The organism is Fibrobacter sp. UBA3718, assembly GCF_002371935.1.
Lineage (GTDB): Bacteria > Fibrobacterota > Fibrobacteria > Fibrobacterales > Fibrobacteraceae > Fibrobacter.
On the sequence record NZ_DFHR01000018.1, the window covers coordinates 115,344 to 204,777 of the forward strand.

Annotated in this window: 69 protein-coding genes and 1 tRNA gene (1 of these 70 running past the window's edge); 45 read left to right on the top strand and 25 right to left on the bottom strand. The window is 55.9% G+C overall.

Annotation, left to right across the window (positions count from 1 at the left end; all coding sequences use genetic code 11):
* Positions 1-886 carry the 3' portion of a hypothetical protein gene (locus tag B4A77_RS07040; protein WP_290739510.1) on the top strand. Its footprint begins 416 nt before the window's first position, so the window shows 886 of its 1,302 coding nt (coding positions 417-1,302); its start codon lies off the left edge, out of view; it ends in the stop codon at positions 884-886.
* Positions 883-1,659, top strand: coding sequence for a sulfite exporter TauE/SafE family protein (locus B4A77_RS07045; protein WP_290736763.1), 777 nt, complete (start codon positions 883-885; stop codon positions 1,657-1,659). Before B4A77_RS07040 ends, B4A77_RS07045 begins: the two co-directional genes overlap by 4 nt.
* On the opposite strand, the gene B4A77_RS07050 is transcribed toward B4A77_RS07045, so the two are convergent.
* From B4A77_RS07050 to B4A77_RS07065, 4 genes are all read right to left on the bottom strand, one after another.
* Positions 1,645-1,932, bottom strand: a complete 288-nt coding sequence (locus tag B4A77_RS07050) for a GIY-YIG nuclease family protein (protein WP_173382453.1) — start codon at positions 1,930-1,932, stop codon at positions 1,645-1,647. The genes B4A77_RS07045 and B4A77_RS07050 overlap by 15 nt on opposite strands.
* A 13-nt stretch (positions 1,933-1,945) precedes the next feature.
* Complete coding sequence (gene nhaA, locus B4A77_RS07055) at positions 1,946-3,313, bottom strand: Na+/H+ antiporter NhaA (protein ID WP_290739514.1); 1,368 nt, start codon at positions 3,311-3,313, stop codon at positions 1,946-1,948.
* Between the two features lie 113 nt (positions 3,314-3,426).
* Positions 3,427-5,019 (bottom strand): murein biosynthesis integral membrane protein MurJ, encoded by a 1,593-nt coding sequence (gene murJ / locus B4A77_RS07060; protein WP_290739517.1) that lies wholly within the window; start codon positions 5,017-5,019, stop codon positions 3,427-3,429.
* A gap of 12 nt (positions 5,020-5,031) precedes the next feature.
* The gene (locus B4A77_RS07065) at positions 5,032-6,033 is read right to left on the bottom strand and encodes a hypothetical protein (protein WP_290739520.1); all 1,002 of its coding nucleotides are present in this window, start codon (positions 6,031-6,033) and stop codon (positions 5,032-5,034) included.
* A 79-nt stretch (positions 6,034-6,112) separates the two neighbouring features.
* Between B4A77_RS07065 and B4A77_RS07070 the strand changes: the two genes are divergently transcribed.
* From B4A77_RS07070 to B4A77_RS07080, 3 genes are all read left to right on the top strand, one after another.
* A complete protein-coding gene (locus B4A77_RS07070; protein WP_290739523.1) occupies positions 6,113-7,150 on the top strand; it encodes a hypothetical protein in 1,038 nt (345 codons plus the stop codon).
* Positions 7,151-7,267: 117 nt separating this feature from the next.
* A complete protein-coding gene (locus B4A77_RS07075; protein WP_290739526.1) occupies positions 7,268-9,226 on the top strand; it encodes a glycoside hydrolase family 30 protein in 1,959 nt (652 codons plus the stop codon).
* 78 nt (positions 9,227-9,304) lie between these two features.
* Positions 9,305-10,042, top strand: a complete 738-nt coding sequence (locus tag B4A77_RS07080; protein ID WP_290739529.1) for a lysoplasmalogenase family protein — start codon at positions 9,305-9,307, stop codon at positions 10,040-10,042.
* A 286-nt stretch (positions 10,043-10,328) separates the two neighbouring features.
* Here B4A77_RS07080 and B4A77_RS07085 read toward each other — a convergent pair whose 3' ends face one another.
* Together B4A77_RS07085 and B4A77_RS07090 are read right to left on the bottom strand one after the other, a co-directional pair.
* Complete coding sequence (locus B4A77_RS07085; protein ID WP_173366933.1) at positions 10,329-10,655, bottom strand: hypothetical protein; 327 nt, start codon at positions 10,653-10,655, stop codon at positions 10,329-10,331.
* A 43-nt stretch (positions 10,656-10,698) separates the two neighbouring features.
* Entirely contained in the window at positions 10,699-11,565 is an 867-nt protein-coding gene (locus B4A77_RS07090; RefSeq protein ID WP_173366932.1) for a hypothetical protein, read from the bottom strand.
* A 141-nt stretch (positions 11,566-11,706) separates the two neighbouring features.
* On the opposite strand from B4A77_RS07090, the gene uvrC reads away from it, so the two are divergent.
* Positions 11,707-13,602, top strand: coding sequence for an excinuclease ABC subunit UvrC (gene uvrC / locus B4A77_RS07095; RefSeq protein ID WP_290739532.1), 1,896 nt, complete (start codon positions 11,707-11,709; stop codon positions 13,600-13,602).
* Here the strand turns inward: uvrC and B4A77_RS07100 are convergent.
* Positions 13,577-14,461 (bottom strand): FISUMP domain-containing protein, encoded by an 885-nt coding sequence (locus B4A77_RS07100; RefSeq protein WP_290739535.1) that lies wholly within the window; start codon positions 14,459-14,461, stop codon positions 13,577-13,579. The two genes, uvrC and B4A77_RS07100, sit on opposite strands and share 26 nt — an antisense overlap.
* Before the next feature lie 68 nt (positions 14,462-14,529).
* On the opposite strand from B4A77_RS07100, the gene B4A77_RS07105 reads away from it, so the two are divergent.
* The gene (locus tag B4A77_RS07105; protein WP_173382462.1) at positions 14,530-14,922 is read left to right on the top strand and encodes an NADH-quinone oxidoreductase subunit A; all 393 of its coding nucleotides are present in this window, start codon (positions 14,530-14,532) and stop codon (positions 14,920-14,922) included.
* Between the two features lie 115 nt (positions 14,923-15,037).
* Here the strand turns inward: B4A77_RS07105 and B4A77_RS07110 are convergent, their stop codons facing one another.
* Positions 15,038-16,159, bottom strand: a complete 1,122-nt coding sequence (locus B4A77_RS07110) for a hypothetical protein (protein ID WP_173382463.1) — start codon at positions 16,157-16,159, stop codon at positions 15,038-15,040.
* Positions 16,160-16,348: 189 nt separating this feature from the next.
* Here B4A77_RS07110 and B4A77_RS07115 point away from each other — a divergent pair, with 189 nt between their 5' ends.
* From B4A77_RS07115 to B4A77_RS07140, 6 genes are all read left to right on the top strand, one after another.
* Complete coding sequence (locus tag B4A77_RS07115; protein ID WP_290739538.1) at positions 16,349-17,527, top strand: sialate O-acetylesterase; 1,179 nt, start codon at positions 16,349-16,351, stop codon at positions 17,525-17,527.
* A gap of 30 nt (positions 17,528-17,557) precedes the next feature.
* Positions 17,558-19,387, top strand: coding sequence for an ATP-binding cassette domain-containing protein (locus B4A77_RS07120; protein ID WP_290739541.1), 1,830 nt, complete (start codon positions 17,558-17,560; stop codon positions 19,385-19,387).
* A gap of 123 nt (positions 19,388-19,510) precedes the next feature.
* Positions 19,511-22,183 carry a cadherin-like domain-containing protein gene (locus B4A77_RS07125; protein ID WP_290739544.1) on the top strand — a complete coding sequence of 891 codons (2,673 nt, stop codon included), beginning with the start codon at positions 19,511-19,513 and terminating at the stop codon, positions 22,181-22,183.
* A gap of 166 nt (positions 22,184-22,349) precedes the next feature.
* Positions 22,350-25,625, top strand: coding sequence for a cellulose binding domain-containing protein (locus tag B4A77_RS07130; protein ID WP_290739547.1), 3,276 nt, complete (start codon positions 22,350-22,352; stop codon positions 25,623-25,625).
* Between the two features lie 68 nt (positions 25,626-25,693).
* Positions 25,694-26,575 (top strand): hypothetical protein, encoded by an 882-nt coding sequence (locus B4A77_RS07135; protein ID WP_290739550.1) that lies wholly within the window; start codon positions 25,694-25,696, stop codon positions 26,573-26,575.
* Between the two features lie 16 nt (positions 26,576-26,591).
* Positions 26,592-27,473 (top strand): hypothetical protein, encoded by an 882-nt coding sequence (locus B4A77_RS07140; RefSeq protein WP_290739553.1) that lies wholly within the window; start codon positions 26,592-26,594, stop codon positions 27,471-27,473.
* Between the two features lie 71 nt (positions 27,474-27,544).
* On the opposite strand, the gene B4A77_RS07145 is transcribed toward B4A77_RS07140, so the two are convergent.
* The gene (locus B4A77_RS07145; protein ID WP_290724803.1) at positions 27,545-28,717 is read right to left on the bottom strand and encodes an acetate/propionate family kinase; all 1,173 of its coding nucleotides are present in this window, start codon (positions 28,715-28,717) and stop codon (positions 27,545-27,547) included.
* A 62-nt stretch (positions 28,718-28,779) separates the two neighbouring features.
* Here B4A77_RS07145 and B4A77_RS07150 point away from each other — a divergent pair, with 62 nt between their 5' ends.
* From B4A77_RS07150 to B4A77_RS07170, 5 genes are all read left to right on the top strand, one after another.
* On the top strand, positions 28,780-29,328 hold the full coding sequence (locus B4A77_RS07150; protein WP_173380863.1) for a phosphatase PAP2 family protein: 549 nt from the start codon (positions 28,780-28,782) through the stop codon (positions 29,326-29,328).
* On the top strand, positions 29,328-30,023 hold the full coding sequence (locus tag B4A77_RS07155; protein ID WP_290736717.1) for a histidine phosphatase family protein: 696 nt from the start codon (positions 29,328-29,330) through the stop codon (positions 30,021-30,023). The genes B4A77_RS07150 and B4A77_RS07155 overlap by 1 nt, the downstream gene beginning before the upstream one ends.
* A gap of 169 nt (positions 30,024-30,192) precedes the next feature.
* Positions 30,193-31,563, top strand: a complete 1,371-nt coding sequence (locus tag B4A77_RS07160; protein WP_173380865.1) for a nucleotide sugar dehydrogenase — start codon at positions 30,193-30,195, stop codon at positions 31,561-31,563.
* 21 nt (positions 31,564-31,584) lie between these two features.
* Complete coding sequence (locus B4A77_RS07165) at positions 31,585-32,898, top strand: nucleotide sugar dehydrogenase (RefSeq protein ID WP_173380866.1); 1,314 nt, start codon at positions 31,585-31,587, stop codon at positions 32,896-32,898.
* Positions 32,899-32,905: 7 nt separating this feature from the next.
* On the top strand, positions 32,906-34,102 hold the full coding sequence (locus B4A77_RS07170; protein WP_290724814.1) for a glycosyltransferase family 4 protein: 1,197 nt from the start codon (positions 32,906-32,908) through the stop codon (positions 34,100-34,102).
* A 2-nt stretch (positions 34,103-34,104) separates the two neighbouring features.
* Here the strand turns inward: B4A77_RS07170 and B4A77_RS07175 are convergent, their stop codons facing one another.
* Positions 34,105-36,927, bottom strand: coding sequence for a TIGR02171 family lipoprotein (locus tag B4A77_RS07175; RefSeq protein WP_290739556.1), 2,823 nt, complete (start codon positions 36,925-36,927; stop codon positions 34,105-34,107).
* On the opposite strand from B4A77_RS07175, the gene B4A77_RS07180 reads away from it, so the two are divergent.
* The 7 genes from B4A77_RS07180 to B4A77_RS07215 are packed head-to-tail and all read left to right on the top strand — an operon-like array spanning position 36,854 to position 44,971.
* On the top strand, positions 36,854-38,848 hold the full coding sequence (locus B4A77_RS07180; RefSeq protein ID WP_290739559.1) for a heparinase II/III family protein: 1,995 nt from the start codon (positions 36,854-36,856) through the stop codon (positions 38,846-38,848). The genes B4A77_RS07175 and B4A77_RS07180 overlap by 74 nt on opposite strands.
* A complete protein-coding gene (locus B4A77_RS07185) occupies positions 38,845-39,915 on the top strand; it encodes a glycosyltransferase family 4 protein (RefSeq protein ID WP_290739562.1) in 1,071 nt (356 codons plus the stop codon). The genes B4A77_RS07180 and B4A77_RS07185 overlap by 4 nt, the downstream gene beginning before the upstream one ends.
* A gap of 34 nt (positions 39,916-39,949) precedes the next feature.
* Complete coding sequence (locus tag B4A77_RS07190; protein ID WP_290736702.1) at positions 39,950-40,774, top strand: LicD family protein; 825 nt, start codon at positions 39,950-39,952, stop codon at positions 40,772-40,774.
* Positions 40,771-42,117: a Gfo/Idh/MocA family oxidoreductase gene (locus B4A77_RS07200; protein WP_349678231.1), complete on the top strand. Its 1,347-nt coding sequence runs from the start codon at positions 40,771-40,773 to the stop codon at positions 42,115-42,117. Before B4A77_RS07190 ends, B4A77_RS07200 begins: the two co-directional genes overlap by 4 nt.
* A 3-nt stretch (positions 42,118-42,120) precedes the next feature.
* The gene (locus B4A77_RS07205) at positions 42,121-43,194 is read left to right on the top strand and encodes a pyridoxal-phosphate-dependent aminotransferase family protein (protein WP_290739564.1); all 1,074 of its coding nucleotides are present in this window, start codon (positions 42,121-42,123) and stop codon (positions 43,192-43,194) included.
* Positions 43,194-44,186 carry a stealth family protein gene (locus tag B4A77_RS07210; protein WP_290739567.1) on the top strand — a complete coding sequence of 331 codons (993 nt, stop codon included), beginning with the start codon at positions 43,194-43,196 and terminating at the stop codon, positions 44,184-44,186. The genes B4A77_RS07205 and B4A77_RS07210 overlap by 1 nt, the downstream gene beginning before the upstream one ends.
* A 2-nt stretch (positions 44,187-44,188) precedes the next feature.
* Positions 44,189-44,971 (top strand): LicD family protein, encoded by a 783-nt coding sequence (locus B4A77_RS07215; RefSeq protein ID WP_290739570.1) that lies wholly within the window; start codon positions 44,189-44,191, stop codon positions 44,969-44,971.
* A 1-nt stretch (position 44,972) separates the two neighbouring features.
* Here the strand turns inward: B4A77_RS07215 and B4A77_RS07220 are convergent, their stop codons facing one another.
* Entirely contained in the window at positions 44,973-46,277 is a 1,305-nt protein-coding gene (locus tag B4A77_RS07220) for a hypothetical protein (protein ID WP_290739573.1), read from the bottom strand.
* Between the two features lie 50 nt (positions 46,278-46,327).
* Between B4A77_RS07220 and B4A77_RS07225 the strand changes: the two genes are divergently transcribed.
* On the top strand, positions 46,328-47,167 hold the full coding sequence (locus B4A77_RS07225) for an endonuclease/exonuclease/phosphatase family protein (protein ID WP_290739576.1): 840 nt from the start codon (positions 46,328-46,330) through the stop codon (positions 47,165-47,167).
* 29 nt (positions 47,168-47,196) lie between these two features.
* Here B4A77_RS07225 and B4A77_RS07230 read toward each other — a convergent pair whose 3' ends face one another.
* On the bottom strand, positions 47,197-48,084 hold the full coding sequence (locus B4A77_RS07230; protein WP_414654941.1) for a glycosyltransferase family 2 protein: 888 nt from the start codon (positions 48,082-48,084) through the stop codon (positions 47,197-47,199).
* 97 nt (positions 48,085-48,181) lie between these two features.
* Between B4A77_RS07230 and B4A77_RS07235 the strand changes: the two genes are divergently transcribed.
* Positions 48,182-50,080: an LTA synthase family protein gene (locus tag B4A77_RS07235; RefSeq protein WP_290739581.1), complete on the top strand. Its 1,899-nt coding sequence runs from the start codon at positions 48,182-48,184 to the stop codon at positions 50,078-50,080.
* Positions 50,081-50,135: 55 nt separating this feature from the next.
* On the opposite strand, the gene B4A77_RS07240 is transcribed toward B4A77_RS07235, so the two are convergent.
* Complete coding sequence (locus B4A77_RS07240) at positions 50,136-51,683, bottom strand: MATE family efflux transporter (RefSeq protein WP_290739584.1); 1,548 nt, start codon at positions 51,681-51,683, stop codon at positions 50,136-50,138.
* Positions 51,684-51,783: 100 nt separating this feature from the next.
* On the opposite strand from B4A77_RS07240, the gene B4A77_RS07245 reads away from it, so the two are divergent.
* Both B4A77_RS07245 and B4A77_RS07250 read left to right on the top strand, forming a co-directional pair.
* Positions 51,784-52,863 (top strand): NAD-dependent epimerase/dehydratase family protein, encoded by a 1,080-nt coding sequence (locus B4A77_RS07245; protein WP_290739587.1) that lies wholly within the window; start codon positions 51,784-51,786, stop codon positions 52,861-52,863.
* Between the two features lie 12 nt (positions 52,864-52,875).
* Positions 52,876-53,790 carry an ATP-grasp fold amidoligase family protein gene (locus B4A77_RS07250; RefSeq protein WP_290728672.1) on the top strand — a complete coding sequence of 305 codons (915 nt, stop codon included), beginning with the start codon at positions 52,876-52,878 and terminating at the stop codon, positions 53,788-53,790.
* 3 nt (positions 53,791-53,793) lie between these two features.
* On the opposite strand, the gene B4A77_RS07255 is transcribed toward B4A77_RS07250, so the two are convergent.
* Genes B4A77_RS07255 through B4A77_RS07270 form a run of 4 tightly spaced genes read right to left on the bottom strand, consistent with a single transcriptional unit; the run spans position 53,794 to position 58,668 of the window.
* Entirely contained in the window at positions 53,794-54,540 is a 747-nt protein-coding gene (locus tag B4A77_RS07255) for a glycosyltransferase domain-containing protein (protein WP_290728670.1), read from the bottom strand.
* On the bottom strand, positions 54,533-55,843 hold the full coding sequence (locus tag B4A77_RS07260) for a CDP-glycerol glycerophosphotransferase family protein (RefSeq protein WP_290739590.1): 1,311 nt from the start codon (positions 55,841-55,843) through the stop codon (positions 54,533-54,535). Before B4A77_RS07260 ends, B4A77_RS07255 begins: the two co-directional genes overlap by 8 nt.
* On the bottom strand, positions 55,844-56,569 hold the full coding sequence (locus B4A77_RS07265; protein ID WP_173366360.1) for an IspD/TarI family cytidylyltransferase: 726 nt from the start codon (positions 56,567-56,569) through the stop codon (positions 55,844-55,846).
* 2 nt (positions 56,570-56,571) lie between these two features.
* Positions 56,572-58,668: a polysaccharide biosynthesis tyrosine autokinase gene (locus tag B4A77_RS07270; RefSeq protein WP_290728665.1), complete on the bottom strand. Its 2,097-nt coding sequence runs from the start codon at positions 58,666-58,668 to the stop codon at positions 56,572-56,574.
* A gap of 65 nt (positions 58,669-58,733) precedes the next feature.
* On the opposite strand from B4A77_RS07270, the gene sppA reads away from it, so the two are divergent.
* The 4 genes from sppA to rpsI all read left to right on the top strand — a co-directional run bounded on the left by sppA (position 58,734) and on the right by rpsI (position 63,168).
* Complete coding sequence (sppA, locus tag B4A77_RS07275) at positions 58,734-61,046, top strand: signal peptide peptidase SppA (RefSeq protein ID WP_290728663.1); 2,313 nt, start codon at positions 58,734-58,736, stop codon at positions 61,044-61,046.
* A gap of 15 nt (positions 61,047-61,061) precedes the next feature.
* On the top strand, positions 61,062-62,120 hold the full coding sequence (locus tag B4A77_RS07280; protein ID WP_290728661.1) for a hemolysin family protein: 1,059 nt from the start codon (positions 61,062-61,064) through the stop codon (positions 62,118-62,120).
* Positions 62,121-62,311: 191 nt separating this feature from the next.
* Entirely contained in the window at positions 62,312-62,740 is a 429-nt protein-coding gene (rplM, locus tag B4A77_RS07285) for a 50S ribosomal protein L13 (RefSeq protein WP_173380878.1), read from the top strand.
* A gap of 23 nt (positions 62,741-62,763) precedes the next feature.
* Positions 62,764-63,168: a 30S ribosomal protein S9 gene (rpsI, locus tag B4A77_RS07290; RefSeq protein ID WP_088636612.1), complete on the top strand. Its 405-nt coding sequence runs from the start codon at positions 62,764-62,766 to the stop codon at positions 63,166-63,168.
* A gap of 109 nt (positions 63,169-63,277) precedes the next feature.
* Here rpsI and B4A77_RS07295 read toward each other — a convergent pair whose 3' ends face one another.
* Positions 63,278-65,023, bottom strand: a complete 1,746-nt coding sequence (locus tag B4A77_RS07295) for an LTA synthase family protein (protein ID WP_290739593.1) — start codon at positions 65,021-65,023, stop codon at positions 63,278-63,280.
* Between the two features lie 18 nt (positions 65,024-65,041).
* Positions 65,042-65,797 carry a flavodoxin family protein gene (locus tag B4A77_RS07300; protein WP_173365218.1) on the bottom strand — a complete coding sequence of 252 codons (756 nt, stop codon included), beginning with the start codon at positions 65,795-65,797 and terminating at the stop codon, positions 65,042-65,044.
* 168 nt (positions 65,798-65,965) lie between these two features.
* Between B4A77_RS07300 and sbcD the strand changes: the two genes are divergently transcribed.
* Both sbcD and B4A77_RS07310 read left to right on the top strand, forming a co-directional pair.
* Complete coding sequence (gene sbcD / locus B4A77_RS07305) at positions 65,966-67,240, top strand: exonuclease subunit SbcD (RefSeq protein WP_290739596.1); 1,275 nt, start codon at positions 65,966-65,968, stop codon at positions 67,238-67,240.
* A 3-nt stretch (positions 67,241-67,243) separates the two neighbouring features.
* Entirely contained in the window at positions 67,244-70,360 is a 3,117-nt protein-coding gene (locus B4A77_RS07310; protein WP_290739599.1) for an SbcC/MukB-like Walker B domain-containing protein, read from the top strand.
* An 18-nt stretch (positions 70,361-70,378) separates the two neighbouring features.
* Here B4A77_RS07310 and B4A77_RS07315 read toward each other — a convergent pair whose 3' ends face one another.
* Positions 70,379-72,115, bottom strand: coding sequence for a nuclease-related domain-containing DEAD/DEAH box helicase (locus tag B4A77_RS07315; RefSeq protein WP_290739602.1), 1,737 nt, complete (start codon positions 72,113-72,115; stop codon positions 70,379-70,381).
* A gap of 227 nt (positions 72,116-72,342) precedes the next feature.
* Between B4A77_RS07315 and rpsB the strand changes: the two genes are divergently transcribed.
* The 4 genes from rpsB to B4A77_RS07335 all read left to right on the top strand — a co-directional run bounded on the left by rpsB (position 72,343) and on the right by B4A77_RS07335 (position 78,342).
* Positions 72,343-73,083 (top strand): 30S ribosomal protein S2, encoded by a 741-nt coding sequence (rpsB, locus tag B4A77_RS07320; RefSeq protein WP_088636615.1) that lies wholly within the window; start codon positions 72,343-72,345, stop codon positions 73,081-73,083.
* 1 nt (position 73,084) lies between these two features.
* A complete protein-coding gene (gene tsf, locus B4A77_RS07325; protein WP_173380880.1) occupies positions 73,085-73,966 on the top strand; it encodes a translation elongation factor Ts in 882 nt (293 codons plus the stop codon).
* Positions 73,967-74,291: 325 nt separating this feature from the next.
* On the top strand, positions 74,292-77,864 hold the full coding sequence (locus B4A77_RS07330) for an EAL domain-containing protein (RefSeq protein WP_290739607.1): 3,573 nt from the start codon (positions 74,292-74,294) through the stop codon (positions 77,862-77,864).
* Positions 77,865-77,922: 58 nt separating this feature from the next.
* The gene (locus tag B4A77_RS07335) at positions 77,923-78,342 is read left to right on the top strand and encodes a hypothetical protein (protein ID WP_290739610.1); all 420 of its coding nucleotides are present in this window, start codon (positions 77,923-77,925) and stop codon (positions 78,340-78,342) included.
* 61 nt (positions 78,343-78,403) lie between these two features.
* Here B4A77_RS07335 and B4A77_RS07340 read toward each other — a convergent pair.
* Both B4A77_RS07340 and B4A77_RS07345 read right to left on the bottom strand, forming a co-directional pair.
* A tRNA-His gene (locus tag B4A77_RS07340) sits at positions 78,404-78,477 on the bottom strand.
* Positions 78,478-78,564: 87 nt separating this feature from the next.
* Positions 78,565-78,927, bottom strand: a complete 363-nt coding sequence (locus B4A77_RS07345; protein ID WP_173365230.1) for a hypothetical protein — start codon at positions 78,925-78,927, stop codon at positions 78,565-78,567.
* Positions 78,928-78,993: 66 nt separating this feature from the next.
* On the opposite strand from B4A77_RS07345, the gene B4A77_RS07350 reads away from it, so the two are divergent.
* Positions 78,994-79,917, top strand: a complete 924-nt coding sequence (locus B4A77_RS07350) for a ComEC/Rec2 family competence protein (RefSeq protein ID WP_290739614.1) — start codon at positions 78,994-78,996, stop codon at positions 79,915-79,917.
* Here B4A77_RS07350 and B4A77_RS07355 read toward each other — a convergent pair.
* A complete protein-coding gene (locus B4A77_RS07355) occupies positions 79,914-80,660 on the bottom strand; it encodes an acyl-[acyl-carrier-protein] thioesterase (RefSeq protein WP_290724890.1) in 747 nt (248 codons plus the stop codon). The genes B4A77_RS07350 and B4A77_RS07355 overlap by 4 nt on opposite strands.
* A gap of 48 nt (positions 80,661-80,708) precedes the next feature.
* Between B4A77_RS07355 and aroA the strand changes: the two genes are divergently transcribed.
* From aroA to dacB, 3 genes are read left to right on the top strand one after another with little or no spacing between them, the layout of a single operon-like run.
* The gene (aroA, locus tag B4A77_RS07360) at positions 80,709-82,052 is read left to right on the top strand and encodes a 3-phosphoshikimate 1-carboxyvinyltransferase (protein WP_290736613.1); all 1,344 of its coding nucleotides are present in this window, start codon (positions 80,709-80,711) and stop codon (positions 82,050-82,052) included.
* Positions 82,049-83,644, top strand: a complete 1,596-nt coding sequence (locus B4A77_RS07365; RefSeq protein WP_290739617.1) for an extracellular solute-binding protein — start codon at positions 82,049-82,051, stop codon at positions 83,642-83,644. Before aroA ends, B4A77_RS07365 begins: the two co-directional genes overlap by 4 nt.
* Before the next feature lie 23 nt (positions 83,645-83,667).
* Entirely contained in the window at positions 83,668-85,809 is a 2,142-nt protein-coding gene (gene dacB, locus B4A77_RS07370; RefSeq protein WP_290739620.1) for a D-alanyl-D-alanine carboxypeptidase/D-alanyl-D-alanine endopeptidase, read from the top strand.
* A gap of 6 nt (positions 85,810-85,815) precedes the next feature.
* Here dacB and B4A77_RS07375 read toward each other — a convergent pair whose 3' ends face one another.
* Positions 85,816-86,271 (bottom strand): hypothetical protein, encoded by a 456-nt coding sequence (locus B4A77_RS07375; protein ID WP_173365235.1) that lies wholly within the window; start codon positions 86,269-86,271, stop codon positions 85,816-85,818.
* Positions 86,272-86,531: 260 nt separating this feature from the next.
* Here B4A77_RS07375 and B4A77_RS07380 point away from each other — a divergent pair, with 260 nt between their 5' ends.
* Entirely contained in the window at positions 86,532-86,750 is a 219-nt protein-coding gene (locus B4A77_RS07380) for a hypothetical protein (RefSeq protein WP_173365236.1), read from the top strand.
* Between the two features lie 26 nt (positions 86,751-86,776).
* Here B4A77_RS07380 and B4A77_RS07385 read toward each other — a convergent pair whose 3' ends face one another.
* Positions 86,777-88,258, bottom strand: a complete 1,482-nt coding sequence (locus tag B4A77_RS07385; RefSeq protein ID WP_290724899.1) for a PHB depolymerase family esterase — start codon at positions 88,256-88,258, stop codon at positions 86,777-86,779.
* Between the two features lie 372 nt (positions 88,259-88,630).
* On the opposite strand from B4A77_RS07385, the gene B4A77_RS07390 reads away from it, so the two are divergent.
* A partial coding sequence (locus B4A77_RS07390) for an endo-1,4-beta-xylanase (RefSeq protein ID WP_290739623.1) occupies positions 88,631-89,434 on the top strand: 804 nt, incomplete at its 3' end.

Here is an 89,434-nt window from a genome sequence, read left to right on the forward strand (position 1 = left end):
CCCGACCCTCGCCGCCCGCGTGTTTGCACACGCCGATTCGCTCTACGCGACAGGCCTCACCGATTCCGCCAGCGCCTACCTGCAGCGCTTCCGCATCATCAAGCCGCTCTGGAACACCTGGGAAGCCCAGGCAGATTCCATGCTGAACGAGTTCGGCAAGACGCGCGCCGAGAAGGCGAAGGCGTTCGAGCCGCTGGTGCTCACCATCCAGAACATGAACCGCGTGAAGTCCGCCTACAGCATGGTGGCAGAAATTGCGGACAGCCTGATTGCGCTCGCCCCGGGCGATTCCCTTGTGAACTGGGCCAAGATCCAGAAGCAGAACGCATTCGCCAATACGCTCGAGAAGGCGAAGAAGGAATTTGCGCAGATCAAGGCACTGGCCGATGACCAGGCGCAATTCGCCGAAGCGCTCAAGAAGATCGAAGAATTCCGCATGCGCTATGGTGACTTCGAACAGGCGCTCCGCATCCAGGAATACACCGACCACGTCAAGGAAATGATGCAGTCCGCCGATTCCGAAGCTGCGAAGTACTGGGAATCGCATGACCCCGCACAGGCACTCGCGAAGGCCGACACCCTCATAAAGGCAGGCAAGTTCGCCGAAGCGAAGGATATCCTCACCAAGCTCAAGGCGAGCAACCTCCGCAAGAAGGCGGGCGAGAAGTACCAGGAACTCGCCAACACGTTCTGCAACGCGCAACGCAAAACTACATCGCAGATCTTCGCGAAGGCGCAGAAGCAGAAGGACGCAGCAAAGAAAAAGAAGTTGCTCCAGAACGCCATCGGACCGCTTGACAAGTGCCTCGCGGAATACCCCGAATACACGCAGAAGCAGAAGGTCGTAGACAACAAGAGCTTCCTCGAGAAGGAACTCGCGAAATGATAGATTCCGAAGTGTGGCAATACGCGCAGTACCCCGCATTCTTTGTGCTGGGGGCAGTAGTCAGCCTCATCAACAGCATCGCGGGCGGCGGTTCCACGCTGAGCCTCCCCATCATGATTTTCCTCGGGATGCCCGCGACCGTCGCGAACGGCACGAACCGCATCGGGCTTATCATCGGGAACTTCAGCAGCGCGTTCAACCTGATGAAGCACGGCTACCTGAACAAGAAAATCTTCATGCAGCTTGCGGTTCCCACCTTCCTGGGCGCTCTCGTGGGCGCATGCTTCCTCGTGCGCATCGGTGACAAGATGTTCCAGGCGATTCTCGCGGTCGTCATCTGCGTCGTGGTGGTCATGAGCAACCTCCGCAAGGACATCCTCGGCAAGCCTCCCGCGACGCCTCCCGAAAAGCTCACCTGGAAAGGCGCGCTCGGATTCTTCGGCATAGCGGTTTACGGATGCATCGTGCAGGTGGGTGTGGGGTTCGTGCAGATTTTCGGGCTCACGCGCTACACCGGAATGGACGCCGTCCACGTGAACGCGCTCAAGAACTCGCTTACCAACGTGTTCCTGCTCGTAAGCACCGTGGCACTCGGAGTCATGGGGAAGATTGACTGGCCCATTGCCATCGTGATGGCGGCAGGTGCCTGGCTCGGCGGCTACCTCGGGAGCTTTACGCAGAGGAAGAAGGGAAACGCGTTTGTTCGCCGCTTCGTGAGTGTCGCGAGCGTCATCATGGCCGTATTCCTGGTCGTGGATTTAATTGTCAGCTAGTTCTTCGAGCAGCTTCTTTGCAAGTTCTGGGTCGCCCGCTGCGAGAAGTTCCTTTTGCGGCCGCGGCAGCTTCTTGATGCGCGCTTCCAGGCGCAGGGCCATGCCGTGGCTTTCGAGTTCGAACTTGCGCAATATGCATTCTGGCGGGAAGGCCTTCGTGAATTTCGCGCCCTTGCCGGACTTGTGCTGCTCGAACCGCGCCTCGACATCGACGGCGTAGCCCGTGTAGATGCGGTTTCCTGCGCAGCGGAGCATGTAGACGAAATGGGGCATTCTTTCGGCGGACCTAGGCCGCTTCGCTCTTCGCCTCTTCGGTTTCGTTATGCGGCTTTGACACGATGTTCATGTATATCGTACCGAGGATTGCCGCGCAGAAGCTTCCGAGCAAGATGCCGAGTTTCGCGGAATCCTGGCGGTCGCCCACGTCGAAGGCGAGGTTCGCGACAAATAGCGCCATGGTAAAGCCGATGCCCGCGAGCATGCCGCCGCCCCAAAGGATCTTCCAGCTGTAGCTGGGTTTCACCGACACGCCAATCTTCACGGCGAGCAGGCTGAAGAGGAATATGCCGATGGGTTTGCCGAGGATAAGCGCAAGCGCGACCGCACCCATCACGGGGACTTCCACGCCGCCGAGCTTGATTTCGACACCCGCGTTGCTGAGCGCGAACAGCGGCATGATGAAGAAGTTCACCCACGGCACGAGTGGCTTGAAGAAGCGTTCCTGCATCGAGATGCTCTCGCGTGCGCCGCGCTTCAAGAGCGTAAACACCTCGTACTGTTCGTTGCGGTCCTTGACCTCGCCCGAAAGCGCACCGCCGACGCTACCCGCAAAGTGGGCGAGCTTGCCCTTCGCGAGCACAGGCTTCGCCGGAACCGAGAGCCCGAGCAGCACGCCCGCGATAGTCGGGTGCACGCCGCTCTTCACGAAGAACGCCCAGACAGAAATCCCTATCAGGCCGTGCAGGAGCAGGTTGCGGACCCCGATGCGGAACAGCACGTTGATAAGCACGAGCAGGGCAAAGCCGGTACCGAGGGCGATGAAGTTGATGCCGTCTCCGCTCGGGTAGCCAATCGCAATAACGAGAATCGCGCCGATGTCGTCGGCAATGGCGAGGGTCAGGATCATCACGCGGAGCGCATGCGGCACCTTCTTGCCGAGAATGGCCATGCAGCCCACCACGAATGCGATATCGGTCGCCGTCGGGACGCCCCATCCGTGTGTGGCGCTGTTGTCGCCATGCGGGCAAAGGAGCAGGTATATGAGTGCAGGGAAAAGCATGCCGCCGGCGGCTGCTATCACGGGCAGGCTCGCCGCCTTGGGGTTCCGGAGTTCGCCGTAGGTCATTTCGCCCTTGACTTCGAGGCCGATATTGAAGAAGAATACCGTCATCATCGCGTCGTTGATGAGCCAGTGCAGGTCGGCGGAACCGACCCAGCTGCCTATCGTGAGCGCGAACGGCATGTGCCAAAAGTGATGGTATGTTTCGGGACTCAGGTTGGCCCAGAGGAGGGCCGCTAGCGTCATGATGATAAGGACGATGCCGCCGGTCGTTTCCACCTTCATCAGGCGTTCTATCGGAGTTATAATCTTCCGGACGGGGGTTTCCGGGAACAAATCTTCAATCTTGTCGCTGCTGGTGACTCTTGCGGACATATCTACCTATAGGTGTTGGATGGTTGTTCGACCTTTCACTTACTAAAATAATCATTTTTTGGAAAGACGGTAGACGTCTCCCGTACAAATGGCGTTATTTGGGCGACAAAGCGCTACTTTGCGAGGTGCAGCTTGCGGAGTACCTTGCCTAGGAGCTCGTTCAGGATGTCCTTCGCGTCCTTGCTGCCGAGGTAGCGCTGCACGATGAGCGTGAGCGTGAAGAGCGCAAGGCCCGCCGCACAGGCATAGATGACGAGCACCACGAGACTTGTATTGCGGACAAACTCTCCCGACACGCGGTCGAGGCCCACGGCGGCACAGATCATGATACCGAAGGCGACAAGCGCGCGGAGCATGTTGAGGAGGGCGTCCTTCATGCCGTCGGTCCCGTTTTTCTTGGCCCACATGAAAATCATCGAGATGACCTGGAGGATTGCTCCCGTGGCGCCGACGATGGGGACGCTCTTGATGCCGAGCCCCGCTTCGGGAGCGCCGAGCAGAATATAGGCGGGGATGGTTGCCGCGAAGATGCCGGTGTTGAGCAGCGTCGGCACCCACATGCGCTCGCAGGCGTAGAAACTGCGGACGAGCACCGCCTGGAGGCAGAGCCCGAGGCTCACGGGCAGGTACCAGCGGAGGATTTCGGAAATGGCTTCGGTAGTTTCGCGCTGGAAGGCACCACGCTCGAAGAGGATGCGCACCGCAGGGAAGCTGAGCGCCCACACGGCAACCACTGCCGGGATGAGAATGCAGAACATGCGCGAGAGGCTCTTCCAGATTTTGCGGTTGAGCTGCCCGAAATCGCCTTCCTTGACGAGGCGCGCCATGTCGGGGTAGCTCGTGACGGATACGGAGAACCCGAATACCGCCACCAGCGTGTACATGACGCGGTAGGCGTAGTTGAGGCTCGAGATGCCTCCCGTGCCGAAGTTCGCGCCGAAGCTACGGATGATGAATTCGAGCCCGAACATGGAGCCCACGCCCAGTGACATCGGCAACATCATCTTGAAGTAGCGCACGATATCCGGGTGTGTCGGCTGGATGATGAGGTCGTAGTGCACGCCTCCGCGCTTTGCGCCGAAAATCTGGAGTGCGAAGAACCCGATGAACGCTCCGACCGGGACGCCCCAGGCGAACCCTTCGAGGCCGTAGTCTGTTCCGGTGTACCTGGTGAGCGCGATGCCCGCGGCGCCGCCCCCGACAATCGCCACGTTGTAGATGAGGCCGGTGAGCGATGGGATCAGGAACTGCTTGCGCGTGTGCTGTACGGCGACAAGGATGCTGCCCACGAAGATGAACATCTGGCCCGGCAGGATGATGCGGCCGTAGTAGGTGGCGCGCTCGATGAGTTCCGGGGTGGCGCCCTCGACGGTCAGGAGCTGCAGGAGTTCCTTCATCCAGATGAATGCAGGAACCACGAGGATCAGGAGCACGAGGCCGAAGGTGTTCAGCACGTTGCTGAAAAATTTCCATCCGCCCTTCTCGTCGCCCGCGACCTTGTAGCCCGTGAAGATCGGGATGAAGATGATGGAAAGGAACCCAGTACTCACCACATGGTTGAGGATATCGGGAATCATGAAGGCGAGGTCGAGCGCGTTCTTCTCGAGCGAGACGCCCGCGGCGTGCGCAAGGAGCATTTCGCGGAAGATTCCGAGCACGCGGCTCAGGAGCATGGAAACGGCGACGATGATGGCGGCTTTGTTCATAGAAATCTTTGCCTATACGGCAACCTTGAAATCGTTCAGGAGAGTGCGATGCGGAAGCTTCCCCTGCTGCTGCAGGCGTTCCACGAGGATTCCGGGGCGCACGCGGAGCGTACGGGAGAAATAGCGGATGCAGCGGTCTTCCTCGAAACGGCCGCAGCAGATGAGCCTGCATTCGTCGGCTTCGGGAAGCAGCAGGTCGCCTGCAAACTTCTGTGCTTCGGCGTCCTGGGTATTTTGCGTCGGGGATGCTGGGGCGTTGCATGGGGCGACAAGGAAGGAGGAACGCCTGCGCGGGTGTGCAGCGATATGCCATGCGGTACGGCATATGCTTTCGAGCAACACAGAATCGTTTATCCTCGATGTGGAAGCCTGGATAAAGGGGGCATCTCCGATCCAGAAGCTAGCGCAGGTGGGGTATGGCGCGGCGATGAATGGATCCACCTCGATGTATCCGATGCCGCTGTCGCGCAGTGCTTTTGCGATCGCGGAACGCAGGCCGCCTCCCGAATTGCGCGTGAGCGTTTTCAGGTTGCGGGCGAGGAGGTCCTTGTCGACCGCGAATGTCGATTTGGACTTGGCGGCATCTGCGGATGCGAGCGTTTCGCCGATGCGGATCCATGCGGCGTAGACCTGGGGCGCCACGCTGTCGAGCGTAAAGGTGTAAGTCTTGTCGAAGCCTTCGCGTCCGCCGACTCCCATGAACCGGAGTACGTCGCGCACGGAGCCTGCCCCGCACGTTCCGTGCGGGAGGAGCCCGCGTTTCTGGAGGGCCTTCACGGGGAACCTGCGTATCCAGGGGAGCAGCTGTTCGGCCCAGGCCCTCTCCTCGCGGGCGGAACGCGGCTCGTAGCCTTCGAGCTTTGCTCCGAAGGCTACCCAGGCTCCGTGCGCGATTCGCGACCAGTTTCCGGCATACCGCAGTTCGCTCATGGTACACCCGAGACGCTGGCAGAACATTTCTTGCGAAATGCGCTCCCGCTTGCAACAGTCTTGGATGCTCCTTTTAAAATCCATGGCTAAAAAATACCTTTTTTTGAAGATTATCGGACAAGTGATGCTCCACTATTGCTTTTTTTGTTTGTATTTTATGGATATGAAAAAGACTCTCGCTTTCGTCGTTTCGATGGCCGCGGCAGCCTTCGCTGCCGATGTTCAAGTTGTTGCCCCATCCGGAGCCGATTTCTCTCCCGATGCTCCCCAGATCGTGAACTCGCTCGTGCGTGCAGCAGTGAGCCAGTCCGGAAACACTCCGGTGGAAGACAGCACCGAGATTCAGCTCCGCACGAATATCATGACGATGGGTTCCTCCTATATCGTCGTATGCGAGCAGGCCAAGGCGGGCGTGGTTGTCGGTTCGGGAAAGCAGAAGGCGGCGAGCGTCGATGCCCTCGACGCGGCAATCGAGCAGGCGGTACTTTCGGCGCTGGGCGAAAAGAAGCCCGAAGCCCCGGCCGAACCCGCGCCTGAATCGGTCGCGGCGGCACCTGCTCCGCAGCCTGCCGCAGATTCTGCCACCGCGCCGAAAAAGGAACCGCTCCCCGTGAACACTTCTGTCGTCACTGTCGAGGTCGAGGAAGCCCCTGCTGCGAAAACCGAGGAACCTGTCGGCGAAAAACGCCCGACACGCAACTACAACAGTTTCGGCGTGGGTGCCGCGATATGGCATAACTACGACTACTTCGCAAATCCCAAGGATATAAAGGACGGCAAGGACAGGGACGAGGAACGCTCCTGGAACGCTACCTTCGCTTTCCACTACGCAAGGATTTTCGAGGTCTCCGCGCATGCGGCCATCACCATGGTGAACAACACGAACTTTGTCGTCGGCAAGGGCTGGGAACTTCACGACGTGTTCCTTATCGGCGCCCGCTACTACACGAGCACAGGAGCCGTTTCTCCGTTCTTCGGGGGCGGCTTCGGCATCGGAGGACAGCTGGACTTCCACTACGAGAATTTTGACGAAGTCGTCGCCTTGGGCCTGGCTGGCGGACTCGAAGCCGGTATCGTCCTCTTCCGCAATTCGGCGCTGCAGCTGGAACTCGGCGTGGCATGGGACGCCCTGTGGGATGAATTCGAGTCGTTCAAGCGCCGTTTCGGTTCCGGTACGGCCTATATCGCCCTGAACTATTAGACCTTAAATAGGCCCGAAATAGGCCCCCAAAAGTCCACATTTGACAATCCCCAGTTGTTAGGGTATATTTATAATTAGGCCATGTAAAATAACATGGCGTAAGAAAGGGATTGGTTTATGAAAAAAAGGAATTTTGGAGTATCCGGCGCGGTTCTGGCAACGGCGTTTGCCGCAGGACTTGCGGGTTTTGTATCTCCCGCACATGCACAGACTAAGGTCGTTGTCGACCCTGGCAAAAAGTATCAGGTTTTCGAGGGCTGGGGCACGAGCCTCTGCTGGTGGGCCGTAAAGGCGGGCGCCTGGAGCGAGGCGAACCGCAGCAAGCTTCTGGGAGCGATTGCCGACCCCGATACGGGTCTGGGCTATACGATTTTCCGCTACAATATTGGCGGCGGCGACCAGCCAGGCCATAATCACCTAACGAAGGGCGACGGTGGCGCGAACGTTCCCGGCTACAAGCCTACCGAAAAGGGCGATTTCGACTGGACGGCGGACCCTTACCAGCGCACGATTGCGATTGAACTTTCAAAACGCGTAAAGGACCCGATTTTCGAGGCGTTCAGCAATTCGCCCCCGTGGTGGATGACGAAGAGCGGCTGCGTCTCGGGCAGTAGCGACGGTAGCGACAACCTCAAGGAAGACTATTTCGACGACTTCGCGGACTACCTCTCCGAAGTGGCGCTGCATTTCAAGAAGGAATGGGGAATCACGTTCCGCACGGTGGAACCGTTCAACGAGCCGAGTGCTGGCTGGTGGAAATCTAACGGCGGGCAGGAAGGTTGCGGCTTCAAGAACAACCAGACGAAGATGATTGTGGAACTCGGCAAGGCGCTCCAGAAGAAGGGACTTTTCCCCGAGACTTCGGTGAGTGCCGCCGACGAGACGAACATCGGCGATGCCCTGAACCAGTTCAACAAGTACAGTTCCGAAGCGCTTTCTTACATGTTCCAGGTGAACACGCACAGCTATTCCGGCGGCGACAACCGCGCCAAACTTTTCAACGCGGCGTTCGCGAAAGACAAGAAGGTGTGGCAGTCCGAAACGGGACCGCTTCACAAGAGCGGCGACGAGAACATTGCGCTCTGGATGGCGGGCGTGATTTTGGCAGACCTGCGCGACATGAAGGCAAGCGCCTGGGTGGATTGGCAGATTGGCGATCCGGCCGAGAACTGGCGTAGCCTCGCGCTAAACCACAGCAAGCAGACTTTCAGCCCGAATGCGCGTTACTATATGCATGCCGCATTCAGCCGTTACATTCGTCCGGGTTCGCGCATTATCGATAGCGACAACGGCAACACGCTCGCGGCACTCACGCCCGAGGGAGCGCTGGTGCTTATCGTGCGTAACAGCGGCTCAAGCGACGTGAAGTATGAATTCGACCTGGGTGAATTCGTGAAGATTGGCACGAGCGCGAAGGTGGTGCGGTTCGAACTGCCGGGCAGCCTCACCAAGCAATCCGATATCGTGGTTTCGGGCAAGGCGCTTTCGATGACCGCGAAGTCCAACACGATTACCACGATGGTGATCGAAGGCGCCGAAGGTGGCGCATGCAAGCCGGATTCCATCATCCCGTATTCGAAAATCAACAATAACGAGGGTTGGTCCACCGCGACCGAGATTTCGCTTTCCAAGGGCGATTCGCTCTCGATTGGCCCGCATCCGTGGGAAGGCGGACGCTGGGTGTGGAGCGGCCCGAAGGGCTTTACCTCCACGAACCGTGAAATCCACATCGGCAAGATGGACGGCACCATGAGCGGCTACTACAAGGCGGTCCACACGAACGCCTCGGGCTGCGAAGGCTCCGTGACCTTCAAGGTCATCGTAGACGATCCGGCGCACCCCTTCGTGGAACCGGATACGAGCGTGAACGACACCGGCGTCACGGACACTTCGGTGGCGATAGGCCTGCGCGGTCTTGCCGGTGAACTGGACGCAAGCAAGCTCAATGCGAACGAGCCTGTCCAGGTATTTGACATGCAGGGACGCTTCCTCGGCACGTCGCTGAAGCGGATTCGGCTTCCCGGCGTGTATGTCGTGAGGCAGGGCGTGCAAATCTACCGCGTCCAGATACAGTAAAAACCGGTCCGTAGTTTTTTTGCTATTCTTTTGCGCATGTTTTTGGAGAGCGTTGCGCAAAGGGTGATTCTTGCTTTGATGGCCGTGTTTCTTGTCGTCACTACGGGCAAGGACTGGTATGATTTCTACACCTGCGGCGCCGTTGGCCAGTGCCTTGCCGATGCGGGAACGCTGCAGTTCATTACCAAGTTCTCGATGTCGCTGCTGCTTACGGTTCTCGCGTTCGTCGTGTCGCGCGACGCCTTTTCGCAACGCGACGGCAGGCTGCTCCGGATAGCGTTCGTCTTCTCCTTCCTTGCCGACACGAGCTTCAGTGTCATCAAGCTTGTCGTGCCTTCCGAGCACGACCTCAGCGACGTCCTCGGTATCGCGCTCTTCATGGTCTTCCAGATGTTGCTTATCTACAGGCATTCGCGAAAATCCGATTCCGACACTAGCAGGCCCTCGGGCCACCTGTTCCTTTGTGGGTTGCTGGGGGCCGCGTCGGGCATTTTCGGCGGGGGAGTGCTTGAACTTACGCTCGAAAACGTGACGATCGTAACTGTCGCCGTCTATGGCGTGATCCTTACCATGTCGATGGTGGTGGGCATCCTCGCCCCGCGCAAGGGTTACTTCCCTGCGAAGAACGCAAGGTGCATCCGCTGGGGCATGGTCGCGTTCTTCGTGGGCGATGTCCTCGTTGGCCTCTCGCTGCTTTCGGGCGAAGACCACGGTGCGTTGCAGACGGTTTCCGCAATTTCGAAGAACTTCATCTGGTGGTTCTACGTCCCGGCGCAGCTCATGATTATCCGCGCCTGCCAGAAGCCGAAGGCATGACCTTGGGCAAGTTCAGGGTACAAAAAAAGGCATCCGTCACGGTGGAACACTCGAAGCTACTATTCTGAAAAGATAGCAGTGCCTTGTTGTTTCGTTTTTCACGTCGAAGCGCGCCTAAACTGGACACCAAGAGCCACGAGCTGATTATATCTTGTTAGATCGGGCGTTAATCCGTGCGATGCCTTATATCCCAAATATACCTTTATGGGGGCATAAAATCAAGCGAAAAAAGCGCTTAATTTGTATTTTGTCTGTCAGAGTATTGTAAAAATAGGCAAATGGCCGCCTACATCCAGTCGTCAGCTTTCTCGGGGCGGTCGAGCCCTTCGTCGAGTAGGGCCGCCATTTCCTTGATGCTGTTGTTGAGCTCGTCGCGTTCCACCTTGACCTGGTGCAGCAGTTTCCGCATCTCGAAAAGTTGCTGTCCGAGTTCCAGGGCGAGCAGCGCCATCTTCTTGCCCGCTTCTAGCTTGAACCGATCGTAGCTGGCATAGCGCTCGTCGATGAAGTCGACGATTTCCTTGATGTCCCCGTCGGGAAGGTCAGTCTTGATCTGCAGCCGTTCCTTGGCGACAGTCACGCTGACGGGCCTGTGTAGATTCAATTCTGCCATTATTTCATTCCTACGCCGAATGGATCGTCATCCATCAGCCACCTTAGCCGAAAAAACCGGATTGCGAGCCTCCATTGCTCGCGAAAAGGTCCGGTTCCTTCTCATTGGCGGGGTGGATTTCGATGGGTTCCTCTTCTTCAGCGGCCGCATTGTCGGCGGGCTGTTCTGTGACGGCTTCGGCCGGGCTCTCTGCGCTTTCCGCCCCGGCGCCTTCCTCGGCGGCTGCTTCGGCGTCTTCGGAGAAGGCTACCCGCACCGGAATCTCGGTGCCGAGTTCGGTCTCGATGGTCGAAACCATCTGCTTGAAGCGTTCCTGTGCCTGCAGGATTTCGTCACCCTGGGCCTGGATGGTCTCGTTGAGCCCCGCCTTTTCGGCATTGAGCGCTTCGATGGCGGCGTCCTTATCGGCGATGGCCTTGTTCAGTTCCTCGATTTTCCCGTTCAGGATGGACTCGTTCGCTTTCGACGCGGCAAGGTCTATCCGCAACTGGTTTTCCTGTTCCTGTAACTGTCCCGCCTGCTCGTCGCGCGAGGCGATTTCTCCGTTGAGCCTCGAAATCTCGTTCTTCGCGTTTTCCAGGTTCTCGTTGCCCTGGTTCACCAGGTTCTGCAGTTCGAGGACTTTCGCGTTCATGTCCTCGAGGCTGCGGTTGAGGTCGTCGATGGCGCCCTGCTTCTGGTTGATGGCGTCGTCCTGTGCGGCGGCCTGGTTGGCTCGGGCTTCAAGGGCAGCCTTGCAGTCCGCCAGTTCGGCGTTCGCGTTTTCCAGCAGGATGTTCTTGTCCTGGAGTTCGGCTCGTGCCCCGTCCAGGGCCCCTTTCAGGGAGGCGACCTCTTGGCGGAGGTTGCGGACGGTCGCGAGGACCCCGTCAACCTTTTGCGAGAGGAGATTGATGTTTTCTAGGTTCATTTTGACTCCGTGAAAAAATCGATGGAACAGTTTCCATAAAAAAAGATATATAAAAAAATTGCGCAAATGTAACAAAAAAAAGAGAAAAAATATCGTTGCGGCTAGTGCGGGTCCGGGAAATAAATTTTACCTTGTAGGTCAGTGATTCCCGTTAGCGAACATATCGAGCGCAGGCTTGCCGAACTCCCCGCGTTGCCGGGCGTCTACATCATGCGTAACGCCCAGGGGAAGATTATCTACATCGGCAAGGCGAAGGTGCTCAAGAACCGCGTGCGGAGCTACTTTGACGGGAGCGACCACGCAGGTCACCGGGCGGCCACTCTCATGCTGCCCTATATACGCGATATCGAGTGGATTATTACCGAGAGCGAGTCCGAGGCGCTAATCCTGGAGGCGAACCTCATCCGCAAGCACACGCCCAAGTACAACGTGCTCTTGAAGGACGACAAGCATTTCCCCTACCTCGCGTTCTCGGTGAACGAACCGTTTCCGAGGCTGTTCCTTTCCCGCGCGGTGCGTAAGGACGGCTGCCAGTACTACGGGCCCTACATGAATTCCCGCATGATAGGCCAGCTGCAGGACATTGCCGCCCGCCTGTTCAAGATACGCGAGTGCAAGCTGAAGTTGCCGCTCGCAAAACCCGCGAGGCCCTGCCTCAACTACCATATAGGGCGGTGTGGCGCCCCGTGCGCGGGGCTCGTGACGCAGGAGGAATACCACCAGGCGGTTCTCCAGACGCAGATGCTGTTGAACGGGAAGCGCGACGACCTGATTGCCCAGTGGGAACGGGAAATGCAGGAGGCGAGCGACCGGCTGGATTTCGAGGCCGCGATGAAGAAGCGCGACGCCATCCAGGCCCTGAAGGCTACGGGCGTGCACCAGAAGACGGACGTGACGGATGCGCGCCTGTGCATGGACGTGCTGAGCCTGCGCCGGAACGGCACGATGGCGGCCGCAGTGATTTTCGAGTACAGGAACGGCGTGCTCTGCGGGCGCCGCCACTACCGCCTGGAATGCAAACTGGAAGAGGACGAGACCGAGATTTTCCGGCAGATGCTCCTGCAGTGGTACATGGACGTGGAGTTTATCCCGGGCGAAATCGCGACCGACGTTCCCCTCGGGGTGGGCGACGAGGGCGGCATTGCCGGAGACTCGCCGGATACGGAACCGCTCGCGCAGGCCCTGACCGAGAAGGCGGGCCACAAGGTGGCAATCACGAACCCGCAACGTGGCGAGAAACTCGGGTTCTTGAAGCTTGCGGGCGCGAATGCCGACATGATTCTGGTGGAGATGCGCGCCGAGGTGCAAAAATACAGCGAAATCGACCAGAGTGTCTTTGAACTGCAGAAGGTGCTGGGCCTCAAGAAGACCCCCTTCCGTATCGAGTGCGTGGACATTTCGCACCTCTCGGGCACGAACACGGTGGCAAGTCTCGTCGCCTTCAAGAACGGCAAGCCCGACAAGAGCAACTACCGCAAGTTTATCATCAAGACGGTAACGGGTGTGGACGACTTCGCGAGCATGCGCGAGGTGATGACGCGACGCATCCGCAGGCTCGAAGACGAAGGTACGCCCATGCCCGACCTGTGGGTATGCGACGGCGGCAAGGGCCAGGTGGATGCCACCATGCAGATTCTGAAGGAGCTCGGGCACGACAAGGACCTGCCGCTCATCGGGCTTGCGAAGCGCCTCGAAGAAATCGTGTTCCCCGACGACCGCAAGAGCATCGTGCTGCACCGCACGAGCCCCGCTTTGAAACTCCTGCAGAACGCCCGCGACGAGGCGCACCGCTTCGCCATCACGTACCAGCGGAGCAAGCGCAAGAAGGATTTGGAAGTGGAATGGCTCAAGATGCCAGGCGTGGGGCACGAGACCCGCGTGAAGATTCTCTCCAGATACAAAAGCGCGGAGGCCTTTATGGCTGCTCCGCTTGAAGATATCGTCGATTTGCTCGGAAAAGTCCGTGGCAACAGCGTCCGCGAACAGGTCGCGAAATACTGCGCCGACTTTATTATTCCTGCACGCAGCGAACGCTGAAGAACTTGGTCTTGGAGTCGACCTGGAAGAACTTCTGATCGGCTCCTTCTCCGGCGTACTCAGGCTCCTTCTCCACGATGATGACCGCGTAGCTGTCACCCTTGTTCGAGTCGAAGTTCTTGTCGCCGTCCTGCGGGGTGGCGCTGGTCCAGTGGAAGCCCATCTTTTCCGTAAAGTCGCAGTTGCCGTCCTTGCAGCGACCGCTGTAGCTCCACGGGTAGGTGTCATCGGCAAAGAGTGTCGTCACTTCGTTTCGGTTCGGGAGTCTCCAGCCCGGAGGGCAGGCCTTCGTGGCGGCGACATAAGCGTAGAGTCTTCCGTACTTTTCGCACATCGCATCGTTGTCGTCGAAGCACATGCTGTTTCCGCTCTTGAAGGCGAGGTCCTGGGCCATCCACAGCTTGCCGCCCACGTTCTTGAGCTGGTAGCTCTTGCCGTCGCGGTTGTCGACCATGGTGTTGCCGTTCACGGTCGGCGGTTCGACGGATGCGGACGAAGCCGCGATGATAATCTCGTCGCTAGAACTGGATTCGGCCGAAGAGGAGGAGATGAAGTCCTTCTCGCAACCTTCGGTCCAGCAGAAGATGCCGCTGCTGTAGTAGCTGAGTTCTTCGTTGTTCCCCGAGGTGTCCTTCACGTGCTGTACGATGGTGACGGTGTCCTTCGAGGTGGACGAAGCTGGCTTGGAACTGTCGCTGGACGTGCTGCCGGCGGAACTCTTGGGGGAACTAGAATCGGAGGATTCGATTTCGGAGATGTCGCCATCGTCCGGGGGGGTGACCGGGCCGCTCGCGGTATCGGAGCAACCCCAGAAAAGCGCCACTGCGCCTATAACCACACATGCAAATAGTCTTTTCATATCCCCAAATATACTTTACATAAGGGGAGGTTAACAGAAAAAAGTTTTTTACTATATTTTTTATCACTATGAGTAATGTTGAAGTTTTCGACACGACGTTCGCCATGACCATCCTGGTCATCATGGCCCTCTGCATTCCCGCAATCCTCCTGCTTGCCAACTGGTTTTTGCACCCGGGCAAGATCAAGAACGTGCTTATCAAGGGGTCTGCCTACGAGTGCGGCCTTGCCCATGTCTCGGGTACCGCGAACGAGCGCTATCCCGTGAAATACTACATGGTGGCCATGCTTTTCCTCGTTTTTGACCTGGAAGTGGCGTTCCTCTACCCCTGGACGGTCCAGTTCCTCGCTGGTGGCTGGGAGCTTTTGATCGTGCTCCTCGGGTTCCTGTTCATCCTCGAAGCGGGCTACATCTACCTCTACAAGAAGGGCGTGCTCGACTGGACGAGCATCAAGGACTAGGGTCTTTCAAGCTATTCTATCTCAAAATAAAAAGCGCGGATTCCACCCCGGAGTTCGCGTTTTTCTGTATACAGGTGTCTTCAGGTGCGCGCTTCGCCCCGTGATTTAAATCACCTTAAAACGCTTCGCGGAAGTAGAACGTCATGCCGAGGCTCTTGAAGTCGACCCACGAGAATTCGGCGCGGGCGTAAAGGCGCTCGCTCTTGTTGAGCGCGAACTTGCCGCCGAATCCGACGGAACGGTGCCACTCGTTGCGCAACAGCTGGCTGAAATACGGCCCGACCTTGCCGCCTTCGAAGAAGATGTCGCCCGCAAGCCTCCAGAAGAGTTCCTTGCGGAGTTCCACCTGCATGATGAGTGCCTGGTTGTCGCGGAAATACTTCATCTCCACGCCACGGAATCGCTTGATGCCGTCGGGGCCCGCCATGTACTCGAAGGGGACGTCGCCGTCGGAGCGTTGCCACACGAGGCCTACCGCCATCGAGGTGTTCCAGATGGTCTCGCCGTAGGTGCGCAGGTCAAGTTCCTGGTACGTGAACCCGAAGTCGCCGATGGCGTCGGTGTAGAACCGGTGTTCCCACTGCAGGTACATGCCGTGGCGCGCCCAGTTGGGGTTGTCGCGTGTGTCTACCGTGAGGTGGTACCCGAGGGCGGTGCGCCAGCCGTCCGGGTTTGCTGGGAGCGCGATTTCGCCATCGTATTCCTTGAACTCCATCGTGCTGTGGTTGATGTCGAGCACCATGCCGTAGCGGAAAAACTGGAGTGAAGGCGGAAGCCCGAGGTTCGATTCCACGAGGGCCATGAAGAAGAATGTCTCGCGGTCGAAGCTGATGTAGTCGTCCATGTCGACGTCGTTCCCGATGCCGAAAAAGTGCCCCACCCAGTTCTGGTAGCGGAAGTCGAGCCAGCCCGAGATGCGGTCGTGCGCGAGGTAGAAGTAGGGCGTGGCCGCGAACTGGAACTGCTTGCGCGTGGAACCGTAGGCGGCGATGTCTATCTCCTGCGAGTTGCCGCCCTTGAACGAGGAGGGAATGAAGAAGTTCACCATCGCGCCGTACTGCAGTTCCGTCTCCTCGGTATAGCCGAGTACGGGCACGGCGCTCCACCACTGGAAATGCGATGTGTCGGCAGCGGCGGAGTCGGTGGCTACGTTCGCAGAATCGGCCTGTGCGTACGCGGAGGATATTGCGAGTGCGAGGCCGACTGTAGCGGATATTTTTTTGACGGGGACAATCACGCTAGGCAATTTAGAAAAAAAAGAACCCTGCCCGGGAAAGGGGTCCGTTCCTGTTTTTACAAAATGTCAACATATTTTGTTCGCACTGCATGCGCTTTTTGCGGGAAAAAAGATTAGATTAAGGCATGACGGGTGGAACCCGTATTTTGGGGGAATGGGCGGTTTTGCTGTTTGGTTAAAGGAGTGATAATGAACAAAGTAATTTCTTCGGTGCCCTTGATGGCGCTTGTTTTGTGCATCCTTGCCACGGCCGGTTTTGCGCAGGACCCAAACCTCCACATTTACCTGGCCTACGGGCAGTCCAACATGTCGGGGCAGGCGACCGTTACCGACAAGGACCGCGTTCAGGACCCGCGATTCCTCGTGCTGCGCGCGGCGAACCATTCCAACCAGAAGGTGGGCGAGTTCTACCCGGCGGCACCCCCGATGGGTCACAGCCAGTCCAAGGTGGGCATCGCCGATATATTCGGGCGCACCATGGTGGCTAACCTCCCGGACAGCATCAAGGTAGCGGTGGCGAACGTCGCGATTGGCGGGCAGAGCATAGACCTGTTCGACAAGGACCGCAACAAGGCCTACGTGCAGAACGCGAAGAACAAGGGCGATACCTGGTGGATCCAGTACCTGGACGAATACGGCGGCGACGTGTACAAGCGCATCGTCGAGATGGGCAAGATTGCCAAGCAGAAGGGCGTCATCAAGGGGTTCCTTTTCCACCAGGGAGAAGCCGACTACCAGATGAACGACTGGCCCAAGCGCGTGAAGAAGGTGTACGACGACCTGATTGCCGAACTGGAACTCGACCCGGAAAAGACCCCGATACTCATTGGCGAACTTGCGCCCACGGGCGATTTGGGCTGGCGTAACGATGCCGTGAAGCAGGCGGCGGACCTTATCCCGAACGGCCACCTGATTTCGGCGCAGGGCTGCCCCGCACTGAAGGAGGCGAGCTACACGCTGCACTTCACTCGCGAAGGCTACGAGACGTTCGGCAAGCGCTACGCCGAGACGATGCTCGAGATTCTCAAGTCGCAGGAGCCGCCTCCGGACACGAGTTCTGCCGACACCACGGTTGCCGATACTTCTGCACAGGATACGATGACGAACGATTCCATTCCGGACTTTGTGCGCGGTATGGGAATGCCCCACGGCATCGCGATGCATGTTTCGGGAAGGTTCCTTGCGGTTTCCGGTGCTCCGGTGGATGCCCGTGTTAAGTTGTTTGATATACAGGGCAACTTGCTCGGTGTGCTCGGCGCGCAGGGTGGCTCCATGCCGCAAATCCGTGCGGGTCGCATCCTTGCCATTGTCGAAAGCGCTTCGGGCATGCGCCTTATGACCAGGATGTTCAATATTACCGGATTGTAGGCGTCCCCATTTTTCTAAATTATAGTGCAGATGCCAATCCTGTCTGCACAGAATATCTCCCTGCGGTTTAGCGGCCCTCCGCTTCTTGACAACGCCTCGTTTGATATCGAGGCGGGCGACCGCATTTGTCTCGTGGGCCGTAACGGCGAAGGCAAGAGTACGCTGCTCAAGATAATCCAGGGCGAGATGGGCATGGACTCGGGCGAAATCGTGAAGCGCACCGGCCTGAAGGTCTCGCGCATGGTGCAGGAAATCCCCGCCCACATGGAAGGCACGGTGCGCGACGTGGTGATGGGCCACATTGCGCAGGACGGCCACCACGATGCCCACGCCGAGGCGATCCTCGGCAAGACGGGCATCGCGGCCGACGCTTTGTTCGACGGGCTTTCCGGCGGACAGAAGCGTCGCGTGCTGTTCGCACGGGCCGTCGCCGAGAATCCGGACTTGCTTTTGCTCGATGAACCCACGAACCACCTGGATATTCCTGCCATCCAGTGGCTGGAGGGTATCGTTTCGCGTTTGGAATGTGCGGTGCTTTTCGTGAGCCACGACCGCGCCTTCGTGCGGCGTGTGGCGACCCGCATCTTCGAACTCGACCGCGGGCGTGTCCGCACGTGGAATTATCCGTACGACAAGTTCGTGCAGTTCAGGGACCAGGCACTCGCCGAAGAGGAGAAGGCGAACAGGCTCTTTGACAAGCGGCTCGCCGAAGAGGAAGTCTGGATCCGCAAGGGAATCCAGGCGCGCCGTACCAGGAACGAGGGACGCGTGCGTGCGCTCATCAAGATGCGGCAGGAACGTGCGGAAAGGCGCACGCGGACCGGATCGGTGAACATGCAGATTACCGAGGCCGAGCGCTCCGGCCGCCTCGTGGCCCGCCTCACCGACGTGAGCTTTGCCTACGAGGGCGCCCCGCTGATATCGCATTTCAGTACCGAGGTCTCCCGCGGGGACCGCATCGGCATCGTGGGCCCGAACGGTTCCGGCAAGACGACGCTGCTCAAGCTTATCCTCGGCGAGATCCAGCCCGACGAGGGCGAAGTCCGGCTGGGGACGAACCTGCAGATTGCCTACTTCGACCAGATGCGCACCCGCCTGCGCGAAGACAAGAGCCTTGTCGAGAATGTAGGTGACGGCCAGGCCTATATCACGCTCAACGGTGTCCGGCGCCATGTGTTAAGTTATCTGCAGGACTTCCTGTTTTCGGCGGAACGCGCCCGCGGGCCCATCAGTGCCTTGAGCGGCGGCGAAAGGAATCGCCTGCTGCTCGCCTGCCTGTTCAGCCACCCGAGCAACGTGCTCGTGCTCGACGAGCCCACGAACGACCTCGACATGGAAACGCTCGACCTCCTGGCCGAACTTCTGGCCGATTTCAACGGCACGGTTATCGTCGTAAGCCACGACAGGGCCTTCCTGGATTCCGTCGCTACGGGTATTTTTGCCATAGAAGACGGCGGAAACGTGTTTGAAGCAGTCGGCGGCTATACGGATTATGAAAATAATCGCAAAATTCGTGAAAAAGAAGCGGCAAATGCGGCGAGAATAGCCGAAGAAAAGACAAATTTGCAGAAATCCGGAATGCAAACGGGCGCAAATAAAGGTCAAAGTGCGCAGGTTTCGTCGATTCAGACGAAAAAGAAGAAGCGTTCCTATAACGAAGAACGTGAATATGCGTCACTTCCGGACAAAATTGAGAAGCTGGAATCCGAAATTGCCGGTTTTCAGACGGAACTTTCGAAACCGGAAGTCTATACCGATGCAAAACGTATCGTAGAACTGCAAAAAGAGATTGCGACCCGAGAGTCGGAACTCGAAAAGGCCTACGAACGCTACGAAGAACTGGATTTGCTCGGCGGCTAGCCTATTTTGGACGAAATGTCTATGGAATCCGGCAAAAAACCGGGGTTTCGCTGTTGCAAAAAGCAAGCGGATTGTTTATTTTATTATTACATTACTCTTCATAACCTTTTGGTAGGAGGCTTTATGAACGTGAAGAATTCTGCATTGGCTCTGGCGCTTTTGGGTAGCGCCGCCATGGCCGCAACGGCGACAGTCTGGACGGAAGATGGTCCGGGTACAATGGCCCCGGCCTCCTGGTATACCTATACGAGCGGGACGGGTGCCTCGGTCGATACGACGACAACGGCGGACAATGTCAAGGTGGCTACATTCAGTGTGACACCGGGCAAGACAGAGAACAGCGCTGGCCTTGGCCTCACCTGGAAACAGGATCCCGACAATGGCTACAAGGATGTTCCCGTTTCGCTTGCGAACTACAAGGGCGTCTGCTTCACCTATAGGGCGACCGCTCCCTTCCGCATGGACTTCAAGCAGTCCACCATCACGGACTACAACTACTATGGAGCGGAACTCGCCGCGGGTGCCAAGCGGACCTTCGTCACGTTCAGCAGCCTGAAGCAGGGATGGACTTCCAAGACGACTGTCGCCTGGAATGCGAACTCGCAGACAGGTGTCCAGTTTGCCTACAAGAACACCCACGCGACTACGGCTGTCAACACCAACACGGTCGAAATCGTGAGCTTCATCCTGGCCGACGAGTGCGTGAACCACGCCCCGAACCTAGTCGACGGCGTTTCCGCTGCCGTTACCAAGGACCTCTACGAAGGTGATACGCTCCAGGTCGCTTTCAAGGAAATCTTCGAGGATGCCGACGGCGACGACCTGAACATCACGATGGCCCTCTCCGGCTATGCGCAAGATCTCGTGGGCTCGAAGAGCTACTCCATGAGCGATATCGCAAAGATCAAGAGCAAGGCGAACCCGATCGACAGCACGGAAGCCACGGCGACCTTCACCGCCAAGGATCCGGCAGGCAAATCCGTCACCTACACCGTCAAGCTTAACCTCATCGACCGCAAGAACGCGCCGGTGGCCGTAGACGACAACTACGAAATGAACGAGGACGAGACTCTCACGGTCAAGGACAGGGATGTCATGGCCAACGACTACGATGCCGATGACAACGGCTTCACGGCGACTGTCAAGGACGAACCGTCCCATGGAACGCTCGGATCGTTCAACGGTCTGACGGGCAAGTTCTCCTATACCCCCAACGCCGACTTCTACGGAACGGACTCCTTCACCTACACGATTACCGACGATGGCGGCCTGGAAAGCGAACCGGCGACCGTCACCATCACTGTCAAGAACGTGAACGACCCGGCGACCCTCTCCATCACCGATTCGCTGTTCTACATAGACGATTACACTGGCGACGCGAACAAGTTTTCCGACGGCATCGCCCTAAAGGAAGACTTTGCCGAATTCGACCTGTTCATCCCCACCGCCGACATCGTGTTCACCGACCCTGACGTGGTTGGCGCTGAATTCAACGTCCTCGCGAGAAGCACGAAGGGCAGCGTCGAGACCCTCCTGAAGAAGCGCGGCGGCTACTACATCGTCTCCGTATCCCCGGTTGCCGATGCGTACGGCGAGGACGCCATCCAGCTGTTCATCATCGATGACAAGGATACCGTGGGATTCTCCATCCCGCTCACGATTGAAGCCGTGGCCGACAAGCCCAAGGCGGTGGACGATACCTACTCCGTCCTCCAGGATACCGTGACTGTCGTTTCGGCCGCGAAGGGCGTGCTCAAGAACGACCTGAACCCCGATGATGCCGCATCCGCGCTGAAGGCCTTCCTTTCGACGGATGCTTCGCATGGCAAGGTCACTCTCGATACGACGGGTGCCTTCCGCTATGAAGTGGGCGCCTACGAGGGAGAGGATTCCTTCACCTACTTCATCGTCAATGCCGAAGGCGATACGTCGGATGTGGCTACGGTGACGCTGGATGTCGCCTACAGGAACCGTGCCCCGCAGGTTGTCGCTGGAATTGCGGATTCCCTCAAGGCGCGCTTTGCCGACCTCAAGGAAGATTTTACTAGCCAGTTCTCGTACACCCTCATGGAAATGAAGGGCTGGTTTGCCGATCCCGACGGTGATGCCTTCGATGTGACAGTCGCGAATCCCGACAGCATCCTGCATGTGGAGGTGAATACCTCGAAGATGACCGTCAAGTCCGTGAAGGACGCCTGTGGCGATGCTACACTCGTCGTGACCGCTACGGACAAGAACAAGAATTCGACGGCCCTCCAGATTCCGGTTCCGGTTGCCTGCGTCAACGACAGGCCGACGCGCTACGGCCTGAAGGATACGGTCTATGTCCCGATTTCCGGCTGGCAGAAGGTGTTCTATGTGTTCGATCTCTTCGAAGACGTGGACGATTCGGTGCTGGTCATGAAAACGACGAAAGTCCATCCGTTCCTGTTCGCAGAAATTGTCGGCGACTCCCTGTATGTCAGGCTGATCGAAGAACGCCTGGCGCTTCAGTATAACGTTGCTTACGAAGTCAGGGTGACGGCAACGGATGAAGCGGGCGAAACTTCCCCTGCGAAGGAGCTGGTGTTCGTCTCCAATCCGACTCCGATACCTGTTGTCGCGAATGCGCCCAAGGCCGGTTGGCAAGGTGCCGTCGCTGCCGACCATGGCATGGCAGTCATGTTCGACATGCAGGGCCGCGTGATGTGGCAGCATAGGCTCCCGGTAAGCGAAGACGCCGTGCGTAACGCCGCCGCTCAGGTGCAGGGCCGCAAGATCCTGATGGTCAACAGGCAGACCTGGACGATTAAGTAATACGCTCCCGTGTCATTCCCGCGAAGGCGGGAATTTCTTATAAAATTGAAGGCCCCGCAGATTGCGGGGCCTTTGCTGTATTTGTAGAAATTATATAAAATGTTAGTTGTCTTTTTTTTAATAAATTAATATATTAATGCTTGTGATAAAATAACCCTCTTGAAGTATGATGAGAAAAACTATCGCTATTTTTGCCCTTGCTTTGGTGAACCAATCGTTCGCCCTTTCAGTCGATTTTCGTGATGAGCAACAGAATAATAGTGCAATCGTCGGCATTCGAATTAGAATCAACAACGACACCAATGTCCCCATTACGAACGCAAAAATTCGTTATTACTTCCATCGGTCATCAAGCCCTTATAAAGTCGAGTGCTACTATTTAGCTGGTGCAACGATGAATGTCACGAACGTGAACAATGAACTTGCTTTCATAGAACTTGACATTCCCTCTATCCCCCAAGGTCATTATCCGGATATGGCTGGGTTTAGCTTGGCCTTGCATCATGAAAATTGGACGCCATGGGATAAAGATGCTGATTACAGCTATTCAGCCACATCAATATTTACAGAAAACTCGAAAATAGTATTATTTTCAAACGATGAAATTGTATTAGGAGAAGCTCCTGCTACGGAACAGCGGCAAAATTCTGACAAGATTGCATTTTCAGGCCTCCGTTTTTCAGAAAGCCCCTGGATCGAAATAAAGAATATTGGATTGACCGGAGTCAATTTGTCAAATTACACTCTTGTTGGATTGGATGATTCTGCCTATGCGTTAGGAGATGATTCTCTCGGCGTTGGCGAAGTCCTTCGCATCTGCAAGAATCAGGTTGACTGCGACGGCATTGCCAACTCGTTAATTCTAACAGACGCCAATTGGACGGATAAAGGAGAGGCGTTTTTAAGAAAAGATTCTTCCATGGTCTCGTATATGGCATGGGGAGAAGCGGGCGTGCATGCCGCAGAGGCGCAAGAAATGGGACTATGGAAAAATTCATCGGCCTATTTCCCTTCCGAAATAGCGATAGATGATTTTGATGTAAGCTACATAAAAAACAGATTCTTTCGTTTGATGCCAAACAAGGATGCGTCCGATATCGGCAATTGGTTTAGTTTCTCCAGCAATGACAATCCCGCCATAATCGCTCCCATCCCCTTGCCTATAAAGCGAACTGCAAACAAGCCCGTTATCAGACGAATCCCTGGAGAACCAGACATCCTTTTCAGCTGGACTCCCGTGGATGGAATTGACGAGTACAGGTTCATTCTTCGCGACCAGAATCAGAACGTCGTAGTTGATCAAATAACTGCAATGACATCGCTAAAAATCCCGCTTGCGCAAGGGAATTATTCCTGGACCGTATTGGGTAGAGACGAATTTAGTGATTCAATCTATTATGTGACTGATAATGGGGATAGTGTCATGCAGATTTACGAAAACATCGGCATCGAAGATGCAAATATCAATACGGACATATACAAGCAACTCCAGATACAACGACTAGCGGCACGGCGCGATACCAGAATGTTGAATCTTGGCTATATGGGAGAATCCTACAAATACTCATGGGATAGGCCGAATTTGGAGGCTACAAGCTACGAACCGCATGAAAATTCAAGATGCTGGGCTGTTGCGATTGAGGTCATGAACCACTATTATGGCGGGAACCTGACACAAGATGAAATCGTATACAGGGCGAAATTCAAAGAGAACGATCCGCTGCTGTCTCCTTTCTATAGGGATGCAGGTGTGATGAAAATTGATTCCGCTACAGGAGCGCTTGTCGGCAGCACATCAGAAACCCTAAAATGGGCGTTGCGTGTAAAATCATTAAACTATCAAGAAGGGGCTCCTTCCTATGCAACGGTCAAGAATGCAATAGACGATGAAAAGCTTGTTTTTATTGGCGTTCATGAACACAATATGGTAATCTACGGATATGTAGGCGACGCTAGCGATTATGCGTTTTACTACGCCTTTATAGATAATGATGGGAATGTCGGCAATTCTTTGTTCTATGACAAACCAATTTTAAAATATGCAATTCCGGATGTTGTATACGGCAATGTCGAAATGAGCGACATCCGTGTCCATAGGGATTCCGACAATGATGGGATAACCGACTTCGAAGAGGAGGAAAGGTTCCATACAAAACCCCTTCTTGTTGATTCAGATAACGACGGCATAGAGGACAAACGCGAGATATACAATTACACCGCCTGGAAAATGTCTGGGAACGTGACTTGTTTGACCAATCCGTACCCCTCCACTGTAAGAGCAAGCGATGGAAAATATTACAAAAATCCATTATACGAGGCTTTCGATAAAATATATTGTGAGGCGGATCGCAATGAGAACAATGTTTTTGCAGAAAATGACTCCGACAACGATGGCGACGGCATAGAGGATGGACTTAAGGGGGGTGACTATGTCATCAGCATGGATGTCCCGGAAGACTACACAATATTTGGACGCGAATATGTAATGATAAACGATGGCGTAAAGTGCTACAACACAACAGCAGAAAATGACAACTACTGCAGCATAGCATCATCAGACGAGAACATTTTCTCATACGATATTTCATACGCCCCCATTAGTATCGGAGCCCGAGCACATGTCGGAAGAATCGACGTCAGAAAACAGGGCAATCAACAAAAGGGGCCAGGAATAACGTCGAAGCCTGTAATACGGAATTCTGCGGTAATCCACGACAATCTAAACCTATACGCAATACCCGATAATTGGAAGGAATTAACAAGGCTCATGGCCGAACTTGGGGACCGGGACGCTGCGAATGCAGCATACCTGCAATCGTTTGAATTTTCGGACTATATTTCGATGCAACAAAACGCCTCAATCGAAGGTCGTATTGACCTATTGTACTTAAATAATTGGAAAAAAGACTATACATACGGGTTTGGTTGTGACATGCCTCAAATACCTGAAAACCGAGGCAAGATTGTGCGTGGAGGAGAAACATACCACCTTTCTGACGGAGATGCTTTCAGTACGCTGCGTGTGGAATCAGGCGCAACGTTGATTATAGAACCTGGAGAAATGTTTGTCGACAAGCTACTGCAGATTGAACCCAATGCGACGGTTCGCTTTGCTGAGCCCGGAAAAAGAACAATTCTCCACACAAATGGGGATATCATTTGGAGACCCTACAACAGCGAAGATGTAAGCAATATTCAGTATTGGGCCAACGTAGCAAGAGGCTTTATGCTCGCGCATCACTCTTCGCGACGGTTCTACATTGAGGGTCTATGGGCGGGTTCGATATTTGCGCCGAAGGCCAAGGTAATCCTGGGACAAGTGAACAAAACTATTTATGGTCGTGTGCTCGCACGAAGTGTTGTTGTTCACCAGTTTGCCAAGGTTTTTAGGGTCGATTTTGATCCTGTCGATGATACGCAAGTCGTTTACACCATTCTTTAGCCAAAGACCTATTGCACAAATAGATTAATTTATTTAGATTATGTTTAGGGAAAGAAAGGAGGTTCAGAATGAAAAGACTCATGTTCTTGACGGGAGCGTTGTCGCTCGCCCTGCTCGCCTGCTCGGGAGACGATGTTTCCGGGACATCCGACAGCCTGGAATCTTCGGCTGCAGAAAACGAATCGTCGTCAAGCCTTCTTGTTGAAGAATCAAGTTCCTCGCTTGAGGCATCATCCTCATCTATGCAGGAATCGTCGTCAAGCGCCGATTTCGCACTCTGCAAAGTTAGGGGTGATTGGGGTTCGCGTGGCGGATGTGCAGAAACTCCGCCTAGTGGTCACGGAGACCTATGGTCTACAGGCAATCTTAAGGTAAAAACAGCTTCTCTTATTGACCCTGCCTCTTTGGGTGACGGGGCAGGAGAGTTCTTTTTTGAAACGGATTCTGCAGAAGGCGGCGGTTCGGAAATAATTTGGAGTGACAATCATTATGTTTTGCCTGAATTTACAGGATTGCTTTTGGCCAACATTCATCTGGTTACAGGAACCCTTCCGTACAATCCTTTCTGCAATATAGGCTTCAATGTGGCGGGCTTCGATTCCAGCGGCAATGCGATATCCGCAGATGTTTCTGACTGGAACGGAATATGCGTCCTTTACGAAGGTTCTATCAGTCCGACCATACAGTTAGATTTAGGCGATTCCCTCAACCAAAAGATGGGCCACTCCTTGCCGTCTGTAAAAATGGTCTCGCAAAAGGAACCCCAATGCTACGAATGGAGCCAATTTAAACAATCCGACCTTAAAGAAGGATACGAGGCTATTTCGGGAGAGGAAGCGGCAAAGAAGGTAGTTAGAATCGTATTCCATTTTCAAGAAAAACCGAATGAAGAACTAAACGGGTACGATTTAGTCGAGTTTATTGCCATCGGCACCAATCGGGATGAATAAAGAAAAAAGGCTTGAAATGAAAAGACTCATGTTCTTGACGGGAGCGTTGTCGCTCGCCCTGCTCGCCTGCTCGGGAGACGATGTTTCCGGGACATCCGACAACCCGGAATCTTCGGCTGCAGAAAACGAATCGTCATCAAGCCTTCTTGTTGAAGAATCAAGTTCCTCGCTTGAGGCGTCATCCTCATCTATGCAGGAATCATCGTCAAGTGCTTTCCATGCCCTGTGCAAGGTGAGCGGTGATTGGGGATCGCGTGGCGGATGTGCGGAAACTCCGCCTAGTGGTCACGGAGACCTATGGTCTACAGGCAATCTTAAGGTAAAAACAGCTTCTCTTATTGATCCAGCCTCTTTGGGTGATAGGGCAGGAGAGTTCTTTTTTGAAACGGATTCTGCAGAAGGCGGCGGTTCGGAAATAATTTGGAAGGAACGGATTTTCGTTATACCTGAATTTAAAGGACTTCTTGAAGTTGGCATTCATTTGGTTACAGGAAACCTTCCGTACAATCCTTTTTGCAATATAGGCTTCAATGTGGCGGGATTTGATTCCAGCGGCAATGCGATATCCGCAGATGTTTCTGACTGGAACGGAATATGCGTCCTTTACGAAGGTTCTATCAGTCCGACCATACAGTTAGATTTAGGCGATTCCCTCAACCAAAAGATGGGCCACTCCTTGCCGTCTGTAAAAATGGTCTCGCAAAAGGAACCCCAATGCTACGAATGGAGCCAATTTAAACAACCCAATCTTGAAGAAGGATACGAGGCTATTTCGGGGGAAGAAGCTGCAAAGAAAGTAGTCAGAATCGTATTCCATTTTCAAGAACAGCCGAATGAAGAATTTGATGGATATGAGGATATCGAGTTTATTGCCATCGGCACCAATCGGGATGAATAAATAGAAGCGAAAAGAGGCCCCGCGGATTGCGGGGCCTTTGCTGTATTCAAGAACCAGATGGGGCTTCGCGACTACTTCACCAGTGCTTCGGTGTCGAGGGCGATGAGAAGTTCCTCGTTCGTCGCAACAACCATCGCGGTCGGGGTGCCGTCCTTGCTAATGATGTGGCCGGATTCCTTGCCGTTCTTTTCGTTGCGGGCTTCGTCGATCTGGTAGCCGAGAATCTTGAGGTTGTCCATCGCCATCTTGCGGACAAGCTTGCTGTTCTCGCCGATGCCGCCGGTGAACACGAGCGCGTCGATGCGCGGGAGTGCCATGGCGATGCCACCGATTTCGCGGGTGAGCCTGTAGGCGAACGTTTCGAGGGCAATCTGTGCGCCCACATGGCCTTCGCTTGCGGCCTGCGTCAGGGTGCGCATGTCGTTAGAAAGTCCGGAGAGGCCGAGCAGGCCCGATTCCTTGTTCACGAGCTTGTCGAGGCGGTCGATGTCGTAGCCGTATTTTTTGCTGATGAAGAAGAGGATGGCCGGGTCGAGGCTGCCGGAGCGGGTGCCCATGATGAGGCCCTCGAGCGGAGTGAAGCCCATGGTGGTATCAACGCACTGGCCGTTCAGGATGGCAGAGCAGCTGGAACCGTTACCGAGGTGGGCCGTGATGAGGCAGACTTCTTCGGGCTTCTTGCCCAAAATCTTGGCGGCCTCGCCGGTCACGAAGCGGTGGCTCGTACCGTGTGCGCCGTAACGGCGGATCTTGTCTTCTTCGTAGAACTTGTAGGGGATGCCGTAGAGGTAGGCCTTGCGCGGCATGGTCTGGTGGAAGGCGGTGTCGAACACGGCGACCTGCGGGAGGCCCGGGAAGAACTTGGTGGCGCATTCCATGCCGGTGGCGTGCGCGGGTTCGTGCAGCGGGGCGAACAGCGTGATGCTGCGGATGTAGTCAATGACTTCCTGCGTGACGCGCTCGCTCTTGACGTACTTGCCGCCGTGCACCACGCGGTGGCCGATGGCTTCAATCGTGTCGGTGAGCTTCTGTTCGGCGAGGAACTTCTGTACCTCGGCGACGGCTTCGGCGTGGGTCGGGCAGTCGAAATTGAAGTCGATGTTGCCTTCGGGGCCCTTGGCCTTGACGTGGCCGTTCACGCCGATATTTTCGACGAGGCCGCTGGCGATGGACTGTTTGGTCTGGGTGTCGATAACGGCGAACTTGACCGAGGAGCTGCCGCAATTAAGAACGAGTACGCGCATAATGCTTCCTTTATAATTTAACTCGCAAAAAAATAGGAATTTTATTAACTACATTTGTGGCGATGTTCAAGAGAATAGCAGAATTTGACAATCGCGTGTCGGAGTACTGGACGAACCACCATTTTTCCGGACGTGCGAACAGAATCCTCAGGTTCTACGTGCGCCTGGGGGACGGCTATATCTGGGCCCTGTTCATTGCGTTCCTTTTCTGGAGGGTCGGGCTCGACAATTTTCTGCCGATTCTTTGGCATGCGCTGACGGCTCTTGCGATAAGCCTGCTTGGCTACTGGGTGATAAAGCTTTGGATAAAGCGTCCGCGCCCGTTTGACGCCAATCCGGCAATCAAGGCGGAGGTCCCGCCGCTCGACAAGTACAGCTTCCCGTCGGGGCACACGATGAACAACCTCGCGGTCGCATCGGCGGTGTTCTATAGCGTCCCGCAATATGGCTGGGTGATGGTCCTCTTGCCCCTCACGTGGGGACTCTTGCGCGTGTATTTTGGCGTCCACTGGCTTTCGGATGTGGTGGGTGGATTCCTGCTCGGCATTTTGAGCTATGTCATCGGACACGCGATATGGATCCTGGTGACTGCGACTTTCGGAATCGGCTGATGGATTTTGTTCTGGCTCCGGAATTCTTTTCTGCCATTGCATCCGATGAACGCGTTTTCCTTTTGATTCGCCACGGGGAGCGTCGGCATATTACGCCTGACGACCCGGATTTCGGGGCGCACGTGGGGCTCACGGAAAGGGGCCGCGAACAGGCTTTGACACTTGGCAGATGCATCCCTGCGGAAGGCGGGATGTCGCTTTTCTCGAGTCCGGTCGGACGTTGCATGGAAACTGCCGGATTTATAGAAAGGGGCCGGACGGCTGCACTCGGCATACAGGTCCCGAAAGAACCGGTTGTAGAACCGCTCGACTGCCTGGCGGAATACTTTGTCCAAAATTACGACGAGTACCTGAATGTGCTGCGTGCCGGTTTCTACGAGGGCATCTGCGAGTGGCTTGCTAGCGAGACTGCGGGTAGGCCACGCGGCGACAAAGAAGCGTTCGCGCCGCTGTCTGCCCGTTCCGAAGAGATGCTTTCGATGATGCTCGAAAAGGGGAATGCCCGTTTCAACATCTTCGCGACGCACGACGCCTGGGTGGTTCCGTGTCTCACGCATTTCTGCAAGATGCGCTTCACGCCGCAGCGCTGGATGAACTACCTCACCGGGATGGCTGTCGTGACGGATTCGCTTAAGGCTGTCCGCCGCATCGTCCCTGTGACGGCGCTTGAAAACGGCTGGCTGGAATTTACGTAAGGCGGGCCGTTACGAAGCGCTGAATTGAAGTTTTTGCGCATTCTTTCACAATTTTATAAAGAAAAGTATGCTCTCTTGTGCAGTTCTTGCGCGCTCTAGTGTCGGCTTTGTGTGAGCGATTTAACATGCGGATTTGCGGGGGGCGGCTTTATTTCTATTTTTACACATCATGAACTACAATACCAAGATTCTTTGCATTGGCGCGGGCTATGTCGGCGGCCCCACTATGACTGTTATTGCCGACAAGTGCCCCGATGTTAAAGTGACCGTAGTCGATATCAACCAGGCCCGTATCGACGCCTGGAACAGCGACAACCTTCCGATTTTTGAACCCGGCCTCGACGACGTGGTGAAGCGTGCCCGCGGCCGTAACCTCTTCTTCAGCACGGACATCCCGGCTGCGATTAAGGAAGCGGACATCATTTTCGTTTCCGTGAACACCCCGACCAAGACGTTTGGCCATGGCGCCGGCAAGGCTTCCGACCTGCAGTACTGGGAAAAGACCGCACGCAACATCCTGGAAATTGCCGACGAAGGCAAGATTATCGTGGAAAAGTCGACACTTCCCGTGCGTACCGCCGCCGCGATGGAACGCATCCTGAATTCTAACGACAAGGGCCTGCATTTCGAAGTGCTCTCTAACCCCGAGTTCCTCGCTGAAGGCACCGCCATCAACGACCTGTTTGAGCCCGATCGGGTGCTCATTGGCTCCCACCAGACGGAATCGGGCCTCGCCGCCTGCCAGAAGCTGGTGGATGTGTATGCCCACTGGGTGCCGCGTGACCGCATCCTCACGACGAACCTCTGGAGTTCCGAGCTCACGAAGCTCACCGCGAACGCCTTCCTGGCACAGCGCATCAGCTCCATCAACTCCATCAGTGCCCTCTGCGAAAAGACCGGCGCCGACGTGGACGAAGTTGCCTACGTGATGGGTAAGGACCGCCGTATCGGCCCGAAGTTCCTCAAGGCCTCTATCGGCTTTGGCGGTAGCTGCTTCAAGAAGGATATTTTGAACCTCGTGTACCTGTGTGGCTACTACGGCCTCCCCGAAGTCGCCGCCTACTGGGAAAGCGTCGTGAAGATCAACGAGTGGCAAACCCACCGCGTGGTGGACCGCATGCTCGAGACCATGTTCAACACGATTGCAGGGAAGAAGATTGCCGTGTTCGGTTTTGCCTTCAAGGCGAACACTGGCGATACCCGCGAAAGCCCCGCGAACCTCGTTGTCCGCGACCTGCTTGCCGAACATGCACAGCCGGTCGTGACCGACCCGAAGGCTATTCCCGATGCGAAGCGCGACCTGAAGGACGTGATTGAACAGGTTGAGTTCGAGGAAGACCCCTACAAGGCTGCCGAGGGCGCACACGCCGTGGTTGTGTGCACCGAATGGAAGTGCTTTGCCGAACTTGACTGGAACCGCATCTACAAGGGCATGGCGAAGCCCGCTTTCGTGTTTGACGGCCGCAATATCCTGGATGCCGACGCCCTCCGCAAGATCGGCTTTGAAGTGTCCAGCATCGGCAAGGGCAAGGCGGAATAGTTTTTAACCGGGACGACTGGTATGGCTTCTATTAGTGTTTTTGGGTTGGGATACGTTGGATGCGTAGGTATTGCCTGTTTGGCCAAGCTCGGCCATCGCGTCATTGGCTGTGACGTGGACTTCAACAAGGTCTCGCGAATCGCCATGGGACTTCCGACGATTGTCGAACGCGATATCGACGAAGTGATGATGGAAGGCTTCAAGGCCGGACTCATCTCGGCGACGTCTTCTGCCGAGGAAGCCGTGCTCAAGTCCGAAATCTCGTTCCTTTGTGTCGGCACTCCGAATGCTTCGGATGGCCGCCTGGATACGTCGTTCCTTGTTTCGGCGGTTCGTTCCATTGCGAACGCGATCCGCTCCAAGTCGACGTTCCATATCGTGGTTATCCGCAGTACGGTCCCTCCCGGAACGAACGCCATGGTGAGCGAGATTATCGAGAAGGTTTCGGGCAAGCGTGACGGCATCAACTTTACGGTCGTCTCCAACCCGGAGTTCCTGCGCGAAGGCATGGCCGTCGCGGACTTCTTGAACCCGCCCCTCACGGTTATCGGCAGTCTTCACCGTCGCGCCCTCAACAAGCTCAAGGAACTCTATTCCGGCCTCGGCAGCGAGATCGTGGAAGTCGACCCGAAGGTCGCCGAGATCATCAAGTTTGTCAACAATTCCTACCATGCGCTCAAGGTCGCTTTCGGTAACGAGATTGGCGCTATCTGCAAGAAGCTCGATATCGACAGCCACCAGGTGATGGACCTGTTCTGCAAGGATACGCAGCTCAATATCTCTCCGTACTACTTCAAGCCGGGCTTCGCCTATGGCGGCTCGTGCCTTCCGAAGGATTTGCGCGGACTGAACTTCCTTGCCGAATCGAACCAGGTGGAAGTGCCTATCCTCGGTTCTATCGAGAACAGCAACAACCTCCACATCCAGCGCGTGCTGGAACGCGTGCAGCAGATTGGCGTGCGCTCCGTGGGTATCGTGGGTCTCACCTTCAAGGCAGGGACCGATGACCTCCGCAATTCGGCCGCCATACGCCTGGCAGAAGCGGTGCTCGGTAAGGGCTGTGCGCTCCGCATCTATGACCGCTACTTGAATATCGCGCGCGAGAAGGAAACGAATTTGAAGGAACTGAACCATCGCATTCCGCATTTGCTTCCGCTTCTGGACAAGGACGTAGAATCGGTGGTGAGCAAGGTCTCTCTCGTGATCGTGACTGTCAAGAATCCCGAAATACCAGATTTGATCCGCAAGTATCCGGAAATCCATTTCCTGGATTTGGTCCGCTTGAAGGATTCGTCCGTGGAAACGCTCCCGAACTACGAAGGATTCTGCTGGTAATAGTGTCATGGAACTTGCGAATAAAAAAGTCTGTATCGTTGTCGAAAACCTACCCGTTCCGTTTGACCGCCGCGTGTGGCAGGAGTCGCTCGCCCTGAAAGAGGCGGGTGCCGAAGTGACGGTCATCTGCCCTCAGACGAAGACCTACCCGTTGGAATATGAGGAACTCGAAGGCATCAGGATTTATCGTCATCCGTTGCCGGAGGCGAACCGTTCCATCGAGTATATCAAGGAATACCTCGGGGCGCTCTATCACGAAACCCGCCTCCTGTTCAAGGTGTTCCGCAAGCAGGGCGTACAGGACGTAATCCATGCCTGCAACCCGCCCGACCTGATTTTCATTGCGGCGGCCCCGTTCTTCTTCTTTACGCGCTGCCGGTTCCTTTTCGACCACCACGACATCAACCCGGAACTCTGGATTGCGAAATTCGGCAAGAAGGGGCTGGGCTACAAGGCGATGCTCTTGGTGGAACGCCTCACGTACCACTTTGCAAGGCATGCCATCGTGACGAACGAATCCTACAAGGAAATCGCCATGCGCCGCGGGCACAAGCGCGAAGAGGATGTGACCATCGTGCGTAGCGGCCCGAATATTTCGAAGCTGAAGGTGGGCCCGGCGAAACCCGAAGTCAAGAAGGGCTTCAAGCACTTGGTGGGCTATATTGGCGTGATGGGCAAGCAGGAAGGTATCGACCTGTTGCTGCAATCCGTCGACTACATCGTGAACAGGAAGGGCCGCAAGGATATCCGCTTCTGCATCATGGGCGGAGGCCCCGCGCTTGACGAGTTGCGCGAGATGAACGAGAAGATGGGGCTTACGGACTATGTGGAGTTCCCGGGGCGTGTGTCGGACGAATATCTGGCCGATGTGCTCAATACCGCCGATGTTTGCGTGAATCCCGACTTGCCATCCGAAATGAACGACAAGTCCACCATGAACAAGATCATGGAATACATGGCGTTCGGGAAGCCCATCGTGCAGTTCACGCTCAAGGAAGGGAAGTTCAGTGCCCAGGAAGCCTCGCTCTATGCGAAGAATACTGACACGGACGACTTTGCCGAAAAGATCCTGTGGCTGCTCGAAAATCCGGAGAAGGCTTCCGAGATGGGCAAGTTTGGCCGCGAGCGCGTGGTGAACGAACTCAGCTGGGATTTCGAGAAGCCGAAGCTGATCGGTGCCTACAAGAAGCTGCTCGGGCTGTAGTTTTACTCTTTGCTTGAAAAGTCGATGTCCAGCGTCTGGATGAGAGAATCTAGACGGCGGGAATTTTTTTCGGCGCCTAGGGATCCTAGATGGTCCCTGTCATAGGCCATGTCGTCCGTATAGTCGTGTTCGCCCATCTTGTTTTCGTCCATGAATACGACGTGGGGATAGTCCTGCGAAATGTTTTGGATTGATTCTAGCAATGCGGGGGCTTCGCTTCTAAGTATTCCGTTCTTGCCGTATGCCCCGGTATTTCGAAATGACGGACTCTGCGGTGGCTCCAGGATGATGACACGGATTCCTTTGTCGGCTGTAAGGCGTGCAATTTCTTTGAGCAGTTCGAGGTTCTCGTTGAAAGGTGTCGGGTCGTTGACGTGCCAGCTGCTGTCGCCATTGACGGACGGGATGGAATCGCCCCATCCGCGGTTTTTTTGTGATTTGTAGCCTCTTGTCTGGAGAATCGTCTCTTTCATTGTCTTGGATTTTCCTAGGGACTGTTCTGTTGCCTTTAGCATTTTTTTGGGGATGCCGTCTTTCCAATAATCGTGACTCTGGTCATAGACCCATCCGGGATAGGTCCATGCTTCCGAATCCCAGAAACTGTCGAGGTATTTGAGCCTGTCCATGCCGGCTTCGACGACGATACACTTGAGATTCGAGAAATGCGGCAATACGTAGTTCTTGAAGAGGAAGAACGAGCCTATGAGCGTGTTGTGGTCGTTTGCCATGTTCAAGGCGAAATGCGGTTTTCGGATTAGTTTGGGGATCACCGAGTGAAATGTCCGGGAAGAACCGAGGATGACGACGGTGGCTGAATCTCTGTATTGCCACAGGAGTTGCATTTTGTACCTAAACTTTTCGGCGTCTTCGCTTCCTCCGACGGTGTAGTATATTCCTGCGCTGTCCGGATCGAGTTCGAAGTCGATTCCCGCTTCGGGAGTTTCGGTTGTTTGCGAGGAATCTTCGCTGCCTGCTGGACCTTTTACTTTGCGCTCGACCCAAAGACACGGGTGCCAGAGTTCATCGCCTTCGGCAAGTTCGATGGTGCTGCTGTCGGATGGGCTTGCGAGTACGATTTTCGTATGCGCGCCGTCCGTATTCGTGATGGTGGCGACGATATTCGAGGTTTCGCCGTCGCTGGCCCATTCGCTGTGATCGAAGGTGAAACCCGCGGGCGCCTTGATGGTCTGCTGCAGTTTGCCGTTGCTGTCGGCGATGAGAATGCGCTCGTGCGTGGCATAGTTTTCGCCGGCGAATGTCCTGCCGGGCTTTCCGCCGAAGTCGAGGAAGAGCGTGCGCTTGCTGCCGTCCTGGGCGAGCGATGCGTTGCAGGCCTGGGCCGTGTCGTACCAGATGGCGTTTGCCGCCTTGCCCGTAAGCGTGGAGGCGGAATCGGCGATGCGTGCGCGGAGCAGACGCGCTCCCGTTACGGCGAGCATGTTGTCTTCGCTGATGCCGCCGTGGAACGCTCCGTCGAAGAGCTTTTCCGGAGTGCCGAACTTGCCTTCTGCAAATTTTACCTGCCAGGTGGAGGTGTTCTTGAAGGCCGCCTCGTCCTTGTTGTTGCCTGCGTCGGTCACGTAGACAATCATGGTGTCGCCGTTCCTGAGCACGCGCCATCGCGGGATGGCTGCGCTTTCAACGTCGAGCTTTTTGAGGTTCGTTCCTTCGGCGTTGAGGTCGCGCACGTAGAGCGATGATTTTCCCGAGACGCCCTCGGGCTTGGTACAGAACGCCACGAGCTTGCCGTCGGGGGAAATATCGGGGTGGTAGACTTCCAGGGTGTCGTCGATTTCGGTTACGGGGAGGTTGCCTTCGCCGTAGTCGATGTAGGCGAGGTTCCCGCTGACATCGTTGCGGAAGGCGAGCAGCATGTTGTAGGTTCCGGTGTAGGATTTCAGCGTGGCCACGTTGGAAAGCGGCGTGACGATGCTTCCTTTCACGTTGCCGCTCGCGTCGAGCCATACGGGATTCGGGATGGCGCCGAAAGCAAGCCTGAAGCCGATGCGGTCGGCGTGCGATGACGCCTCTACGGTGTATTCGTCCCCGCGTGCGACGATATTCAGTTCGGATGCGCGGTCCGAGAAGTAGCCACCCTTCAGCACGCGTTCACCGAGGTCGCCGCCGTCGGGAGCGCCCAGGTAGTTCGTGACGGTCGTGTCGCGGAAACTTCCGGCCCAGTCGTTGACCCATTCCTTCACGTTGCCCGCAAGGTCGCAGAAACCGAGCGTGTCCTTGCCGATGCTGCAGACGTCGTGCGTGCGGAATCCGGAATTGTCCGCGTTCCAGCTTTTGCTTTCGGGATTCCATCCCTGCGATGCGGCGAGAACCCATTCCGCCTCGGTCGGCAGGCGGTAGGCTTTGGCCTTGGGGTGGAACGCGAAGCTTTCCAGATAGGTGCAGTGGCCTTCGCTGTCGAAGGCCGCCTTGCTGTAGGTGTAGGCGGTGTCGCGATTCTCGAGTTTGCCCTTGGCGTTTGCGAAGAGCGCCGCGTCGTAGTAGGTGATGTCGGCGAGCGGGAAGCTGTCGCCGTCGCAATTGCCGAAATCCTTGAGACTCATTTTCGTTGCGATTTCGCTGTATTCCCCGCAAGTGACTTCATGCTTCCCGAGATAGAAATCGTAGTCGAGGATGACCTTCATGGCTGGGCGCTCCGATGTCCTGTATTTGGAATCGTTGCTGCCGAGCGTTGCCGTGCCTGCATGGACGAGAATCATACCGTCCATTTCGGGAACGTCCGTTGTTTCTTCCATGTATTCCTGCGTGCTGTTGCTGCATGCGAGGAGCAACAGGGAGCTCAGGTATATTGCTAGGAAACGGTTCATACAAACATCCTTCTTCGTTGTAATAATATATATTTATCGTGTGAGTCTATCGTGGTATTTAAAGCGGCTGCGGACATTTTCTGCGGGCGAAGTCTTTTTTCGGGTTCGCCAACGCGTCCGGACCCATATTTTGGACAATTTAAGGCAGGATGGTTCTGGCACCCAGTTGTCGATTCCCGATTCCGAAATCGTGAAGAATCCTGACGCGCACTGCTATTATCCGGTTTTTGACCAGAAGCTCGATATTTTCAAGGAAATCGACTGGCATCTTGATCTTTCGACAGGGAAACGATTCCCGCAGACATTTGCCCACAAGATAGACATCCGCAGTGACCGCTACGGGAGTGCCAAGCACGTGTGGGAAGTGAATCGCATGCAGTTCCTGCTCTACCTTGCTGGGCTTTACAAGTCGGGCGGTGACCTAAAACATCTCGTGCTGTTCTGCCACCATCTGGGAATGTGGCGCAATGCGAACCCTTACATGGTGGGCGTGAACTGGTACAGCAATATCGAGGTGAACCTGCGGCTTATCTGCTGGGCTTTTTGCTGGCAGCTGCTGGATATTGACAGCCTGCGCAAGGAAAACAGCGCTATCGAGGAGTTCGTAACGGAAGCGTGGTGGCCGATGATCTGTGAACACGCGGAATATTCCTACAGGCATCCGTCGCTCTGTTCCTCGGCGAATAACCACCTGATTTCGGAATATGCGGGCCTGTTCGTTGCGGCCTGCAAGTGGAATATCCCGCATCGCAATGCGCGCCTGAAATATGCGAAGGCGGGGCTCGAACGCGAAATCCTCAAGCAGAATACGGCCGAGGGAGTGAACCGCGAGGAGGCTGCGGAATATATCCAGTTTATCGACGACTTCTTCTTGATCGCCGCTGTGGTGGGCGATGCGACGGGGCATCCGTTCTCTGCCACATACAAGGAACGCCTGCACGCCATGGCAAATTACATGAATGCCATGCTCGACGTGAATTTCAATTACCCTATGTACGGTGACGGCGACGACGGGTTCGTGCTGCGCCCCGATGCGGGCGGGCATTTCAACAACTTCAAGTCGCTGCTCGTCTCGTTTGCGACATACTTCGGCGATTCCTCGTTCAAGCGTGCGGGCCTCGTATGGGACGAAAAGAACGATTTGTTGTTCGGCAGTGCGGGCCGCGAGAAGTTTGACGCCTTGCAGGTGACCCCGCTTGCGGATGGCAACAGGTTCTTTGCAGGGAGCGGGCATTTTATATTCAGGAAAAATGAGGGCCGCGAAACCTACCTGCATTTCGATGCCGCCCCGCTCGGGTTCCTGAGCATTGCGGCGCATGGCCATGCGGATGCGCTTTCGTTTATTCTGCATGTGGATGGAAAACCTGTCATCGTTGACCCCGGTACGTTCACCTACCACACGCACAAGGAACTGCGCGCCTATTTCGTGAGCACGCTTGCACACAACACGGTTTGCGTGAACGGCAAGAACCAGGCCGAGCAGGCGGGCCCCACGATGTGGCTCAACCATTACAAGGCGACGGTGCTAAGCTACGACGAGGCGAAGGGCTTTGTCGAGGCGACCCACGACGGTTACAGGGCCGAGGGCGTTTCGCATACGCGCCGTGTAGAATTCAATCGAGATGCGGATGAATTTGTTATCACGGATAAGCTGCGCTGCGCAAAGTCGGCGACTCTCGAAATCTCGTTCCACCTGCATCCGGCCGCCGTTGTAGATTTGCGCGGGACGGTCGCCGAGGTCTCCGTGCCGGGGAGCCGCCGCGTTTCGATTGTGCTTGATGAAAAATTGCATTACGCCGTCCGCGAAGACGGCTGGTATTCGGAACACTTCGGCGAGAAGGTCCCGACGAAATATCTATATGCAAAAGCCGACTGCGAAGGTGAAATGGAATTCGTGACCAGGATTAAGGTGCTCGGATGATTGAACGTATTTGTCACATAGGTCCCGCGCTCGACGTGCAGGGCGGCATCAGCTCCGTGTTGGTGAGCTATAAGAAGCTATTCGGTCTCCCGCGCAAGAACTTCATCGCGAGCTACAATGGTTCGTTCGTGAAGTCGCTCCCGATGTTCGCCTTGCTTTGCATAAAACTTTTGCTGTGCCCGCCGAAGGCTCCGCTTGTCCAGATACATACGTCGTTCAATGGGAGCTTTTTTCGCAAGTACCTGATTAGCCTCTGCCTCCGCCTGCGCGGCAAACGCTACATCGCGCACATTCACGGAAGCCAGTTCAAGAGGATGTGCTCGACGGCGCCTTCGATAGTGAAGGGTTTTATCCATAGTTACTTCAGGCATTCCGCGATGGTCATCTGCATTACACCCGACATGCAGGAATTTTTGGATGAATTTGTCGGCAAGGGAATTTGCCGCTACAGTGTCGTCCCGAATCCATGCGATACGCTGGCGGATGCTCCCGCAAACTTGGAACGCCCCGAAGGCTCTCCGGTCCGCATCCTCTTTGCGGGCCGCTACGGCCACCGCAAGGGGGTCTACGACTTGCTTGCCGCATTTAAGAATGCGAATTTCAATGTTCCCGCGGAACTGTGCCTGTTCGGTGACGGCGAAGTCGAGAAGGTAAAGCAGATTGCCGAACGCGACAATGCGGAATTTGCGGATTGCGGCAAGAAAATTTCTGTTTCGGGCTGGGTGAGCCGTGGCGATTACCTGGAGATGATTCGCGGTTACGACCTGCTCGCCCTGCCTTCGTATTCCGAGACTTTCGGCATGAGCCTGGTGGAAGCGATGGGCCAGGGCCTGCCCGTGATTTCGACATTCTCCGGCGGCGTTCCCTACGTGGTGCGCAACGGCGAAGACGGCATATTGTTCGAGGCGGGTGACCTGCCGGCGTTGCAGAACGCGCTGGAGCGACTTGTGAATGACCGCGCTCTGCGCATGCAGATGGGTAAGGCCGCCTGGAAGGATTGTACGGAACGATTTGCGGGTGGAATAGTTTTGCAGGGACTCGAATCGGTGTATGCGCAGTTGAAATAGTTTTTATATTTCTATGGTACTAGATGGAAGCCCGATGAAAAAAGAAACCAGCAACATAGATGTCGAAAAACTCAGGCCGATCAAGTCCGTGAAGGAACTTCAGGGAGTCTTGCTGGGTATAGCCAAGGTCTTCCACCAGATTTGCGTAGAAGAGAATATCCCCTACTACATGGTGGGCGGAACGATGCTCGGATCCATCCGTCACGGCGGCTTTATCCCCTGGGATGACGATATGGATTTCGCCGTGTCCAGGAAGGATTTCGAACGCCTGCTGAAGATTCTGCCCGAGCGGCTGCCCGCGCCCTACAGGATGCTCACCCGCAAGGATACCGCGTCCGTCACCGGCTTCCTGAAAATTTCCGACGAGCGAACCCTGCATGTGTATCGCTGGACGGACGGACAGGAACGCGATTACGGTGTCGATATCGACATCTTCCAGCTCGACCCTGCGACGAGCAAGACGCGCGGGCGCATCAAGGATTTTATCTTGAAGATGCGCGGCTACAGGGTGCTGAGTGCGAAGAACCGCTCGCTTTCGAAGAAGATTCTTGCCTATTTGATCAAGACGGTGTTCTTCTTTGTCAGCAGGGACATGATTTACAATTTCATCGAGCGCCACCTGGTAGAAAAGAAGGGCGACCTCATCGCGAATACATACGGCGGTACCGCGAAGGCCGAAACGATGCCCAGGGAATACATGGGCGAACCTAGACTCTACAAGTTCGAAGATACTCAGTTTTATGGAGTGGCCATGCCCGAGGAATACCTCACGTCGCTTTACGGGGACTGGAAAACGCTGCCGCCCGAAGACAAACGGCATGACCACATTGTTTCCATGTACTGGCGGGACGAAGAATGAAGAAGGTCATCACATACGGCACATTCGATTTGCTGCACCAGGGGCATATCAACCTGTTGCGTAGGGCGAAGGAACTCGGTGACTACCTGATTGTCGGGGTTACCAACGACAATTTCGACCGCGAACGCGGAAAGCTGAATGTCCGCAACAACGTGCTCGAACGCGTCGAAGCCGTGCGTGCTACGGGCTTTGCCGACCTGGTGATTATCGAGGACTATGTCGGGCAGAAAATTGACGATATCCAGAAATACGATGTCGATATCTTCGCGATAGGTTCCGATTGGGAAGGCAAGTTCGATTACCTCAATGAATTCTGCGATGTCGTGTACCTGCCCCGCACGGAAGGCATTTCCTCGACGCAGCTGCGCGACCAGGACCAGGAAACGGTGCCTGTCGGCATTGTTGGCTGCGGCCGTGTTGCCCAGCGCTTCCCGCAGGAAGCCGACGTGGTGAATGGCGTGCGCGTCGTTGCCGCATACGATGCCGATATCGAAGTCGCGAGGGAATTCTGCAAGAACCACTTGGCCGATGGCGCTTGCTGCAAGTCTTACGACGAATTGCTTTCCAGGGTTTCCGCCGTATATATCGCGACTCCGCACCTTTCGCACTATGAATGCATCAAGAAGGCGCTGGAAGCGGGGAAACACGTACTCTGCGAGACCCCGATGGTCCTGAAGAAGGACGAGGCGAAGGAACTCTACAAGTACGCCGAGGAACATAGCCTCGTGCTGATGGAAGCGAACAAGACGGCGCACTGCCCGGCGTTCAACCACCTGATGGTAATGATCAAATCCGGGCTGATTGGCGACGTGGTGGATATCGAGGCCTCGCTTTCGCAGTTGCTCGACAAGAGCGGTCGCGAATTTGACAGCAAGCAGGCGGGCGGTTCCCTGTACGAGGAAGGCAGCTACCCGCTGCTCCCCATTTTCAAGCTGATGGGAATCGATTACGAGGAACTGCGCCTGTTTTCCCGCATCGAGAACGGGATTGACGTCTATACGCACGGAATTTTCAGGTACCCGAAGGCGGTGTGCTCCTTCAAGGTCGGGCTTGGCGTCAAGACCGAAGGCAACCTGGTGATTTCGGGAACGAAGGGCTACGCCTATGTGCCGGCTCCCTGGTGGAAGACGGACTATTTCGAGCTCCGCTACGAAGACCAGAACGATAACAAGAAGTTCTTCTACAAGTGGGATGGCTTCGGGCTCCGCTACGAAATTCAGGAATTTGTCAGCTGTATCGTGAACAGGCGTTTCTCTTCGGCTCGCCTGCGTCGCAGGGAAAGTATCGCCATGGCGGAAGTCATGGAGCAGTTTTCCGACAGGAAAAACTTTACGGAGATTTGACGGATGCTCAATTTTACAGTAGGTCCGGTGCAGTCGAGCGAAACCGTAAGGGAGATTGGCTCCCATCAGGTTCCCTATTTCAGGACGGCCGAGTTTTCCGATGTCATGTTCGAGAACGAAGCCTTGGTCAAGAAATTCGCGAAGGCTCCGGAAGGCTCCAGGGTCGTATTCATCACGGGTTCGGGTTCGGCATCGATGGAAGCGTCCATCATGAATACGCTTACCTCTGCGGACAAGGTGCTTGTCGTAAACGGCGGAAGCTTCGGCCACCGCTTCGTGGAATTGCTCCAGCTGCACCAGGTGCCGTTCGAGGAGATTGCGCTGGAGGCGGGAACGCCGCTTGCGGCGTGCCACCTGGAACCTTTCGAAAACAAGGGCTTCACGGCGTTCGTCGTCAACATGCACGAGACGTCGACGGGCATCCTGTACGACATGGACATGATAAGTGCGTTCTGCAAGAGGAACGGTTTGTTCCTGATTGTGGACTGCATCAGCTCTTTCTTGACCGATCCGTTCGATATGGGGGCATTGGGCGCCGATATCATGATTACGGGTTCGCAGAAGGCGCTTGCCTGCCCGCCGGGAATCTCCGTCATGGTGCTTTCGCCGCGGGCGCTTGAACGCGTGTCGAAAACAAGGTGCGTTTGCCAGTATCTCGATTTGCAGATTGCGCTCAGGAACGCGGAACGCGGTCAGACCCCGTGGACGCCCGCTGTCGGGACGCTGTTGCAGATAAACGCGCGACTTAAGGAAATCGATGCCGCAGGCGGTGTCGAAAAAGAAATTGCCCGTACGGCGCATCTTGCTCGGTACTTCAGGGACCGAATCAAGGCGTTCCCGTTCAAGGAATTTTCTTGTTCCCCCTCCAACGCGGTGACGGCGCTCTGTCCGACGACGGTTTCGGCGAACGACCTGTTCCTGAAACTGAAGGACGAGTATGGAATCTGGATTTGCCCCAACGGCGGCGACCTGAAGGAAAAGGTTTTCCGCGTCGGCCATATCGGGTGCCTGACGGAGAAGGATTACGATTGCCTGCTCGCCGCCTTTGCCGACCTACAGAAGAAGGGATTCATCTGATGGATTTTGTCCTGATTTGGGTTGACGGCGGTGACGAGGAGTGGCTGAAGGAAAAGGCCAAGTATTCCGGCACGCCTGTCGACAATGCCGCGGCGCGCTTTAGGGACTGGGGCTTGCTCAAGTACTGGTTCCGGGGCGTGGAACAGTTTGCCCCTTGGGTGGACAAGGTCCATTTCGTGACGTGCGGACACATGCCCGCGTGGCTAAACCTGGATCACCCCAAGATCAACTTTGTCAGGCATTCGGAGTATATTCCGGCGAAATACCTGCCGACATTCAATTCGCACACGATTGAGCTCAACCTGCACAGGATAAAGGATCTTTCGGAAGAGTTCGTCTATTTCAACGACGACATGTTCCTTGTCGCTCCGGCGAAGCCGACGGATTTTTTCAGAAACGGCCTGCCTTGCGATGAAGCCTCCATGCAGTTCCTGCTGCCCAAGCGTTACAATATTTCCAAGTCCATCGACGGTCACAACATGGGTGTGCTGAACAGGAATTTTTCGAAGAAGAAGTCCGTTCGCAAGCATCCGTTTAAGTTCTTTCATCCCGCTTACGGCCTGAAGAACAATCTCTATACCCTCTACACGATGGCGTCGCCCGTTTTCTCGGGTTTCAAGCGGACGCATACGGCGCAGTCGTTTTTGAAGAGCACATTCGTGGATCTCTGGGAAAAGGAACCCGAGGTTCTCGATGCGACATGTGCCTGCAAGTTCAGGTCGTTCTTCAACGTGAACCAGTACCTGTTCAGGTACTGGCAGATCGCCCAGGGACGTTTTGCACCTGTGAACATGCATTCGGTGCGGCAGCGCTTCGACCTGGATGTCGACGATGCGGGCGATATCGCGAAGGCGATTTGCGAAAGGAAGTACAAGGCGATTTGCATTAACGAGGACGAAAACGAGAACCTGGACGTGTTCGAGAACATCCAGAAAAAACTTGTCGCCGCGTTCGAGCAGATCCTGCCCCAGAAGTCAACATTCGAGAAGTAACTATGCGTGAATTATCGGGTGATGAAATTAGGCAGAAGCAGATAGAAATCCTGGATGCTTTTGTCGATACCTGCGAAAAGAACGGCCTGCAGTATTACCTCTGCGGAGGCACGCTGCTCGGTGCAATCCGTCACAAGGGCTTTATCCCGTGGGATGACGATATCGACGTGTTCATGCCGCGTCCGGATTTCGAGAAAATCCAGAATGTCGCGATGGACGCCCCTTTCGAAATCCATTTCTACAAGAACGGGAAATCGCACAAGCCGTTCTTGAAGGTCGTGAACGCGAATACGGAAGCCTGCGAGAAGAACAACCGCTCGCGTACGGCGCTCTGGATTGATGTATTTGCGATTGACAGCCTGTTCGAGAACAATTTCCTCAACAGGTTGCATTACAAGGTGACACTCTTTTTGCGCAAGGGCGTGTATTTCGGTTTCCGCCCGCGCACTGGGTTGTTCGGAAAGATTGCGCTCCCGATTCTCAAGGTGCTGCACATCTCTCCCGAGCGCGTGAACGATTTCGCGTCGGCATGCATCGACCGCATCAGCAAGATACGGCGCTACGAGAAGGGACGCTATCTCGGCGGCATCAACTGGGGCTACGGCCCGCACGAGCGTATGGAACGCGCCGACCTGGAATCTGCCGTGAAGGTGGAGTTCGAGGGCAAGATGTATAACGCGCCCGTCGCCTACGACAAGTATTTGCACAATTTGTATGGCGACTACATGAAGTTGCCTCCCGAAGAGAAACGCCGTACGCACGGGTTGCTCGTGTGGGAAAAGTAGTCTAGTTTTCGTCGGAGGCGCTTTCGCCTTCTGCCATGTTCTCCAGTTCCGGCACAGTTTTGCCGTCGTCACCTTGCGCCGGGGCTTTCAGCTCGTCCGGGTCCTCTTTCTGGCTAAGGTAGAGAATTCCCATGAAGAACGAGCTGATGATGGAGAAGTTCGATACCATCGAATCGCTGATGAAGAAACTCACGATGTTGAAGATGAGCCAGCAGCTGACGACCATTCGGAGCTTCTTGTTGCCGGTAAACTTCTGCGAGATTGCAAAGAACAGGAGTATCATGAAGAGCAGGTAGCAGATTGTGCCTGCAAAACCTGTCTGGCCTATAATCGAAGAAAAGCCGGAGTCGCCATAGACGGAATCGCGCTCGTCGGCCCAGAGAAAATAATAGTAGTAGTCGCTGAAGACGGGCGAGTTATAGCGGTAGGCGTTCCAGGTTCCGATGGTGCACCATCCGGCTCCCAGGGGGTTGTATTTGAGCGCGAGCATTGTTGCCACCACGTAGAACGTGGCGCGGATGGAGTCGTCGTCGGTGTAGTAGAGAATCTTCTGGTAGGAAATCGCGCCGGCAATGATCCCGATGAGGAATAGCAACGGGATGAACAGCTTTATGTTGAGGGTGTTGCTCCGGTAAACGATCGCAAAGGCGATGAACAGCAGCAGGAACATGTAGCCGCGGTCTCTGGCCGAAAGCAGGCAGAGCGCGCAGAGGATGAACGTGTAGAGATTGCGTTCCTTGTAGAGAAGCAGAAACGAGAAGGCGACGACGGTGATGAGGTAGGTGCCGTGGTAGTAAATGAACTCGTAGGGCGGGAAAAGTCGGTGCGCTGCGTCGTGCGAGGTCATCCCGAGCCCGAAAGCCTGTTCGAGGAACCAGAATAGCAGAGTCGCGACGGTCAGTCCCTTGACGAAGAATATCGTCGGCTCGAGCCATTCCTTCAGCCGCTCCTTCGGCGTGTCCTGGAAATAGCAGATGGTACCGTAGAATCCCAGAATGAACGAACTGTAGTTCACGACGTCCATGATTTGCGGGTAGAGTTTCATGTGCTCGTCGGAGAAAACGGAACTCAGGGATCCGCAGGCGATAAATAGCCCGAAAGCCACGAACATGAGTTTTTCTGTCAGAGAGAAGTTGATAAGTCGCTTGCCGTGGATGGCGCGCAGGAAAATGCCGAAGAGAATGACGATGAGAATGATTTTAGGCGGGATATTGACCACTTCGCCTCCAAAGCCCAAGGCGTCCTGGAGGTAGCGGACCTTGCCGAAGACAAGGACAAGCATCAGACCTAGAAATACGAATCTCATTTCTTTCTAAAAGATAAAAAAAAGAGGTCTTAAAAAACTAATATTGCCATATGAAGTCGTTGAAAGCGCTTGCCTTGCTAGCTGTTCTGTTTTTGGTGACGGTGTCCCGTGCGGAACCGTTCCATGTCGCGACATGGAACATCCGCTGCGTCGATGTCAAGGATTCGCTTCGGGGTGATGCCTGGAGCAAGCGTGCCCCCGAAATCGCGAAGGTCGTCCGGTTCAGGAATTTCGACGTGGTGGGCATGCAGGAGGTGGATTCCACACAGAGGGCCATGCTCGAGGAACTGCTGCCGGAATATGAATGGGTGCTCGATCGCAGTACGGAAGGCAACCCTATCGCGTTTCGCAAGGACCGCCTTGAGCTTCTCGACAACGGGGTGTTCTGGTATTCGCGTTCGATGGTTCCCGGCGTGAAGGATTGGGACTCGAAACACCCGCGCTATTGCAATTGGGTCCGCCTGGTCGATAAGGAGACCCGCAAGGAACTGTTCGTGTTCAATACGCACTGGGACAACAAGGGCGACACGGCGAGGATGGAGAGTGCCCGCATGGCAAGAAACCTTGTCCCGCGCATTGCGGGCGACGCGCCGACAATCTTCATGGGGGATTTGAACATCAAGCCGGGAAGGAAACCTATCCAGATTCTGAAGGAAGATTCGCTTTTCCGCGAAGCGCTGGAAACATCTCCTGTAGTATCTATTCCCGAGGGCTCCTTCACGAAGTTCCGTACGGATAGGCACAGCGAGGAAACGCTCGACCACATGTTCTGTCGCGGCGGGGTCGATATCCTGCGTTACGGAATCTTGCGCGAGACGTATTTCGACGGCGAGAATTACCGGTTCCCGTCGGACCATCATCCGGTCATGATTGAAATAGAAGTGCGCTAAGAATGGAATCGGGTTGGCGCAGGGCCCGGTTACCACTCGATATAGAACTTGGTATGCGTCGTGTAGATGGAACCGTAGTTCAGGAATCGGAAGACGAGGTTCTTGAACTTCCCGAATTTTGACTTGCGGTTTTTGTAGTAGACGCTCAGGTGGTCCAGCTGCTGCAACTGCGAACGGTTGAGTTTGCCCTGTAGCCTTGTCTTGACGGATTCGGCGATGCAGAGCCTGTCCGGACGGACGGGGTTGCGCTTGAAGTGGATGAACCCGAGATAGGTCGGCCAGTGCGTGCGGCGCGAGGCGTTCATGTCGTGGCGGCGGTGCTGCGTAATGACCTGCGGCGTGAAGGCGAAACCCTTGCTGTAGCAGGCGATGACGGTGAGCCACGTATCGTGATAGTCGATACCTTCGGGGAGCGGGAGCGCGATATCCAGCAGCGATTTCCGGATGAGCATCGATGCTCCTTGGAAGCATCCGTTGTTGTAGAAGATGCGGAGCGGAATCTTGCGGTAGTCCTTCGGGCAATGGTAGAGAAAATCTACTTCGCTGAGCTTTGCCCCGAGAAGCTTGCCTTCGCCGTCGATGAGTTCCGCATCTCCGCAGGCGATGTCGCGGTCGCCGATTGTTTCCGCGAGAGTTTTCAGGTGGTTTTCTTTCCAGATGTCGTCCTGGTCGGAGAGCGCGACGAATTCGCCTTCGCAGAGGCGCATGGCCTTCTCGAAGTTCGCCTTGAACCCGAGATTCTTCTCGTTCCTGAAACATCGAATGGACGGAAATTTGGACAGGTATTCTTGAAGGATGTCCCATGTGGCATCGGTGGAGCAGTCGTCGCATACTACGATTTCGAAATCCTGAACGTTCTGGTTCAGGATGGAGTCGAGCTGCTGTCGAATGTAGCGCTCGCCGTTGTATGTTGCCATCGCGACGGATATCATGCGGAATACCTGCTTGTAGGTACAATGTATAAATTATTGTGCAGCCGCAGTTCCTGCTTTGGAAAAAACTATCTTTGCTGTGGTGAAGAATTTTCTTTTTAGCAAGCCTGTCCTGTTTATCCTGATTGCCTTCGGGATAAGGTTCCTGCAAATTCTGCAACTGTATTTTACCGAGACGCCGTCGGGCGGAAGCTTTATCGAACGTCCCGTGAACGGGATTATATGTGCGACCATCGTGAACATCGCCGCGTTCGCATTTCTGGGAGCGCTATTCTCCCTGGCTACGCTTCTGAAGGGAAAGGCCGCAAGATGGGTGTGCGTGCTGGTGGCCGCGCTCACCTGGTTCCATCTGGTCATATGCGCCATCGACGACCAGATCATGCGCTGGATGGGGCAGCACCTGACCATGTCCTTCCTTTCCACGTATTCGGTCTTCCGCCTGGATCCGACGATGGCGTCGAACGTTGCGCTCGACGGGCTCCCGAACTTCCTGCTGTCCGTGTTCCTGGTGCTGCTTGCGGGTGCATTGTTTTTCGTGATGCTTGCAAAGTTGCGCCAGCGTCCGCTTTCCCTGTGGGTGACCTGCGTGCTTGCGGGCGTCCTTGTGGTAATTGCCGTCGCGAGCGGGAATGCGCACCACTACTACAAGCCCTGCCGCATCCGCTGGCAGACTATCGAGCCCACGTACCTGACAATCCTGGACGAGTACATCTACCAGCGCGAACACAGCGTCCGCCCGCAGCGCCTTGAGCAGGGAATCTCGATGCTGGGCGGGAACCTGGAATCGGAATACCCTTTCTACCATCCAGTTGAAAATGAGGATTCCCTGATGGAAGAATTCAGGAACCGTCCGCTCGACCAGAAGAAGGATGTGATTCTCCTTTCCCTGGAAAGCTTCCGCGGCTGGGTGGGAGACTTCCGCATTGGCCAGAACTGCGAACGCATGCCGAACCTTTGCGCCCTGGGCAAGGCCGGCACGACGTTCCCCTATACCTACAGCGTAGGCTACCCTTCGACCGAAGGTATGCTTGGCCTGCAGCTTGGAATCTGGAGCCACCCGAGCAAGGTGTTCCTGAGCAGCCTCATGAATACGCGAACCCGCTCCCTGCCCGATATCTTAGGCGAGGCGGGCTACTACCGTGTCGTCCTTACCGCCGCCGAGCCCAGCTTCGACAACTTTACGCCCTGGTTTAGCAAGTGGTTCGATTTTGCCGAATACGACCCGAAAAGGTCTGCGGATATTCCGCTTGCAGAGAGGTTCAGGGAAGTCTATGCGGCTCGCCCCAAGGATAAGCCTCTCTACTTCGAGTGGATAAACTTCGTGACGCACACTCCCTTCACGGTGCCGAAATCCTATGCGGAGCCGGCTGCGACATCCGACCAACGCTACGCCCAGGCCGTCGCCTACCTAGACAGTGCCATCGGGATTGTGCTGGATGCAGTGCGGAATGGCCCGCGCGCGAACGAGACAATCATTGTCGTTACGGGCGACCACTCCATCGCCAATGCGAAGGCCCAGAAAAAGCAGGATGAACTCGGGGAGGCGAACAGCACCTACACGTGGACCACGTTCATCTGGGCGGGCGCCGGGATCCCTGCCGACAGCCTGGTTTTGGAACCGCGTTCGCACGTAGACTATGCGCCCACCATATTGTCACAGCTGGGGCTGCGGGCGACAAACCACTTCGTCGGGGAGAACCTCTTTGGCGAATCGCACCGGAGGGTGTTCTCGTTCCGGCATTCCGACGCCGTGATGCGCGGGGATTCCGTGGCGGTATTTGCCCGCGCGGGGAACGCTTCTTTCTCGCATGCGCGCAGGCAGAGCCGTGCCGTCGATTGGGATACGACCGAGACGGTGGGCGGTTTTGTCGCTGAAGAAAAATGCCCTCTCGATGTGAAGGTCTCTGCGGACAGCCTCCTGGATGCGGCGGATGCCTGGATGTGGGTTCTCGACCAGAATTTGCTGATGCCCGAAGAATAGCCGCAGTCCTGATTCCGGCGCTTTTCTGCGAGGCGGAATCCCGCACTTTCCTGTACTAGTTCCTGTGCGTAATCTTCGCGATTAGCTTGCCTGCAATCTTGCGAGTTTCCTTGCGCGAATCCCCGTCGAGGATAATCAGGTAGCCGAACGCGCTGCCCACCACGCAGCAGGCAAGCCCGCTTACGCAGAGCATTGCCCAGCTCGGGTCCGTGATGAACTGCTTGATGTAGAACAGCGGAGCGAGCGTGACGGCGAACGCGATGAGGCTGCGTATGGTGCAGGCGTAGAGCAGGCGTGCCTTGAGCCCCACGCAGTGTGCTCCGTAGAGCGGCAGGAACGTGAGTGCCTTGATGGCGTTGAATATGGCGCTTGTGCAGGCGATAATCATCAGGTGTGTCGTCTCGCCTTCCGTAACGTTCAGACCGATGACCACGACTACGAAGGTGAGCGAAAAGAGCCCGAGCCCGAACAGCGAATTTGCCCTAATCCTGTTTACAATGGGGTAGATGTTGTAGATAGGCTGCAGGGGCATCGCAATCGGAAGGTCGACGCAGGCGCCAACGGTCAGGATGTAGAGCAGGTGCGCGTCCTGCGTTGGCATCCATAGCTGGTAGAAGTGGTCGCTGAACACGAAGATGAACGCCGTGGGAATGATGCTGATGATGCCGAAGAATCGGAGCGAAGAGATGATGCCCCGGTGCAGTTCCTTCGTGTTTCCTTCGGCGTAGAGCTTGGTCCAGGGCGGTGCGAAGATGGAGTTGATGCGTTCGTAGAACGTGAGCGTGAGCTCCGGGATGCGGCGCGTGATGGAGAGGATCCCCATGGGGCCTGCACCGATAAAGAGGTTCGCGAGAAGCAGGTTGAAACCGGTGCCGAGAATCGTGTTGAATTTCGATACAATGTTCCAGACGCCTGCCGAAAGCAGTTCCTTGATGGACTTTGCGTCGAAGTACTTGAACGAAATCCGGAGCTCCGGAGTGAGCTTCCGCTTGAACATGATGTTTGTGCCGATGGTATAGACTGTGCTGATGACGGTTGCTAGGCCGATGAACCATACCGCAGGGTCGAAGAAGTAGAAGAGCGCGATAAGCAGCAGGGCCTTCAGGGCGTGGGCGACAATCGACCTGGTAGAAGAGAGATCGAGGCGGTTACGGATGAAGGTGCTTACGCTATAGACGTTGAAGATCAGGCTGATGAAGAAGTTCAGGAAAATGCAGCCGAAGAGCAGCTTGACATCCCCGATAAGTTCTTCCGGAATCTTGACGATGTATTCGAGCTTGTAGAGGACGCCGATGGCGATGCAGTTGATGAACAGGACAAGGATGATATTCGAGAAGAAAACCGAGCTGAAGTACTTGCGCGCTTCCTCAATTTGGTTCTTGTGGACGCTTATCGTGATGAAACGGCCTGCCATCGAGTTGAGGGCGATCGTGATAATCTGCGCGTAGCTCACGAAGTTGCTTGCGAGGCCCACAAATCCATATGCGGCGGCACCCAGGCGGGCGACAATGTAGGGGGTCAGGAAAAACGTGATGCCGATGCTCACCAGGAAGGCAAACACTTGCGCAAAACCGTTGATGGCAAATCGTTTCTTCGAACCCATTGCATATAATAATAGAATTTTCCGTGTCCGCAGGGCACTTGTAAACGGGGGATAAATGCTATATTGTCCTTTTGAAATAAAGCAGGTGGGCCGATAGCTTATGACAGGAATTGAATCTTCTCGGGATAGCTTCTTGCAGGGAGATGTGGAACGCATCGCGAATTCTGCGTGCATCCCGTGGGACAAACTTGGCGGATGCTCCGTCCTCGTGACGGGCGCTACCGGCCTCATCGGCTCGCTTCTGGTGCGTGCGCTTGCCTGCCGTAATCGCCTGTTCAATCAGGATATCAGGATAAAGGCTCTCGCTCGCAACAGGGAGAAGGCTGAACGCGAATTCGAGAGTCTTGTTAATCGGCCCGGATTCGAGATTGTCAAAGGCGATGTGACCGCGCCCATTGAAGGTGCCGGCGATGTCGACTATGTCATCCATACGGCGAGTGCGACTAGCTCGAAGTATTTCGTGACGAACCCCGTGGAAACCATCGCGACGGCAATCGACGGCACCCGCAACGTGCTGGAACTTGCACGCCGCAGCAAGGTGAAGGGATTCCTTTACCTCTCCTCGCTTGAAGTCTATGGCGTCCCGGCCGAAGGCCACGTGAAGATGCAGGAATCCGAGGCGGGCTACATCGACTCGATGAAGGTCCGCAGTTGCTACTCCGAAGGCAAGCGCATGGTAGAATGCCTCTGCGCCTCTTACGCCTCGGAATACGGCGTGCCTATAAAGGTCGTGCGCCTTTCGCAGACATTCGGTGCGGGGGTTGCGTATGCGGACGGGCGCGTGTTCGCACAGTTTGCCCGCAGTGCCATCGAAGGAACCGATATCGTCCTCAAGACGAAGGGCGAGACGCTCCGTAACTATTGCTACACGGCCGATGCGGTGACGGCGCTCCTGCTTGTGCTCGTGAATGGCTCGGTCGGGGAGGCCTACAACGTCGCGAACAAGGATACCGCGATTTCCATTGCCGACATGGCGCATCTCGTGTGCGACAAGTTCTCGGGCGGCAGGAGCAAGGTCGTGTTCGACATCGCCGAAGACGCCACAAAGCTCGGCTACAATCCCGTGGTGAAAATCTGTCTCGATACCACGAAGCTCGAAGGTCTCGGCTGGAAGGCGGAATTCGGCCTGGAAGAGATGTTCCGGCGCACCATTGAAAGCATGAAACTGGAACGGGTGTAATACGGTTCGGCAATGTCCTCCCTAGTTGAAAAGATACGAAAGCGTCTTGACCGCAAGTTCCTGAAAATGGTCAAGGAAGACAGGCTCCATTGGCTGCCGGATAAGCTGTTCCTGTCCTGGATGTTCCGCATAAAGATGGGCTACAAGCTGAATTGGAAGAATCCGCGGACGCTCAACGAAAAACTGCAGTGGCTCAAGTTCTACAACAAAAATCCGCAATATACGGAAATGGTGGACAAGTACGGAGTCCGCGAATACGTCAAGAAGACCATTGGCGAGGACTACCTCATTCCGCTTCTCGGCGTATGGGATAAGTTCGACGATATCGATTTCGGTAGACTGCCGAAAGAATTTGTCTTGAAGTGTACACATGATTCTGGCGGCCTTGTCATCTGCCGCAACAAGGATGAACTCGACAAGGATGCTGCCCGAGAAAAGATTGGGAAGAGCCTCGCACGGAACTATTACTACCGTTGGCGTGAGTGGCCCTATAGGAATATTCGCCCTCGTATTATTGCAGAACAATTTATGGAAGACGACCTTCTGGGAGGGCTTCCGGATTACAAGTTTTTCTGCTTTGACGGACGCGTTGATTGCGTGATGGTCTGCGTAGATCGTCACCTGCACGATGTCAAGTTCTACTTTTTCGACCGCGACTGGAAATTCCTGAAGCCGAATATCGAAACGCAAAACTTGCCCGATGACTTCACGATTCCGAAGCCGCCCTGCATTGACGAGATGTTCGGTATCGCTGCGAAACTTTCAAAAGGTCTCCCGTTTTCGCGAATAGATTTGTATTGTGTTTCCGGGAAAGTCTATTTTGGAGAAATCACGTTTTTCCCGGATAGCGGGTACGATACGACTTTCCTGAAAGAAGCGGATTTGAAATGGGGCGACATGATTACGCTCCCGCCCAAGAGACGCTAACCCCTACTTCCCGAACCCGACCAGCTTGCGGTAGACAAATCGCCCGATACGGTTCAGACTTTTTCCCCAGATGTTCTTTTCGCGCTTGTGCTGTTCCATGTAGAGCCACGGGCAGTTGCGCGCGTTCTCGTTTTCGGGGAGCAGGTAGTCGAACGCTATTCCCGATTTCCAGAGCGTGTAGGGGTACGAAAGCTGGTCGCGGCGCGAATACGTGTTTATCATCTTCCACCACATGTCGCATTGCCTGCGTACCTTTTCGCTGTCGTGCCTGCGCAAGATGATGTTCGCCTCGAACATGCCGAAGCGCCTGGGCAGGCCTTCCTTGCGGATGAATCGCATCTCCTTCACGATGGTCGAAAACTTGTCGAGCCCGTAGGTGAATACCACATAGCCTTCGACGTAGCAGCAGTTCCTGAACGGGTGCTTCACGCCCGAAAGTTCTACGCCTGCATCGATCTTCTGCATCACGGCATTGTAGAAGTCGGCAGTCTCGATGCGGATGTTCGCGTCCATGTAGACGCTGTATTCGTAATCGGACAGCACTGTGTACGGGTGCATCTTCGGGTAGCGCGACTCGATCTGTTTCGAGGGAAATTCGCCTTCGAACTTGCGAACCTTCCAGATTCCGATGGTATCCTTCTCGATGTCGTTCGAGAAGCAGAAGTAGTCGAAGCGCTCGTCGATGACCTTGGGCTGTTCGAGCGTGTCGTATCCGCCGGTGAGAACCGTGTAGATGGCGACCTTAGCCATTGCCGCCTCCCGGAATTTCGTCATTCTGAATTTCGTTCAGGGGCGCAGAATTCCCCTTGATGAATTCGTTGATTACGGTCGCGATATCCTTTGCGGCATGCCCTGTCTCGTGCAGGCCGACCCTTTCCGTAAAGGCCTTCCATGTGGCGTTGTATTCTTCTGCGTTGAAGTTCCGCACACGTTCCAAAAGCTCATCGTTGTTCCTGCCGCAGGGGAAGGGAAGGTCCTCAAGTTCGTAATACACGCCGCGGTCCTGCTTGTATTCCTCGAAGTCGGTCGCGAACATGAAGCACGGCATTGCAAGCATCGCCGCGTCGAATATGCAGCTGGAGTAATCCGAGAGCATCGCGTCAGTCGCCATGATGAGTTCCTGCATGTCGGGGTAGCGTGTCGCGTCGATAACCGAGCTGCCGTATATCTCGGCGACATCCTTCATGCTGTTCGCCATGACCGGATGCCAGCGGACAAGGATTTTCCAATCGCCGCCGAACCGTTCCTGGAGCGCGCCTTGCAGCTTGTCGAAATGGATGTCGAATGGCCCCCGGTCAAAACCGGTCTCGTTGAAGTTGTCGCGGAACGTGGGCGCGTACAGCAGGATTCTCGTGTCTTGCGGGATGCCGTAGAGGTCGCGGATTTTCTTTCGGAATGGTCCGCGTTCCTGGAACAGGACGTCGTTTTTGGGGTATCCCGCCTTCCAGACCTTGCCGTGATAGTTGAATGCGCCGCGGTAGATCCTGGTGAGGTGCGTGGAGTTGGAAATGAACAGGTCGGCCAGTGCGGATGTCCTGTTGACTTCGCGGACGACTCGCTTCATCTCGCGGAACTTGGGCACGTCGAGGTCGAGTTTTTTGATGCCGAGCCCGCCGTGCCATGTCTCGATAATCAGCTGGCCCTTGCGCTTGCGGGCGTTGCCCGGGAACCGGTGCGTGTCGAGCCAGACTTTGGCCGTCGCGTATTCGTAGGCGGTGCGCCAGTGAGCGAAGTGCGAGACGACCTTCATGTAGCCGGGCACATCGTACTTGTACTTGAAATTGCGAATCCAGACAATCTTTACGCCGGGGTTAATCCGGTGCAGTTCTTCGAGCACGAACTGCGTGTTGTCGCCGTACTTTCGCCCCCAGAAGGTGGAGCCTACAATCTTGTCCTGGAGCGGGAGCAGCCTGCAGAGGTAATAGACAATGCCGGATGTCGTAAGCGAGATTCTGTCCGCTGCGTGGTGGATGGACTTGCGGAGCCCTAGCAGTCCTTTTATCAGGGGAAAGTTGGAGCTCCTGACGCTATTGCGGATAGCCTTGAGGGACATTTACTCGATTCCGTAAATCTGGGCGTCTTCCTTGACCTGGAGGATTGCGCGCATCGTGTAGAAATCGTCCGGGGTCGTAATCTTGATGTTCTCGTACGGGCCGTCGGTCATGTGGAGCTTGAATCCGTAGTGCTGCATCATGGTACACGAATCGATAAAGTCCTCTCGCCCTTCGGCGAGAGCCTTCTGATGCGCTCCGAGAATGTCGTCGAGCCAGAAACACTGCGGCGCCTTAGCTACCCTGGAATGCGCACGGTCGGGCACCAGCTTGATGGCTCCCTCGTCGTCGATTTCCACGATGGTTTCCTTCACGATTCCGCTCGTGATGGAGGTCCCGTATTTCTTCACGCATTCGATGTTCTTTGTCAGGAGTTCGCTGTTGATGAGCGGTCGCACGCCGTCGTGGATGAGCACGATGCTCTTCTCGTTTCCGGCGACTTCCTTTGCGGCGACAAGCCCGTTGTAGATGGAAAGCTGGCCGGTCTTTCCGCCCGGAACGACCTTCCTCACCTTGGTCAGGTGGTACTGTTCGACCAGCTTGCCAAAGTAGTCCATCCATTCGGCGACGCAGACCACGACCACGGCGTCGATTTCGGGATTCCGCTCGAAATGCTCGATGGTGTGGACCATGATGGGCCTGTCATGGATGCGCAGGAACTGCTTGGGCAATTCCTTGCTGTGCATCCTGGAGCCGACTCCGCCGGCGAAAATGAGCCCGATATTCATCGCTAGTATTTTCCGTACTTGTAGCCGTAACCGTCGCTATGGCCGTGTTCGTACTTGTTGATGACGAAGCTTGCGTGGGCGGTGCTGTTGCCCTTGAGCAGCTGGTTCATGCCGTCCTGGATGGCGTCGATGCTGTGCCTGTTGTACTCGATGACCATCACGATTTGCGATGCGACGCGGCAGGCGAGGGCGGCGTCGGTGACGAGCATGATAGGCGGCGTGTCGATGATGATGAGGTCGTAGTCGCTTTCCATCGACGAAATCAGGTTCGTGAAGTGGTTCGAGCCGAGGAGTTCGGAGGGGTTCGGGGGAACGTTTCCGCACTGCATGATGAAGAGGTTGTCCACTTCGGTCGGCTTCACGACATCGCTTGCCGTGGCTTCGCCCAGGAGGATCTGCGAAAGCCCGTTGCCGCGCTTGATGCCGAATTCCTTGTGCAGGCGGCCCTTGCGGAGGTCCGCGTCGATGAGGAGGACCTTCTTGCCGAGACCCGCATAGAGGGCGGCAAGGTTCACGGAGATAAAGCTCTTGCCCACGCCGGGGATAAGTCCGCTCACGCCGATGATGGGCTTGCTGCCTTCGCTCATCGAGAATTCAAGCGAACTGCGGAGGGCGCGTAGCGATTCCACGGCCACGTCGTCGGGTTCCACCACGGCGAGCGGGCGCGTGCCCTTGGTCCCGTTCGGGTTTCCTTTCGGGACCTTTGCGTAGACGCTGAACCCGGTCTCGCGTTCGATGAAGTGCGCATCGCGGACGCCGTTGCTGAGCTTGCTTTTCAGGAGGACGAGGGCCGCGCCGAATGCAAAGCCGATGACGAGGGCGATGAGCACGATAATCTTCTTGTTCGGCTTGGATGGCTTGTTTACCTGTTCCGCGAAGTCGATAATACGGACGGAACCCACTTCTCCGGCAGATACGAGTTTCAGCTGCTGGATGTTGTTGAGCATCGTCGTGTACAGGATCTTGCTCGTTTCCACTTCGTTCGTGAGCTTGAGAACTTCCTGCTGGGTGGCGGGGAGCTTCTTGGTCGCGCTGCTGTTAGCGGCAAGTTCACGCTTGAGCGTCGCTTCCTGCTCTTCGAGCGTCTTGATGGTCGGATGTTCCGGCTGGAAAAGCCTGATGGCGCTCTGCTTCTTCTGCTGGAGCGCGAGCAGGTCCTGCTGCAACTTGGTCCTGTTCTCGAGAACGAGGCGTGTTTCCGCGTTGATATCGACGGAGCCGACCTTGTTCCTGTAGGTATTGAACTTCAGGAGCGAACTGTCCATCTGTGCCTTGACTTCGGGCAACTGCTTTTCCAGGAATTCGAGCGTCTTCTGTGCTTCGGCGTTCCTCTGTTCCACGTTCTGCCGCAGGTAGGTCGTGGCGATTTCGTTCAGGATGGTGGTCGCGCGGTCAGGGTAGATATCCTGGTAGCTGAATTCCAGGATGCCGGTCTTCTTGCCTTTTTCCTTGACGGAGAAGGCTCCCTTGAATGAACCGATGGCATTCAGGCGACTTTTCTTGGTGATGGCGAACTTCTGGCCCGGCTGGACTTCCATCGAATAGACGCTGAAGGAGACGGTGTCGCCCGCGTAGGGAGTCCTGTAGGTCTGCCCGGGAGTTCCCGTCAGGACCTTCTTTCCATTGTGGTCGAGAAGGTCGAAGGTCACGCTGTCCTTTGCCACGGCGAACCAGGGCTTGCCCATTTCTTCGGCGGGGAGCTTGCTCCAGGGGACTTCGAACTGGTGCACTTCCATCCTGCCTTCACGGTGGAGCAGCCTGTCGAGCTTGTTCAGCGGTTCCGCGTCATACTGCAGGTGCATCTTCTCGACGGCTTCGCCGATAATCTGGCGGCTCATGATGAGCTCGATTTCCGTCTCTGCCGGGCTGGCTGTCGCGAAAAGGCTCCCGAGTCCGGCCATCATTCCCATGTTCTTGTTGTTTTTCGTCTCGATCTGTAAAAGGGCGTCGACCTTATAGACGGGGCGGATCCACAATGCGACGAATACACCGACAACTCCTGCGATGAATAGGCAGGGGAGGAGTATTTTCCAGTTTTTCACCATGTCCTTGAAAAATTCGACGTAGTCCGAATCTTCTTTTTTCTTTGATGACGCCATGATACAACCGTTAATTTTTAGATAGTTATAATTATGAATATAGAAAAATTGCTAAAATAAAAGCGATGAAGAAATTCCTTGCACTGTTTTTCGCCTTTGCGGCGCTTTCTTTTGCTTACATCCCCGGCGAATCGGGCTTTGTGTCGCTTGAATACGAACACGGCATCTTCGGGAACCCCGCCGGTGTTTCCTCGTTCGATTCGAGGGGAGCCCTGCTCGACTACCAATACGACAACGGGATTTCGGCATTCCGCGTCGGGGGAAACCTCGAACGGCTCGCTGTCGGATTTGATTACCGCACCGATGGAGAAGGCTTTGACGAATCGCGATGGAACGCCGCGTTTTCGTTCCCGATGTTTAGCCGCATGCTCTTTTCCGGATCGCGCGTGACCGCGCTCCGCAGCGCCGATTTCGAAGGCACGGAGTGGACTTTTACGCAGGGGTTCCTGCTCCGTCCGCTACGGTTCTTCTCGCTGGGATATTCCTGCGAGAACCTGCTCTATCTGGGGCCGCAGTCGCAGGAACGCATCCACAACCTGGGCGCGACTATCCGCCTTGGAAGTCATTTCTCCGTGAGCTACGACTGGGAAAACTGGGAAAGCCACCGCCTGCTCCTGGAACTCGGAATATACGGTTTCCGTTTCGGTTTCCGGATGCCCCTCTATGGCGATGACGAATGGAAACTGACGGTTGCCACGTCGCTTGGCGGCTACAACGATTTTGCGCTCACCTTCTTCGACGACATGCTCCCGAAACGCGGGGCGTGGGGCTACCATTCCGCAAGGAACCCGAAGGCGTCGCGCTTTGCGCAGGTCGTGCGCGTTCCCCTCAATACCGACGTGGTGGAAAAGAGCGAAGCCATACCGTTTATCGGGAGCCGCGACATCGGACTTTCCAAGGTGCGTAATTTGTTCAAACACCTGATGCTCGACCCGGCTGCTGGTCTCGTGATTCTCGACTTTTCGGGCTACCGCGGGAACCTGGGGGTCTCGAGTGAAATCTATGGTTACGTCATGAGACTCAAGGCCCGTGGCACGAAGGTGGTCGCCTATGTCGATGATATTCGTTTGTCTGTGCTCGTGGCTGCGGCGTCGGTCGACCGCATTGTTGCAGAACCTTCGGCGCACCTGACCTGGCGCGGTCTCGGCGGGAATACGCTTTTTTACAAGGGCCTCCTCGACAAGCTGGGCGTGAAGGTGGAGTTCCTCAAGCATGGTGACTACAAGTCGGCGGTGGAACCCTACGTGGCCGATTCCATGTCTGCGGAAGCCCGCGAGAACAGGACCGTACTCTACAAGGACCTTTGGGACTTCACCTCCATGCTGGTTGCGGGCCGCAAGTCGAACAATGCCCATGATGCCTACGCGACGAAGAAACCGCTCGATTCTCTCGCCTCGATTCCGGTAATCTCCGCTTCGGCGGCGAAAAAGGCCGGCCTCGTGGATACGCTCCTCTACATCGACCAGGTCCCCGCCTACGCGCTCAAGACTTTCTTCGATGTCGATGCCCCGCAGGCGCGCTACAGGGACTGGAACCCGACATCCAGGAAGATCTTTACCGAAAGCTGGTCGCGCCGCTCGAAAATCGCGCTCCTGAATATCGACGGCACCATCGATTCCCGCATGGAAGCAGAAGTCTCGGCGGCGCTCAACCGCCTGCCCGGCGTGGCCGACGCGCTTGTGCTCCGCATCTCTTCCCCGGGTGGGAGCGCACTTGCGTCCGACAAAATCTGGGCCGCCCTCGAAGCCGTGAAGGCCCGCGGGATTCCCGTGGTCGCAAGCATCGGCAGTGTCGGGGCTTCGGGCGCCTACTATATCGCTTGCGGTGCGGACGCGATTTTCGCGGAGCCGTTTTCCATTGTCGGGAGCATCGGCATCTACGGCGGGAAGATCGACGCTTCCGGGCTCATGAGCAAGCTTGGCCTGAAGGCGGAAACGGTCAAGACGCACGAGCATGCCGATGCCGAAACCTTCACGCGCTCGTGGACGGACGACGAGAGGAAGGCCCTCCAGGATTACATGGACGAGTTTTACGCAAGGTTCGTGGGCGTCGTCTCGAAGGCGACCGGGATTGCCGACGCAACTGTCGATAGCGCCTATGGTGGTGGCCGCGTGTTTGTCGGCTGGAAGGCTCACAAATACGGCCTCGTGCAGGGAATCGGAGGCATCGAAAATGCCATCGAAGAAGCCCGTAGGCTCGCAGGAATTAGCGAGCGCTCCGAAATAGAGCTTGTTTCGCTTTCGACCGGGAAATCGGACATCGTGCCGGACGTCTCCGCGAAGGCTCTCCTCGAAACGCTTTCGGACCTGGATCGTGTGCAGTTCTGGGCGGTTGATCCTGCGCTCTTGGAACAATCGCTGTTGGGAGGGGGCCTCTAGCCGCCGGACGCGAATATGCTAGCCATTGTCGTTACAGTCCTCTGTTGCCTTGCCGCCTCGGCGTTCTGTTCCGTGACGGAAGCTTCTTTCTATAGTGTGCCGCCCGCGACGGTCGAGTTCCTGCAGAAGAACAAGAAGTTTACGGCCAGGTACCTCACGCATGTTAAGGAAAACATCGACCGCTACATCGCCTCGGTGCTTATCGTGAACACTGTCGCGAATACGGTGGGAGCCTCGCTTGCGACGGCGCTCGCGGTAAAACGGCTTTCCCCGACGGGTGCCATGGCACTCCCGATTGTCCTCACGATTCTCATCCTGCTTTTTGGCGAAATCACTCCCAAGACGCTCGGCGTAAAGCAGGCGAAGACGTTCGCCCCGCTTGTCGCGGTGCCGTTCTACTACATTACGAAGATTCTCGGGTGGACGGGGCTCATCTGGCTGTGCCTTACGCTCACCAAGCACTGGACGCACGAGGACGAGGAGAAGAAGGACGTGAGCGTCGAGGACATCAACAGCCTCGTGAGTCTCGGGCTCCGCGAAGATGTCATCGACCGCCAGCAGGCATCCGTTATCAAGAATATCCTGTCGCTCAAGTCCGTGCCCGCGCGCAAGGTGATGACGCCCCGCCAGGTGGTGTTCAGCCTCCCTGCCGACAAGACCATCGGCGAGACGCTCGACGAGCGCGGCAACTGGCCTTTCTCCCGCATCCCGCTCCATGGCGAAAAGAAGGACGAGTGGATTGGGATCGTGCTCAGGCGCGATGCCTACAACCAGCTTGCCGAGGGAAACCGCGACGTGAAGCTCCGCAAGCTCATGCGTCCCTTGCAGCTCATTCCCGACAGTGTCATGCTCGACAAGCTCTTGCTCCGGTTCTTGAAGCAGCGCGGACACATGGTGGGCGTGGTGGACGAGTTCGGCGCCATCGCGGGTATCGTGAGTCTCGAGGACGTGCTCGAAGAAATCCTCGGCCGCGAAATCGTGGACGAGTACGACGAGGCGGTGAACCTCCAGGAGACGGCCCGCCGCCGCTCCAAGGCCCTCGCGTTCATCCGCAAGAACCGCCCTAAGAAATGACGTTTTTTTTGTAAAATGTTGATATAATTCTACTAATTCATGCAATTAGTAGAATAAAAATTGCCGATTTTACGGACTTTTCTTGAAAAATTCGATTTTTTACCCTTGTTTCCCTTGCCGAATCCATCTATATTTGTCTTGCTTTTCCTGGGCGCCGATGTCCGGGAATCTAATTCACCTAGAGGATTTACATGAAGACCATTACGGTAAACCCGAAGTCCGTCACCCGCAAGTGGAAGCTTGTGGATGCCGCTGACAAGCCGATGGGACGCGTTGCAAGCGAAGTTGCTCGCCTCCTCATGGGCAAGCATAAGGCCATCTATTCCCCGAACGTCGACACTGGTGACTTCGTTGTTGTCATCAACGCCGGCAAGGTTGCCGTTTCCGGCAACAAGAACCTGCAGAAGGAATACTTCCACCACACCGGTCACATCGCCGGCGAACGCTGGATCAACTTTGCCGACCTCATGGCTAAGGATCCGACCGCCCCGCTGACCGCTGCCATCTGGGGTATGCTCCCTCACAGCGCTCTTGGCCACAAGATGGTTAAGAAACTCAAAATCTATGCCGGCGCCGAACATCCGCACGCTGCGCAGAACCCCGAAGTCGTTGACTTCTAATCTTTAGAACGGAGGATACCTCTATCGCTACCGCAAAGAACAAGAAGATCTACCGTGGCACGGGCCGCCGCAAGAACGCCATCGCCGCTGTGATCCTGAAGCCGGGTACCGGCAAGCGCACTATCAATGGTCGTGATTTCAAGGATTACTTCCATTCCGAAGTGCAGAACATGATTGCCAACCTTCCGTTCGCCATCCTCGGCAACGCGGAAGAATGGGACGTCGAAGTCACCGCTCGCGGCGGTGGAATCGCCGGCCAGATGGGCGCTGTCCGTCTTGGCATTTCTCGCGCTCTCGTCGCCAACGACGCCGAAGTGAAGCCCGCCCTCAAGAAGGAAGGCCTCATGACTCGTGACGCCCGTGCCGTTGAACGTAAGAAGTTCGGCCGCAAGAAGGCCCGTAAGCACTTCCAGTTCAGCAAGCGCTAATCTGCGAAATCGCTTTTACGGAAAACCCTGGCATCTGCCAGGGTTTTTCTTTTTGCACACCGCAGGTGTGCGCGAGGCAGGCTTTGCTTGCCGAAGTTCTTTATTATAGTTATTCCAGGACGAACCGCTTGAAGAACTTGGGATCGTGGGCAAGAGCCTGGAGTTCCTTTTCGAGCGAATCAGCACCGAAGATTTCGAGCAGGGTCTTCTCTTCCGAGTACAGCGATACTCCCAGCCCGAATCGGTGCTCGGCGATATCGAAACCCATCGCTTCGAGTATTGTCGGCGCGATGTCGATGGAGGTGAACTGCCTGCGCCTGGTTTCGGGATTCTTGGTCGGGTTTATCAGGATGGTGACCCACTTGCGGTTGTTTATGTTCGGCCTGGCCAGGAACTTGCCGGGGAACTTGTTCGGGAAGAGGTGGTCGCCGACGATGACGATGAGCGTGTTTTCGGCGAAGTCCTGCTTTTGGCACCACTCCACGAACTCATTCACCTCGCGCGAGGCGCAGCGCAGGGTCGCCTTGTAGGAGTCTTCGTCCGAACCGGATTCCGGCTTCTCCAGGCATTCCTTGTCGTAGAATCCATAGGGGAAATGAGTGTTGATGGTTGCGATGGAGACCGAGAAGGGCGAGCCGTTCCTTGCGATGGAATCGATGTAGGCCCTCGATGCCGCATAGAGGCTCCTGTCCGTGAGGCCGGCCTCGAATGAGCGCATGTTCCTGAACTTCTCGTCGACATCCTGCTTGCTTTTCATGGAGACCATGTCGTAGATGACGTCAACGCCATGCTGTTCCAGAAACCAGTTTTGCATGTTGAACCGGGAATCGGTTCCCATCACGAAGTAGTTGGTGTAGCCGTACTTGTGCAGCGATTCCCAGAAACTCTTTGCTCCGGGAATGAACTTGTTGTTGAGGCGCAGGCGTGACAGTAGCGGGATGCCCGTCGTCTTGGAAAATGTCCCGGTGATGGTGTTGCGCGAGCCGAGCATGTCGTTTCCACCGCCGAACCTGTCGGAATGCGAGAAGCCCGTGTTTTTTTCGAAGAGCTGGGTGATTTCGGGAATGTAGTTCGTTGCCGCCTCGCCGCCGCTTGCCGTGTCTGCGAACGTACTTTCCATGGATTCCATCAAAATCCAGATGAGGTTGCGCGGTTTTTCGGGCGCGGTTATGTGCAGGGAATCGGCGTCGATGAAGTATTTCTCCAGCAGGTCGCTTTCCATGACGGCAGTTTCGTTCTGGATGGCATCGATATACCTGGAAACGGGGACTTTCTCGATGAAGAGCGCGAGAAAGGCGATGACGCCGACGGCGGTCAACGCGGCGCAGGTGGCCCTGGGCTTCCTGAGTACGGTGCAGAGTTCGCCGAAGAAGTAGGAAAGTGCCGCGGTCATGAGGACGATGGGCAGCAGGACGCGCAGTAGGTAGCTCTTGATGAAAATGACGGTGAAGCCGTCAAGGGGAAGGTTGAGTGTGGTAATGACCGACTCCACGTCGTTTACCGGGAACGTGCGCAATGTCCAGATGGCCGAAACGCGGATGAACAGGATTGTAAATAGTGCAACCGGGAACGCGAACGACCACTTGCATGAGGGCTGCGCACCGGTTTTTTTGAAGGTGACGAACTTCCATGCGAATATGGCGCCCCAGAGGATTGCTGCGAACAGCACGTGCTTTGTCGAGGGGGGCGGGTTCCCGGTGAAGTACGACATTACCCAGGTAAGCGCAAGCATCTCGGCGCAAACGCGGATACTGTTGAATGCAGTCTGCCTGCGGGTTTCCAACCTGTAGAACAGCTTGCCGCGGAGCAGCACGAAAAAGAGCGAAACGCAGATATAGGCGGCAATCAGTTTCATCGCTAAAAACCAGAGTTTCTAGAAGTTGTCCGGGCGGTCGAACATGTGCGTGACGAACTCGGTCACGAGCGTCACGTAGGCATCGTCGCTGAAGATGGGCTTCTGCATCAGGTCGATTGCTTCCTGCGAGAGTTTGCCGGTAGTTGCAAGTTCTGCGCCGCCCTTGCGGTACTTTTCACGAAGCATGTTGAGGCGGCGCGGGCCACCGCGGTGGTCGAGTGCGCGCATCTGCGGGCAGGCGATGAGCGTGTATCCCTCGTGCCCGAGAATGATGTCGAACTGTTTGCGGATGGGCTCGTAAACCACGTCGATGTCCATCCAGGCGCAGCTCGAAAGCAGGATGATTTTCTGGCCTTCTTTCTGGAACTGGAGCCCATGCAGGTGCGAGTTGAGTGCGTTCGCGCCATCCTTGAGCTTCTGGCCCATGTAGGGGTGGACCATGCCCACGATGCGGTCCATCAGGACCTTCATCTGCCCGGGGATGCTGAACAGGAACAGCGGGAAACTCCAGATGACGATATCCGAGTTGATGAGCTTCTCGCGCACCATCGGGATGTCGTCGTCCTTGATGAAACAGCTTCCGTCGGGGCGGCCCCAGCAGCTGAGGCACCCGCGGCAGGGCTTGATGTTCAGGCGGTCGATGAAGAGGTACTCGGTTTCGTAGTCGCCGTTCTCTTCGAGCCCCTGCACGAACGCTTTCGTGGGGATAAGCGTCCCGCTGCGTTCGTTCTTCGGGCTTGCGACCATTACGAGTATCTTCTTCTTTTCTGCCATGCGCCCAAATTTAGAAAAAAACAGCAAGGAGAAGATTGTATGCTCAGGTTCCCGAGTGTTTTTTAGAGGTTTGAAAAAAAGCAAAAGTCATTTGACATTTTATGACATCCTGACGATACTATATTTGAAGTGATAAAGAACTCCGGCTCCGGGCCGGAAAGGAAGAACATGAAGTTCATACACACAGCCGACTGGCACCTGGGCAATTCGATGCACGACATCGACCGCCAAAAAGAAACCGAGCTGTTCCTCGCCTGGCTCAAGGAACGCGTCGTGGAACTCGGGGCGCAGTGCCTTGTGGTGGCGGGGGACATCTTCGATACCACCAACCCGCCCGTCGAGGCGCGCAGGCAGTATTTCCGGTTTCTCGCCTCCCTGCTCGAAACGGACTGCAAGAACATCGTCCTCATCGGCGGGAACCACGACTCGGGCGCACTGCTCGACGCCCCGCGCGACCTGCTCGACGCCCTCAATATCCAGATGGTAGGCTCCCTCGGGGAACGCCCCGTAGAGGAACTCGTGAAGGAACTTACGGATGCCAGCGGGAACGTCGTGGGCATCAGCGCCGCAGTCCCGTATGTACGCGAAACGGAACTGCGCCGTTTCAAGCCCGAAGACGCAGTGGATTTCGCCCAGAGTACATACAGCGGGCTCTACAGCGCCGTTTACGAGGCCGCCGAAAAGCTGCGCGCCGGCCGCGACATCCCCATCGTGGCAACGGGCCACCTGTACGCCTCCAGGCTGGAAGGCCGCCCCGAAAACGACGAGGGCAGGGACGCGAAGGAACACGGCATGCGCGACATCGTCGGGAACCTCGGGACAATCCCCGTCTCCGTTTTCCCGGAAGGCCTCGACTACGTGGCCCTCGGACATATCCACTACACCACCATGGTGGCGCGCAACCCGAAGGTGCGGTACTCGGGCTCGCCGTTCGTGCTCGGGTTTGACGAGGCAAGCATCCCGCACCATATCCTGGCAATCGACCTACAAAAGGGCGCAGAACCCGCCGTGCAGAAAATCGAGACCCCACAGTACTTCAAGTTCCTGCGCGTATCGGGCTCTGTCGCGGATATCGTCATGCAGCTGAACCAGCTGAAAAATGCGCCCGCAGAAAAGCCCCTGAAGGTCGAAGTCGTGTATGACTACGCTCCGGGCGTGAGCATCAACGAGGCGCTCGAATCCGTGCTGGAAGGCGCCCCGTTCGAGGTCGTGAGCAAGAAGGTGAAACGCGCCGACACCCTTGCGGCGGACGCCTTCTCGGACGATACGCTCGAATCGGTCGACGTCCTTACCGACGAGGAAGTGTTCAAGCGTCTCGTGATGAGCAGGATGGGTGCGCCCGAAATGGACGAAAGTATCCAGAAGGCCCTCGATGAAAACCTCCCACTCTTCAGGCAAGTGGTCGAAGAAGTCAACAACGAAACCGGCAGCGAGGAGGTCTAGTACATGAAGATTCTGAAAGTCGAATTCGAAAATATCAACAGTCTCGCCGGCAAGTGGTGCATCGACTTTACCGACCCCTCCTACAGCGAACTGGACCACAGCCTTTTCGTCATCAGCGGAAAGACGGGCATGGGCAAGACGAGCATTCTCGATGCCGTCACGATTGCCCTCTACGGCGCCACCCCGCGCCAGGGAACGATCTACAACGGCAATGACGGTAATGCCGTCATGACATCGGACAAGGGCACCTGTTTCGCCCGCGTCACGTACCGCTGCCGCAAGGGCACCTACGTGTCGGAATGGAACCAGCGCCGCGCCCGCGACAAGGCTGATGGCAACCTGCAGCCCGCCCATGGAAAAGTCTGGTCTATCGACAGTCCGGAAAACCCGGTTTTTGACGGCAATACCGGCAAGAACGGCGAACTGGGCAAGGCGAATGCCGAAGTCATCCAGCTGGACTACTCGCAGTTCTGCCGTTCCATCATGCTCGCGCAGGGCGAATTCAGCAAGTTCCTCACCAGCGACGAAAGAGAACGCGCCGACATCCTCGAAAAACTGAACGGCACCGAAAAGTATCGCCGCATCGGAAAGAAGGTGGGTGACCACAGGCGCGAGGCGAAAGCGGCAAAGGACACTTCGCAGGCGGCATTCGATGCGTTGAACAACACCATGCCCAAGGCCGAGGACATCGAGAAGGACAAAGCCCTGCTTGCAGAAGTCGCGGACAAGGAAAAGGCCCTCACGGACAAGAAGAAGGATCTCGAAGCCCGTATCGCCTGGCGCAACTCGATGAACGAAAGCGCCCGCAGCCTGGAAAGCGCAGAAATCGAACTTGCAAAAGCGAACAAGGACAAGAGCGAATTCGCCGGCAACGAGAAGCGGCTTGCAGATGCCGAGAAGGCCCGCGAATGCGCGACGCTCCATACGGAACTGCAGGGATTCCGCAAGCACGAGGCAGACGAAAAGGCGAAACTCGAAAATTTCCAGAAGCAGCTCCCGCAGGTGGCAAGCGACCTGAAAACCGCAGGCGATAACAAGGCCATCGCCGAAAAGGAGAAGACGGCCGCCGAGCAGTTTATCGCCGAAAACGAAGCGCTCTGGAACGAAATCCGCAAGCTCGACCAGGACGTGAAAAATGCGACAAGCGTGAAGGCCAATGCCGAAAGCCGCAAGAAGACCGCCGCACAGTCTCTCTCCGAAGCAGAAGCGGAACTGAAAAAGGCGCAGGATGCCATCAAGTCGCTCGAACCGCAGGTCGAATCCCTCGCACAGACCCAGGAAGCGAACGCGAAGGACGCGGAACTCGCAGGAATTATCCCGCAGAGCGAAACGCTTGTCGCAAGCATCCGCGGGTTCGACAAGAAAATCGCCGACGAGGAGAAGGCGAAAAAGGTCGCCGCAGAAGACTTGAAAAAGGCAGAAGAAGGTCTCAATGACGCAAACGCGCTCAAGCAGGAACTTCTCGAACAGCAGAACGAACTGTTCCGGAACGATATCCTCGCGCTCGCCAACGTCATCCAGAACCACCTGGAAGAGGGCAAGGCATGCCCGGTATGCGGTTCTACGGAACATCCCGCCTGCGGACACTCGGAGGAAACGGAAGCCGACAAATCCCGCGTGCGCAACACCGCCGAAAAGATTCGCGAACTGAACACGAAGTTACAGGACGCAGATGCGAAACTCGGGCAGTACGAAAATGCCAAGAGCCGCGCGTTGACCGCCGGGAATGCGGCAAGCGAAAACATCGAATCGCTGAACAGCCAGAAAAACGAGGCGAGCGAAAAGGTGGCGGAACTCTGGAAGCCCTGGGCTGAATTTGACCTTACAAACGCGGACAGCACCCTTGCCGACCTGAAATTGCACCTGCAGCAGTTCACCGCAAACAAGACCAAGTTTGATAAACTTTCGAATGATCTTGCCATCGCCCGCAACAACGTGGAACTGTACGGCAAGAAGGTCCAGCACGAAAAGGACAATCTCGAAAAGGAAACCGCAAACCTCGATGATGTCTCCCGCAAGCTGGATGAACTCCGCAGTTCCCGCAGCGAGAAGTTCGGCGACAAGGACGTGGAAGCTGTCGCGAAGGAAGCGACTGCCAGCAAGACCGCAGCCGCCAACAAGTACGACGCTACCGACAAGGCGTTCCGCAATATCGAAAACAGGCACAATGAACTCAATACGCAGATTTTGGCGCTCAAGGGTTCCCTTGAAAAGACCGCGGGCGACATCAAGACCGCAACCGAAAAGTTCGAAAATGCAATAGCAGCGAAGGGTTTCGCCGACGAAGCTGCCTTCCAGGCCGCATTGCTGCAGGAAGCCGAATTCACGAAGTTGCAGAACGAAAAGAAGCGCATCGACGCTGCCATCGCTACCGCAACCGGCAAGAAGCAGGCGGCAACCGGGACCCTCGAAAAACTGAAGGCGGAACGCTCCGACGAGACGCCCCTGCAGGCCCTTACCGAGGGGAAAGTTGCCGTCGAAAAGGAACTCGGCGAACTGCAAGGCTCATCGGGTGCCGCACGCGCCCGCGTGAAAGCCTATACAGAAAACGTCGCCCAGTTGCAGATTCTGCAGAAGGATCTCGACGCAAAGAAGGCGGAACTTTCCCGCTGGGACGCGATGGGTGAATGGTTCGGCGTAATGGACGGCAGCGACTTCGCCACTTTCGTGCAGGGGCTAACCTTCAAGTCGCTCCTGAAGCTCGCCAACAAGCACCTGGCGATTGTCAAGGACCGCTTCAGGCTTGTCGCCGAAGGGAACCTCGGCTTCAAGGTGGTCGATTCGGAATTCGACAGTGCCCGCCGTATCTCGAACCTCTCCGGTGGCGAAAAGTTCCTGGTGAGTCTCTCGCTTGCCCTCGGGATTGCCGACTTCGCGAGCCGCAACGTGCGCGTGGAATCGCTCTTCATGGACGAAGGCTTCGGCACGCTGGACGACGTCACCCTGGAAGACGTGATGAGCTGCCTCCGCTGCCAGCAACGCGAAGGAAAGATGCTCGGAATCATCACCCACGTGGAATCGGTGGTGAACAGCATCAACCAGAAAATCATGCTGGAACGCAGTACCAGCCAGAAGGGCCACAGCACGATAACCGGCCCCGGCGTCACGCGGGTGGCGTAACGGAGCCTGCGCTGGCGCCTATATCCTGTGCCTTTGCCGGAACACGACCAGGTGCTCCTTGGCCCTTGTCGCTCCGACCAGGATCAGGTGTGCGTTGCTGTGGGGGTATCCCGGGCCGTTCTTGGAGGGTTTCAGGTCCGTCAGGATAACCACGCGCTTGTCGAGTCCCTTGTAGCGGTAGGCCGATACGATGTTGATGACGGCCCCGTTCAGGGAATCGCTGATGTCGCTCCATCGGAAAGTGTCGTTGTTCAGGGAGGCAAGTCCTGAATTCCTGCGGCTGCGTAGCGAGACGACGAGGATGTCCTCGAAGGTTACTCCCTTCTTGTGGAGCCGCTCGATTTCCTTGAGCAGCAGTTCCTCTTGTTCCTTGGGCTCGGTGTATGTCCGCACATCCACGGGCCGCCCTTCCGGGGTGTTCTCGTAGCACGGGATCCTGATGTCGGTTGTGTCGTGGACCCATTCCAGGATTCGCTTGGTGCAGCGGAAACCGCGCTTGAGTACCATCACGGGCATTGCGCCGATGGTCCTGTTTCCCAGCACGTCCCGGTCCTTGTAGATGGTCTGGTTCGGGTCGTAGAAAAAGCGGACGGTTCCCTTTTGCGGGTCCTTCAGGAGTTGCAGGACCGAATCGAGCCACCTGTTCTCGAAATCCTGCCCCTCGTCGATGACGAGCGCGTCAAAGAACAGGTTCTTCTTTTTGTCCCGGAGAGTCTTTAGCGCACCGGGCAGGCTTGCGACGACGGCGTCGTAATATTCCGATTTGGCGGCATCGTCTTCCGGTTCGCGGCGGGGGACTCCCGCTACCTTTGCGATGCGTGCGTACTTGGCGGCCAGCTTGTGGAAACTTGTCGCCACGGCCTGGCTCTCGTCGAGTCCCAGGTTCTTGAAGTTCTGCCGCATCTGTTCTGCCAGCAGGTCGTTGTAGCAGAGCACGGCGACGCGCTTTCCTTCGCGTGCGAGGCGGCGGGTTTCCCATTGCACCAGCAGGGACTTGCCCGATCCGGCGACCCCTTCGATCTGCATGCGCGGATTGCGGGTGATGGATTCCATCAGCATTTCCTGGAAGGCGGTGGGTGCCACGCGGGCCCTGGATTCCATTTCCCAGAGTTCGGGCCAGCTGGGTTCGTCGAAGCAGCCCAAAAAACTGATAAGCCTGTCATAGTCTTCGTCGCTCAGCTCGTCGTTCGGGAAGGGCTTTCCGCCATATGACAGTTCCCCTGTCTCGAGAATCTTCCTAATCTTGCGTTCGAGGGTGTTGTAGCTCTTGATGTCGGACTTTAAAATGGCGTGCCGGGGCTGCAGCGCGTTGTTGCCGATCCTTCCCGTGCTGTCCATGTCGGGGAAGCATACCGCCCACTGCACGCGGATCCTGTTGTACTGGTGGCCGGCCTTGGGGAACATCTCGCTGAAGTAGTCGTGGAGCGGATGGGTGCTTGCCTTGATTTGTTCGATGGGGGAGCGCTCCATGATGCGGTTCCCCTGTTTCCAGATGACCCCCTTTTCGGTGCCTTGGGCTTCCTCCGTGGATATGTGCCCGTCCTTGCATTCGATCAGGAGCATCCCGTATTTCCGGTGGTACAGGATGCAGTCCACCTCGTGGTCTATGCTCGTGCCGCTCTTCTTGACGGCGAAGTTCAGTTGGACGTTCATCCAGACATCCCAGGCGTCATTCAGGCAGATGGCGGTGTCGAAGAGGGTTTGCTCCGAACGGGACGTGGAATTCGAGGAAATTCTTTTGCGGATAGTGGACATTTTGGGGGCCTTTTTACGGCTTTTTCGTTCAAATATACATTAGACACCACTCCTTCGATTTTCTATATTTGACCCCGCTCGGGCAATTTCGCCCGGGTAAAACCAATCACCGGTTTGCGAGAGTCGCTTCGGTGGCGCGGTCCTGGGCCTGAGGTTCACCCCAAGTCAGGGCAACGCTTCGCGGCTTATTTGCATGCCGGGTAGTAACAACCGAAAAGGAATACATTATGGCAAATCTGCCTTCCGTTGAAGATCTGCTTGCAGCAGGCTCCCACTTTGGTCACCAGACTCAGCGCTGGAACCCGAAAATGAAACCCTACATCTTGGCCGAGAAGAACGGTATCTACGTTCTCAACCTCTCCAAGACTCGCGACCTCCTCGAAGAAGCCGCCAAGGCCGCCGCCAAGATTTCTGAATCTGGCAAGACCGTGCTCTTCGTTGGCACCAAGCCGACTGCCCGTCAGTGCGTGCTCGACGCCGCTGCCGCTTGCAACCAGTTCTCCGTTACCAACCGCTGGCTCGGCGGTATGCTCACCAACTTCCAGACGGTCCGCAAGTCCATCAAGAAGATCGACAAGATCGACGCCATGGAACAGGATGGTACGTTCCAGGCCCTCTCCAAGAAGGAAGTGCTCGACAAGAACCGCGAACGCGAAAAGCTCCTTTCCGTGTTCGGTGGCATCCGTGAAATGGTGAACCTCCCGGGTCTCCTGGTCGTGACAGACCTCGCCCACGAAAAGATTGCCGTGGCCGAAGCCCGTCGCCTCCACATTCCTATCATCGGCATCTGCGACACGAACGTCGATCCGACCCTCGTGGATTACCCCGTGCCGGCTAACGACGACGCCGTGAAGTCCATCAAGCTCATTGTGGACTACATCGCCGCCAACGTCAAGGCCCGCGTCGCCAACGACAAGAAGGCCGACAAGGAAGAACCCAAGAAGTTCGACAACGGCGAGGACAAGTAATATGCAGATTACCGCTTCCCTCGTTAACGAACTCCGCCAGAAGACTGGCGTGGGCATGATGCAGTGCAAGAAGGCCCTCACCGAGACTGACGGTGACATGGACAAGGCCGTCGAGCTCCTCCGCAAGCAGGGTGCCGCCGTCGCTGCAAAGCGCGCCGACAAGGCTGCCAAGGAAGGCCGCATCTACCTCGTGGAAACTGCCGACAAGGCTGCTGCGTTCGAACTCTCTTGCGAAACCGAACCGGTTTCCAACAACGATGACTTCGTCGCTCTCGCAAACCTCGCCGTCAAGGCCGTAGAAACGCAGGCTATCTCCTCCGTCGAAGACCTCAAGAACGCTGTCGTCGACGGCGTGAAGATTGCCGACCGCCTCGCCGACGTTCTCGTGAAGATCCAGGAAAACATCGACTTCCGCAAGTTCGGCGAACTCAAGAAGGTCCCGAATTCCGTGTTCGGTGTCTACAGCCACATGAAGGGCAAGATCGGTGTCATCACCGAACTCGCTTTCGAAGGCTCTGCCGACGAAGCCGCCCTCAAGGCTGCCGCCAAGGACATCGCTATGCAGGCTGCCGCATTTGCTCCGGTTGCCCTGAACGATGCTTCCGTTCCGGCCGAAACGATCGAGAAGGAAAAGGAAATTGCCAAGGCCCAGATCGAAGCCTCCGGCAAGCAGACCAAGCCTGAGTTCATGCAGCGCCAGATCGATGGCCGCGTGGCTAAGGTCCTCAAGGAAATCGTTCTCGAAGATCAGGAATTCTTCATGTCCGAAAAGAACCCGAAGAAGCTCAGCGTCAAGGACTACCTCCAGGAAGTCGTTGCCAAGCAGCTCGGTCTTGTGAGCCTGAAGGTCGTGAACTTCATCCGCTTCGAACGCGGTAACTAGTTTGGACATCGTCCTCGCGTAGAGGGCGTCATCCTCGCACAAAGGATGTCATCCTCGCTATACGATACTTGGCAACTTGTTGCCATAGTAGAGTTATCCTCTTTGGGGAGTAGGCGAGGATCTTCAAACATTAAATGGGCCGTCCCTTCCCGGGACGGTCCTTTTTTTTTATGAAAAAACGCAAATCCAGGGGTTTTTGTGACAAAAATGTAAGAAAGTGTTTGCATTATCGAAAATAAAAGATTAGTTTAATGGTAAAGAAGATGAAGTTTTATCAGGTGGCTTGGTTATGGCGGTGCAAGAGATTGGTTGTTTTCCGGAGATATTGCGTCGGGAACTGGAGAATTCCGAAATTCCGCTAGCCGTCTACCAGTTTACCGGCGGCTGCGTCCGGACAGTCCTCGTTTCGGACGGGCTTGTGCGCCTGCATGTTCCCGGTTCCTCGCGAGAAGACGTCATCCGCCTTCTCGACACGGACATGTACAGGGGCGTTCACCCTGAAGATACCGTCTACGTCGCGACCAGGGCTGCCGAATTCGCGAAACTCGAAGGTGGCCGCTACGAGGTCGTCTACCGCCAGAAGCTGCGCGGCGAGGATGCATACCGTACCATCCATGCGGTGGGCTACCATCGCCATCTCGAGGACGGCTCGAAGTGCGCCGTGGTCGTCTACGACGATGTTACCGACGCGCTCGATGCGAACGGGAAATCCCTCCAGAATTTCGAAGGCAGCGTCGTGGAGTTCCTGAGTACGGACAAGGTGGACCCGTTTGTCATCTTCGATGCGAAAACGTATGAGATCTATATGGTCAGCGCGTCGATTGAACGCGTCTGGAAACCCGTGAAGGCCTTTGATTCGGGAATCAAGCTGGCGGATTACTTCTTCAACGAAGACGAACTGACCCTGCTGCCGTCTATCAACGGCATCCTAGAAAGGGGCGAGGCGATTATCCGGAGCCCGCGTTCCGGGAAATACCTGATACTGAACGTATCCCAGATTTCGTGGAAGGGGAAGAGCTCCATATTCCTGACCGTGAGCGAACATGCCGACCGCTATTTCGACCCCCTGACGGGACTTGCGAATCTGAAATATGCCCGCCTGTGCGGCGAGAACTATATCGATGAAATCAGGGAGTCGGGAGGCGCCCCGGTCCTTGCGTTTATCGATATCGTGGGGATGAAGCTCTACAATAGCGCGAACGGGTTCCGCAGGGGCGACGAACTCCTGGTGAACCTTGCGGATTGCCTCAGGGAACAGTTCGGGAATAACCTGATCTGCCGACTCGCGAACGACCACTTCGCGGTAATCGCGGACATCGACGGCATCGAGGAAAAGCTGGCCGAAATCCGCAAGTGCGTCAAGGGGGTTGTGTCGAAGATATCGATGGACCTCTATGTCGGAATCTGCAGGATAGAGGAACTCGATGAATTCCTGGAAGCGATCGAAAAGGCGAAACTCGCCTGCAGCCTCCAGAAGAAGCAGGGCGACAAGTTTATCCGCTATTACGACGATGGCCTGCACAAGGATCTCCTGCTGCAGAACTACGTGGTGAGCCATATCGACGAGGCGATCGCGAAAGGCTATATCAAGATTTACTACCAGCCGGTCGTCCGCACGATTACAGAAACGTTCTGCGGCATGGAGGCGCTTGCCCGCTGGATAGACCCGCAGTACGGATTCCTGAATCCGGGAGTGTTCATCGGCGCGCTCGAGGATTCCCGCCAGATTCACAAGCTCGACAGCCACGTCATAGAGCTTGTCTGCAGGGAACTGCGCGACGAACTGGAACACGGCCGCCCGGTGGTCCCCGTGTCGTTCAACCTTTCGCGTCTGGATTTTACTGGCTGCGACATCTTCGAGGTGGTCGAAGGAACGCTCAGGAGGTTCGGGATAGGCCACGAACTCATCCGTGTCGAAATCACCGAGAGCATCATGGCGTCGGACCCTTACGTGCAGCGCGAAATCGAGCGCTTCCGCCTGGCGGGTTTCGAGGTCTGGATGGACGATTTCGGGAGCGGGTATTCCTCGCTCAACACGCTCAAGGATTACAAGTTCGACGAACTCAAGATCGATATGGCGTTCCTCTCGAACCTGAACGATGTTTCGCGCATCATCATCAGTTCGATGGTCCGCATGGCGAAACGCCTTGGCCTGAAGACGCTTGCCGAGGGAGTCGAGACGCAGGAGCAGATGGATTTCCTGAAAGGCATCGGGTGCGAGAAGGCGCAGGGCTACTATTACGGCAAGCCGCAGCCCCTGGCCGATACCATGAAGCACATGGAAACCAGGGGTATCGTCGTCGAGGACGCCAACATGAGGGCGGTCTATTCGAAACTGGGAAGCCTCGACTACCTGGTGGAAACGCCCATGTCGATAATGACCTACGAAAACGGGGTGTTCAAGTTCCTGTTTGCGAACAGGCAGTACGAGGAACAGCTCCGGAGCCTCGGGTTTATGAGCAGGAAGGACGTGGAAGATGCTTCCAACAATCCCCAGAACCCGGTGTACTACACGCTGCGCGAAGGGGAGAGGATGGCCTACATGTCGCCATGCGAAATGACGTATGCGACTCACGGGGTTTATGTATTCGTGAGGGGGAGCCTGGTTGCCGATATCAACGGCTGCCACATATACAACCTGATGCTGCGCAATACGCACGTGAGCGCGTTTGACGGATTGCCCAACAACGAGAGCGTGACTGCTCCCGTGCGGACGAAGACGGTACTGCTCGCCGACAGCAACCCGCAGAACAGGGCGTTCCTTGAAAGTGTCTTGCGGGCGGATTACAACATGCTGATCGCAAGCGACGGTGCGCAGGCGCATGAACTCCTGCTGGAACACCGCAGGAACATTTCTCTCGTGCTGCTCGATGCGGGCCTCCCGAAAATGGACGGGTTTAGGCTCATCCAGGAATTCCAGGGAAGCAGGCGCGATCTCCAGATTCCGTTCGTCATGATGACGGACAACCTGGAACTTGCGAAGGAGAGCATCCGCCTGGGCGCCTACCAGTTTATCCTCAAGCCCATCACGGACAAGGGAATGATCAAGGCGAAGGTGGCGGGCGCAATCCGGCATGCGGAACTGCAGCACCAGATGGCGCTCAACTATATGGAGTATGTTCCCGGCGGCGTGGTCCTCATCAACGTCATGACGGGGAAAATCCTCTACGTGAATGCCCGTGCGCTCGATATCTTCGAATGCGGGAGCCCTGAGGAGTTCCGCGACTTCGTCGGCGCGAATTTCAGGAACGCTATCCTTCCGGAAGACTACGAGAAGATTGGCAACGAACTCAAGGAACAGTTCGAGGCCGATGACGGCTCGACGAAGCAGATTTCCTACCGCACCAGGACGGGCAAGGGCAATGTCAAGCGCATCTACCATGTGGGCCGCGTCTACAAGGATACGCCCTACGGTCATGTATTCTCGGCGTTCATTTCCGAGGACGACGTGGCGATGAAGAATTTCTTTACCCGCAAGGATGCGTTCGCCAAGTTCATGGAGTCGGGCGAGGCGACGCATACGAAATCTTACGACATGGGCTACAAGGGGTTCCTGTTCTGGAACCTGACGAAGAATTCCCCGGTGCTCAGGATGGACGGCATATCGTATATCCCCAAGGAGCTCCTCGCGGAATACACCTACGACCTCCATTACAGCTACCTGAGCTCCCTGATGCTCAAGAGCGAGGAAAACATCCTGAAATCGATGGACTACACCCGCGAGCGTCTGATTCTCGATTACCTGAACAAGTGCATCGTGCCGCCGCTCGATATCAGCTACGACATCGACGGCTACTGCTTTACCATGCGTTCGACCTTCGACATGATGATGGACCCGGATTCGGGCGACATTGTCCTGAAGCTCGTGAACGAGTGCATCAAGACGACCAAGGAATAAGACATTTTAATAAACATCAACAAAGGAACATCTAATGAAAAAAGCAATCCTTCTGACAATGATCATTGGTATACTTGCCCTGGCTGGGTGCAAGAAGAGCACGGCATGCTGGTATCCTATTGAAGGCGGCCATATCAATCTCGACAATGTGACACGCATATCGTCGGAAGCACAGCTGCTGCTCTGGGCCGATGAAGATATTGTGAAAAACGAATGGGGCCTGAAGGAGATAAACAAGGATACCCTGATCGATGGAGTCATTACCGAGAGCAATATCGAGAAGGCTATCGCCAGATTGAAGTCGACGACGAAAAATTATTCGCATGCGAATGCCAATGCGGCCATTATATTTGATAATTTTACGGTCAAACTGCAGGATACGGACGACATTCCGGGCGGCTGGTCCGACAACAAGGGACTTGTCAAGTTGCTGCAAATGTGGCTTGATGCAAAGAAAGATGTGGACTCGATGCTGTAAGGCTGGGCCCCGTCGTGTAACCTATGAAAAAATCCCGCGATTTCTCGCGGGATTTTTTGAGGGTGGGTGACCGGACTCGAACCGACAACATCCAGAATCACAATCTGGGACTCTAACCAATTGAGCTACACCCACCATGAGTGTGAGCCCAAATATAAAAAAGCCACCCCAAATTTCAAGGGATGGCAATAAAAAAGTCGCAAAAAAGGCCGGGTCGGGCGCCTAGCCGTTCTTTTTCTGCATGATGCGGATGAAATTCTCGCGCTTGAAGTCGTTCCTGTGTTCCAGGCAGAAGCGGGGATACACGGTCTGCTTGGGGAAGACCTTGATGGTAAACGTCCCGTCGCAGCCTTCGAGGCAGCACTTGAAGGTGAGGTCCATGGACTCCGTGTAGTTGTGGCGGAAGATGATGTTCTTGGACTCGATGCTTTCCACGTTCTTCTTCTGCTTCTGGCGCAACTTGATGTCGCGGTGCAGTTCGCAGTACTTGGCGATCGGGTGGCCCCAGAATTCGCGGCCGCAGCCGGGCTCCTGGCAGATTTTGAGCTTGATACGCTTCTTTTTCTTGTATTTGGGTAACTGCATACTGCAAATTTAATAAAAAAAACGACTGATTTGGCACATTTTCGCCGCGAAATCGTTTTTATAGGTATGAGATACTTTCTTTTCCTGAAATTCCGGTTTTTCCTGCCGTTCCTGCCCAGAACGTTCTTTGGACCTATGGGCATTTTGCTTTTCACTTTCGTGGCGGGATGCTCGCCCGAAATTATCCGCGAGGGGGAGGCGCCTCCTTCGCCTCTTGTCGTGACGGTCCTGGACGTGGGGCAGGGCCTCGCGGTGCTGCTGGAGTGCGGGGGGCGCTATGCTCTCTACGACTCGGGGCCCGATTCCGCGGGAGTCGCCGACACGCTGCGTGCGCGCGGCATAGATTCGCTCGAATGGGTGCTCGTGAGCCATTACCACCGCGACCACGGCGGAGGGTTCTTCGAGTTCGGATCGAAAGTCCATGTCCGGAACCTCTTCGTGGGGCCGGATACGTCGGGCGGGTTCGTACGCGACAGCGTGCTAGCGATAGCGCGTCGCGCCACTATCCCCGTCGATACGCTGATGCGCGGGGTGTCCTTCGCCCTGTGCGGCGACATGCCGGAATCGGCACCTGCTCCCCGATTCGACGTGCTCTGGCCACCCGCCTACGTGCGCGAGGGCGGGAATCCGGCAAGCGTGGTCGTGCGCGTGGAGTATGGCGCAGGAACGGTCCTCTTGACGGGAGACCTGGATTCCGCGGGGGAGCGCCGCCTGCTGGAACTGTTCCCGACGCTCTCGGCCGACCTGCTGCAGGTGGCGCACCATGGTTCTGCGGGGAGCAGCTCGCTTCCCTTCCTTGCTCGGGTGTCTCCGCAATATGCGGTAGCGAGCGTTGGCGAAAAAAACCGCTACGGCCATCCTTCCGCTTTGGTTGTCCGTAAGTTCGAATATGTCCTCGGGGACTCGGCGCGTTTTTTCCGTACGGACAGGGACGGAAGCGTGCGGTTTGAACTGTGGCCCGGTCTTGGGGTTGTCGCCGGTGGCGACTAGTCCTGGAATCCGATGCGAGCCTGGAAGTGGCACTGTGTCATGTCGCCCGCGTTCATGCCGAAGATATAGGCGTGGTGGTTTGTGTTCTTGAACCGGACGATATTTACTTCGCCTCCGAGCGGCACCTGCGTGACATAATTCATTTGTATGGAACGGATGCGGCGGCTCCTGATTTCTTCCTTGTCAAGGGAATCCATGACCCAGTCGACATAGCGGCAGTGGTTCACGTGCTTGTTCATGTCGAGGTCGCTGTATTTTGCGATTTCGGTGCGGATGACCTTGGGCTCGATTTCGGGATCCAGGATTTCCATCATTTCGGGAAGCGCATCCTTGCCGCGAAAAAGCGGGATGGGGAAGGGGCTGTTTGCCGGGTTCTCGGATTTGCCCGTCTTGAGGTTCACCAGAAGCCAGCTCGACGTGGCCTGAGCGATGGAGTGCCCCTGTGAATCGAGTATGGAATAGTCCTTGAGGCAGACCTTGTCCTTGTAGAAATCCTTCGCCCATGTCGATACGGAAATCTTCTCGCCCCAGACGGGCGTGTGCAGGATGCGGATTTTCATGCGCGTGATGACGGTGGTGTAGCCCGCCTGCATCATTTTCCAGAGTCCGAATCCGTTCCTTTCGGCGTCGGCGATGGCGGTCTCTTCCATGAACAGGAAAAGGTTCGACAGTTTGAGGCGGCTGTGGTGGTCGCAGTCCGAAAAGCGAACTTCGAAGTCCTTGGTCGTGATTTCCTGTTCCATGGGGCACCTTCCTTTCTTGTTCCTTTCAATAATTTATAATTTTGAAGCATGGAAGATTTTCAGTTCCGTCCCTCTTACAAGCTGTTGCCGCCTTCTAAGTCTTTTAGCGGCGTCGTCCGCGTCCCCGGTTCCAAGAGCATCACGAATCGCGCCTTCTTGATTGCGGCGCTGGCCTGCGGAACGACTAGGTTGCACAACCTGCTCAGGAGCGATGACACGCGCTACATGGGCGAAGCGCTCCAGAAGCTGGGCGTGAAAATCGAATTTTCGGAAGATTTTTCGGAAGCGACCGTCTACGGCAACGGCGGCCCGATCGATGCCCCCGCGGATGCATCGGGCGAGAAGAAGGCCGAACTTTACCTGGGAAATGCCGGGACGGCGATGCGTTCGCTCTGCGCGGCACTGACTCTTGGCAGTGGCACTTTCTGCCTCTCCGGCGAGGAACGCATGAGCGAGCGTCCCATCCGCGACCTGGTCGATGCCCTGCAGAAGCTCGGTGCCGAAATCAAGTATGAGGAAACGGAAGGGTACCCTCCGGTGACCATCAGTGCGCACGGCCTTGAAGGCGGGGAGGTCTCCGTCCGCGGCAACATCTCGAGCCAGTACCTGACGGCGCTCCTGATCTGCGCGCCCTACTGCAAGTCGCATCTGAAAATCCGCGTCGAGGGCGAACTGATTTCGGAACCCTATGTCGCGATGACACTTTCCGTGATGAGGCGTTTCGGGCTGAATGTAGAATGGCCTGCCGGATACCCCTACGAATTTGACGTGCCCCACGGAGTCTTCAGTAGCCCCGGCGATTTCTTTGTCGAAGGCGATGCGAGTTCTGCCTCCTATCCGCTTGCGGCCGCCGCTATTTCGGGTGGCCACGTGAAGGTGCTCGGCGTGGGCAGGAACAGTATCCAGGGCGATGTCGCATTCGCCGAGGTCCTGCGGGATATGGGGGCCGATATCCGCTATGGCTCCGAGAACGGAGAAGACTTTATCGAGTGTGTCGGTCCGAAGGGCAAGCTCAAGAGCCTGGGCGATTACAGCGCCATCGAGATTCCCGATGCCGCCATGACGCTTGCTGTCCTTGCGCTGTTTGCCGATGCGCCTACGACAATCCGCGGAATCGCGAGCTGGCGCGTGAAGGAGACCGACCGCATTGCCGCAATGGCGGCGGAACTCCGCAAGGTGGGGGCCGAGGTCCGCGAATCGAACGATTCCATAACGATTACGCCGCCCGAAACATTGCAGCCGGTGACCATCGAGACCTACAACGACCACCGCATGGCCATGTGCTTCAGCCTCGTCTCGCTTGGAGGAGTCCCCGTCAAGATCATGGACCCCGCCTGCGTGAACAAGACCTACCCCCAGTATTTCGAGGACTTTGAGAAATTTGCCAAATGAGTAAACTGCTGAAGGATCTTCTTGCTTTTGTTTTTCTCACGACGTCGCTTTGCGTCACGGTGCATGCCGAATCTGTAATCGGCAGGCCGGTTGGGGCCGATACGCTTGAATTCTGGGTGATGGACAACGGGCTCGGCTCGCAGAAGTCCATCCACAAGATAGTGAAGAAGTTCCAGCGCGAAACGGGAACTCCCGTGAAGGTTCGCGTGCTCAACTGGGGCGAGGCCTTTGTCGAAATTTCCCGCGCGCTTTCGGATACGTCGGGTTCCGCTCCAGACCTGTTGCAGCTTGGTTCTACATGGGTCCCGCATTTCGCGGCGACGGGCAAGATTCGCGTCCTCGATTCCATGCTTGCGCAGATGGATTCGTCAAGGTTCTACCCCCAGACCTACGTCGCAGGCCATATTGCGGACAGGCCCGGGATATACGCCTTCCCGTGGTTCCTCGATGTGCGCGCGCTTTTCGTGAATGAGTGGCTGTGGCACAGCCTCGGCATCCTGGAATCCGATATCGAGGATTTCCCGAAGTTCATGGGTGCGCTCCGCGAAATCAACAGGGGCGGGCTCAAGAATACGGAGATGAAACCGGTGGCCGCGTTCTCGCTTCCCGGAAAGGACGACTGGACCGGGCCCCAGATGATGGCTCCGTTTGTCTGGAACCAGGGCGGGGATTTCATCGTCAAGAATGGCCAGCGCTACAGGAGCGGCTTGCTCGATACGGCCACCTTGAAGGGCGTGGCGACCTATGCGAAAATTCTGGGTGATACGGAACTTGCTCCGTTCGCTCTGCAGGACAATTCCGAACGCAGTGCTGCGCGCTTCGTCCATTCGGAACAGCTGCTCCACTACAGCACCTCGGAACTGATCCGCCAGCTGGAGTATCCGGCTTCTGCGGGCGGGCTTCGTTCCACCGCTATTGCCGATGACGGAATCATGATTGTGCCTTTCCCTGCCGGCCCGCAGGGCCGCTCCACGTTCGTGGGCGGTAGCCACCTCACGCTCCCCTCGAATGCGGATTCCCTGAAATTTGAGAAGGCGGAATCCCTGCTTGCCTACCTGTTGCGGGTCGACAACCTGGATGCGTTCTGCCGTTCCGTCGGATTCCCTCCTTCGGACCGCGGCCTCATGCGTATCTGGATGCAGGACCGCCGGTATTCGCAGCTAATCAACGATCTTGAACATGGCCGTAGTTTCCCGAATATTCCGGAGTGGGGCGCCATTGAAAACCTGCTCATCGGCCTTTCCAACAACATGGGCAATATGTTCTCCGGGGAAGCGGATCCCGTTGCTCGCGCCCGAGAAATGGCCGGGCTCCTTCTCGAAACCGACCGCCAAATCGACAGTGTCCTCGGGAACGCGCCGCGAGTCGATGCTGGAGCGCTCCGTCCTTGGATCGAGGGCGTCCTTTCAGGAAAAATCGAGGAAGTGACGCCCGAGAATCTCAGCTTTGAACCGCAGGAACCTCCGTTCCCCGTGTGGCGTGTGGTGCTTGTCGTCGGTTGTATCCTCGTGGTCGCAATCTTTGCGCTGCTTCTGTGGCTGCTAGTAAAGTTTATCCGCAATCGCCGGTCGGGCGGGAGATCCGTCAGGTGAGATTCGCTCGATACATTGCATTTTTGATAACGTTGTCTGTGTCTTCGCTCTTTGCAGACATCCCGTTGGATTCTTTTCAGGTCTATGTCGATTCGTTGCTTCCGGGGTCCAAGCTGGGACTTTCCGTGCGCTCCGTGAGTACGGGCAAGGAACTGCTGAATATCCAGGCAGACGAGTATTTTACTCCGGCAAGCACCATGAAGACGCTCTCGACGGCGACGGCGCTCCACTGGCTTCCGCTCGACTACGCTCCCGAAACGAAGGTGACGCTCAACGGGAACATGCAGGGGGGCACATTCCGGGGCGTGCTGAACGTACGCGGCGAAGGCGACCCGAACCTCTCTGCGCGCTACTACAAGGATCCGCTTTACTGGTTCTATGCAGTAGCCGATTCCATCAGGGCTCTCGGAATCGACTTCATCCAGGGACGCATCGACCTGGATTCCTCCTACTATAGCGGCCCGTGGAAGCCGGAACACTGGCGCAAGGATTTTTACGATTTCTGGTACGGGGCCGAGGTCACGCCGCTGCAGTTCAACGACAACTGCGCACTGATACGCATCAAGCCTGGTGCGAAGGAAGGCGACCTGGTCCAGGTGAGCGTGCATCCGGACGTGGGCTACGTGCGGATCGAAAACAAGCTCGTCACGAAAGTGGCTCCCCGGAACAAGCGCAAACGCAAGCAGAAGCTCAAGTGGACACGCGAGATGGATCCCGATAAACCTGTCGTCAAGCTCGAAGGGGAATTCGACATCGAGTCGGATTCGACGCAGATTACCGTGCCCGTGCGTGGCGCCATCGGATATTTCAAGGCGGCGCTCCTGACCGCTTTTGAAAAGCGCGGCATCCGCTATGCCGAAGCTCCCGACGCCCCCATGGGCGCCAAGCTCCAGCAGTTCAGTTTTTCCGCGGCGCCGTTGCTGAGCGTCATGGATGAAATCAACCAGAAAAGCCAGAACCTGCATGCCGAATCCCTGTTCCGCAACATGGCCGCCTTCATGACGGGCGAAGGAAATGTCGAAAAGGCGAAGGCCATGGAGGCCAAGTTCTTGAACGAGATTGGCGTCGACACCAGCGGTTTTGTCGTGTTCGACGGCTGCGGACTATCGAGCAAGAACAAGATCAAGCCGTCGTCGGAAACGCAGATGCTTGCCGCCATGGCGCGCCACCCCAAGGGAGACTTCTATATCAACAGTTTCGCGCGCCCGGGCATCGGTTCGGGCAGCAAGCGCATGATGGACCTGCAGGAAACATGGCTTACCAAGTTCAAGACAGGCTACATCAGCGAGGTCCACGGGCTCGCGGGCTACATATTCGCTATGGGCGATACCCTTTCCGTTGCGCTATACTTGAACGAGACGGGCAAGAACAAGGATGCCGACTGCAAGGACATGATGGATTCGATCTGGGTTTCGCTTGTCCGCTGGGCGAACGCCGGCAACGCTTCGTACATGAAGATGAAGGACATGTGGATTGCGGCGCAGGGAATTTCGGGTTTTCATGAACGGCTCGAATACTTCTCCCGCATGCTCCTGAAGATTCCCTATCGTATTGGTCCCATGGGCGAAGGAACGTTCGACCCTATCGAACCAAAACCGCTAGTTTATCTGGACTCTGTCGATTGCGTGACATACATGGAGCATGCGCTTGCCCTTGCGAACGCATCCCACGAGGATTCCCTCTTTAATGTACTGCAGCGCATCCGCTATTTCGATGGCAAAATTTCTTACCGCACCCGCAAGCACTACCTGCTTACGGACTGGGTGGGCGAAGGCAAGTTCTCCCGCGGAATCCGCATCAATGGCGATACGACAATCGTGCGCACCATGCCCAAGAAAAAGTTTTTCGCGTCTAAAAAGATCAAGTTCGATGACCCCGAGCCGCAGGTGCAGATAAATTATCTGACCCTCGAAAAGGCGAAGGAGTGGGCCTCTGTCGTACACGAAGGGGACCTGACTGTGCTTGGAGTCGCCTTCATCAGCAAGCTCGATATCATTGACGCCTACCATACAGGATTCATCGTGCTGAGGCCGGGGCAGGTCCCCATGCTGCGGCATGCATCGCAAATCCTCAAAAAGACCGTGGAATTGCCTTTTGCCGAATACCTCGAAACCGCCAAGAAAAAAGCTCTCGGTGTCTCGTTCTTCGAATTCGTGAAGCAGTAGCTTGTCCTAGTCGCCAAAATCGAAAGCGAGGATGGCGACCATCTCGTACTTGTCGGGCGAATCCGCGCAGTCGCTGCTTTCGAATGCCGTCCACGCATCGGGCGCCCAGCCGTAGGCTCCCATCGTGAGTTCCTTGCCAAGGGCTATTTCGGCGTTCTCGATTTCTTCCCAGCGGATGGGGGAGGCTGCCTTGTAGTAGCGCAGCATGCCGAGCGCGTCCATCGCTTCGGGATGCTCGTCGACGAGCCTGTAGGCGCAGGCCTTGAAGTTTTCTGCCTTAAGACGGATGACGCGGTAGAGACGTTTGCGCCCCAGGAATTTTGAAAGGTCTCCTCGGTGGACTTCGATTTTCGCATCGTGCCCAAAGAACACGGCGAGTTCACGGAATACTTCGGACTCCTCGTCCAGCAACGGGGAAAGTTGCTTGATTAGGGCGATTGCTTCTGCGTGGCGTGAATTCATGTGTTTTCCTGTGCGAGATTGTTTCATATATAACAAAAAAAAAGCCTTCCGATTCTGCCGAAGTAAGAAAAATAAATGATTTTTATTTTGTGACGGAGCCATTTTCCGTTGACAGTCCAATGGGCTGATTTTATATTTGCGCGCGGTTTAGGATGTTTGTTCAACAAGGTTGGCAATTTTCCCTTGTGAAAACAAGGCGCTGACTGCGACGAGAAAATCTGTTGGTTTGGAAATTTTCGAAGCGGTTGCTTGGGGTTAGAATGGAACTGATTAACGACAGTAGTCTGATGCTGCAGGTTATCAAGCTGTGCTGCATCGCGGGGTTTGCAGTGGCGACGCTTGCGTTTGTTTGTTTGCTCGCGCATCTTCACAAGGAAAAGCCTTTCGTCAAGCACAAGAAGGAAGAATGGGAAATCGCCTTCGAAAGGTGGCTGCACAGGCACCATGAAAAATCCCCCGGCATGCACCGAGGGATTTAGCAGAGAGTACATCTAATCCGAAAATGTTACGGGAGGGTGAACTGCTTCAGGAACGGCCAACCGACGTTGCCGTCGCCCTGTTCGTGGCCGCCGCCCTGCTTGGTGCAGAGAACGACCTTCGTGCCATCCTGGCAGTTGGAGTATTCGTCACAACCATTGGAGTTCTTGCTCGGGCTGCCCGTGCAGCCGTTCTTTTGGGCCCAGAACTTGAAGTTACCTTCGGCGCCCAAGAAGTTCAGACCGTCACCATAGCCACTGTCGCCACCCTGGTATTTGCAGACCGGGTCGTTTGTGCCACGGAACATGATGATGGAAATCGGACGAGTCGGGTTGCACTGGGCGCTGTTGGTCTTGTTCAAGTCCATAGCTGCAGGAGCGACTGCGGCGTAGACATCGGACATGAAGCAAGCCACGTGGTTGCTCATGCCGCCACCCATCGAGAAGCCGGCTGCGTACACGCGCTTCTTGTCGATGCAGGCGATTTCTTCGACAGCAGCGATCATTTCGCGAGAGAACTTGACGTCGTCATCGTCGGAGCAGCAGGGACCCACGTTCCAGCCCGGGCCCATCTTGCTAGCGTCCGCGGACTTGGTGCCATCGGGGTACAACGAGATTACGCCTTCTTTTTCCGTAAGGGACCTGTACTTCGTGTCGTTGAACTGACCGGAGCCGCTACCCATAACCGGGTGGTAGTCCACAAACAGGGGAACCGGCTTGTCGCCCTTGTAGGAATCCGGGATGTACATAATGAAGGTGCGCTTCTTGCCGTCGACCGTCACGCTCATGTTCTGCTTGCCGGCCTTGGCCGTCTTGCTGGAGCAATCGACCGGTGTGTCGTCCGGAGTCTTGCTGCTGGAAGAGACGACCTGCTTTTCGGAAGAAGAAGATACGGTCGGGTTGTTGTCACTGGAGCTTGAACTCGAGGGACGGACCATCTCGATGGTCACGCCGGTCTCGGTTTCGGCCTGCATCTGGTAGACAAAGTTGGCGTAGCCGTCAAGCGAGAACTGGAGGGATGGCAGTGTTTCGCCTTCCTTCTTGAGTGCGGTGACGCCCTTGTCGTTCACCATGAAGGTGCTGTTCTGGCTGTCCGCGCTGATGCGGATGAACTTCGTGCCGCGGGCAAGTTTGCCCATGTCTAGGGTGACGATTCCCTGGACGGTCTGAAGGTTGCTTTCCTTGAGGACCTTGCCCAGGGCGCTGATTACGGATACCTTGAGCTTATTCGCGTACACGTTGTAGAGGGTGAGGGTCGTGCCTTCCATGTGGATTGACATGTCCGCGGCCTTGGCTCCGGCGAGCGCATCGCTTCCGCCGCTGAGGCTGAACGTGCCGTCTTCGGCACTGGTGGTTTCGAAACCTCCGAAATTGAAGGTGCTGATTTTTACGCCGGCGAGCAAGCGGCCGGAGACCTTGGATTTTACCACTCCGTCGATACTCCAGGCAAAAGCCAGGCTGCTCGACATTGCTATTGCGCTAGCAACGCCTAAAAGTTTGGGAAAATGCATTTTTGACTCCTTTTTTTCCCAAACACCACATACTTACCGAAACATAATTTAAACCCTTTTATAGTCGGTCGGGGCTTGTGCCCTGTGTAAAGTTTTGTTTGTTGACATTTTGGTAATGGCAAATTTCGCAAAAAAGGGCCATTCCGCGTGTTGACATTTTCTGATGGGTGGAAAATTCCCGATTTTCGTTAAAAATGGCTTTTTTCACCGCCTGTGGACATTTGGATAATGCCGCCCTGTAAACTTTTGTCCGTGGATAAACTGTCCATAGAATAGTAGGCGGACCGTGAGATTTATGCCCGTGCGCAAGATAGTTTTATTCATGGCTTGCATGGGATGTGCTTGCCACATCAACATAAAAGGGATGTGGATATGAAAAATATTCTCTCAACAGCATCAAAGGTTGCTGCTGTCGCTCTTGCGGCAACAGCGTATTCTTTCGCAGGGCCCGGCTTGGCCGATGGCGCGGCAAAGTTCATTGGTAACATTACCCAGAGTAATAGTGTCGGCTCAGACTTTACTGCGCTCTGGAACCAAGCTACGGCCGAAAACGGCTGTAAGTGGGGTTCCGTCGAAGGTACTCGTGGCCGTTACAACTGGGGTGCCTGCGATGCTGCCTATAACTGGGCAAAGCAGAACGGGGGTCACTTCAAGTTCCACGCTTTGGTGTGGGGCTCCCAGTATCCGGGTTGGTTGAACGGCCTCAGCGTCGATGAAACCAAGAAGGCGATTACCGCCTGGTTCGATGCTGTTAAGGAACACTACCCTGAAATCGAGATGATTGACGTGGTGAACGAGGCTATCCGTACGGGCAACAACAGCTATCATTCTCCTTACGGCAAGAACAACAATATCATTCCGGCACTTGGCGGCGACAACAATGGTGACTACACCTTCGTGACGACGGCCTTCAAAATGGCGCGCGAACGTTGGCCGAAGGCTATCCTCATTTATAATGACTACAACACCGTCCAGTGGAACAAGGATCAGGGCATTCAGCTTATCCAGACCATCAAGAAAAACGGTGCTCCGGTCGACGCATATGGTTTGCAGGCCCACGACATGATGAGCCAGGGCGGTGGCCAGGGCGGTACCGGTGGCGGCGGCGTCTGCTTGAACATCAATACGCTCAAGAGCATTACCAAGGAAATCTGGGACAAGACCCAGACCCCGATG

Bases quoted from the DNA above. Each gene is read 5' to 3' on its own strand.
- B4A77_RS07045 (WP_290736763.1), top strand. From the start codon at position 883: ATGATAGATTCCGAAGTGTGGCAATACGCGCAGTACCCCGCATTCTTT.
- B4A77_RS07050 (WP_173382453.1), bottom strand. From the start codon at position 1,932: ATGCCCCATTTCGTCTACATGCTCCGCTGCGCAGGAAACCGCATCTAC.
- nhaA (WP_290739514.1), bottom strand. From the start codon at position 3,313: ATGTCCGCAAGAGTCACCAGCAGCGACAAGATTGAAGATTTGTTCCCG.
- murJ (WP_290739517.1), bottom strand. From the start codon at position 5,019: ATGAACAAAGCCGCCATCATCGTCGCCGTTTCCATGCTCCTGAGCCGC.
- B4A77_RS07065 (WP_290739520.1), bottom strand. From the start codon at position 6,033: ATGGATTTTAAAAGGAGCATCCAAGACTGTTGCAAGCGGGAGCGCATT.
- B4A77_RS07070 (WP_290739523.1), top strand. From the start codon at position 6,113: ATGAAAAAGACTCTCGCTTTCGTCGTTTCGATGGCCGCGGCAGCCTTC.
- B4A77_RS07075 (WP_290739526.1), top strand. From the start codon at position 7,268: ATGAAAAAAAGGAATTTTGGAGTATCCGGCGCGGTTCTGGCAACGGCG.
- B4A77_RS07080 (WP_290739529.1), top strand. From the start codon at position 9,305: ATGGCCGTGTTTCTTGTCGTCACTACGGGCAAGGACTGGTATGATTTC.
- B4A77_RS07085 (WP_173366933.1), bottom strand. From the start codon at position 10,655: ATGGCAGAATTGAATCTACACAGGCCCGTCAGCGTGACTGTCGCCAAG.
- B4A77_RS07090 (WP_173366932.1), bottom strand. From the start codon at position 11,565: ATGAACCTAGAAAACATCAATCTCCTCTCGCAAAAGGTTGACGGGGTC.
- B4A77_RS07100 (WP_290739535.1), bottom strand. From the start codon at position 14,461: ATGAAAAGACTATTTGCATGTGTGGTTATAGGCGCAGTGGCGCTTTTC.
- B4A77_RS07105 (WP_173382462.1), top strand. From the start codon at position 14,530: ATGAGTAATGTTGAAGTTTTCGACACGACGTTCGCCATGACCATCCTG.
- B4A77_RS07115 (WP_290739538.1), top strand. From the start codon at position 16,349: ATGAACAAAGTAATTTCTTCGGTGCCCTTGATGGCGCTTGTTTTGTGC.
- B4A77_RS07120 (WP_290739541.1), top strand. From the start codon at position 17,558: ATGCCAATCCTGTCTGCACAGAATATCTCCCTGCGGTTTAGCGGCCCT.
- B4A77_RS07125 (WP_290739544.1), top strand. From the start codon at position 19,511: ATGAACGTGAAGAATTCTGCATTGGCTCTGGCGCTTTTGGGTAGCGCC.
- B4A77_RS07130 (WP_290739547.1), top strand. From the start codon at position 22,350: ATGATGAGAAAAACTATCGCTATTTTTGCCCTTGCTTTGGTGAACCAA.
- B4A77_RS07135 (WP_290739550.1), top strand. From the start codon at position 25,694: ATGAAAAGACTCATGTTCTTGACGGGAGCGTTGTCGCTCGCCCTGCTC.
- B4A77_RS07140 (WP_290739553.1), top strand. From the start codon at position 26,592: ATGAAAAGACTCATGTTCTTGACGGGAGCGTTGTCGCTCGCCCTGCTC.
- B4A77_RS07145 (WP_290724803.1), bottom strand. From the start codon at position 28,717: ATGCGCGTACTCGTTCTTAATTGCGGCAGCTCCTCGGTCAAGTTCGCC.
- B4A77_RS07150 (WP_173380863.1), top strand. From the start codon at position 28,780: ATGTTCAAGAGAATAGCAGAATTTGACAATCGCGTGTCGGAGTACTGG.
- B4A77_RS07155 (WP_290736717.1), top strand. From the start codon at position 29,328: ATGGATTTTGTTCTGGCTCCGGAATTCTTTTCTGCCATTGCATCCGAT.
- B4A77_RS07160 (WP_173380865.1), top strand. From the start codon at position 30,193: ATGAACTACAATACCAAGATTCTTTGCATTGGCGCGGGCTATGTCGGC.
- B4A77_RS07165 (WP_173380866.1), top strand. From the start codon at position 31,585: ATGGCTTCTATTAGTGTTTTTGGGTTGGGATACGTTGGATGCGTAGGT.
- B4A77_RS07170 (WP_290724814.1), top strand. From the start codon at position 32,906: ATGGAACTTGCGAATAAAAAAGTCTGTATCGTTGTCGAAAACCTACCC.
- B4A77_RS07180 (WP_290739559.1), top strand. From the start codon at position 36,854: ATGTATTCCTGCGTGCTGTTGCTGCATGCGAGGAGCAACAGGGAGCTC.
- B4A77_RS07175 (WP_290739556.1), bottom strand. From the start codon at position 36,927: ATGAACCGTTTCCTAGCAATATACCTGAGCTCCCTGTTGCTCCTCGCA.
- B4A77_RS07185 (WP_290739562.1), top strand. From the start codon at position 38,845: ATGATTGAACGTATTTGTCACATAGGTCCCGCGCTCGACGTGCAGGGC.
- B4A77_RS07190 (WP_290736702.1), top strand. From the start codon at position 39,950: ATGAAAAAAGAAACCAGCAACATAGATGTCGAAAAACTCAGGCCGATC.
- B4A77_RS07200 (WP_349678231.1), top strand. From the start codon at position 40,771: ATGAAGAAGGTCATCACATACGGCACATTCGATTTGCTGCACCAGGGG.
- B4A77_RS07205 (WP_290739564.1), top strand. From the start codon at position 42,121: ATGCTCAATTTTACAGTAGGTCCGGTGCAGTCGAGCGAAACCGTAAGG.
- B4A77_RS07210 (WP_290739567.1), top strand. From the start codon at position 43,194: ATGGATTTTGTCCTGATTTGGGTTGACGGCGGTGACGAGGAGTGGCTG.
- B4A77_RS07215 (WP_290739570.1), top strand. From the start codon at position 44,189: ATGCGTGAATTATCGGGTGATGAAATTAGGCAGAAGCAGATAGAAATC.
- B4A77_RS07220 (WP_290739573.1), bottom strand. From the start codon at position 46,277: ATGAGATTCGTATTTCTAGGTCTGATGCTTGTCCTTGTCTTCGGCAAG.
- B4A77_RS07225 (WP_290739576.1), top strand. From the start codon at position 46,328: ATGAAGTCGTTGAAAGCGCTTGCCTTGCTAGCTGTTCTGTTTTTGGTG.
- B4A77_RS07230 (WP_414654941.1), bottom strand. From the start codon at position 48,084: ATGGCAACATACAACGGCGAGCGCTACATTCGACAGCAGCTCGACTCC.
- B4A77_RS07240 (WP_290739584.1), bottom strand. From the start codon at position 51,683: ATGGGTTCGAAGAAACGATTTGCCATCAACGGTTTTGCGCAAGTGTTT.
- B4A77_RS07245 (WP_290739587.1), top strand. From the start codon at position 51,784: ATGACAGGAATTGAATCTTCTCGGGATAGCTTCTTGCAGGGAGATGTG.
- B4A77_RS07250 (WP_290728672.1), top strand. From the start codon at position 52,876: ATGTCCTCCCTAGTTGAAAAGATACGAAAGCGTCTTGACCGCAAGTTC.
- B4A77_RS07255 (WP_290728670.1), bottom strand. From the start codon at position 54,540: ATGGCTAAGGTCGCCATCTACACGGTTCTCACCGGCGGATACGACACG.
- B4A77_RS07260 (WP_290739590.1), bottom strand. From the start codon at position 55,843: ATGTCCCTCAAGGCTATCCGCAATAGCGTCAGGAGCTCCAACTTTCCC.
- B4A77_RS07265 (WP_173366360.1), bottom strand. From the start codon at position 56,569: ATGAATATCGGGCTCATTTTCGCCGGCGGAGTCGGCTCCAGGATGCAC.
- B4A77_RS07270 (WP_290728665.1), bottom strand. From the start codon at position 58,668: ATGGCGTCATCAAAGAAAAAAGAAGATTCGGACTACGTCGAATTTTTC.
- sppA (WP_290728663.1), top strand. From the start codon at position 58,734: ATGAAGAAATTCCTTGCACTGTTTTTCGCCTTTGCGGCGCTTTCTTTT.
- B4A77_RS07280 (WP_290728661.1), top strand. From the start codon at position 61,062: ATGCTAGCCATTGTCGTTACAGTCCTCTGTTGCCTTGCCGCCTCGGCG.
- rplM (WP_173380878.1), top strand. From the start codon at position 62,312: ATGAAGACCATTACGGTAAACCCGAAGTCCGTCACCCGCAAGTGGAAG.
- B4A77_RS07295 (WP_290739593.1), bottom strand. From the start codon at position 65,023: ATGAAACTGATTGCCGCCTATATCTGCGTTTCGCTCTTTTTCGTGCTG.
- B4A77_RS07300 (WP_173365218.1), bottom strand. From the start codon at position 65,797: ATGGCAGAAAAGAAGAAGATACTCGTAATGGTCGCAAGCCCGAAGAAC.
- sbcD (WP_290739596.1), top strand. From the start codon at position 65,966: ATGAAGTTCATACACACAGCCGACTGGCACCTGGGCAATTCGATGCAC.
- B4A77_RS07310 (WP_290739599.1), top strand. From the start codon at position 67,244: ATGAAGATTCTGAAAGTCGAATTCGAAAATATCAACAGTCTCGCCGGC.
- B4A77_RS07315 (WP_290739602.1), bottom strand. From the start codon at position 72,115: ATGTCCACTATCCGCAAAAGAATTTCCTCGAATTCCACGTCCCGTTCG.
- rpsB (WP_088636615.1), top strand. From the start codon at position 72,343: ATGGCAAATCTGCCTTCCGTTGAAGATCTGCTTGCAGCAGGCTCCCAC.
- tsf (WP_173380880.1), top strand. From the start codon at position 73,085: ATGCAGATTACCGCTTCCCTCGTTAACGAACTCCGCCAGAAGACTGGC.
- B4A77_RS07335 (WP_290739610.1), top strand. From the start codon at position 77,923: ATGATCATTGGTATACTTGCCCTGGCTGGGTGCAAGAAGAGCACGGCA.
- B4A77_RS07345 (WP_173365230.1), bottom strand. From the start codon at position 78,927: ATGCAGTTACCCAAATACAAGAAAAAGAAGCGTATCAAGCTCAAAATC.
- B4A77_RS07350 (WP_290739614.1), top strand. From the start codon at position 78,994: ATGAGATACTTTCTTTTCCTGAAATTCCGGTTTTTCCTGCCGTTCCTG.
- B4A77_RS07355 (WP_290724890.1), bottom strand. From the start codon at position 80,660: ATGGAACAGGAAATCACGACCAAGGACTTCGAAGTTCGCTTTTCGGAC.
- aroA (WP_290736613.1), top strand. From the start codon at position 80,709: ATGGAAGATTTTCAGTTCCGTCCCTCTTACAAGCTGTTGCCGCCTTCT.
- B4A77_RS07365 (WP_290739617.1), top strand. From the start codon at position 82,049: ATGAGTAAACTGCTGAAGGATCTTCTTGCTTTTGTTTTTCTCACGACG.
- B4A77_RS07375 (WP_173365235.1), bottom strand. From the start codon at position 86,271: ATGAATTCACGCCACGCAGAAGCAATCGCCCTAATCAAGCAACTTTCC.
- B4A77_RS07380 (WP_173365236.1), top strand. From the start codon at position 86,532: ATGGAACTGATTAACGACAGTAGTCTGATGCTGCAGGTTATCAAGCTG.
- B4A77_RS07385 (WP_290724899.1), bottom strand. From the start codon at position 88,258: ATGCATTTTCCCAAACTTTTAGGCGTTGCTAGCGCAATAGCAATGTCG.